This is a genomic window from Paenibacillus sp. LHD-38 (assembly GCF_031157315.1).
Classification (GTDB): domain Bacteria; phylum Bacillota; class Bacilli; order Paenibacillales; family Paenibacillaceae; genus Pristimantibacillus.
Map to the genome: position 1 here is coordinate 1 of NZ_JAVIFU010000025.1, position 98,409 is coordinate 98,409.

Annotated in this window: 80 protein-coding genes and 2 pseudogenes; 31 read left to right on the forward strand and 51 right to left on the reverse strand. The window is 49.5% G+C overall.

All coding sequences use genetic code 11. The features are described from left to right. The 3 genes from tnpA to RCO25_RS20575 form a co-directional block, all read right to left on the reverse strand. Positions 1–244: IS200/IS605 family transposase (gene tnpA, locus RCO25_RS20565; RefSeq protein WP_308998081.1), on the reverse strand; the 244-nt coding region annotated here is incomplete at its 3' end. 223 nt (positions 245–467) lie between these two features. Further along, a complete protein-coding gene (locus RCO25_RS20570) occupies positions 468–6,506 on the reverse strand; it encodes a PKD domain-containing protein (RefSeq protein WP_308998003.1) in 6,039 nt (2,012 codons plus the stop codon). A 315-nt stretch (positions 6,507–6,821) separates the two neighbouring features. Beyond that, positions 6,822–7,412: a hypothetical protein gene (locus tag RCO25_RS20575; protein WP_308998004.1), complete on the reverse strand. Its 591-nt coding sequence runs from the start codon at positions 7,410–7,412 to the stop codon at positions 6,822–6,824. Positions 7,413–7,485: 73 nt separating this feature from the next. Between RCO25_RS20575 and RCO25_RS20580 the strand changes: the two genes are divergently transcribed. After that, positions 7,486–9,720: a sensor histidine kinase gene (locus tag RCO25_RS20580; protein WP_308998005.1), complete on the forward strand. Its 2,235-nt coding sequence runs from the start codon at positions 7,486–7,488 to the stop codon at positions 9,718–9,720. An 18-nt stretch (positions 9,721–9,738) separates the two neighbouring features. Beyond that, complete coding sequence (locus RCO25_RS20585; RefSeq protein WP_308998006.1) at positions 9,739–10,434, forward strand: response regulator; 696 nt, start codon at positions 9,739–9,741, stop codon at positions 10,432–10,434. Positions 10,435–10,854: 420 nt separating this feature from the next. Here the strand turns inward: RCO25_RS20585 and RCO25_RS20590 are convergent, their stop codons facing one another. From RCO25_RS20590 to ggt, 7 genes and pseudogenes are all read right to left on the reverse strand, one after another. After that, positions 10,855–12,033 (reverse strand): MFS transporter, encoded by a 1,179-nt coding sequence (locus RCO25_RS20590; protein ID WP_308998082.1) that lies wholly within the window; start codon positions 12,031–12,033, stop codon positions 10,855–10,857. A gap of 8 nt (positions 12,034–12,041) precedes the next feature. Beyond that, a complete protein-coding gene (locus tag RCO25_RS20595; RefSeq protein ID WP_308998007.1) occupies positions 12,042–13,022 on the reverse strand; it encodes an aldo/keto reductase in 981 nt (326 codons plus the stop codon). A gap of 765 nt (positions 13,023–13,787) precedes the next feature. Beyond that, complete coding sequence (locus tag RCO25_RS20600; RefSeq protein WP_308998008.1) at positions 13,788–14,669, reverse strand: LysR family transcriptional regulator; 882 nt, start codon at positions 14,667–14,669, stop codon at positions 13,788–13,790. Between the two features lie 131 nt (positions 14,670–14,800). Further along, a pseudogene (locus RCO25_RS20605) lies at positions 14,801–15,091 on the reverse strand (site-specific integrase); the annotation flags it as partial. A gap of 219 nt (positions 15,092–15,310) precedes the next feature. Then, positions 15,311–16,171, reverse strand: a complete 861-nt coding sequence (locus RCO25_RS20610) for a fumarylacetoacetate hydrolase family protein (RefSeq protein ID WP_308998009.1) — start codon at positions 16,169–16,171, stop codon at positions 15,311–15,313. Positions 16,172–16,195: 24 nt separating this feature from the next. Then, a complete protein-coding gene (locus RCO25_RS20615) occupies positions 16,196–17,380 on the reverse strand; it encodes an amidase (RefSeq protein ID WP_308998010.1) in 1,185 nt (394 codons plus the stop codon). A 35-nt stretch (positions 17,381–17,415) separates the two neighbouring features. Next, positions 17,416–18,966, reverse strand: coding sequence for a gamma-glutamyltransferase (ggt, locus tag RCO25_RS20620; protein WP_308998083.1), 1,551 nt, complete (start codon positions 18,964–18,966; stop codon positions 17,416–17,418). 482 nt (positions 18,967–19,448) lie between these two features. Here ggt and chrS point away from each other — a divergent pair, with 482 nt between their 5' ends. From chrS to chrA, 3 genes are read left to right on the forward strand one after another with little or no spacing between them, the layout of a single operon-like run. Continuing rightward, positions 19,449–19,931, forward strand: a complete 483-nt coding sequence (gene chrS, locus RCO25_RS20625; protein ID WP_308998011.1) for a chromate efflux transcriptional regulator ChrS — start codon at positions 19,449–19,451, stop codon at positions 19,929–19,931. 3 nt (positions 19,932–19,934) lie between these two features. After that, the gene (chrB, locus tag RCO25_RS20630) at positions 19,935–20,570 is read left to right on the forward strand and encodes a chromate efflux transporter ChrB (protein WP_308998012.1); all 636 of its coding nucleotides are present in this window, start codon (positions 19,935–19,937) and stop codon (positions 20,568–20,570) included. After that, positions 20,557–21,102, forward strand: coding sequence for a chromate efflux transporter ChrA (chrA, locus tag RCO25_RS20635; RefSeq protein ID WP_308998013.1), 546 nt, complete (start codon positions 20,557–20,559; stop codon positions 21,100–21,102). Before chrB ends, chrA begins: the two co-directional genes overlap by 14 nt. A 78-nt stretch (positions 21,103–21,180) precedes the next feature. On the opposite strand, the gene RCO25_RS20640 is transcribed toward chrA, so the two are convergent. Beyond that, positions 21,181–21,774 carry an O-methyltransferase gene (locus tag RCO25_RS20640; protein WP_308998014.1) on the reverse strand — a complete coding sequence of 198 codons (594 nt, stop codon included), beginning with the start codon at positions 21,772–21,774 and terminating at the stop codon, positions 21,181–21,183. A gap of 335 nt (positions 21,775–22,109) precedes the next feature. Here RCO25_RS20640 and RCO25_RS20645 point away from each other — a divergent pair, with 335 nt between their 5' ends. Further along, complete coding sequence (locus RCO25_RS20645; protein WP_308998015.1) at positions 22,110–22,283, forward strand: hypothetical protein; 174 nt, start codon at positions 22,110–22,112, stop codon at positions 22,281–22,283. Positions 22,284–22,509: 226 nt separating this feature from the next. Here the strand turns inward: RCO25_RS20645 and RCO25_RS20650 are convergent, their stop codons facing one another. Next, positions 22,510–28,689 (reverse strand): rhamnogalacturonan lyase family protein, encoded by a 6,180-nt coding sequence (locus RCO25_RS20650; RefSeq protein ID WP_308998016.1) that lies wholly within the window; start codon positions 28,687–28,689, stop codon positions 22,510–22,512. A 522-nt stretch (positions 28,690–29,211) separates the two neighbouring features. Between RCO25_RS20650 and RCO25_RS20655 the strand changes: the two genes are divergently transcribed. Then, a complete protein-coding gene (locus tag RCO25_RS20655; protein WP_308998017.1) occupies positions 29,212–29,811 on the forward strand; it encodes a matrixin family metalloprotease in 600 nt (199 codons plus the stop codon). Positions 29,812–29,837: 26 nt separating this feature from the next. After that, a complete protein-coding gene (locus tag RCO25_RS20660; RefSeq protein WP_308998018.1) occupies positions 29,838–30,497 on the forward strand; it encodes a hypothetical protein in 660 nt (219 codons plus the stop codon). 312 nt (positions 30,498–30,809) lie between these two features. Here RCO25_RS20660 and RCO25_RS20665 read toward each other — a convergent pair whose 3' ends face one another. From RCO25_RS20665 to RCO25_RS20705, 9 genes are all read right to left on the reverse strand, one after another. Next, the gene (locus RCO25_RS20665) at positions 30,810–31,130 is read right to left on the reverse strand and encodes a hypothetical protein (protein ID WP_308998019.1); all 321 of its coding nucleotides are present in this window, start codon (positions 31,128–31,130) and stop codon (positions 30,810–30,812) included. 309 nt (positions 31,131–31,439) lie between these two features. Next, positions 31,440–32,996, reverse strand: coding sequence for an ABC transporter substrate-binding protein (locus tag RCO25_RS20670; RefSeq protein WP_308998020.1), 1,557 nt, complete (start codon positions 32,994–32,996; stop codon positions 31,440–31,442). A gap of 48 nt (positions 32,997–33,044) precedes the next feature. Beyond that, complete coding sequence (locus RCO25_RS20675; RefSeq protein WP_308998021.1) at positions 33,045–33,962, reverse strand: carbohydrate ABC transporter permease; 918 nt, start codon at positions 33,960–33,962, stop codon at positions 33,045–33,047. Positions 33,963–33,978: 16 nt separating this feature from the next. Then, positions 33,979–34,899, reverse strand: coding sequence for an ABC transporter permease (locus RCO25_RS20680; RefSeq protein WP_308998022.1), 921 nt, complete (start codon positions 34,897–34,899; stop codon positions 33,979–33,981). A 164-nt stretch (positions 34,900–35,063) separates the two neighbouring features. Further along, on the reverse strand, positions 35,064–36,638 hold the full coding sequence (locus RCO25_RS20685; RefSeq protein WP_308998023.1) for a response regulator: 1,575 nt from the start codon (positions 36,636–36,638) through the stop codon (positions 35,064–35,066). A gap of 31 nt (positions 36,639–36,669) precedes the next feature. Further along, positions 36,670–38,424, reverse strand: coding sequence for a sensor histidine kinase (locus RCO25_RS20690; protein ID WP_308998024.1), 1,755 nt, complete (start codon positions 38,422–38,424; stop codon positions 36,670–36,672). Positions 38,425–38,595: 171 nt separating this feature from the next. Further along, a complete protein-coding gene (locus tag RCO25_RS20695; RefSeq protein WP_308998025.1) occupies positions 38,596–39,420 on the reverse strand; it encodes a sugar phosphate isomerase/epimerase family protein in 825 nt (274 codons plus the stop codon). A gap of 18 nt (positions 39,421–39,438) precedes the next feature. Beyond that, positions 39,439–40,263 carry a membrane protein insertase YidC gene (yidC, locus tag RCO25_RS20700; protein WP_308998026.1) on the reverse strand — a complete coding sequence of 275 codons (825 nt, stop codon included), beginning with the start codon at positions 40,261–40,263 and terminating at the stop codon, positions 39,439–39,441. After that, positions 40,233–40,556, reverse strand: coding sequence for a hypothetical protein (locus tag RCO25_RS20705; RefSeq protein ID WP_308998027.1), 324 nt, complete (start codon positions 40,554–40,556; stop codon positions 40,233–40,235). Before RCO25_RS20705 ends, yidC begins: the two co-directional genes overlap by 31 nt. A 399-nt stretch (positions 40,557–40,955) precedes the next feature. Between RCO25_RS20705 and RCO25_RS20710 the strand changes: the two genes are divergently transcribed. Both RCO25_RS20710 and RCO25_RS20715 read left to right on the forward strand, forming a co-directional pair. After that, positions 40,956–42,377: an ABC transporter substrate-binding protein/permease gene (locus tag RCO25_RS20710; protein WP_483874714.1), complete on the forward strand. Its 1,422-nt coding sequence runs from the start codon at positions 40,956–40,958 to the stop codon at positions 42,375–42,377. Then, on the forward strand, positions 42,370–43,092 hold the full coding sequence (locus RCO25_RS20715; RefSeq protein WP_308998029.1) for an amino acid ABC transporter ATP-binding protein: 723 nt from the start codon (positions 42,370–42,372) through the stop codon (positions 43,090–43,092). Before RCO25_RS20710 ends, RCO25_RS20715 begins: the two co-directional genes overlap by 8 nt. Before the next feature lie 68 nt (positions 43,093–43,160). Here the strand turns inward: RCO25_RS20715 and RCO25_RS20720 are convergent, their stop codons facing one another. The 8 genes from RCO25_RS20720 to RCO25_RS20755 form a co-directional block, all read right to left on the reverse strand. Next, a complete protein-coding gene (locus tag RCO25_RS20720; protein ID WP_308998030.1) occupies positions 43,161–43,361 on the reverse strand; it encodes a hypothetical protein in 201 nt (66 codons plus the stop codon). Between the two features lie 288 nt (positions 43,362–43,649). Beyond that, on the reverse strand, positions 43,650–44,753 hold the full coding sequence (locus tag RCO25_RS20725) for a glycoside hydrolase family 88/105 protein (RefSeq protein WP_308998031.1): 1,104 nt from the start codon (positions 44,751–44,753) through the stop codon (positions 43,650–43,652). Positions 44,754–44,812: 59 nt separating this feature from the next. Continuing rightward, complete coding sequence (locus RCO25_RS20730) at positions 44,813–44,953, reverse strand: hypothetical protein (protein ID WP_308998032.1); 141 nt, start codon at positions 44,951–44,953, stop codon at positions 44,813–44,815. 77 nt (positions 44,954–45,030) lie between these two features. Then, complete coding sequence (locus RCO25_RS20735) at positions 45,031–45,243, reverse strand: hypothetical protein (RefSeq protein WP_308998033.1); 213 nt, start codon at positions 45,241–45,243, stop codon at positions 45,031–45,033. A 24-nt stretch (positions 45,244–45,267) separates the two neighbouring features. Then, positions 45,268–46,143: a carbohydrate ABC transporter permease gene (locus RCO25_RS20740; protein WP_308998034.1), complete on the reverse strand. Its 876-nt coding sequence runs from the start codon at positions 46,141–46,143 to the stop codon at positions 45,268–45,270. Positions 46,144–46,196: 53 nt separating this feature from the next. After that, the gene (locus tag RCO25_RS20745; RefSeq protein ID WP_308998035.1) at positions 46,197–47,147 is read right to left on the reverse strand and encodes an ABC transporter permease; all 951 of its coding nucleotides are present in this window, start codon (positions 47,145–47,147) and stop codon (positions 46,197–46,199) included. A 95-nt stretch (positions 47,148–47,242) separates the two neighbouring features. Next, complete coding sequence (locus RCO25_RS20750; RefSeq protein WP_308998036.1) at positions 47,243–48,793, reverse strand: extracellular solute-binding protein; 1,551 nt, start codon at positions 48,791–48,793, stop codon at positions 47,243–47,245. Positions 48,794–49,002: 209 nt separating this feature from the next. Then, entirely contained in the window at positions 49,003–50,532 is a 1,530-nt protein-coding gene (locus RCO25_RS20755; protein WP_308998037.1) for an extracellular solute-binding protein, read from the reverse strand. Between the two features lie 145 nt (positions 50,533–50,677). On the opposite strand from RCO25_RS20755, the gene RCO25_RS20760 reads away from it, so the two are divergent. From RCO25_RS20760 to RCO25_RS20770, 3 genes are all read left to right on the forward strand, one after another. Then, a complete protein-coding gene (locus tag RCO25_RS20760) occupies positions 50,678–52,981 on the forward strand; it encodes a helix-turn-helix domain-containing protein (RefSeq protein ID WP_308998038.1) in 2,304 nt (767 codons plus the stop codon). Positions 52,982–53,044: 63 nt separating this feature from the next. Continuing rightward, positions 53,045–53,563 (forward strand): DinB family protein, encoded by a 519-nt coding sequence (locus tag RCO25_RS20765; protein ID WP_308998039.1) that lies wholly within the window; start codon positions 53,045–53,047, stop codon positions 53,561–53,563. A gap of 99 nt (positions 53,564–53,662) precedes the next feature. Further along, positions 53,663–54,082 (forward strand): DUF1284 domain-containing protein, encoded by a 420-nt coding sequence (locus RCO25_RS20770; protein WP_308998040.1) that lies wholly within the window; start codon positions 53,663–53,665, stop codon positions 54,080–54,082. 72 nt (positions 54,083–54,154) lie between these two features. Here RCO25_RS20770 and serS read toward each other — a convergent pair whose 3' ends face one another. After that, positions 54,155–55,435, reverse strand: a complete 1,281-nt coding sequence (serS, locus tag RCO25_RS20775; protein ID WP_308998041.1) for a serine--tRNA ligase — start codon at positions 55,433–55,435, stop codon at positions 54,155–54,157. 383 nt (positions 55,436–55,818) lie between these two features. Between serS and RCO25_RS20780 the strand changes: the two genes are divergently transcribed. From RCO25_RS20780 to RCO25_RS20800, 5 genes are all read left to right on the forward strand, one after another. Next, positions 55,819–57,477: a GAF domain-containing sensor histidine kinase gene (locus RCO25_RS20780; RefSeq protein WP_308998042.1), complete on the forward strand. Its 1,659-nt coding sequence runs from the start codon at positions 55,819–55,821 to the stop codon at positions 57,475–57,477. 29 nt (positions 57,478–57,506) lie between these two features. Beyond that, on the forward strand, positions 57,507–58,157 hold the full coding sequence (locus tag RCO25_RS20785) for a response regulator (RefSeq protein WP_308998043.1): 651 nt from the start codon (positions 57,507–57,509) through the stop codon (positions 58,155–58,157). Between the two features lie 142 nt (positions 58,158–58,299). Beyond that, positions 58,300–58,851: an NADPH-dependent FMN reductase gene (locus tag RCO25_RS20790; RefSeq protein WP_308998044.1), complete on the forward strand. Its 552-nt coding sequence runs from the start codon at positions 58,300–58,302 to the stop codon at positions 58,849–58,851. Between the two features lie 505 nt (positions 58,852–59,356). Next, positions 59,357–60,010 carry a hypothetical protein gene (locus tag RCO25_RS20795; protein ID WP_308998045.1) on the forward strand — a complete coding sequence of 218 codons (654 nt, stop codon included), beginning with the start codon at positions 59,357–59,359 and terminating at the stop codon, positions 60,008–60,010. Positions 60,011–60,199: 189 nt separating this feature from the next. Further along, positions 60,200–61,597 (forward strand): glycoside hydrolase family 32 protein, encoded by a 1,398-nt coding sequence (locus RCO25_RS20800; protein WP_308998046.1) that lies wholly within the window; start codon positions 60,200–60,202, stop codon positions 61,595–61,597. Between the two features lie 179 nt (positions 61,598–61,776). Here RCO25_RS20800 and RCO25_RS20805 read toward each other — a convergent pair whose 3' ends face one another. From RCO25_RS20805 to RCO25_RS20820, 4 genes and pseudogenes are all read right to left on the reverse strand, one after another. After that, positions 61,777–63,774, reverse strand: a complete 1,998-nt coding sequence (locus tag RCO25_RS20805) for a TetM/TetW/TetO/TetS family tetracycline resistance ribosomal protection protein (protein ID WP_308998047.1) — start codon at positions 63,772–63,774, stop codon at positions 61,777–61,779. 188 nt (positions 63,775–63,962) lie between these two features. Beyond that, positions 63,963–64,496 (reverse strand): YceI family protein, encoded by a 534-nt coding sequence (locus tag RCO25_RS20810; RefSeq protein ID WP_308998048.1) that lies wholly within the window; start codon positions 64,494–64,496, stop codon positions 63,963–63,965. A 270-nt stretch (positions 64,497–64,766) separates the two neighbouring features. After that, positions 64,767–66,220: pseudogene (locus RCO25_RS20815) on the reverse strand (MATE family efflux transporter). A 182-nt stretch (positions 66,221–66,402) separates the two neighbouring features. Beyond that, on the reverse strand, positions 66,403–66,576 hold the full coding sequence (locus RCO25_RS20820) for a hypothetical protein (RefSeq protein WP_308998050.1): 174 nt from the start codon (positions 66,574–66,576) through the stop codon (positions 66,403–66,405). 283 nt (positions 66,577–66,859) lie between these two features. On the opposite strand from RCO25_RS20820, the gene RCO25_RS20825 reads away from it, so the two are divergent. From RCO25_RS20825 to RCO25_RS20860, 8 genes are all read left to right on the forward strand, one after another. Next, complete coding sequence (locus RCO25_RS20825; protein ID WP_308998051.1) at positions 66,860–68,977, forward strand: multicopper oxidase family protein; 2,118 nt, start codon at positions 66,860–66,862, stop codon at positions 68,975–68,977. A 116-nt stretch (positions 68,978–69,093) separates the two neighbouring features. Continuing rightward, on the forward strand, positions 69,094–69,597 hold the full coding sequence (locus tag RCO25_RS20830; protein ID WP_308998052.1) for a hypothetical protein: 504 nt from the start codon (positions 69,094–69,096) through the stop codon (positions 69,595–69,597). 111 nt (positions 69,598–69,708) lie between these two features. Next, entirely contained in the window at positions 69,709–70,194 is a 486-nt protein-coding gene (locus tag RCO25_RS20835) for a hypothetical protein (protein WP_308998053.1), read from the forward strand. Positions 70,195–70,323: 129 nt separating this feature from the next. Continuing rightward, a complete protein-coding gene (locus RCO25_RS20840) occupies positions 70,324–72,594 on the forward strand; it encodes a PAS domain S-box protein (RefSeq protein ID WP_308998054.1) in 2,271 nt (756 codons plus the stop codon). A gap of 315 nt (positions 72,595–72,909) precedes the next feature. Continuing rightward, complete coding sequence (locus RCO25_RS20845) at positions 72,910–74,505, forward strand: histidine kinase N-terminal 7TM domain-containing diguanylate cyclase (protein ID WP_308998055.1); 1,596 nt, start codon at positions 72,910–72,912, stop codon at positions 74,503–74,505. A 35-nt stretch (positions 74,506–74,540) separates the two neighbouring features. Then, positions 74,541–75,908 (forward strand): TrkH family potassium uptake protein, encoded by a 1,368-nt coding sequence (locus RCO25_RS20850; protein WP_308998056.1) that lies wholly within the window; start codon positions 74,541–74,543, stop codon positions 75,906–75,908. A gap of 92 nt (positions 75,909–76,000) precedes the next feature. Beyond that, positions 76,001–76,708, forward strand: coding sequence for a futalosine hydrolase (locus RCO25_RS20855; RefSeq protein WP_308998057.1), 708 nt, complete (start codon positions 76,001–76,003; stop codon positions 76,706–76,708). Then, a complete protein-coding gene (locus tag RCO25_RS20860) occupies positions 76,705–77,544 on the forward strand; it encodes a 1,4-dihydroxy-6-naphtoate synthase (RefSeq protein WP_308998058.1) in 840 nt (279 codons plus the stop codon). Before RCO25_RS20855 ends, RCO25_RS20860 begins: the two co-directional genes overlap by 4 nt. Before the next feature lie 88 nt (positions 77,545–77,632). Here RCO25_RS20860 and RCO25_RS20865 read toward each other — a convergent pair whose 3' ends face one another. From RCO25_RS20865 to RCO25_RS20910, 10 genes are all read right to left on the reverse strand, one after another. After that, the gene (locus RCO25_RS20865; protein ID WP_308998059.1) at positions 77,633–78,007 is read right to left on the reverse strand and encodes an S-layer homology domain-containing protein; all 375 of its coding nucleotides are present in this window, start codon (positions 78,005–78,007) and stop codon (positions 77,633–77,635) included. A 153-nt stretch (positions 78,008–78,160) separates the two neighbouring features. Further along, on the reverse strand, positions 78,161–78,541 hold the full coding sequence (locus RCO25_RS20870) for an ArsR/SmtB family transcription factor (protein ID WP_308998060.1): 381 nt from the start codon (positions 78,539–78,541) through the stop codon (positions 78,161–78,163). 1 nt (position 78,542) lies between these two features. Continuing rightward, on the reverse strand, positions 78,543–78,971 hold the full coding sequence (locus RCO25_RS20875) for an SRPBCC family protein (RefSeq protein ID WP_308998061.1): 429 nt from the start codon (positions 78,969–78,971) through the stop codon (positions 78,543–78,545). Positions 78,972–79,199: 228 nt separating this feature from the next. Further along, positions 79,200–79,418: a hypothetical protein gene (locus RCO25_RS20880; RefSeq protein WP_308998062.1), complete on the reverse strand. Its 219-nt coding sequence runs from the start codon at positions 79,416–79,418 to the stop codon at positions 79,200–79,202. Between the two features lie 226 nt (positions 79,419–79,644). Continuing rightward, positions 79,645–80,835 carry an amidohydrolase family protein gene (locus tag RCO25_RS20885; RefSeq protein ID WP_308998063.1) on the reverse strand — a complete coding sequence of 397 codons (1,191 nt, stop codon included), beginning with the start codon at positions 80,833–80,835 and terminating at the stop codon, positions 79,645–79,647. A gap of 28 nt (positions 80,836–80,863) precedes the next feature. Then, a complete protein-coding gene (locus RCO25_RS20890) occupies positions 80,864–81,580 on the reverse strand; it encodes an ABC transporter ATP-binding protein (RefSeq protein WP_308998064.1) in 717 nt (238 codons plus the stop codon). After that, positions 81,567–83,396 (reverse strand): branched-chain amino acid ABC transporter ATP-binding protein/permease, encoded by a 1,830-nt coding sequence (locus tag RCO25_RS20895; RefSeq protein ID WP_308998065.1) that lies wholly within the window; start codon positions 83,394–83,396, stop codon positions 81,567–81,569. The genes RCO25_RS20890 and RCO25_RS20895 overlap by 14 nt, the downstream gene beginning before the upstream one ends. A gap of 25 nt (positions 83,397–83,421) precedes the next feature. Beyond that, a complete protein-coding gene (locus RCO25_RS20900) occupies positions 83,422–84,303 on the reverse strand; it encodes a branched-chain amino acid ABC transporter permease (protein ID WP_308998066.1) in 882 nt (293 codons plus the stop codon). Positions 84,304–84,331: 28 nt separating this feature from the next. Continuing rightward, positions 84,332–85,579: an ABC transporter substrate-binding protein gene (locus RCO25_RS20905; protein ID WP_308998067.1), complete on the reverse strand. Its 1,248-nt coding sequence runs from the start codon at positions 85,577–85,579 to the stop codon at positions 84,332–84,334. 28 nt (positions 85,580–85,607) lie between these two features. Then, the gene (locus RCO25_RS20910) at positions 85,608–86,849 is read right to left on the reverse strand and encodes an amidohydrolase family protein (protein ID WP_308998068.1); all 1,242 of its coding nucleotides are present in this window, start codon (positions 86,847–86,849) and stop codon (positions 85,608–85,610) included. Between the two features lie 255 nt (positions 86,850–87,104). Between RCO25_RS20910 and RCO25_RS20915 the strand changes: the two genes are divergently transcribed. Continuing rightward, positions 87,105–88,787 carry a PucR family transcriptional regulator gene (locus tag RCO25_RS20915; RefSeq protein WP_308998069.1) on the forward strand — a complete coding sequence of 561 codons (1,683 nt, stop codon included), beginning with the start codon at positions 87,105–87,107 and terminating at the stop codon, positions 88,785–88,787. Between the two features lie 901 nt (positions 88,788–89,688). On the opposite strand, the gene hxlB is transcribed toward RCO25_RS20915, so the two are convergent. The 3 genes from hxlB to RCO25_RS20930 form a co-directional block, all read right to left on the reverse strand. Next, entirely contained in the window at positions 89,689–90,249 is a 561-nt protein-coding gene (gene hxlB / locus RCO25_RS20920; RefSeq protein WP_308998070.1) for a 6-phospho-3-hexuloisomerase, read from the reverse strand. 5 nt (positions 90,250–90,254) lie between these two features. Beyond that, positions 90,255–90,887 carry a 3-hexulose-6-phosphate synthase gene (gene hxlA / locus RCO25_RS20925; RefSeq protein ID WP_308998071.1) on the reverse strand — a complete coding sequence of 211 codons (633 nt, stop codon included), beginning with the start codon at positions 90,885–90,887 and terminating at the stop codon, positions 90,255–90,257. A 129-nt stretch (positions 90,888–91,016) separates the two neighbouring features. After that, on the reverse strand, positions 91,017–91,349 hold the full coding sequence (locus tag RCO25_RS20930; protein WP_308998072.1) for a winged helix-turn-helix transcriptional regulator: 333 nt from the start codon (positions 91,347–91,349) through the stop codon (positions 91,017–91,019). Between the two features lie 178 nt (positions 91,350–91,527). Between RCO25_RS20930 and RCO25_RS20935 the strand changes: the two genes are divergently transcribed. From RCO25_RS20935 to RCO25_RS20950, 4 genes are all read left to right on the forward strand, one after another. After that, the gene (locus tag RCO25_RS20935) at positions 91,528–92,247 is read left to right on the forward strand and encodes a 3-ketoacyl-ACP reductase (protein ID WP_308998073.1); all 720 of its coding nucleotides are present in this window, start codon (positions 91,528–91,530) and stop codon (positions 92,245–92,247) included. A 111-nt stretch (positions 92,248–92,358) separates the two neighbouring features. Next, positions 92,359–93,372, forward strand: a complete 1,014-nt coding sequence (locus RCO25_RS20940) for an LLM class flavin-dependent oxidoreductase (RefSeq protein WP_308998074.1) — start codon at positions 92,359–92,361, stop codon at positions 93,370–93,372. Positions 93,373–93,597: 225 nt separating this feature from the next. Next, the gene (locus RCO25_RS20945) at positions 93,598–93,846 is read left to right on the forward strand and encodes a hypothetical protein (protein ID WP_308998075.1); all 249 of its coding nucleotides are present in this window, start codon (positions 93,598–93,600) and stop codon (positions 93,844–93,846) included. An 84-nt stretch (positions 93,847–93,930) separates the two neighbouring features. Further along, complete coding sequence (locus RCO25_RS20950) at positions 93,931–94,497, forward strand: beta-class carbonic anhydrase (RefSeq protein ID WP_308998076.1); 567 nt, start codon at positions 93,931–93,933, stop codon at positions 94,495–94,497. A gap of 140 nt (positions 94,498–94,637) precedes the next feature. On the opposite strand, the gene RCO25_RS20955 is transcribed toward RCO25_RS20950, so the two are convergent. The 4 genes from RCO25_RS20955 to RCO25_RS20970 form a co-directional block, all read right to left on the reverse strand. Next, the gene (locus tag RCO25_RS20955) at positions 94,638–95,129 is read right to left on the reverse strand and encodes a GyrI-like domain-containing protein (RefSeq protein WP_308998077.1); all 492 of its coding nucleotides are present in this window, start codon (positions 95,127–95,129) and stop codon (positions 94,638–94,640) included. Between the two features lie 66 nt (positions 95,130–95,195). After that, positions 95,196–96,110: a helix-turn-helix transcriptional regulator gene (locus tag RCO25_RS20960; protein ID WP_483874715.1), complete on the reverse strand. Its 915-nt coding sequence runs from the start codon at positions 96,108–96,110 to the stop codon at positions 95,196–95,198. A gap of 53 nt (positions 96,111–96,163) precedes the next feature. Further along, a complete protein-coding gene (locus RCO25_RS20965) occupies positions 96,164–96,973 on the reverse strand; it encodes a GNAT family N-acetyltransferase (RefSeq protein WP_308998079.1) in 810 nt (269 codons plus the stop codon). 187 nt (positions 96,974–97,160) lie between these two features. Then, positions 97,161–98,066, reverse strand: coding sequence for an NAD(P)/FAD-dependent oxidoreductase (locus RCO25_RS20970; protein WP_308998080.1), 906 nt, complete (start codon positions 98,064–98,066; stop codon positions 97,161–97,163). Positions 98,067–98,409: the final 343 nt, after the last annotated feature.

Below are 98,409 nucleotides of genomic sequence, written 5' to 3' on the forward strand. Positions count from 1 at the left end.
GTTTAACTACACGGTGGATGCCGAACTGCGGGTCGCACTTGATGAGTAGATGGACGTGATCAGGCATGATTTCCATTTCCACAATCTCAGCTCGAAGTTCTTCTGATTTAAGCTGGAACAGTTCTTTTAATCTTGCATCAATAGGAGGTATTAGAACTTTGCGTCTATATTTGGGGCAAAATACAACATGGTACTTACAGTCAAATGTTACATTGTGATTACTTTCATCTTCTCGCTGTGATATCGATTCATTCCAAGAAAATTATACCATAAAACAGTAGATCTAATGTCGGGTGATTAAGGCGGCTTTAGCCGCCCTTCACCCGAAGCACCTTACATCCCCATAGCTAAAGCAAGGGGTTTTTCGGCGCTAAATTATAAGGAAGATTCCAATTACCTAAAACCTTAAATGCAAAAAGGCCGTCCCCGAGGATCATCTCCATCGGGTACGGCTTGCACGTTAACAATTATTTTTTGGACGGTTTACCCGAATTATCGTGCTGCACCTTGACGGTCACGATTTGCACCGATTGGTTGCCAGCTTTATCGGTTATGGTATACGTAATCGTATAGACACGCCCCGTACCCTGCCCGGAGCGCTCCGCCCTCAAGCTGAACCGGGTATCTTGCGTTCCATAATCGGCGCCTTGAATATCGTTCGCCGTATCGCCGTCGCCAAGCCCGTCATCGGGCTCGCTGCTCGTAATCGAAGTCAGTACGACCGAGGCGATTCCGGAGGTCGCGTCTCTGAAATCAAGGGTTGCCGTAATATCGATCATTTTATGATCCGGCGGCCACAAGGTTCCATGATCCAAGCTGACGGTAAAGGTCGGAGCGGTTGTGTCCACTCGAATCGTTATCGATTGTTCCGCTTCCGCATTCCCCGCGTTGTCCACGCTGCGGTAATCCACCCAATACTCCCCGTCATGAAAGGCAGGGATCGAACCCGTGTATAAGGCCCATTCACTGTTATTGATCCGGTATTCTGTCTTGGCTACGCCTGACAAATCGTCAGCAGCCGAAAGTGTGAGAACCGCATCGACGGTATGCCATCCGTTCGGTCCAGCCGGATTAACGGAAGCTGCCGTAACCGGTGCGACCGTATCGATGTTTCCTACCGTAATCACCTTAACCGCCTGATTTCCCGCTTCATCTTCGGCATACAATGTGTAGCTGCCGTTCAACGTCACCATAAAGCTGTTACCCGTGAAGTTGTTGCCGCCGGCCGCAAAAAACTCGGCCGTCCGCTCGCCCGCGGCCCATTTCATTGCCGTAACAGCGCTGCCGGTTCCGTCAAACTCCACCGTCACGGGAATGCTGTTGTTCGTCCAATCGGCCGGGAAATCAGCCGAAATTTCCGGATTGATGGAGTCCACCGTAATGGTGAAGGTTTGAACTGCGGATTCGTTAACGCCGCCGTTTGCCGTATCCCCGTCATCCGTCAGAGCGACGGAAACCGTTGCCGTACCGCTGACGTCGTCCGCAGGCGTGAAGCTCAGCGTACCATCCGATGCGACCGCAGGCTGAACGGTGAACAGATCGTTCCGGTCATTGGTAACGTTGAACATCAGAGTCTGACCGGATTCATCAGCCGGACCGGCGGAAATGTTCGCAGCCCAAGCCGGCACGCTTACCCCTTGAACCGCATCGGTCTTATTCGCTGCCTGGTCATCCCCTTTACTAAATGACGGCGCGTCATTTACCGGATCGATCGTTACCGATACGACTTCAGGCTCGGAGTCCGCCTTGCCGTCATTTACTCTAAAGGAAAAGCTGTCGGTTCCGTTCCAGTCGTCGACGCCCGGTACATACTTAAACTGTCCCGAAGGACTAATGAAAACCGTGCCTTTCAGCGGCTGATCTACCATGCTGAAGGTTACGTTATCCCGATCCGCATCGCTTGCGTATAACTCTCCCGATAACGGCAGGTCCTCGTGCCCTTGGACGGAAGCCGCTTGCGCAACCGGAGGCGTATTCGCATTCGTAAACTGCACGCTGGTTTCCCCGTAGGCGCCCCGGGCGGCCTGCGCCTTCACCTTCGCCGTACCGGCGATCGGAGATGTCAACACGGCTGTTGCCACTCCATTCGCATCGGTTACGGCTGTTTGGGTAATCGTACCGAGTGTCGTCGAGAACGTTATCTTTTGCCCCGACATCGTTTGACCATTCGAATCCTTCACAACAGCGGTAACCGTACTCGATTGTCCGGCGTTAAGAATGGTCGGATCCGCGCTAACCACAACGTCCGCAGGCGCCGGATTTTTCAGTTCGTACAACTGCTTGATTTCCGCCTCGGTGAGAGGGTAATTGTACATTCTAAAATCGTCCATCATACCATTGAAATATTCCGTCGATCCCGGTGGATCGAATCCAATCGTCAGCTTCTCGGTTGTATTCTCAAATATACCTTTCCAAGCCAACGAAGTCTTGTATACGCCGTTAATATAGTACTTAGCCGTCGTGCCGTCCCAGGTGACAGTAGACATATACCACTCTTTGTCCGGCATTGGCGTATTCGGGAAGAGGTGCGTAAATCCGTTTCGGTCGCCGCTTTTAAGGCGCATGCCCGGAGAATCTCCCCATCCGTCATGCAAGAAGGAATACGGTCCGTAATTTTCCGTGTGGCCCTTCGAAATTATGGGAGCGTATCCTCCAGTGCCTCCATTCTCTTTGTACACCCATGCGGAGAAACTGAAGGATGTCGCCAAATCAAGCGAATCGCTGTCTTCTACGAGCACCCCGCTCCAACCATCAAACTTCGCCGCTTGGCCGATTATCCCTTCGACAAATGTCGGATTGCCGATCGCAGGCGCCCCGTGGTTGCCGTTACCCGAAGAGTCCTGGAAATTGCCATCGAACGTATAGTAAGCGATCTGTCTAGGTGTCTGCTCTGCCCGAACGGTAATCTCAAACGTATCTGTGCCCACTGCGCCATCATCATCCGTAACAGTGACGGTTGCCTTGTAAATTTTATCGGCCGAATCCTTCTCCATTACCGGATAAGCATGATCAAAGTGACACGATGTAGATGTCGTCCCGTCGTCGAAGTCCCAGACGCAAGTATGACTGTCCCAGGAAGGATCGAAAATTTTAGTAGTTCCTTCATACCTTTGACCGCCAAGCACCGTTACGTCTCTTCCTGCATCGACGATAGGCGCGACGTTCGCAGGGGTAATCGGTTTTTTCACTTGATATTTCTTTCCGTCTTTCGTCACGATATCAAGCGTAGCCATATAGGTATTGCTGTCAGTGTAATATTTCGAGACGGTCATTCCAGAGTCCGTGTAGGATCTGTCGCCGAAATCCCATATGCTGCTTGTAATAAGCCCTTGGTCTCCGCCGGCTGTCGTATTGATGAGCGAAACCTTCTCCCCTTCTTTCGGGTTTTGGGGGAGGAACTCGAAATCTGCGGGCTCAACGGATTGCTCCAACGTAAAGCTGCTTGACTGCCCCTGCGAATCCGTTACGGTCAACGTAACCGGGTAGATGCCCGGGCCTGGGAACGTATGGGTCGGTTCCTTCACGTTAATCTTCGGACTGTTATCCCCGAAATCCCATTCATAAGAAACAATATCATTGTTTTTGTCTGTGGACAGATTTTGGAAAGTGACGGTTTCGCCGCCAATCTGACCTGTCTTGACTTTCAATTGCTGAGTTGAAATGATTGAACCGTTTCCTTGAGAAGAAAGAGGTTTATACAAAATATATTTGGCTAACATCGGCTTTGGAAGCTTAAACTCCTGCAGCTCTCCATTGTTTTCCAGCGTACCGCTAAGGACTGTAGTGAATTCGGTTAAATTATCATTTGAAATCGCAACCTCGAAATCTTTCACCCGCTGCTCTGCAGAGAAAATACGCGGTCTGATCTGGATCCGGTCAATAAGGTACGAATCGCCGTCTGCCAAGCTGATCTTCACCCATTGATTGTTCTTCGACTTTGTCGCCCATGGGGTACTGTGGTTAAATTTCAACATGTTTTCTGCACTGTGGCCTGAGTCATAATTACTTGATACGGCTTCAATCTTGGCTCTCTCTTCTAACAGCGCGACGTTCTTTCCTGCCGAAACGGGATTAAAGAACGCTTGAGGAACCTCCGATGCGCCGATCCTGAACGAGACTTGCTTCACGGCCTCGACATTCCCTGCGTTGTCGGTGCTTCGATACGAAATGGTGTAAGCTCCGTCCGCACTAAATGTGACCGGAGTCGAATAAATCTCCCAATCGCCCTCATTCACCCGGTATTCCGTCTTAGCGGCACCGCTGCCCTCGTCATTAACAGTAAATGTAACAGTTACCGGGGATCGATAGTAACCGCCCGTGCCGTCAGGCTCAGCCGGCGACAATGATGCTGTCGTGGAAGGCGCGGTCACATCCTCTGTACTCCAAACAACAACTGCAGGGCTGCTGGACAGCGATCCGACCTGTGCGACGACCCGATCTTCACCCGTCTGTGTACCCGTGTATTGAAATGCTGCCACACCAGTATTATCCGTGTTTGCCGTATGTGCACCTGGGTTAGCACCAGTAATGACAAGGGAAACAGGCGTTCCGATCACCGGTTGGCCTTGCTGATCAAGGACTGTCGCTTTCAAAGTATGCGCACCGCCAAGCGAACGCGATGCGCTATCAGGAGTTAGATTGATAGTCGCCGGCGGCTGCTTCTGAACGACTTTTACCATCCAACTGATTAGAAAGGCTCCACCAAGCGGATTTGAATCCAAAACAATCACCTCAACCGCATGCAAACCGACGGAAGTCGGAACATACGTATACTTATTTCCTGTTCCTGTGCCTACGGTTGCCCCATCAACAAACCATTCAACAGCTATCGGATCGTTATCGGGATCAATGGCCGTAATTTCAAATAACGCCGCCTCCCCTACATACTGCTGTACTTGACGAGCGGGGGGTGATTGTTCCACGAGAAGCGGAGCGCGATTCACATCCGCAATCACGGTTTGCACATAATGAACCGCTTGATTTCCGTTATTGTCCATTACTCTCAATCCGACAAGCCCATTAACCGGCTTGGTGAACGTATGTGTCACCTTTACACCCTGAGCATCGTCGAAAAATCCATCGCTATCCAGGTCCCAATCATAGGCAGCGATACCGGCATCGCTAGTGGACCAAGTGCCGTTGAACGTAACGGGATCTCCTTCTTTCCCGGAGTAAGGACCACCGGCGTCCGCATAAGGAGCATCATCGACTACGGTCGGATCCTGCAGAAGCTGGTTAACGAGTCCGACCACATGGCCGCCGAAATCTACCAAGTTTGTACCGAACACGTTATTGTCTTCAATGATAGCCGCACCTTCAGCCAACATATCTTGCTTTGAAAAATCGAAATCCATAGCCGTGAACTCTGCTTTAAACTGTACAATTTCCGATTCGGTAAAGCCAAGCGAAGCAAAATATTGCATCTCCTCATTCGTGAAGCCTGACGCTGCAACTCGCTCTTGAAGCTGCCGCAATTCGGCAGCCTTCTCGTTTAACGCTTCGTCAACCTGTGCGAATGCTTGATTAAACCGTGAGAGGCTTTGGCTTGTAAACTGCAGCTGGTAGAGCAATAGATTTATGTTGTCGCTAAGCGCCTTGCCGTGTGTCAGCGCCCAATTCACATCTCCCATCGCTTGCGCTCCTTGATAACGTTCAAGCTGCGTCCACATTTGACGGGTTATCGCTTGCTCTTTGGCAATATCATTCACCAGAGCCTGCATGGCGGCATCCACTTGATCGTTACTTTGGAAATCCAGGAGGCGCCTCTCTCCAAGCGGAGTAATATGTTTATAGTCCGGATCCGGCGGGTCATCCTTGATGCCTTGATAATGTTTGGCCTGATTGGCGAGTTGAAGCAATGCCATTGTCCGCGGATCTTGAAGACCGCTGCGCATTAGGAAATCTACAAATTTCTCATTTGGATTTCTTCCGGCATCGGCTGCTTTCTGCAGTTTGAACAATTTGTCTGCGTACTTCTCATACTTCTCCCAGCGCTCCGCCAGCTTTCCTGCATCTTCCTTCAGCTGCGTCAGATCCAGCGCTGGAACGAAACCGGTAGTATATTCTACCTTGAAAGCAGGATCAATAACTCCATCGATAAGATAATCGAACTTTCCGTCTTGACATTCGTCAAACACGACGGCGTATTCACCAGGAGGAATTTTTCCATCCGGCCCTGTGTAGCCGATCGTTTCAGAGATGAAGATGCCGTTCGATATACTCATGACGGTGTTCGGTTTGCCGCCGCCCTCATCCTCCAGTTCCTTCCCGTGGGAAAGAGCGTTGACGCTTCCGCTCTTCACGATATAAAGATCGGTCCATGAGGTTAACCCGTCAGGATTTCCTTCAGAACAATGCGGAATAATTTGCATCTTCCCGGTGTGGATGGAAATGCTGGAGTTTCCTCCGAATGTTGTATAGGCATCGCCTTCATCGGTCCACCAGATCCACTGGCCGAGCCCTGAACTTGCATTCGCTGCCGGAAGGAAAGCTCCGAGTAGCAACAAACACGTTAACATCATCGCTATTAACTTACGAAAAATGATAATCACTCCCATCAATATACAATACTTTTTATGAATGCGGTCCGTATCGGTCAGCTCATACCGATTAAAAACGAATCACCCCTTTATCACTCTGTTAACGAATAAACAACGATCAAAAACGAAGGAAAATCCCGGGCGCAACCCGTAGCTGTACCACGAGAATTGTGCGTCGATCGTTCACAGATCGAAGTATACAGCGCCCCCTGCGAGCTTGGGGAGGATGAACTTTTTTCACCCTACGGAAAAAAATTACCCTACCTCGTTTCCTATTCAGGATTAAACGCTCCCCGAATGATTGGGATGGGCAGCCAGTGGCTCCCGATGCGACCGAGGCGTCAATCTTCCGGTCCAAATGCAGAAGCCCATACCGACGTAAGCGAGTCCCCAGAAGAATGCAAAGTATACGTTGTCTTCCACCGGAAGGAATGCGCCAAGGAGCATCAGCAAGTATAAGCCAGCCACCCAACGGGGGAATACCTTGGCGCGGAACGTCATAATGGCGAACAGCAGCGTGCCTCCGGTCAAGCCGATCATGCTGCCCATTCCGGTAATCGCCATAACCAAGCTGTCAGGTTCCGGAGCGGATGGCCCCTGGATGAACACGGCAAACAACAAAGCCGTTGTCAAAATGTTGCCAATCGTAATGCCGAGTACGCTAATAAATCCAAGCAAGCCGGTCTCCTTCGATTGCACGAGATAACCGGCGATCGAGCCAACCGCCATAAGAATACATGCCACATACCCGAAGGAAAGCTCCGGCATGCTGTCCGTTCCCCAGATGATCGCCGTCGGCATCATGCCGATTCTCGCGATCCCCGCCAGCAAGCAGATCATGCCCAGCCATCTCAATACTCGTAACTCGTTCATTTTCATTCTCCTCATCTTCGATTTATTTGCTTGCCTTAATCCTACATGCACGGGAATCACGGGCAACAGGGCAATGAATACCTCATTTTATGGGAAACGGCCGATTCCCGAATCCGGGAAATTCGGGAATCGGCCGGGAATTCGCAACAATCTCATATTCAAAACAACCTTCCATCGCTATAATAAAAGCATGAAAATTATAAGAGCCTATCAAGTCCTTATCGGATTGTTTTTTATCGTTACAGCTACCCTTTATGCGAGTTGCATTCCCACCTATTACGACATGCTGGTGACGCAATGCATCTCAAGCGGATGCGGTTTGTCGATTCCTGCCTTGACCTTGGAACCGGGGGGTCTCTCCTTAACGGAGATTGCATTCCTCCAAGTAGCGATCGACTGTTCCTTTACGCTGGTGTTCTATTCCTCTGCCCTGATTCTTCTGTGGAAAAGCGCCCGGGAACAGATGGGTTTACTCGCCGCATTGGCGATGATCGCCTTCGGCACTTCTTTTCCATCACTCGTCATGGTTGGATCGGTAGATTCGACATTCTCTCATTACTGGTTCCTTGGGGTAGCGGCTGCAGGTTGGATTGCGATATCGCTGTTCTGCCTGCTATTTCCGAATGGTACATTCGTGCCTGCATGGTCGAGGTACGCCATGGCGCTCATCGTCATCGTAGATGTTGCGAACATCTTCTATGATGGGAACTTATGGAAAAAACTTCATGTCCCTATGTACCTTCAGTTCATCTGGTATTTGTCAACGACGCTGCTGCTGATCTATGCCCAGGTGTACCGTTTCAGACGAATCTCTTCACCCGAGCAGCGGCAGCAGACCAAGTGGGTTGTCTACGGCGTTTCGGTCTGCTTTATTGGATTTGCGGTAATCAGTATGCTGTTCGATCCTGCTTTCTATAACGGCAATGCCGCTTACTTTGTCTATTTAAATGCGGCGCTTCACCTTTTCCTGTCGGCTCTGCCCATTACGCTTACGCTCGCTGTTCTAAGGCGGAGGCTATGGGACATTAATCCCCTTGTTAACCGGACGATTGTCTACGGTGCGCTGACTGTATGCATTGTTCTGCTGTATACCGCCGTTGTGCTTTATCTCGGAAAGCTGTTTGTCTCTTGGAACCATTATGTCGTCTCTCTCATTGCGACGGCACTCGTCGCGGCTGTGTTCGCGCCCCTTAAGGAATGGCTGCAACGACAGGTGAATCGGCTGATGAAAGGCCGTCATGATGATCCGTACGCCGTTCTGTTAGAGCTTGGCAGCCAGATGATGCAGCCGCTCGCACCTGATGCGATGCTGGCGGCGATTGCGCGTCAAGTGCAAGGCGCGCTTCGATTGCCTTATGCCAGCATTGCGATGGACATCGAAGGGCAAGAGACCATTTTAGCCGAAGCAGGCGAGCGAAAAGAAGCGCTTGAACTGCATGCCTACCCGATTATTTATCGGGGCAAATCGATCGGTACGTTGTATGCGGCGAATCGCTCGGCAGGTGAAACGTTTTCGTCGGAGGACCATATTTTCCTGGAAGTGTTGCTTCAGCAAGCCGGGCCGCTTGTGAACAATGCGGATATGCTGCTGGGTATGAGGCGGCTAGCGGAAGATCTTCAGGATTCCCGCGAGAAGCTTGTGCTCGCCCGGGAAGAGGAGCGCCGGCGAATCCGCAACAATCTGCACGACGATCTCGCGCCGAGATTGGCGGCACTGGCGCTTAACGTGGCGATAGCGCGCAAATACGTCGACAAGGAGCCTGCCGCTGCTGTTGCGAAGATGGATGAACTCGGCCAAGTCATTCGATCGACGATCCAAGATATTCGCTCCCTGGTGAACGATTTGCGCCCGCCTGCGCTGGATGAGCTCGGTCTTGTCGGCGCGATCCGCGCGCGGATGGAAGAGATGGCGAAGCCTTCTCAGCTAAACGCGGACGGTTCGTGGACAAAGCAGCTGCATATGCAGATCAACGCTCCGTCGGTTCTGCCTGCGTTGCGTGCTGCGGTCGAGGTTGCCGTCTACCGGATCGTGACGGAGTCGTTGGTGAATGTGGTGAAGCATGCGGATGCGACCGTCTGTCGAGTCGTGCTAGCCGTGACGGAGGATAGTCGACTCCTGGTGGAAGTGACAGACGACGGTGTAGGTGTAGGTGTCGGTGCGACGCAACGTCCGGCTTTGACGGGGACGACCGGCGGTATCGGACTTATATCCATGCGCGAGCGGGCTGCGGAGATCGGCGGAGAATGCGTGATTGAACGGCTGGACACAGGAGGAACGAGGGTACGCGCGATGCTGCCTTTGCAATAGAGAAGGAGGATTGGACTAATGAGAATCATTATAGCCGAGGATCACCCGATGTTTCGCAACGGCGTTCGCAGCTTGCTGGCGACGACGGACGACTTGGAAGTTGTCGGGGAAGCGTCTGATGGCGAGGAAGCGGTGAAGCTGGCAGGCGAGCTGCAGCCCGACCTCATGCTGATGGATATTCGTATGCCTGGAATGAATGGCATCGAGGCGACCGAACGGATTAGAGAACAATATCCGGCTATCGAAGTATTGATCCTCACGATGTATCAGGATGATCAGTCGGTCTTCACTGCTATGAGAGTCGGTGCCAAGGGCTACGTGCTGAAGGATGCGGATGAGGAGGAACTGCTTCAGGCGATTCGTATGGTGGGAAGTGGACGCGCCGTATTCAGTACGGGAATCGCGGAGCGGATGATGCATTATTTCGCTTCACAGCCCCCGCTGGTTGTGCCGGATTCCCATGGCGAAGAGGCGGAAGAGCAGGCGATCGGAAGGCATGGCCTGCTGCGAGATCCGGCCTTTGCCGAATTGACCCGGCGCGAAGCGGAGATTTTGGCCCGAATCGCACTCGGAGACACTAACGCTCAGATTGCCGACCGCCTCCACATTAGCGCCAAGACCGTTGCCAACAACGTGTCGAACATTTTGGGTAAGCTCCAAGTTATGACCCGGCACGAGGCAAGGAAGCTGGTCGAGCAGTCACGACATATCTAGCATTTTAACACAGCGGATTTCATCAACTCGAATAAGGCCAGATCCCTCAAACGAGGAATTCTGACCTTCTTTATGTCAATAAATTGCTACACTGCTTTTCATCTTTCGACTATTCTTCGTCACCTGTGGCAACCTGGTTACTCGGGTCCGAGCTCCAATCGCTCCAGATATATCCTGCTCACCAACACTCATACTTTTCATGGTGTCCATTGACCAATCAGATATAATAAAGGGTTCCACATATTATTCATGAATAATATGTGAAACCCTTTATATTTAACTATCGTCTCCGTTCCCTGGTCGGTATCGCTGTACTGCTATTTATTTATTTCCACCAGCATCCGGCTTGTTCACGCCTAAAATGTGACTAACTTCCAAGTCAGGCATTTTACCAGTCTATCGATTGCCTCATGTATTTTTTCAGTTGGATTCGATAGGAAGAGAGTCCGCATTCAGCGACTGTTCTTTGTCTTTCAGCAAACGTTTCACAAAAAATGTGAATAGGACCAAAGATACCGCAACGGACACGGCGCTTACCGTGAACAATACTTGGTAGCTGGTGTACTGAGAAATCCAACCCAGCATGATCGCCCCCAGCCCGATGCCAAGGTCGTTAGCAGTCGTAATTGTGGCATTGGCAACACCTTTGCGATCCGGACGGGCCAGAAGTATCTTCGCCGATTGAAAAGCCGGCTGCGCGGAGCCAAAGCCAATCCCGTATAGAACAGCCGATATCAGCACGCCGATCAAACCGGTCGAGAGACTCAAGACAACCAGGGAGCAAATCGTGATGACAAGAGATGGTACAATAATAGCCATCTCGCCGTACCGATCGGATAGTTTTCCCGAAATGGGACGACTGAACGCGAGCGTTGCGGCAAAGGTCAGGAAAAATATGCCGGAATTGACTTGAATCGTGCCTGCGAGCAGCGGAACAAAGGTTGTAATGCCGCCATAAGCGATAAACAGAAAAAAAACAGACGCCGCAAGCGGCAGGACCGATTTTTCGTACAATTCGATTCGTCTTGCTCCCGTTTGCGGTTGGAAAGGCATTTTTGAACCAAATGTCAGGAGCAGCGCTGCCACAGAGAGGACAACGGCGAATAAAAACAAAGCACTGTACGACAGGTCCTGTGCAACCCAGATACCAAGCAGCGGGCCGATTGCCATCGCAAGTGTCATGGACGAGCTGAACCACCCCATTCCCTCGCCGCGGCGGGCGGAAGGAATCATATCCGTGATCGATGTAATCATGGCGGTCGTGGACACGGCCCAACTGAGGCCGTGTAAAATTCTGAGCCCAATCAGAACGGCGATTCCCCCTACCCAACCATACAGATACATCGCCAACGTAAAGAGTAGGATCCCCCATACGATAAACGGACGTCTGCCGAACCGGTCCAGCAGACCGCCGACGAGCGGCCGGAAAAGCACGGCGGACAGCGCAAATGCGCCCATCACCAGACCGATCTGCGATTCACTGCCGCCCATCCCTTTGATGAAGGGCGGCAGTGTCGGATACAGCATATAAAACGCGACAAATAGGAATAGGTTTCCCATTGTCATGAGAATAAAAGGCTTCGTCCATAAGCGTTCCACGCTGCTCATTACTGATGACCAACAATCTGGTGGGGTAAATACGGCTCTTCAAGCGAAGCTATTTCTTCAGGTGTCAGTTTTATCGAAAGAGCTGCTACCGCATCTTCGAGATGCGATTGTTTCGTTGCACCGACAATGGGAGCGGTTACCGGTTCTTTCTGCAGCAGCCAGGCAAGTGCGATTTGGGCGCGCGGTACGCCGTATTTTTCTGCGGTGGCCGCCACCTGATCGATGATCACCCGATCGGTATCTGCAGTTGCATCGTATTTCAGCTTCACGATTTGATCGGTTTCCGAACGATGCGTTTTTTCCTGCGGATCCTTTGTCAATCTTCCTCCTGCAAGCGGACTGTAGGGAATGACACCGATTTTTTCAGCCTTACAGAGCGGGAGCATCTCTCTCTCTTCTTCGCGATAGATGAGGTTATAATGATCCTGCATCGAAACAAAACGGATCCAACCATTCTTCTCAGCCACGTGCAACGCCTTCAAGAATTGCCATGCGTACATGGCAGAAGCCCCGATGTATCGTGCCTTCCCAGCCTTCACCACGTCATGCATAGCTTCCATCGTCTCTTCTATAGGCGTATGGTAATCCCAGCGGTGAATTTGATACAGATCCACGTAATCCGTTCCCAGCCGCTTCAAACTTTTATCAATTTCACTCATGATTGCTTTTCGGGAAAGTCCGGCACCGTTTGGACCTTCATGCATGAGGCCATTAACCTTCGTTGCGAGCACAATTTCATCCCGATTTGCATATTCCTTTAATGCCCGTCCAGTAAATTCTTCACTTGTCCCGGCTGAATAGACATTCGCCGTGTCAAAAAAATTGATACCAAGCTCCAAGGCGTGTTTAATGATCTGACGACTGCTCGCTTCATCAAGAACCCATTGATGCCCCCCCGGTACTGCTACACCAAAGCCCATACAGCCAAGACAAATGCGGGATACATCCAAGCCTGTATTTCCTAGCTTCACATATTCCATCGGTCAAAACACTCCTTTTTCGGATGATAAGACGAATAACTCCAAGTCAATAAGATCATTTTTGTCCTGTCCACCATTGCAGCTGCGTTTCTCCGCAATCCGTTGCAGGTGCAGGGTAACAGAGTGTGCAGATATCTCATCGCATAACTCTTCTTATGATAGATTACAATGGAGTTGATATTTATAGGCATTCTTTGCCGCGTGCGCAGCATAAGAACGGCCAAGAAGAAGTGCAATTAAATATGAAACACCTCAAACAGCCAATTCGAACACATCTGTACCCAGGATTCTACATTTTAGACCAAATTCTTGCATTTTAGTGGCCATGCGCATTGGTTGATCTGACGGCACAAGTGCATCGTTGCGGTTATGCCAGATAAAAAGCGGTGGGGTATGGGGGCCAACATAATTTACAACAAAGGTGTTAAAGCCTTCCTTGAGGAAGGTCAAGGCAACCGGCTCCCGTTCCGTATCCGATAAAATGTAATAAGCACCACCTGGCATTAAGATATTTGCCGGACGTTTTGGGATTTGAAAGCCGTTAGGAATGTATTAGGGAATCGGATACTTTTCATGGATATAAGTTTGCATGTTAACTCTTCCATCGGTCGTAAAGTTGATTTGTTTGTGTAGCATATAGGATCCTCCATTCAAATAGAGTTAACATGGATTCACACCGCATAAGCAGAATAGAACAATCATGTTACCATGCTTTATTGTAAATCAATAATCCCACCATATCGAATACTTATAATACATGCTTTGTCATGCTTTTTTGTTATCTTTCATATATTGTATAAAAAGCTGCGTTGCGGAATTAAAAATTTGTGTTTTTTTCCATGCTAATACATGACCAGTAGTGCGTACTGGAGAAAACGGTATAAAACAAGTGTTTTTGCTACCGCGAATTTCATGAGCACCTTCGACAGAGATGGCATATCCCAACTTTTCCTCTACCAATAGTGATGCATTGGTCAGCAGATTATGAGTAGCAACTATCTGAAGTTGTTCTTCTGAGAAACCAAACCAACTGGAAATTTCGTTTCTAACAATCATTCTTCTGGGTGGAATTAAAGGCAAGCTACTCACTTCTTGTAGCCCGATTGACTCTCTTTGCGCCAAAGGATCATCTCGACGCATCACAAGCCCCCACTTTTCCACATATGGCAAATGAATGTAGTTATATTTTGCGGTTTCAATAGGTTCTAGTAGAACACCAATGTCGATGATACCCTTATCAAGTTTCTCGCGAATATCATCACCATCAGCACTGTATAGGTCGTATCGAACCAATGGATACCGTTTGGAAAACTCCCGAAGCACCTTTGAAAGCATACGCGAGGCAGTTGATTCTACACAGCCAATGGACACTGTTCCTCCAATAGAATCCTTCTGTTGGGTAAATTCATGCGTGGTCTTGTTTACTAAGGAAACTATTTCGTTAGCTCTTTGTTGAAACAGAATCCCATCATTTGTTAATGTGATTTTTTTATTTCCGCGCTTAAATAGGGTTACGCCAAGTTCTTCTTCCAACTGCTTGAGTTGGCGGCTCAAATTTGGCTGTGAAACATGAAGCACTTCTGCGGCCTTTGTGATGCTTCCCTCTCTAGCTACAGTCAAATAATAGTTTATGACTCTTAATTCCATTAAAAAAATCTCCCTCTACACGTTAAGTTAAAAGTCAATTTATTCTTTGTTCATTGCTTAAGAGAGATAATGCTTCTCCGATACGTAGTCCCGTTTCAAACAACAGCTGAATCAACAATCGATCACGAATGTTCGATCTGTTGTAATGGAATCACTTTTCCGCTTTCAAACGGATTACGCAACCACCCTACAAAGTCAGCAAGATCCTTAACTCCTACTTCTTTATAATCTATCTTCCGCTCTTCAAGATAAGTGAAATACTGTTTTTATGCGTAGCAATAAGTTTTCAGTGTGTTGTTGCTTTTACCTGTCTGATCGAGATGTTTTAAATACTTCATAACAGGAACAATTGGAACACCTGCCTCATCCAACAGCAAATATCTCTTTTTATTATCATTAAGAATTACTTCTTGTACTCTCACAGCTTCACTCCCAACGAAAGCATTTATCCCTCAATATATTAAATAATTTATACCAAGTTTTAAAGCCATAGTTAATATTTCTATTTAAACAAAAAATAGAGGAGATTAGCTCATATAATGAACTAACCATCCTCTATTTACGTTACTACAATTAACACAGTCTAATACTTTATTTTCTTTCTACACTACTCTTTAATCGTTATTTTTTTGCTTCGGTCTTCAATTTTTGACGGGATTAAGCAGCGGCTCAAAGCCTTCGATACGGCATTCCACTACATCTCCGTCTCGAATAACGACAGCGCCCGGGGTACCGGTCATAATAATATCCCCAGGAAGCAGCGTCATTACTTTCGAATGAAAAGCAACCGCATACCATGGCCGAAACTTCATATTAAACACCTTGTTCCGATGCGCTGTCGCCCCGTTAAGCGCCGTTTCCACTTGAATGTCCAGCGGATCGGGAAATTCATCCTTCGTAATAAACTGAGGCCCGAAGCTAAAGAAGGTATCAAAGCTTTTGGCTCTCGTTAAGTATCGCTGATTTCTAGCGTGGATATCCGATGCCGTTACGTCGATAGTCGTCGTATAGCCGGCGATGGCATCGTATACTTCAGCTTCCGTTATGTTTTTGCAAGTCTTTCCAATAATAATGCCTAACTCGGCCTCTGCAGTGATGGTTCCCTCCTCAGGAGGAATCCGAATGGCATCAAGCGGACCGATAATGGTCGTATCCGGCTTCATAAAGCTGACCGGCTCATCATTCGGATCTGCTGCGGCAAGCTCTGCGGCATCCTTCACGTAGTTTAGGCCGATGCCCCAAATTTTACGAGGATGTCGATAGAGGGGGCCGTAGTCTGCTTCTTCATAAGGAATTAAAGTCAGCTGTTCCAGCTTTTCCTTGCCGCCGGTATTGTACCATTCCGTGAGAGTCGCAAGCTCTCCAAGACGGATCAGCTCGAACAGCTCCGTACTCCAGCCCGCTCGTTCCGCTACGTTAATCGTTTCTATAAGGACAAGCCCTTCCGCGATTGAAATCGCGGCTTGCTCTTTACCATTTACTTTTACGGTAGATAATTTCATCTATAAGCACTCCTCTGCTTTAGCTTATGGCTCAACAATTGACGATACGCGATTAGCTACCCATTCCAGCAGCCGCAAATCTTGACCTCGACCCGCAACAAAAGACAATCCAACCGGATAACCTAACTCTCCCGCGATCGGCACCGTCACTTGAGGAAGCCCTGCTAGTCCGGCAATGCAGCTCATTTCGAGCGTTTGTACACGGCGCTGCTCCACCTCAGAACCCGACAATTGAAGCAGTGGAGCTATCGCTGGCACAGTCGGCAAAACGAGCACGGCATCTGTCCCGAGCAGTTCATTCATATGGATACATGCGGTTTCACGCAGCTTGTATGCCACGCCACTTTCCTCTTCTTTAAGCGTGCTTGCCCAAGCAAACCGCTCAGCAATTCCCGGACCAAACACAGGCTGTACCTGTGTGATCCATTCTTGATGCGCGCGCCAAATTTCCAAGCCCTGAATGGTACGAAAAGCGTCCATCCACTCCCGCAGGCCGTCCGGCGCCACGACAACATCCTCATGCTGCCGAACCCTTTCACGCAGTGCCGGGAAATAGCGGGAAGCCGCCGATTTTGTATGGTCATCCGTTAATGACCATACATCCTGAGCGAATAGCATCCGCATAAATCCCGAGCCGGCTGACGGCTCGGTATCCAGAAGCACTTTTCCCACCTCGAGCAGCGTCTGAGGATCGCGGGCCATCCAGCCCACTGTATCAAAGCTCGGTGCCAACGGAATCAAGCCGCTCGCATCCACAGTGCCATGCGTTGGTCGAATGCCATAAATGCCACAATAAGCGGACGGCACTCGAATGGAGCCTCCCGTATCGGTCCCAATCGCAAAGTCCGCTAACCCCGCCGATACCGCAACGGCCGATCCGCTGGAGGATCCACCCGGTATGCGCCCGGGCGCTTTCGGATTGACCGGTGTCCCGTAATGGGCATTTTCTCCGTTGATGCTGTACATCATTTCATCCGTAAGCGTTGTTCCCTCCAGCCTTGCGCCGTTTCGGAGAAGGTGGTCTATAGCTGCGGCATTCTCCGTCGAGGGCCCGTGCGTCCGCAGCCAATCCGGATTGCCTGCACCCGATGTGTGACCGGCAATATTAAACACATCTTTGACCGCAAACTTTTTACCGCTTAGGCTCCCCTCAGCTTGAGGCTCGAGCACCAAATGTTCATTAGCATACGCGTTCCAGCTTTGCTTCATCGTTATTTCAGCCTCCAAGTCTCTCCTATTGGATACTACCAACCTATTGCCGCACCATCACAGCGGGGGTCCGAGCCGCCCAGCAGGAATCCCTGCTCATCGCGCATAATCGCATGCGCATGCCCCATAATCCCGTCAAAATCCTTTACTTTGCGTACAATATGACCCGCTTGTGCCAACGATTCCAGAACATCCTGCGATACGCGCCCTTCGATCTTCAGTTCCTGTGTCGGTTCTCCCCATGTCCGGCCCCATACCCACCTAGGCTCGTTAATCGCTTGCTGCGGGTTCATTCCATAGTCGATCATCCGGGTAAAAATCGCGGTTTGCGTCTGCGGCTGCCCTTCTCCGCCTTGCGTGCCATACAGCACCGCCGGCTTGCCATCGCGGCACGCCATCGCCGGCATGAGGGTATGGAATGTTCTTTTGGCCGGCTTCAGGCTGTTTACATGATTCGGGTCAAGGGAGAAGAACGAGCCGCGATTTTGCAGCAAGACCCCCGTATTCCCAGCTACGACACCTGATCCGAACTCAAAGTACAGACTTTGAATGAAGGAGACCGAATTCCCTTCCTCATCGACAACTGCTGCATAAGCCGTATCGCTGCCGAGCACCTCTGATTTCTCCGAGGACGCACGGCCGAGTTCAATAGAGGCGGCAAGCGCTGCTGCATAATCTTTATCCAACAGCCGCTCAAGCGGCACATTCGTAAACGCGGGATCAGATAAGTAGGTATTCCGGTCACGGAAGCTCAGCTTAAGCGCCTCAATGCACAGCTGATAATAGTCATGTGAGCCATGCGCGATTTCACCCAACTTAAACTGTTCTAATATATGAAGAGCCATAATTGCGGAAAAACCTTGGGAGTTTGGAGGCATCTGATGAAGCGTATAACCTCGGTAGGAGCCTTCGATCGGCGTTACCCAATCCCCGTGATGATCGGCAAAGTCATCCGCTGTCAGAAGTCCGTCATGCTTGCCGAGGAAATTCGTGATTTCCTTTGCCGTTTCTCCCTTATAAAATTCATCGCGCCCAAATTCCGCCAGCCGCCGCAGCGTCTTCGCCAGCGCAAGCTGTTTAAAGCGTTCGCCGGTCTTCGCGGCTTGACCGCCAGGCAAATAAATATCCGCTGTTTCAAGCGACCTCGCAAGCACCGATTCATTATGAACCGTGTTCTGATATTGATCATTCGACATCGGAAAACCATTTTCGGCATAGTCTATGGCAGGTGCCAGCACTTCCGCCCAAGACAAACGGCCATACTCGCGATGAACCGCATCCCAGCCGTCAACCATGCCGGGTACCGTGACGATGCTGCCGATGCCCCGATTCGGTATAGCCGCAAGACCCGCATAGGCGCCGATATTTGCTTTATAGCCTGATCGCCCGCTCGCATTATAGCCGCGAACCTTGCCTTCGCCATGATGATAGCCCAGCCAAAAGGAATCTCCCCCGAGACTTGTCATATGCGGGTACACAATGGCGAGACATGCACTAACCGCGACCGCGGCATCATAAGCATTCCCCCCCTTCTCCAGCATGCGTGCTCCAGCCGCAGTAGCTAAATAATGAGGGCTCACAACCATTGCTTTCGTTCCAACCACGGACTGATTCACGTCTACCACTCCCAAAAATGATTTGCTAACAAACGTAACGGCTGTGCCATCCTGCAGCGGCAAAAGCTCGTTTCGCGGAAATATATAAGCAGATTTATAAGTGAAAACATATAAATTCTTATATATTCAAGCGTAAACGGCTGACGCCGTCTTTAGCGGCAGAAGCTCGTTTCGCGATGAAATATAAGCATTGTATAAGGTTAAAATTTATACTTTCTTATATTTTAAATAAAACTCGTAAACGGTATATTTTTTATGAGAGATAATATAACATTGTATATGAATTTAAAATACCATCTTAACAAATGATAGGCAACTAAAATGTAATCACTTTTAATAAATTGTATTGAAAACGAATGGTAATGTGTATATATTTAAACATATGGTAATTAAAACGCGATATTACAAGACACCTTGAAATGGCGAAAATAAGGATTGGAGCTGATAAACCAGTGCAAACGAGACCGGTTGACGAGACGTACACGATAGAAATAGATGACATCGATCGCAAAATCATTGCTGAACTCAATATAAATGGCAGAATATCTTACACGGATTTAGCGAAGGAGATAGGCTTGTCGCGGGTAGCCGTTCAATCCCGTATCAATGCTTTAATGGATGGAGGCGTTATCGAACGGTTTACCGCCGTGATTAATCCGGAGCGAATCGGCATAAACGTGTCGGCTTTTTTTAATGTAGAGGTTGAGCCAAAGCATTTGCACGCCGTCGCCGACCAGCTCTCAACCGAGCCGTTCGTCACTAGCCTCTACCACATGACCGGACCCAGCAAGCTGCATATGCACGGCCTTTTCCGCAACAATCAGGAGATGGAGCATTTTCTGAAGGAGAAGCTGTACACCTTGCCCGGCATCATGAGCGTGGATTGCCAGGTGCTCATTAACCGATACAAGAGCCGTATGGGAATGAGGCTGTAAATCATGGCGAGCAAAATAATGAACAACCGCTATATGCAGCTGTCGTGGGCGATGATGAAGACCGGAATTATCGGATACGGCGGCGGGCCCTCCGTCATCCCGCTTATTCGTTACGAAGCCGTAACGAATTACAAATGGATCGAAGACGAGGAATTCGGTGAAATCCTGGCCCTCGCGAATGCATTGCCGGGACCTATTGCCACAAAAATCGCAGCTTATCTGGGTTATCGGGAAAAAGGGACGCTGGGTGCGATCGTATCCGTACTCGCCCATATCGTCCCCTCGGGCATCGCGATGATCCTGCTGTTAACGACCGTCCAGTTTCTCAGCAGCGCGGCATTCATACAGGGGATGATCGGGGCAGTGACCCCTGTTATTGCGGTCATGCTTGGCATGATGGCCTATGAGTTCGGAGAAAGGGCCGTGAAGGGACTTGGCAAATACGTTGGCTTTGGTTTTTTCGCCTTAGCTTTTGGACTGCTGCAGGGCATTCATATTCATCCCGCAATCGTTATTCTTTTATTTCTAGGTTACGGCGCTTTCCACCTGAGAACCGTAGGAGCCCTGCAGCGCAGAAAGCAGCAAAAGCAGCAGCGCACCGTACAGCAGAAGGAGGGCGTCACACGTGGAATGGATTAATATAGTTATCGGCTTTTTTATTGCCAACGTGCTCGGTTACGGCGGAGGCCCTGCTTCCATCCCGCTCATGTACCGGGAGATCGTGACCAACCATGCGTGGACGACGCCGGTAGAGTTTTCGAATATTCTTGCTTTGGGCAATGCGCTGCCAGGCCCGATTGCGACAAAAATAGCCGCGTTCGTCGGCTACGACGTCGGCGGCTGGGTAGGCATTCTTCTAGCCTTAGCTGCAACGATCGTCCCTTCGGCTGTCGCGCTTATCCTGCTGCTTAAAGTACTGCAGAAGCATCGTCAGTCGCCAGTCGTTAAAGGAATGACCCTGCTCGTGCAGCCCGTCATTGCCGTCATGATGCTTCTGCTGACTTGGCAAATGGCTCAAAGCTCCGTCGAATCCATTGGCATCCTTCAATCACTCATCATAGCGGCAGTAGCTTTCTGGGCGATGCAGTTCCGCAAAATTCATCCTGCCTTCGTCATTGTTATCGCATTCGCATACGGGGGGTTAGTTATCCCTCATTTGAACGTACTTTAATTTTATTCCATGCCAAAGAGGACTGCTCCTCCGCTAAGCTTACTTTGCCGGGGTGCCAGTCCTTTTATTTTGTGAGATTCATCCGCTTGGATGCTTCTTTGTTGCGATCATGATTCCAGTTGACCAGTTCAACTTCGTTATCCATAAATCTTCCCTGGCATCCAAGTAACTTATCAGGTTTTCTACTTTTTGAGGATGACCTTCCGACCAGGTTGCAACCGGGTTTAGGTCATCAATGATATAAAGCCCTCCCGCCTTCAGTAAGTCTAATGTTTCATCCAACGCATAGAATTTCCCGGGCCAAGTATCCGCGAAGATGAAGTCAAACGCCTCGCCTTTTAACTCATTTATCATAACTGCCCCATCCATAGTGAAAAGTTGTACTCTATTATCGGAGCCTAGATGCTTTTTGGCTATGGCCTGCAACGCTTCGTCACTCTCGACCGTCAACAACGTAGATTCCTGGTCCATACCGTCCAATATCCAGCTTGTAGATATGCCCGCACCCGTGCCCAATTCTAACAGCTTGCCGTTCGCGCAGGAAGCCGCCAGCGTTCTGAGCAAAGAACCGGTTTCCGTATCGCAGGACATTTTAAAGCCTAGTTCCTCCGCATCCTTGGCAATTGCTTCGATCACAGCCGGCTGCCTATCATCATTTTGAACGAGTAACATATGATATCCCCCCAATATAATCAAAAAGATTAACCAGCTAGATTCCAAAATCCCTCAACTTTATGAAAAAAGGAAATATATTACTTCTATATACTTATTTGATTCTCCTTTAAAAACTTCGTACCTTCCATAAAAAATAAAGGATTCACTTGAATAGCATAAAACTACCACGCCTTTTTCCAATCACATTTAATAAACCTATATTTTTGCAATTAATCCACGCAAACCCTATTTCGGAAAATACCAATGTCATTTTCGTTGCCTGAGTTCTGCAGCCTATACTATGTTTAGTTAGCATTTGGAAATAAGACCTTTTTACCAGGAAGGTATGTATAATGAAAAAATTATTTGAAATCATGTTATATGGTGGTCTAACAGGATTTATTATTATGCGTATTTTTTTCTATGATTATAAAGGCATTATGTTGGCTTCAGCTTTAATTGCTCTACTCGGATTAATTGGCGGTAAAGTAATTCGATCTAGAAAAACCAGTAATTATAACCAGTAATTCTTGGTTTCAGTTCTGAAACGACTTCTGTCCCTTTTCCGATATGCCTCGCAAAATGAAATTTTGCATCTAACAAGCGTAAACGGCTGACGCCGTCTTTAGCGGCAGAAGCTCGTTTCGCGATGAAATATAAGCATTGTATAAGGTTAAAATTTATACTTTCTTATATTTCAAAACATGCCCGCCAACCTCAATGGTCAGCGGGCATGTTTTTTAATAGGTACAGCTATTTGACTATAACCTTCATCACAATGCTTTCGTTCATGCCGCTGGCGTTCTCGAGTTCCACCCGATACTCGTACGTCCCTGACCTTCTGCCGCTCACGCTGGTAAATGCGTTTTGTGCATAAGGCGTATTTGCCGTCAGCGTTTGGGTATCGATGAGCACGCCGTTCTCGAAGAGACGGTATGTGGTGCCGTTCGTGCCCCACCACAGGTTCATCGTGATTTTGTAATCCCCGTTTCCATCCCAGTTATCATGGGATAAAACCGGTTTTGCAGGCGCAGCATCCTTTACTTTGACCTCATGCGATCCGCAGAACGTTGTCCCATAAGAGTTTATCAGCTCACAGGTATAGATGTATGTGCCATTCACTTTGCCTGTGATGCTCGTTGTGGCCGTTTGTGCCGAAGGTGAACGGTCTGTCAGCACCTGCGTATCAATAAGCAGTCCATTCTCATACAGCTTGTAAACTGTGCCGTTGTTGCCGTACCAGAGATTCATCGTAATTTTGTAGCTGCCATCCAAAAGACCGTTATCATGGCCATTGTTATTGGACAGAACCGGCTTGCCAGGTACAGCTGTCGCCTTCTCGATTCCTGTCACGATAATCGTCATAGTCTTAACAGTCTCAAGGCCTTCATTGTTCACGGCCACCGCCGTAAACGTATGAATACCTGCGTTATCCTTCAATGGAAGCTGGCTTCCGTTCTCAATCACCGTTCCGTCAAACGTTAATACCAAACTGCGAATACCCGACTCTTGATCCTCAGCAGTTACTTGCACGGCATAGACGTCGGAAACCGTTAATTGCTGAGGCGGCAACCCCGCCACTGCCGGTGCAGTCGTATCCTCATGCTGCTGCGGTGCGCCAATATACTGAATATGTGGTGCAGCCGGCTCCGTCATATCGGCCCCAAGATAGAAGCTGGTATGCGGAGGCTGGTTGTAGGCTACGTTCTGCCAAGCAACGCCCAAGCGATACACAGGATCATGCATTAACGTCCGGATCCGGTGCCCCGTTACATCCGTTGTCGTATAAATGCGCAGCTCCGAGCTGTCCGATGATCGCCACATGACTTCCTCGCGCCAGTCACCGAACAAATCAGCCTGCAGGCTCGGGTTCGCTTTGGTCGAGTTATTGGACGACGCTCCTTCTGCTGTAAATAAATTGGCAGTCGTTTCACTCGCGTAGTCCCACTTATCAATGCGGTTATAATCCTGCAGCTCGCGCAGCAGATCGCCATCCCACCATACGCCGAAATTCGTAGACGTTGGGATATTCGTCGTAATTAATTCGCCGCGCGCATTGTATAGGCCGGTAATCGGGATATGCTGCTCGTTCGTGATCGTAGCCGACCATGCCTCTTCGCCCACATGGTTCGGATCAATATCGGCCGAGAGCCCGCGTCCCGTATCGATACCGGTATGCACGCCCCATAAAATTTCGCCCGTAGCCGGATCACGCATCTCCATGCCGTATTCGGAATCCGCATGCTCATGCACGTCGAACAATTCGAGCCCCGGTCTTGTCGGATCAAGATCGCCCAGATGCATAGCATCTCCATGACCAAGCCCTGTATTGTATAAAGGTTTGCCGTCATCGTCGATCGCCATGGCGCCGAACGAAACTTCATCTTTGCCGTCGCCGTCTACGTCGGCAATAGACAGGTTATGATTGCCCTGGCCGGCATAGCTTCCATAACCCTCGTCGTTCGAATCGAATTTCCACTGCTGTTCGAGCTGACCGTCACGGAAGCTGTACGCGGACAATACTGTTCTCGTATAGTAGCCCCTGCTGAAAATAACGCTAGGGTGCTCGCCGTCCAGGTAAGCAACGCCTGCCAGGAAGCGGTCTACGCGGTTCCCGTATGCATCCCCCCATCCGCCAACGTCCCCGCGCGGAGGATCGTAGGCCACGGTGTCGAGCTCCCCGCCGGTTAATCCGTTGAATACGGTCAAATATTCATTGCCAAGCAATACATAACCGCCGCTGTTGCGATAATCCGCGCTGGCGTCGCCAATGGCATGGCCTTGGCCGTCAATCGTCCCGTCTGCGGTCTTAAACGTAACCTCTGCGCGTCCGTCACCGTCCAAATCGTACACCATAAACTGCGTATAATGTGCGCCTGCACGGATGTTCGGGCCCAGATTAATGCGCCATAGACGCGTTCCGTCCATTTCGTAAGCATCCATGTATACGATGCCCGTATAACCGCCCTGCGAGTTATCCTTGCTGTTCGAAGGCGACCACAGCAGAACAATCTCATACTGGCCGTCACCGTCCAAATCACCGACGCTCGCATCTCCCGCGCTATACGTGTACGGCTGACCGTCCTTCGTATAATCATCCGCCGGCTTCTGCAAGGGAACCGACAAATATTGCTTCTGCCATACGCCGAATGCTTCGGAGGCCGATTTCTCTACGCCATTCATAACCGACGTCAATTTGTAGGAGGAGCTGTCTGTGCCCGCCGTATCGACATAGTTCGTCGTATCCGTTATGGGCGCTGCGTTTATCTTTACGCCGTCACGGTACAGGTTAAATCCAATGGCTGCCGGATCCAAGCCCAGCAATCTCCATCCAATATAGTTGCCTGCATCCTGTTTAACCGCTACCGGTGCACGGTCCAAATACTCCATATTGCGATATAGCGTGGTCACTGCAGGTGTTTCCAAGCTCGCCGATTGCTCGGAGATGCCTCCTGCGTTAACCGATGCGACTTTATAGTAGTAAGAAATAGTCGTCAATACCGTTGTGTCCGTATATTTGGCCTCTGTCGATTTGCCGATCAGCGTATATTCCCCATCCGCTTTTTTCGCACGGTAAATATTAAACATGCGTGCTTCCGCAACAGCATCCCAAGTGAATGTGATGTCGTTTTTATTCGTCGACTGCACCGCTAAGCCTGTCGGAACAGCCGCCTTTGCGACGTTTGGATCAATCATGGATACGGTAAGCACATTCGAGGCTACAGATTCAAAGCCTGTGCTTTCCACAGCTGTAACCATGTATTCGTAATCCAAGCCAACATCAGCGGTCAGGTCCGTAAAATGGGTGTCCGACGTTTCGATAAGCAGCTCCGGGCTGCTTGCAACGGTCGCTTGACGGTACACACGGTAGGCGGATGCGCCGTCTACCGCTCCCCAGGAAAGGGCTGCCGATACCGGATCGCTATTCAGGTCGATGCCGGTAAGCGTCAGGTCCGTCGGCGACAGCAGAAGCGGCGTAATTTCCAATCCGTTCAGATGAGCCGTCTGGCCGCTGAAGACAAGGTTCATCTTTCCGTCCTTCACCGCTATTTGGTTAAACATCTTTTCGGCTATATTGGCTTTGCCTGAAGCAATCGTTCCATAATCTTTGCCTTCAATGCTGACGTTTGTTCTCGTCGAGCCGATCCAGTCTCCCGTATACGTCTTAACCGAATAATAGCCATTCGGGAGATCAACCTGGAATTCATATGAGTTGCCGAAATACGCGACAAAATCTCTGCGCAAATCATCTGTTACCGATCCGCGGTCGCGGTCGATCATGCCCGTGCTCGAAGTAAGGCCGTACCCAAGTTCCGGCGTATAGAGAACGTTGCGGTTTACTTCGGTATATCCTGACGCAACTGGAGCGCCTACCGGGCCAAAATCGAAGCGGTATAGGGCCGATTTGGTCGTAATCGATACGGCATTCGACGGCTCAGACTCGCCCCGCCCGTTAACCGCTGTTACGCGGACCGTATAGGTCTGGCCCTCCAGCATGCCTCCGATCGTTAATTTCGGAACGGTTGCCGTTCCGATCAAGGCATAAGCCGTGTCCGGCTCTGATGTGAGCTTTCGGTATATTTTATAAATATCCGTTCCTTCCACGACATTCCACTGCAGCTGAGCGCCTGCGTTGCTGACGCTGCCCGCGACCAGTCCGGCAGGCTTAGCCGGCACGGCTTCAGGCTGTTCAATCTCTTGAACAAAATCCGCCAGCGGTACATTCAGCTGCTCAATGCCTCCCGCGAGCAGGCGGGCCAGCTGGATTGCGCCGTACTCCTGGAAGTGCGTGTTGTCCGCAGACCCGTTCGGGAAAGCCCCGTAAATTCCCGGCTCGACATGCAGGAATACAGACAAGGTCGCCTGCGCGCCGATGGAATCGTAATACGCCACGCTGAGCGTACTTAGATCGACCAGCTCCACATTCAGCTCTTCGGCAACATTCTTCATTGCCGCTACATATTCCGGAAAGCTGATGTTGAACTTGCCCGTATCCGCATTAAAATCTCTGCGGCCCATTGGCGTTACGAGGATCGGCGTAGCACCGCGCTGTCTCGCGCCGTTAATATAGGTTTTCAAATAATTTTTGTAGTCGGCCGGCGATGCGTACCGATCCGGTACGCTGATGGTTGCATCGTTATGGCCAAACTGAACAAGGAAATAGTCACCCGGCTTAATGGCACGCAATACCGCATCCAGCCGTCCTTCGAAGATGAAGGATTTGGAGCTTCTGCCGCCGATCGCATGGTTTTTGAACATGACGTCATTGCTGAAGAAACGCGGCAGCATTTGGCCCCAGCCTGCTTCCGGCTCCCAATATGGGTCATACGTTTGAACCGTCGAGTCGCCGGCAATATAAACGGTCGGGAGTTCGCCTGCTTGGCGTGCCTGCTGCTTCGTAATAACAAGCGCATTGATTTTCGGCGCGCTTCCGCTGAATTCCAAATTCAGCTGGCCGTCCACCAAAGCGATCTGAAAATCCATCTCCAGAAACTGTCCAGCCGCTTTGCCCGTAAGCTGTACCTTCTGAATCGTTTCGGCTTTAATCGCAATTTCCGATGCTTCCGAAGCGTCGCCTGCGATAAGCGACACGGTATAATCGCCGTTCGGAAGATCAATGCTGAACGTTGTATTTAGCGGCATGGCAAAGTCGGATCTAAGCGCATCCGCCGTCCCTCTGTCGCCAAAGCTTACCTTTGAAATATCGGCAAAGCCGTATTTCAGAGCCGCAGAATACGCCGCTGCAGATGTAATCCGTGTATAGCCCTCCGCTTGTGCCCCTGCACCAAAGTCGAAGCGCTGAACGTCTCCCTCCGGCAGCGGATCAGGCGTTGTATACACTGCACTTGCTGCCGTGCTCGACGCACCCGACTCACCGCGATCGTTGGATGCCGTAATTTGATAGTAATGCAATACGGAAGTGTCTACGCCTTCATCGGTAAACGCCGGTACGGTCGATTGCCCGATTTCCGCGAATGGACCCGCTTCCGCATCAGAACGCCAAATTTTATAGCCTGTCGCTCCGTCCGTTACCGTCCAGCTTAGCTTTACGGCTGATTCCAATACCTCGCTGACCGTTAAGCCTACCGGTGCTGCCGGCGCTACAGCAGCAGGAATTTCAACCGCAGCCGTCGGCTCGCTCAGCTCGGATTCCAATCCCGCGGCGTTCAATGCCGTTACCGCGTACGTATAGCTGCTGCCTTCCGCTACATCCGTATCGATAAAGGAAGCGCCCGTCGATTGTCCCGCGAGCAGGCTAGCGCCGCCGCCCTCTGTCCGATAAATCTTGTAGAGAACCGCACCCGCAACGCTGCCCCATGAAAGCGACACGTCATTCTTTGTTACTCCTGTAACGGCAAGGCCCGCAGGCGCATCCGGTTGAACAGGCATGACCTGTTCAATCACGAGTCCGTTCAGATAGCCATATCCGGTAGATGCAGAAATGCCGACCGTCAATTGCCCGTCATTTACCGTGGTCCGATAGGTAGCTTGCGCAATAGCCTGCCTCGTTGAGATCGTTCCAGCTGCAACGCCTTCCAAGGCGACGTTCGTTTTTGTCGTGCTTGTTCCTGTTAGAAGATCGCCTGAATAAACGGTGACATCATATTCGCCGTTAGGTAGATCCGCGTAAAAGGAAAACGAGCTGCCAAGCACAAAATCATTGGTCATCTCATCGCCGCCCGAGCGATTCCGGGACGCGAGCACCGCACTGAGGCCATAACCCGCTTCGGCCGTGTAAAGCTGAGCCTCATTAACAGCCGAATAACCTTCCTTAACTGGGCTTGCGGCAGTACCGAAATCGAATCTTTTCACCACCTGCTCTGCGCTCGCATTCGCCTGCTGTGAACGAAACGGCAGGCCCGGCATGACAGTCGAACATAGAACGGCTGCTGCCAACAGTATCTTAAAAAGACGTTTTGGTTTTTTTTGCATAAAACATGGATCCCCCGCTTTCCTCAAATAAAATGTCTCATTTAGCAGCACTAAGATGTAGTAAGCGTTTTCAATTCACTTGTGTAAAAGCATCTTTGTTGGGGCTGTGTAACAGCAAAACTTGCATACCTCCTCTTTTTCAGCGCGATACTTTATGTCAGATTTTTCAATGTAAGACCTCTACCACTCGATAGTACAGCTATATAACATCGGAGAACATCCAAAAAACCGTTAATTATTATGAAAAAACCGAGTATATTGCGGGCAGTCCCGATGCCTTCGACGCCTTATAGGACCTATGTACCAGACCTTATTATTACAAGCATCACAGATAGATTGCTTGAAATGATGACTAATCGTGATGATCGGAAACTGATTGTATTTAACAATTATGTAAGCGTAAAGCCCATTTCGGAAAACAAGAATAAACTATTAATTGCCATATAAACCATTACTTGTATTATCTATTATGTGGTCCATCTATGACTGAAAGTCATAGATTCAAAAAATGGAGGTGTAATTTTGAAGAAAAGAAGTACGAAAAACCTGCTTGTCACTTTGTTCGGAATTATAGGCTTGATGCTGGGAGCAAGCTCTGCATTTGCTTATGATGTTTGGTTTTACGGAGGATTTACGCCGTACCCTACAACGGTATATCCTTACAGTACGTTTGATGCGACAAGCAAAACGGCGATGATCAATGCGTCTGCGCAATGGAATAATGCGGGAATAGGTAATATGGTTTCGATCGGCTCCAATACCAGCAATACTACGTATCCTAACGATAATAACCTAAATCAAGTGACCAAAGGCTCTCGGGGAACGCAAACATATCTTATGCAGACGTATGCGACCACTACAACAACAATCATGAACGGAAAATTCGTTGAGAATGCAATGTCGGAAGCGGACATTGATGTAAATATATCCCATCCTTGGGGAAATGGCAGTGCGAACTTATATGACATCGGTCAAGTTTTTACCCATGAATTAGGCCATCTCCTCGGTTTAAACCATTCAAACGTTACAGGAGCGACCATGATTTCGGGTTCCTCCGTAGGGGAGACCTATAAACGAGACATCGAGCAGGATGATAAGGACGGTATATCCGTTATTTACTAATAATAGGAATGGGGGGTGAATTTCACTTGAAAAAAATAGCAATTTCTTTTTTGGTTTTGTTCATGGCGGGAATTGGCATCTACTATGCAGTTCCTAAAAATGTGGTTACCGTAACATCGGGTGAAATTGCGTTAAAAGATAAAAAAGCATTGGTTGACGAAGCAAATGTCATTGTGCGCGGCACCGTCTCGGAAATCAAGCCGAGCTTCTGGAGCAATCCGAATGGTGAGAAGGGACAGGATGTTCGCAATATCATCCAAACCGATATCGTAGTAAACGTAGAGGAAGTTTACAAAAACGAATTATTTAATGAGAAGTCTGTAACGGTCCGGATTGATAAAGGAAAGGTTGGAAATTATATTTCTAAATCGGAAGGCTATCCTGAATTTGATCTTAAAGAAGAGGTCATTCTCTTCTTATCTAAGGATGACGGCGACTTGGCCAATCCGGCAGAAAATTATTACGTTCTGACAGGTATGTCGCAAGGCAAGTTTATAAAAGATAAAGAGGTATCTGGCGATAAAATTTTCGTGAACAAAGTCGATTCCGAAAAAAGGGATAAGCTGAGCCTTCATGAAGCAAAAGGCGAAATTTCTGGAATCATGGACGATTTAAAGAAAAATCCGAGACCTAAAATGACCAAAGAAGAAATACGTCAACAGAACGAGAAAGTATTCGGAAAATAAGCTTAGCGTATATTTCCGTAAATTGTGTGTTTAAGTCGAGATGAAGTATCGGACATTTATGTTGTGAGCATGATGCCACGGAGATGACTAAACGCATTAAACAAGCAGAAAGGCCCTATTTTACCATTTTCCCTTTGTACTCGAAGAAAAAACTTCGACCAATAAAAAGAAAATGGCTTATAGGGCCTTTTTTATGCCTCTGGAGAGGTTTTGTTTATGGGATACAGTCACAAATGTAGCTGTTTTGTATGCATGTCTTTTGTTAAGCTATAGTTACCCGTTCCCTCGGTTTAGTGTAATAGCAATCCTCTATTACTTTGATGATGCTTTTTGGTATTCTCCGTCTAATTCAACCGCAATTGCTTCATTGGGACCAATCCCCTTGATCTCATATAATTTACTTCCTACTGGTGTAAAGTTTGATTCTTCATTTTTTTGTGGCATTTGATCAACCAGTCGTTTCACTGCACCGACTTGATTTCCTATGTTATCTAGAGTGACTTTTTCCACTGATAAATAAAATTGGGTGTTGTTAAAAATAATAACATTCGGATATTCTGTTGTTTTATTTGAACATCCTACTAACACAAAAACTAGTAATGCAGTTATTGCGAATATAGAAAAAATTTTCAAGTCAATCCCCTCCCTTATCAGAATTAGACGTACCTAATAACAATTAAGTTACAAATAGTTATTACGCTCTTCTGCCCATTAAGCTCAACGCCAAGCAGTATATCTGTACAAAACCCCTCATTTTGTGAAGTAGTCCGGACCCTTAAAAAGAATAACAGAGAAATTCGAAGCTATCCTAAGAAAATGAAAAAAAGGACCGGTTGCAAACGATGCGCACACGGTCCTTTTTTTACAATTGGTTTGCCTTCTCGTTATTACCTCCCGTTGGAGTGTTCCGTTTAAGAAGGCCGCGGCCTTCTCTCCTTTTGTTTATTTTTTCGCTGCAAGGAATGCATCGATTTGGGATTGCAGTTCGTTCTGAATCTTTTCGATACCTGCTGCTTTGACTTGTTTATTCAAATCTTCAAGGCCTTTTTCCACGTCTTTGATCACGCCATACTCCAGTGGAATCGCATAACGAAGCATAACATTACTTACATTGGCAACTTCTGTTTTTACTTTACTGTTATCGAAAACAAATGTTTCAAGCGGGTAGTGGTACACGTTGCTATCCCAACCGTTTTGCATAGCCGTCGCTTCCTCAGGGAATGACTCATTATCACGGTTTAGAGGGGAGTTAAAGCCCCAGAAGGAGAAGCCGGTGTAGTTCGGGCTTTTGTCTGTTGATTGGAATTTATCATCACCAACAGCCGTGTAGTGAACGCCTTCAATACCGAGATTAATTAGGTCATGCAGCTCTTTGTCATTTTGCATCAAATCAATAAACATAAGAGCACGTTCCGGATGTTTCGATGTAGCGTGTACGGATACCCCGTTCTGTGTAGCAACAGCTTGGGATTTCTTATTGTTTGGGTTAATGTCAGCAAGCGCAACTTCGTATTGATTGGTTTGGCGCATCAAGGCCATGAGAGAGCCGAGCGTACCCATATTATGAGAAATAGCTGCGGTTTTACCTTCTCTGAAATCTTGCTGATGATCATTTTTGTTGTTCAGTACGTTTTTGGACCAAGCATTATTGTCCGCAAGGTCTTTGTAATAAAGAAGCAGCTCTTTAAATTCTGGTGTTTCATAAACATTAAAGATCTGTCCCGATTCATCCGTTATTTTAAAGCCGAGTGGAATGTCTAAATCAAACAGGTTCCAATCATTTTGCTGCTTCAACATGATGCGGTCTAGGTTATGCATCTTCCAGTCGCCAGTTTCCGGTGTGAAAGGAGTGATTCCTTTCTCGTTAGCTCCCACTGTTTTCAAATAGTTTGCAAATGTTTCCGGGCTGTCGATTGCAGGCAGGTTGTATTTTTTGCGCAAATCTTCACGATATAGAATAAGTTTCTCTACTGATTCACCACTGTTTTGAGGAACCATATACAGCTTGCCGTTTACTTTAGCTTGATCCCAGTTAACATCGGACATTGCTTTAAAAGTTTCAGGCATATAAGTTTTTAGCATCTCTTCAGTCAATTCAAGAAAGCCGCCTTTTAGCGCCTGATCATTATATCCAGCCCAGTTAGCCGTATAGATAAGGTCGAAATCTTCGTTAGCCGCAAGCTTCAAAGGATATTTCTGTGCCCAATCTGACCAATCCAGAAATTCACCCTCAAGTGTTACATTGATTTTTGCTTTCAATTTTTCATTAATCGCTGCGAAAACGGAGTCGTAATCAACCGGTTTTGGTCCTACAAACACCATTTTAAGATTAACAGCCTCTGATGTATCTGCTGCGCCTTGCTCAGTATTCGTAGTTGTCTCTCCACCGTCAGGTGTCTGGGTAGCAGCAGGTGCGTTATTTTTGCTGCCGCAAGCACTGATTATCATCACCATTGCCATGATCAAAGCGAGCATAATTATACTTTTCTTTTTAACCATTTGAAATATCCCCCTTATTATTTATCGATAAACCAAGTTTCCTTGGAATCATCCTTTAACAGCACCAATCGTCAAACCTTTAACAAAGTATTTCTGAATAAACGGATACGCGACGAGTATCGGACCGCTTGCGACAACGGTCATCGCCATCTTCAAGCCTTCCGTAGGCAGCACGTTTGTAACGACTGCGCCTGAGCCCATCATCGCCTTGCGCATGCCATCCATATTGCCGAGCATTTTGTATAGGTAGTATTGGAGCGGCATCAGCTTCTCATCTGAAACAAAAAGCAAGGCGTTGTACCAGTCGTTCCAATAACCGAGAGCAAGAAATAATCCAATGGTTGCGAGTGCAGGCTTCGAGAGCGGAAGAATCAGACGAAGGAAAATGAGAAAGTCGCCTGCACCGTCTATTTTAGCCGATTCTACAATCGCTTCTGGAATATTGCTCATAAACGATTTCATAACAATCATATAAAACACGTTGAGCAGCAGCGGAATAATCAATGCCAGAATCGTATCCTTCATGTGCAGGTAATTGACCATCAGAAGGTACCAAGGCACAAGGCCGCCGCTGAATAATGTGGTAAAGAAGAAGAAGAATGAAAATTGATTACGCCATTTGAAATCTCTTCTGGACAAGCAATACGCGGTCATCGCTGTCAGAAATAATCCGATAACGGTTCCGATCGCGGTAACAGCCAGTGTCACCGAATATGCCCGTAAAATTTGCTCAGGGTACTTAAACAGAATTTTATAGGGTTCGAATGAAAATGCACTCGGGAAAAATTGATACCCTTCTGTAACAATCGTACTTTCTTCGGACAATGACGAAGATAAGATTAGAATAAAAGGCAGGATGCATAGAGCAGCCAGGACAGTTAAAGAAATATAGCCGATAACGGAAAGCAATTGGCGATCCCGTTGTTGTGATCTTACTGGTTTCACTTCAAGCTCAGTTCCACTCATATCATATTACCTCCCATTAGAATAACGCCCGATCTTTGTCATACCTGCGAACGGAGTAGTTCACGAGCATAATGGCTGTGAATCCAAGAACGGATTGGAAAACTCCCGCTGCGGCCGACATACCAATATCATTCGAGGTAATCAGTGACCGGAATACGAATGTGTCGATTACGTCGGTGGATGAGAATAGAACACCATTGTTGCCGACCATATTGTAGAACATTCCGAAATCGCCTCTGAAAATATTGCCTACCGCGAGCAGCACTAGAATGATAACGGTTGGATACAAGTTTGGAATCGTCACTTTCAGGATACGCTGGAACACATTCGCTCCGTCGATCTCAGCTGCTTCATACATTTCCGTATCGATGCTCGTAATTGCTGCCAGATACATGACCGTACCATAACCAAGCATCTTCCAAGCGGACACAATCGTCAAAATGTATGGCCAATAAGCGGGTGTATTATAGATGTCGATTGGCTCCATGCCGATTCCTCTAAGCAGGGAATTGACGGTACCAATATCGAAATTCAATAAATTATAAGCAATTGCGCCTACAACGACCCATGAAATGAAATAGGGGAGAAACAAAATGGATTGCGTAATTTTACGGAACCATTTGCCCCCAACCTCAAACAATAGAATCGCGGTAAAAATTTGCAAGATGTTATTTACGATTATAAATGCAATATTATAGAGAGCCGTATTTCTCGTAATTCTCCAAGCGTCCCCCGATTCAAAGAAAAACCGAAAATTATCCAGCCCGTTCCAAGCGCTTCCAAAAATACCGCCGGCATAATCATAATGCTTGAACGCAATGATTATTCCTGCCATCGGCACATAAGCAAACAGCAGGAAAAACAAAACAGCGGGCGTTAGCATCAGCAGAATCGTGCGGTATTTGTTCAAATCTTTTATAAATCCGTGTCGTTTCATATGCGCTCCCTCTCTCATCTCTTGTCTACGTTTATTATAAGAAATAGAAGAGAGCTGCATAATTAGGTTGATCAACTAAAACCAATACTAATTCAACGATTGGCTGTATAAGAGCAAAGCAACTGCCCGGTCCTGAGCAGGCCGGGCAGTTGTTTATTCCTATTTTAAATTTTATGCTGCTTACGATATTCTCCAGGCGACATGCCCGTTGACAGCTTGAATTGCCGGTTGAAATACACAATATTTTTGTATCCGGCAAGCTCTGCGATCTCATACACCTTTCTAGTCGGATCCTTCAACAATTCGCATACACGCTTCATGCGCAAATCGATGAGGAAATCGGTAAATAACGTATTCGTTTCAGCCTTGAAGAGCTGCCCTAAGTAGTTGGGAGTGAAGTCGAAATGCGAAGCCACCTCATTCAGCGTGATCTTCTGGTCGAGCCTTTGCTCGACGAATCGTGTAATTTCATCAATAAGCTTGCGTTTCTGCCGCTGCTTCTTCAAATACAGCAGTTCAGACAATTCGAAGAATCGTCTTCGCAGCCAGGATAAAATATCATGCACCGTTTCAAATTGAAACAGAATAAAGGGCTGATGCGATTCCCATTTCAAAATTTCATACAAATGCTCGTTCATTTGCTGAAGATCAGCATGAAGCTTGGAAGTAATCCGAATGATGAGATCATAGATGTCGCTTTTCTGAGTTAGGGGCTGATCCCCATTAAACAGCTCCAGCAAGCAATCGTCGATCGTAGTAAGGTCGTATTCGAGCATCGCTTGCAGCATCCGGTCAACCGTATCCTCCAAATTCAAAGCAATTGCCTGCTTGGGAGACCAAGCCGAAGCATCCTGTATGAGCCTGTTTTTGCCAAACACCCATTTGATGCTTAGCGCGGCTTGGGCTTGCCGATAGGAGTCATGCAGTTTATTGATCTCTGACGTATATTTACCCGTGCCAATCGTAATGGAGTAGGAGAATTCTTTGTAGAAAGCATCGATCAATTGTTCTAGTATTGCCTTTATATGCTCTTCCTGAATCGTTGTCAACAGAACGAAATGGTCGTCGTAGCTCGCCATCAATGTTCCCAGGCTTTTCGCTTTCACAAATTCTCGGATGAAGATGGTGATGCTTGCGATTAACAATCGCCGTTCCTCTTCCGCCACTTGATTGATTTTCCAGGCCAAATCATCTACTTCGATAATAGCGACTGCAGCTCCGCTTTGGAGGATGGGAGCAAGAAAACGGTGAAGATGTGCCTCTACCTGTCCTGGTGTAGGCTCCTTAAACCACCGCAGCAGCAGCTCCTGATGCACGAGGCTCAGTGTATCCGAAAGGGAAGAGCGCTGCTTCCAATCCTCCTCGATTTTGTTGCACATAAGATCCAGCATATCATGCAGTTCACGATCCTCCACAGGTTTAAGAAGATAGCCGGAAGCGTTCAATTGAATCGCTTCTTTCGCATAGCTGAAGTCCTGATGACCGCTTATAAAAACGATATGAACCTGCGGGTTGATCTCCTTCGCTTTACGCGCGAATTCCATTCCGGACATAATCGGCATTCGTATATCGGAGAGAATAAGATCAACCCGGTGCTGCTCCATAAGCTGAAGCGCTTCGAAGCCGCTTACCGCAGTTCTCACATTCTGATGCTGCACAGCCTTGTTGCTCACAACACGCCGCCGAAGCCATTCCAAATCAATGGATTCATCATCCACCAGTAAGATGCTCACTTCCATAATCTTCTGCTCCTCTCATCGTTGTCTGAGATCAGGCGTTGATATCGCCATCTTCTTTTATTTCTGAATTAGCCATTGGAAGAATAATTTGCACGGTCGTCCCTGCTCCGTAGTGGCTTCCGATTCGAATGCCGAAGTCGTTGCCGTACCGGAGCTTAATCCTCTCCTCTACGTTTTTGAGTCCGTATTTATCCGATTGGTTGTCCGGCTGCAGCGTATTCGATTGCATTTTCTTAAGGGTATCCGGTCTCATTCCGATACCGTTATCGATGACTTTTAACTCAATATGGTCGCCCAGCCGTTTCCCGGTAATTCGAATGGCAATGGATTTGCCGAACCACGAATGCTTGAATATATTCTCGACAAATGGCTGCAGAATCAGCTTAATGATCGGCGTTTGCAGAATGTCGGGCTCGATATCGAAATAGACCTTGAACGTGTCTGCATACTTGACCCGCTGAATATCGAGGTAGGCTTCAATCTGTTCAAGCTCCTTCTCTAATGAGATATAGACATTGCCGCCATTTAAGGTGAGCCGGTAGAACTTGGACAATCCTTGAACCATTTGCGTGACCTTCTGAACCTCACCGAGATTGGCAAGACTGCCGATTGTAGACAAGGTATTATATAAAAAATGAGGGCTGATCTGTGCCTGAAGCACATCAAGCTCTGCCTGTTTCTTCTGAATGCCCTGCACATACTCATTTTTGATCAATTCCTGAATGCTCGTGGCCATCTGGTTAAACGAATCGGCAATATGGACAAATTCATCATTGCCCGTGAACGCGATCCGTTTATGAAAGTTTCCTTCCTGAAAGGAACGGACCAGCGTTACGATTCGCTTCATTTTTTTGCCGGAGAGCCTTGCAACGATAAAGCCGATAAAAGCCATGACCAAAAAGCTAATCGTACAGACGGTGCCGATCACCTTTTGCATTCTGCTGGCATCTTTGTTCAAATAAGCATGGGGTACCAGAGATTCGATAATGAAAGGTGTGCCGCTAATTTGTTCTGTGATGCTGAGCTCGCTGCTTTGCTTCGAATGCGTGTCTGCCCGGCCCCTTGTGTATAGGGTTGCACCTGTCGTCGTATCGACTAACCGCAAGCTGATGCCTTGATCAATCGGAAACGTATCGAAGTTGCCAAAAAGCTCGTCGAACCTTGCTGTAACGCGGATATAGCCAATCACAGACGCCAGGCCGCTGGAGGAAACCAGCTTGCGGAAATGAGAAATATGATCCAGCTTCTTGTCTGTATCAAGTTGAAGCCACAGATTATCCTGATTCATGGCTTGAATCGATTTGAACCAATCCGTGTTTTGGATGCTGCTGGCAGGAAGGACGTAATAGTCCCTTCTGGTAATCTCCTTTTCCATATTGTCGCCTTGAACCTCGTACATTTTTTCATTCACGGTGTAGAGGACGAGACGGATGTTGTTGCCGTACAGCTGAAGAGGCGCTTTCATTTGAGGAATGATGTCATCTCTCATTTTGAGCATGACCTCAAGAGGGTCTCCCGTATTCTGAAGCGCGTTCTGAAAGGTAAGGCTGGTGAACAAGGTACTCGACATTCGGTTGATTTCATCCATTTGATATTCGATATTATTGCTTGTCTGCTTCATAGCTGTCCGAATATTCGTTTCCGCCATCTCTGTTCGGGACTGAATGAGCATCGTGTACGAAATATAGCCAATGAGCAAGTCAGTCAGCAGAACAAGCAGAAGGTAAGGGATCATCATTTTGTAGGTGAACGGGATATAGAGCCTTCCTAGTCTGAAGCGTCGCATAGGACTTCCACTCTCCGGGCAATTTATTTTTATTAAATATACAGGATTAAAAAGCCGAAGTATATTGGATAACACAAACTGGTACCCCTACAGGTACAAAAAAAGATGACTCCTGTTCAGTACAGGAATCATCTCTTACGTGCTTATTTAACCGCTTTATTAATTCAAGCTTTACACACGTCCACGAATGGCATCAATATACGCTTTCGACTGCGCCATTTGATGCTCCTTCGCTTCCTCCATGATAATGTGCACATGTGGCTTGTATTGATTGAGAAGCTTCATATAAAGCTCGTAATTCATGTCGCCGAGGCCTGCTGTCGTCGTCCCCAGCTCGCCATTCTCAAGCAAATAACGGTCCTTCGCGTGAGCCGCAATGATCCGGTCGCCGAGCAGCTCGAATGCCTCTGCGATCACCTGGTCCTGCTTAGCAAAATTAGCAGCCGTCAGCAGGTTGCCGGGATCAATGACAACCCCGATGTTGGAGGAAGGAACCTCCTCCAGCATTCGCGCAAGTTCGGGAGCCGTACCGACCAAATGGCTGTTTGCTGCCTCCAGCCCGACAAAGACGCCCCATTTCTCTGCTTCCTCGGTGAGTTCCTCAAGCGTTGCTTTCATTATGGACCAGTCTCGGTCGGTGTAGTCTCCGCCTTCATTACGGCCGGTTTCCGCTGCCACCATAGGTGCCCCGAAAAACCTCGCATAGCGCAGAAGCTCTTTAAAGCGGTTCACGTTAGCGCGGCGCAGCTCCTCGTCCCGTTCAAACAAATGAACGTAGCAGCCGAGCACTGAAATCGAAACGCCATGCTTATCGAATTGTTCGCCGATCGCATTCGCCAGTCCCGGGCTTAGGTTGCCCGGCTTGCTGAAATCGACATCGCTGATAGCCTTCCACAAAGCGAGCTGCACATGGCTAAAGCCGCTCCCCGCTACTTTTGGCGCAAGTTCTCGGTAAGGCAGGCTTCCGAATAAATGGGCAAGAACACCGACTGACATCTGATCGTCTCCTTCATATTAGACGCTGCCCTCCAGTGCGACCTCCACCTTAGGCGCGTACATTTTTTTGGCTAGATAGGATTGCGCAATCATGAATACACCGCCTGTTACCCAGTACAACGAGATAGCGGCAGGTGCCGAAAGAGCGAAAACGCCCATTAGAATCGGGGACAAATAACCCATGAAAGCAAGCTGCTTTTGCTGTGCCGCATTTGCGTTCGGCTGCGTCGTTTGCGATACCTTGAACTGTACAAAATAAACGATCGCAGCGACAATCGGAAGCACGATATCCGGCGAGCCAAGCTTAAACCAAAGGAAGGAATGGTCCGCCAGCTCCGGTGTCAGCTTGATGGCCGAGTATAAGCCCATCAGTATCGGCATTTGGATGAGCATCGGCAAACAGCCTATAGCAAGCGGATTCACTTGATGCTTCTGGTACAGCTGCATCGTTTCCTGCTGAAGCTTCTGCTTGGAAGCTGCATCCGATTTATTCTTGTATTTGTCTTGAAGCTGTTTAAGCTCTGGCTGAAGCGCCGCCATCTTTGTTTTCATTTGATTTTGGGAACGGTATTGACGCATCATGAGCGGAAGCAGCACAAGCCGGATAATGAGCGTAATGCCAATAATCGCAAAACCGTAATTACCGCCAAACATATCCGCTAAATATTGAAGCGTTGCGGAAAGCGGATAAATAATATAATGATTGAATAAACCGGGCGTATCCCCATCGATCGTACCGCTGGCCGTGCTGCAGCCGCTTACCAAAAGCAAGCCTGCCAGCATCATGCCGATTATGAATAGTCGGCCATATTTTAAAGAAGGGAATACATTGTTCGTTTCCATAAAAATCCTCCTCGTTTGTTTAAAAATGGCGCAACAAACGAGGCGTTGCAATCTGCTATGTCGTCATCGGGCGATTCCTTCCGCTTTACCTTCCTGGCCAGCCAATGATGCAGCGGCACGGTACGAATGAGCACTTGAGGCATCGCAATGTACAAAACTTTTACAACTTGGTCCCGCTCCCAGTACTCGTATGCCCCCGAATGCAAATGCGAAGCATAGGCAAAAGCTAAGGAACAAAGAAGGCTGATGGAAATGAGATACGGTATGACGTCATGCAGTTCAAACTCGAACAATGTATTCACCCCCTTTCATTAACTCGTCATTAACTCGTCATTAACTCGTTTCTTCCTATACGACTTGCTCAAATAACCGTTTCACCCGGAATGGATTCCGGGTGAAAAATAGATTTCATTCTATCTGGATATTATAACAGTAAATCTGATCCAATTACGACAGCTGAAATCACGAAAATGTTACAAATCCGTTCTTCTTGGTTATTTACAAATGAACAGTGAACACCATATAATTTTTAAGTTGCAAATGCAGACAACTATATTACGCTGCAACCTATCCATAGTCTAGAGATCAACTTAGGGAAAGAGGACAACATGAATCGAAAAAGACTCAAAATCATTTACCTATCGCTCATTACCTTTACGGTTCTGCTTGTTGCACTTGGACAAGCCTTTCCGATGGGAAAACAAAGCTCTTATTCCGTAAGCGCAGAAAGCGCGGCTAATGCCCCCGCTTCCGGCCAGAAAAAAAAGCTCGTCATGGGTACGTCCGCCGATTACCCGCCCTACGAAAGCGTAGATGCCAAGGGCAGCGGCGAGATCGTCGGCTTAGATATCGATGTAGCCAAGTATATCACCAGCCAGCTCGGCTATGAACTGGAAATCGCGAACATGGATTTCAATGGACTTATCGCTGCGCTCCAAACAGGCCGCGTTGACTTCGTAATGTCCGCAATGTCCGCTACAGATGAGCGGAAGCAGAGCATTGATTTTTCCGACACCTATTACGCAGCCCGCAATACCATCGTATCTAAGAAAGGAACGCCGCTCGAGACGGAAGCATCACTTTCAGGGAAAAGGGTCGGGACTCAGCTTGGCTCCACCCAGGATCTTTATGCTGCCACGATCGAAGGCGCCGTTCTTAAGAAGCTCAATAAAATCCCTGATCTTATTCAGGAGCTGAACTCCGGCCGCATCGATGCAGCCATTGTCGAAGATGCCGTGGCGGTGGAAATGACGGGCTCTAATCCAGAGCTAGTGATGAACTTCCTGCCTGCCGAGTCCGCGGACAACGGCTATGCGATTGCCTTTCCTAAGCAATCCCCCATCGTAGCTGAATTTAACGGTGTTCTCGCAGAAATGAAGGACAACGGCAAGCTTGATGAAATCGTCCAACAATGGTTTGCCGAGGAGGAGAATGAGTCCCGTTCGCTGCTTGGCTTAAATATTGATTTTAGTACGCTCAATGGCTATATCCCTTACATTTTGAAAGGCGTTTATGTCACACTACTCTTCACGCTCGTCTCCGCCTTGTTCGGACTCGTGTGGGGAACCATTTTGTCGCTGTTCAAAATTTCCGGCATCAAGCCGCTTGAGTGGTTCGCAACCGCCTATACATCCGTATTCCGGGGTACGCCGCTGCTGGTTCAGCTCACCATTATTTATTACGCGACCCCGCAATTGTTCAATTATGATATTCCTGCGCTAATGGCGGCCGGGCTGGCGTTTGGTCTCAACTCCGCCGCTTATTTGTCTGAGACGATTCGCGGCGGCATCATGGCTGTCGACAAGGGCCAACGGGAAGCGGCCATTGCGCTCGGCGTTCCATATCGGAAGATGATGATTCGCATTATTTTCCCTCAGGCGCTCCGTACGATTTTGCCGGCGCTCGTGAACGAATGCGTCGCTTTGCTGAAGGAATCGTCGCTTGTATCGGTCATCGGGGTATCCGATTTGATGCGCCGCGCAGACGTTGTCCGCTCGGACACCTTCCGGTCCATCGAAGTTTTATTATTTATAGCCGCTATTTATTACGTGCTCGTGCTCATCTTAACCTCGTTTGCCCGTATGCTTGAAAGGAGGCTGCGCCGCAGTGATTAATATAACCGACTTAACGAAAGCCTTCGGCAAAAACCAAGTACTGAAGGGCATCACAACGACAGTAGAACGAGGAGAGGTCGTCGCGCTTATCGGGCCTTCCGGCTCAGGCAAGTCCACCTTTCTTCGATGCATCAATATGCTGGAGACACCGACCTCCGGCACGATTACCATCGAAGGTACACCTATTACCGATCCCAAAACTGATATCGCGCGCGTACGCCAGCGGATTGGCATGGTGTTTCAGCATTTTCATCTTTTTCCGCATATGACTGTAATCGATAATATTACGTTTGCGCCCATTCAGGTTAAAGGACTGTCGGTCGATGCCGCTCGTTCCAAAGCAAAGGAGCTGCTCGCCCGCGTTGGTCTTGCAGACAAAGCGGACAGCTATCCTTCTCGTTTGTCAGGCGGGCAGAAGCAGCGCGTGGCCATTGCCCGCAGCCTTGCGATGGAGCCCGACATTATGCTGTTCGATGAGCCGACTTCGGCGCTTGACCCTGAGATGGTCAAGGAAGTGCTAACCGTTATCCGCAGTTTGGCTGACAGCGGTATGACCATGCTGATCGTCACGCATGAGATGAAATTTGCCCGCGAAGCCGCGGATACGATTTATTTCCTCGACGATGGCAAGCTTGTTGAGCGTACGGAGCCCGAGCAATTTTTCACGAAGCCGCAAAGCGAGCGGGCAGCCCGGTTTCTGGAGCAGGTGCTTTAGGACAAGAAAGAGCGGGGCCGGCAGGATTGGCATCAGCCCCAGCTGCTAAGGGTTGGCTTGTTGGCAATCTATCCAGCTGGCCACTCCACTCTCGAGAAGCGATCCCGGCTCCAGCCATTCGTCGTACAATGCAGTTTCTGCAGCAGAAAGCTTAATTTTAGCCTGACGGGAGATTCTACATTGTATTTTATACACTCGAATTTGAGGGGATCCAGCTTATTCGCCGCTCTTTGCGCATCCAAACGCTTGCTAGGTTGTTCAAAGTACATTGCAGCTCATCGCCTAGCCTTTATTCGTCTTTTTCACTGTATAAAGTACAGCGTACGCAGCGGCCTCTTACATCCACATGTGAGTGTATGAACCGAAGTACCGAAAGCTAGCTCTCTGCTGCAAGGGAGCATCTTAACACAAGCGTAAACGGCTGACGCCGTCCTTGGCGGCAAAAGCTCGTTTCGCGGTGAAATATAAGCAACGCATAAGGTTGAATTTTATACTTTCTTATATTTTCAAAAAAAAGCTCTGCGGTCATCCTGGCCGCAGAGCTTTTTCTTTGCCCGCTACTCCTGCTCAGCAAGCAGCGACTCCATCTCGACGCAGGCCATAACGAATGCGCCAACGCCGTGCAGATCATTGCTGCAGGTCGGTCTCGTAACGTAGCTCTCGTAATCACCCGCCGATGTGCCGATGCAAATATCCGGTAAGACAAAGCGCTCCTGCTCATCGTACTGCACGACGCGCACAAGCCCCTCGTACCCACGCTTCGCCGCGGCTAAGCCAGCTTCACCCACGAGACCAAGCTTATACGCTCTCGCAAGCGTGTATACGAACAAACAAGTACAAGAGGTTTCCAGCCAATTATCCGCCAGCTCGCCTTTATCCACGATCTGATACCATAAGCCGCTCGAAGCCTCCTGATACCGAATGAGCGATGCCGCGAAATCGGCAAGCACGGCCTCAAGCTCCGCTCGCCCTGCTTCGTCCTCTTTCAGTTCGTCCAGAAATTGAGCAACGGCAAGTCCGTACCAGCCGAGAGACCGCCCCCAAAACTCAGGCGAGCAGCCTGTCTCAGCATTCGCCCACGGCATCTGCCGGCTCTCGTCCCAGGCGTGATAAAGCAGGCCAGTTTTTTCATCCCTCATATAACGCCGCATCAGCCGCTCTTGATGCAGCGCCATGTCGCGCAAGCCTGCCTCTCCGTAACAATTAGCATATTTCAGCGCAAATACGCCGCCCATGTATAAGCCGTCGAGCCACATATTATAAGCATATTTATCCTTGTGCCAAAAGCCCCCGTCCGAGGTGCGATGCAGCGTATCGAACAAGCTGCGGAGCTTATCCGCCGCGATACGATATTTGCGTTCCTCCCCGCGCTCATCCAGCCTAAACAACAGCAAACCAGTCTGTATAGCATCCAACTCATCTCTCGCAAATTCAAAATTGCCGTTATCATCAACGAGCTTATCTACGTAACGCTTAATATAAGCATCATAGCGCTCGTCCCGCTCCGCCCGCCACAGCATCTCCATCCCGCAAAGAAACACGCCTTGATGATAGTGCCATCTTCCCGCAGGCGGAAGCTCTTCCGGCAAATAGCTGTCCATTAAAGAATCGCAGGCTGCTATTGCCCACTCCATCGGCGACCTTCTTCCATCGTTCAACATCCCAAATAAGTCCCCTCTCCATTTTCCTTATATGGTTCATAACAGCAGCGTGCTTCTTATTAAAACGAGTCATAAAAGGTGCTAAGCTGCTTCTCCTTCAACGCGGGCGGCTCCAATCCCGCAAGCTTATGGCATAGCGAACGGATAAGGAGCGCCTGCGTAGCCGCATTCATGTCACCCTCTGCTTTTCCTTCGCTCAAGCGTAAACAGCTGTCGCCGTCTTTAGCGGCAGAAGCTCGTTTCGCGATGAAATATAAGCATTGTATAAGATTAAAATTTATACTTTCTTATATTTCAAATAAACCGGCTTCGGCCTGTCGGGGTAATCTGTCCCCTCCTTGATTTGGGCTGCATTCGGCGCAGACGGCGAACGGGCCAGCTCACGCGAGAAGCCGCCGTCCATGCGGAGCAGCCTGCTCAGGTTAATAGCCGTCGTCTGGAGAATGAAGCACAGTTCTTCATCCGATATTTGCGGCTTTATATAAGACAATAAATGAATCCTTCTCCCCCAAGGTTAGCCTTTTATCGATCCCAGCATCGCGCCTTTGGCAAAATGCTTTTGAAGGAACGGATACACGATCAGAATCGGCAGCGTTGCCACCACGATAACAGCCATCTTCACGGTCTGATCCGGCGGCGGTACCGCGGCATCCAGATCGGAGCTGTAATCGAGGCCGCTTGCCAGCACTACGATTTGACGGAGCAGCACCTGGATCGGCCATTTGGCACTGTCATCCAAATACAAGATAGCGCTCAAATAAGTGTTCCAGTACGTCACCGCGTAAAACAATGAAATCGTAGCGATTGCAGGCATCGATAAAGGCAATACAATGCGAAACAGAATGCCAAAATCGCTGCAGCCGTCAATTTTTGCTGATTCCTCCAGACCTTCGGGGATGTTTTGAAAAAAGTTTTTCAAAATAATTAAATTAAACGCGCTTATCGCGGACGGAATAACGAGCGCGGCATAGGTATCGATCAGCCCCATCTCCCGCACGACAAGAAAAGTCGGAATAAGCCCTCCGCTAAACAGCATTGTGAATACGACCAGGAACATAATCGCCTTGCGTCCGTCCAGATCCCTTCGCGACAAGCCATACGCCATTAAGGCTGTCGTGAACATGCTGAACAAGGTGCCGAATAGCGTTATCCCGGTCGAGACGGCCATGGCACGGAAAATCGTATCGGTCGAGAAAATAAACTTATAGGCGTCAAAGCTCCATATGGTCGGCACCAGAATGAATTTCTTCATCGCCATCTCTGCGCTGGTCGTGAACGAACCGGCAACGACATGCAGGAACGGGAGCACCGTTACGAGCGCAATAATGGCCAGAAGCGTAAAGTTCACAATGGAAAAAATCCGGCCGCTGAGCGTTTTGTCCTCTACCATGCGGAAGCCCCCCTAACGTTTGCGTAGCAATATGTCCTCCAAATGCCCGTCACTTAATACACGCCCTCCTCGCCCATCTTCTTCGCCAGTCTATTCGCCGCCATGACAAGCACGAGTCCGATAAAGGATTTGAAGAAGCCGATCGCCGTGCTGTAGCTGAACTGCCCCTGTCTCAGCCCTGCCGTATACACATAGGTATCAATAATTTCAGCAACATCGCGGTTCATGGAGTTCAGCAGCAGGTACACATGCTCGAAGCCAAGCTCCAGCACATCGCCAATTTTCAAAATGAGCAAAATAATGATGACGCTGCGGATCGCAGGAAGCGTAATATGCCATACCTGCCTTAAACGGCCGGCCCCGTCCATACGCGCCGCTTCATACAAGCCGGGGTCTACGGAGGCGATTGCCGCCAAATATATGATCGTTCCCCAACCCGCTTCCCGCCAGATGACTTGAATGATATATGTCGGTCTAAACCACTCGGGACTGAGCAGGAAATTGATTTTTTCGAATCCAAAATAAGCAAGCAGCTCGTTCACGATACCGCCGTCCGACGTCAGCATGACGAAGCTGATGGACACAATAATGACCCACGACATAAAGTGAGGCAAATACACGAGCGTCTGAAACGTTCTTTTGAAAAAAGACGATCGGACCTCGTTCAGCATAAGCGCTAACAGGATCGGGACAGGAAAAAAGAATAATAAGTTCATGCCGAACAACAGCAGCGTATTGGTCAAAATAGTTAAAAAATCCGGCTCCGTAATCAATCGCTCGAAATGCTTGAATCCTACCCAGTCGCTTCCGCCTATGCCCTTAAACGGCTTATAGTCTTGAAAGGCGATCGCAAGGCCAAACATGGGAATATACTTGAATACGATGAAAAAGAACACTCCCGGCAGCAGCATGACATAGAGCCATTTGTTTTTCCAAAGCCGTTTCTTAAGCTCGCTTGTTCTAGGCTGAGGGATCCTTGCCTGCTGAATAACCGTTTCTTGCATAGCGCCTCTTCCTTTCCAAAGGAGGTTGAGAGACTGCCGGGCTGCCCGGGCAGTCTCCAAGGATCACGATCATGCGAATGGCGATGAACAAATTTTTATTTTTTGTAGGCCGCGTTGTATTCCTCGATAATTTGAGCGCCGCCGCGCTTCTTCCAATCCTCGACCGCCTTGTCAAAGCCTGCTTTGTCGATGGAGCCGTAAATATATTTGTAAGTTGCATCTTTAATAATTTCTTGAAGCTCCGTGCCCTTCTCGGTGTATGCAGCAGAATCAAGCGGCGCCGTTGGATCGGCGATGGCGATTTTCGCATTCTCCACAATGAGCTGCTCCGCATGGATCCGTGCAGGAAGCTCGTGAAAGCCCTCGTACATACCGTTCGTTTCCGGCTCGCCGATGACGCTGTCCTTAAAGCCTTTGACCTCGCGCTCTGTCAGCTCTTTGTCCGCGGACGCTTTCGCTTTGCCGTCCACTACCGTGTAATGCGTGCCTTCAATGCCCCAATACATCATGTTCGCCACTTCCGGCGTCATCAGCTTATCGAAGAAGGCCAAAATTTTCTTGAGCTCCGCTTCGTCTTTAATCGCGGATTTAGGAAACAAAGCAACGTTGTTGTAACCGGGAATGGACCACGAAGCCGTTTTTCCGTCCGGGCCGGCAACCATGCTGTGCGTATCGACAACGGCTGTCGGCACGTTTTTGACCAAGTCCTTCACCAAGGAGTCCACATCCTGCATAGAGCCGATGTACACGCCCGCCTTGCCGCTTGTGAACATATTGACTTGATCTGTTTTGCTGGTTGCCGCAAAGTCGACGTTCATCGCTTTAGCATCACGGACTTTTTTGATAAAATCCATCGTTGCCGCATATTCCGGAGTCGTAAATTCAGGCACGAGCTGGCCTTCCCTCTCGCCCCAGTTATTTGGCGTTCCGAACCAGGCGGCTACGGTTTTGAAGGCCCCGTAAATGAGATCGTTGCGATCGGCTAAGCCAATCGTATCCGGTTTGCCGTTTCCGTCCGGATCGCCGGTCGTGAATTTCTCCATCATCGCAAACAGCTCATCTACGTTAACCGGTGCGGCAATGCCCAGCTTATCTGCCCAGTCCTTGCGGTAAATCATCCCTTGGCGGGCAAGCGGCCTGCCGATATACACCGAATAAAGCTTGCCGTCCACTTTCGTATTATTTAAAATTTCTTCCTTCAGCTTGCCTAGATTCGGAAACTCGCTGAGATAAGGACCAATCTCCCAAAACTGGCCTTCGCGAATCGCTTCTTTCATTTGAACGAAGGTCGCTTGGTTTTTCAAATACGTAACCTGCGGAAGCGATCCCGTTGCAAAGGAAGCGTTCAGCTTCTCCTCATACGTATCTGCCGGGAAAAATTGGTACGTCAGCTTCGTGTTGGTCAGCTTCTCCAGCTCGTTCTTAATCGTATCCGGCGGTGTCTCTGCAATGTTGAGCGGAAGCATGATCGTAATTTCGGTTGGTTTATCCGGTTCTGCCGGCTTAGCCGTTTCTTCTGTCTTAGCCCCGCTGTCGTCGCTGGGTGCCGGCTGGTTGCCGCCATTGTTGCCGCCCGAGCAGGCTGCAAGCAATAAGCTAAACGTCAAAACCACGCCCATCAGAATCGAAAACGATTTTTTCTTCATACCGCGTTGACCTCCATATATCGTTTTGGTTGCTTCCCCTTCAAGCTACCATGCCTATTTGGAGTGCCGAAACAATCATTTGTATCTATGACCGCCCGTTTAAGGCGTACCTGAGCTAATGATTACTGCCAGTGCGCATGACACTCGCCATAACAAAACAAAAAAAAGAGCAGGGTATAAGCCTAAGCTTTACCTGCTCTCTCCCTCTTTCATTCCTGGGACTGCTTCCCAAAATAAGCCCCCGTATACTCGCTCATCATAAGGCTGCCGCCGCTGCGCTTCCAACGGTCAACCTCCTGATAGAAGCCCTGGGCGCTGATTTGCCCGAGTATATATTTATAGGTCGCATCCGAAATGATTTTGTACAGCTCCATGCTCTTCTCGTCATAGGTCTTCGATTCAAGCCCGATCGTGGGGTCCTTCACGATAAACTTATCATTGTCGGCGCTGAGCCGCTCCGCCAGCTCCCACATCGTCTCCTGCTCCGCTACTTTGAGCAGGTTCGGATTGCTTAGATCGGCAATCATAAGCGAATAGAGGGCATTCACTTCCGTGACGCGAAGCTGTGACGTCTCTTCAGGCAGCTCGACCTGCTCGCCTTCCATCCGATAATGCTTGCCTTCTATTCCGTAGCGCATCAGATTAGCTACATCCTCATCCATCGTGCGATCGAAGAAAGCGAGCTGAGCCAGCAGCTCCTCTTCCGTCCGAATTGCTTTTTTGGAGAATAAGTACAGCCCGTTATAATTAGGAATCGACCATACGCGGTAGCCGTCCGGTCCATTTATACGGTTGACCAACGTGAAGCGCGCTTCGGGATTTATTCGTTCCGCTTCATCGGACAGACGCTGCACGTCTGTCATGCTGCCGATATAAACGCCCGCGGCGCCTCTGATGATTTTGTCGCGCTGCACATCCTTGCTCGTGACCGCAAAGTCTGAGTTTATCAGCTGCTCATCATACAGCCGCTTCATAAAGTTCATCGTATCCATATACGGAGCGGTTTCGAATTCCGGAATGACCTTCTTATCGACAATGCCCCAATTATTTGGTGTCCCGAAATAGGAGCTCAGCGTCTTAAAGGCGCCAAACACTAAGTCGTTGCGATCAGCCAGCCCAACGGTATCGTTCTGCCCATTGCGATCCGGGTCCTTCAGCGTAAACTGCTTGATCACCTCATACAGCTCCTCGATCGTTCCAGGCGCGCTTAGCTGAAGATGCTCTAGCCAATCCTCCCTAATAATTATGCCTTGGCGCGACGACGGCCGCTCTGTGTATAGCCCGTAAATCCGGCCGTCGATAGCGGCTTGTCCCAGAATGTCGGCATTTAATTGCCGCAGGTTCGGGAACTTCACGAGATAGGGCCCAATCTCCCAGAACGAGCCGGAGCGGATCGCGTTTTTGACAAAAATATAATCAGTATGCTTAACGAAGGTTGCCTTCTTTAGCGAGTTGGTAGAAAGCGCTGTGTTCATTTTGTCCGTATAGATGCCGTCGGGAACCCAGTTTATATCCAGCTTTACGTTTGTCAGCTCCTCGATCCTTGCCAGCATTTCCGCGCTTGGCGGATGGGGGAAATGCAGCGGTGCCATGATTGAGATCGTTGTCGCAGCATGGTCGTTCCCCGTCTTATTTGGCGATGACGATGACGCGCATGAAGCGCACAGCAGGAGGATAAGAAACGCTGCGATAAAACGGCAGCTAATGGACAGCTTTGCGCTTGGTGAACGGTTGCTCATGGGCAGCCCCCTTGTCTAATCAGCCTTTTCTCCCCATAATCTAAGGAAATGATTATCTGCAAGCCAGATGATTATTGCTCAAAATGTATGCGTTTACTAAAATAAAGCTAATGCTCTCTCATTCCTAGACAAGGTGTTGGTAGCTGTGCGGTCCTTAACTTTTTTAAGCAAGATGACGATTTTCGGCTTTCTGCTCAGCACGCTTCCGGTTATTTTTATCGGCGCTTTCTCTTACGTGACCTCATCCAATGAGATACAGAAAAATGTAAATGCAGGAAAAATGCAGCTGATTATGCAAATTAACTCAAATGTAGAGCAGAAATTGACGACTGTCAACCACACGCTGAATCAGGTCATTAACTCGACGGTGCTGAAAAAAGCGATGAACCAGCCGCTTACCGTAAACGAATTTGTGATGTACGATGATTTGCGCAATGAAATCCGGCATATGCAGTCCTTCGATACGAAGCTGGAGGATGTTGTGCTGATCAACGAGCGGCATAACTGGATGATTAAAAATTCAGGGCTCTACCCCTTCGAGCAATACGCTTATTATGAGGAGCTGTCCGGCTTGATGCAAGTGCCCGATGGCACCTCTTGGGTTCTTAATCCCTCCCGCTGGTTTTATAGCGAGGAATCCGCGGGAAGCGCGGCTTGCAGCTACAGCATCAGCCTCGTGAAGAGGCTCCCAACGAACGGACTTGAAAAATACGGTCTGGCGCTTGCCAACATTCCGACTTGCAGCCTGCAGGAGCTTCTCGAAAGCGATGATGACCCCTTATCCTCGATTATGATTTTGGATGACCAATACCGCATTCTGCTTCATCCGGACCAGACGCTCGTCGGCAAGTCTGTCACGGAAAGCGGGCTGCGATTAGGACAGTTCACCGAGCCCTCCGGACAATATACGGAAACCGTCGACCAGAAGGAATATTCGGTAACCTATTACCGCTCCGAGCTCAATGGCTGGATCTATTTATCCGCAACCTCCATTGCAAGCATGACGAAAGAATCCAAAAAAATCGGGACGTATACGCTTTATGTATGCTTATTCATGCTTCTGCTCTCGATGCTGCTGGCTTGGATCGGCTCGCGACGCATGTATTCGCCGATACAAGTGCTCCTGAATCAAATCGGCGAGCGGCTGACGGACATTCAGAAACGGAAAACAAATGAATTTCAAGTCATAGGCGAGCGCGTAACCCATCTGTTTCAATCCAAGACCGAGCTTGAGAAGGAATTGCGGCAGCATATTCATCAGGTTCGCACCTTTTTCTTCATGAAGGCCTTTCAAGGCCAGGTCAAACAGAATGAAATGAATGAGAAGCTGATCCAGTTTGGCTATGGCACACAGCTGGCCGAATGGAAGACGATGGCCGCAATTACGCTGCAGATCGACTTTCTCGAGAACAGCCGCTATTCCAAAAACGATCTGGAGCTGCTTCTGTTCGCGGTTCATAATATGATCGAGGAGCTGATCCCGTACGAGCAGCGCCTTGCGCCAATTATTATGGATCAAACCATTGTGACCATCATCGGCAGCACATCGCATGACTTAGAAGCCTTTAGCAGCGCAAAATACTCGCTTACCGAGCATTTGCAGCAGCAAATTGCAAGCTGCCTCAACGTGAAGGTCAGCATCGGCATGAGCCTGCCCTTTAACACCTTCTCCTCGCTGGCAATGGCGTACAGGGAAGGTCTTGAGGCGCTTAAGCACCGAATGAAATTGGGCGAGGGCATCATCATACAGTACGATAATGTGAACGAGGGTAAACATTATTTGAATCTCAACTATCCGGCGCATATCGAGAATGAGCTGATGGATGCTGTGAAGCTGGCAGAGAAGGATAAATCAAAGGAGCTGCTTCGCGCCTTTTTGCAGGCGGTGTTTGCAGTCGAGCTGTCCCCTCAGGAATATCAAATTCCGCTTGCCCGTCTGCTCAATAATCTGCTGATTGTGATGCAGGAATCAGGAGTAAGCCTGAGCCAGATTCACCCGATGAAGGGCTCGCTGCTCAAAGAGCTGCTCGAGCTTCACACTTCAGCCGAAATTGAGGATTGGTTTTGGACAAAGGCCGTCTATCCAATGATCAAAATATTCAAGGACCGGCAGGAAGAGCAATATCACAATATTTCGGAGAAAATTATCGATCTCGTCCAGCATCAATATGATACGGATCTGACGCTGGAGGAATGCGCCTCGCGCCTGCACTACAATGCCAACTATTTGAGCAGCGTATTCCGCAAGGAAACGGGCCATTCTTTTAGCGAGTATTTATCTATGTATCGTTTTAAAATGGCGAAGAAATGGCTTGCGGACAGCGATATGCCCATCAAGGACATCGCCGCGCTGCTTCGCTACAATAATCCGCAAAACTTCATCCGCTCCTTCCGCAAGCAGGAGGGCATTACGCCCGGGCAATATCGCGATAAAAGGCGAAACGTGTAAAATAGTAAATCCATTTGGAAGATACTATGCTATACTCTTCAAAATGAATGGGAGGCTGGACGTATGACAAATCGACCGTCAACGGAAGAATACTTTCCTTATCATGAGCAATACATTAGCTTGGTAGCTGAAGGCGATGTAACGGAATTGCTAGCGGAGCAACTGGCAAGCACTACGGAGCTGTTATCCGATATTCCGGAAGCGCGGGCAAATTACCGGTATGCGGAAGGAAAATGGACGCTGAAGGAAGTAATCGGCCATATCTCGGACAATGAACGTGTCATGGCTTATCGGCTGCTTCGGGCCGCACGCGGCGACAAGACGCCACTCGCCGGCTATGATCAGGATGAATTCATGACCGCCGCTTCGTTTCAGGACTGGAGCTTAACGCAGATCATTGAAGATTACATATCCGTTCGCAAGTCCACGCTTACTTTATTGCGCGGTTTGACAGACGAAGCATGGCTTCGCATCGGCGTATCTAACGGAGGCAACGTCTCCGCGAGAGCTATCGCCTATATCATTGCCGGTCATGAGCTGCATCATCTGAAAATCATTCATGAAAGATATCTTACTAAATAGCCGGTTCGGCACTTGTCGGCGAATAAAACCTATATGTAAACCATAAGTTATGATAACATGGTTAACATATAGGTTTTTTAGATAAGGAGCGGTACGTTGATGACGATTCGATTACGCGGGCATCATCTGTTATGTCTGCTTGGTTACCGAGGCATGGGCTATTCGGATGATTTTTGCGTCAATATGACCGCTATCTATGAGACGCTCCGTCAGGAGCCTCAAACGGAAATCGAAATTATAATCGGTCCTGACGATGTTTGCCGAGCCTACCCGCCGGACAAAGCCTACCACTGTGAGGGCGCCGTTTACGGCTTGGATGAAGCGGTATTATCGAAGCTTGGGCTCGTTGCAGGCATAAGGGAAAGCTGGCAAGCTCTATGCAGCCGGGTAGCAGAGACCATGGTGCCGGAAGACATTAGCCGGCTATGCACGACCTGCCCGTGGGAGAAATACGGCGTATGCGCCGAAGGCGTCGGGCTCGTCGCCCTCGGCAAGCCCCTTCCAAAGGCCGGAGCGTAACAGCCATTCGCGAAAAAAATGCGGTAAGGACGGCATGCCATTGCATGGTTCCTTACCGCATTTTTTATTCACTTAGCTGACAACGAGCCGTTTCCAACCGTTCATGTAGGGCTGAAGAGCCGCCGGTATATGGATCGAGCCATCCTCCTCTTGGTGATTTTCGAGAAGCGGAATCAATATGCGCGGGCTGGCTACTGCCGTGTTGTTGAGCGTATGGCAGAATTTCAATGTCCCGTCCCCTGCTCGGTACCTTATATTCGAGCGGCGTGCTTGAAAATCATGCAAATTCGACGACGAATGGGTCTCTCCGTACGCATCGCGGCTTGGCATCCACGTTTCGATATCGTATTGCTTATACGTTTTTTGCGACATGTCACCGGTACAAACCGCCATAACCCGGTATGGCAGCTCCAGGCACTGCAGCAATTCCTCGGCATTCGCCGTTATTTCCTGCAGCATCGCCTCCGACAGCTCAGGGTCTGCCTCGCATAGGATAACCTGCTCAACCTTCGCAAACTGGTGAACGCGGTATAAGCCATGAACATCCCTGCCTGCCGAGCCGACCTCGCTGCGAAAGCAGGTCGAGGCTGCGGCAAGCTTGATTGGCTTCTCAGCCTCTACGATTTCATTGGCATAATAAGTGATCATCGGTACCTCCGAGGTGCCGACCAGCCATTTATCGTCGTTCGCGATACGGTAGGTCTGATCCTCGCCCAGCGGGAAAAAGCCGGTGTTGCTCATCGCATCCGTGCGAACCATTAGCGGTACATCAAGCAGTGTGAAACCTTTTTGCAGCAGCAAATCAACAGCCAGCTGCTGAACCGCGCGATGGAGCAGAACGCCCGCTCCTTTGAGGTAATAATTGCGGCTGCCCGCCGCCTTGACGCCTCGCTGAACATCGATCATACCGTGAAGCTCGCCGAGCGCCATATGGTCCTTCGCCTCGAAAGCGAAGCTCGGAGCATCACCAAACCGTCTCATCTCCACATTATCCGCATCCGAGCGTCCAATTGGCGTATCAGGCGAGACGATATTAGGAACCAGCACCAGCAGCTCTGCCAAATGACGCTCGACGCTCGCAAGCTCTGTTTCCGCTGCGTTCAGCTTCTCATTCGTATCCTTTACCTTCTGTTTTGCCTCCGCTGCCTCCTGCTCCGATCCTTGCTGCATCAGCATACCAATGTGATGCGAAAGCTTATTGCGCGTCTCCCGCAAAGCCTCCGTCTCCTGAAGAAGCAATCGCTTCTTCTCATCCCGCGACAGCAGCTCGGCAACCGAGAGCCGAATTCCCTTCTGATCTGCCACCGTCTGAACCTGCTCACCATTTTGCCTAATCCATTTCATGTCTAACATGACACCGCGCTCCTTTTTTATGAAAATACAAAAAACGCCCTCATCCCTATGGGACGAGGAGCGTTTTTTACTCGCGGTGCCACCCAAATTGACTGAACAGATTCTGCTGTTCAATCCTCTTTGTTCCGCGATAACGGGCGGGTCCGGTAAACTTAGGGGGAAGATGCATCCCTCCCCTTGACGAGAACGCCTCCGAGTTGGATTCTCTTCATAGGCGTGATCCGATTATTAATTTATAGTACTATAGCACAGGATTCGGAAGGAAAACAAGTAAACGCGCGGATTATAATATTTCCGGCTTATCGTATACATATGCTTTACGAGAAGGGTTTGCTCTGCTTGCCCACGAATAATACACGTACGATAAAGGGTGGATGGGAGAAGTGGATAACGTGACGAATGATCCTCATGTGCAGGAGCTTACCACGCTCAAAACGATAGCAGAAACGTTAAATCAGTCGAATGATCTTAATGATATGCTGGACACGGTGCTGGGGAAGCTGCTTGAGGTGACCGGGCTTGCCTCTGGCTGGATTTTTCTCATTCGTTCAAATCTTGAATATGTATGCGTCGCGGATCGCAATTTACCGCCTGCCTTGCTGTACAAAGAGAAGCAGCTCATGCAATGCGGTTCCTGCTGGTGTCTGGACCGCTATCAGGATGGCCGGCTAAAAAATGCGGTTAACATCTTAAGCTGCAAAAGGCTGGAAACGGCCAAAAGGACCCAAACAGGCGATACCTGCGGCTTTACTCACCATGCGACAGTTCCCCTGCGAATCGGCGAGCGTGAATTCGGCTTGTTGAATGTAGGCTCTCCGGGGAAGGCGCATTTCACGAGCGATGAGCTTGCCCTGCTGCAGGCGGTAGCCTATCAAATAGGCGTTGCCGTCGAGCGGATCCGGCTGCATGAGGCCGAGCAGCGGCGAGCGGAGCTCTTTTCCAGGCTCGGCGGGTTCAGCCGTTCTTTAACCATCGCTCTCAGCGAAGGAGATGCTGGCTGCCAGCTGAATTTATATGCCATGCAGCTGGTAGGCGCTCATTTTAACTGGCCGTTTGCGGCATTGCTTGAGCGCTGCGATGACCATTTTGTTTTGCGCAGCATGCGTTTTGGCCATGAATCCTTGACGCCTAATACGCATATATCGCTTGCTCAGGGCGAATGGCTCGAACAGGTTGGCCGTGCGCAGGGCTACCAAGAAATAACGGCATCCAGCGTATCCGTCCTTACGGAAAACCTAGAGCAGCGGGATTTATTCTCACCGCTTCAATCCTTCATGGCGGCCCCCGTCGCGTTCGGCGGCACTGCCGCATGCGGCGTGCTGGTCATTGGCCATAACGAAAGCTGCGGACTCAATCAAGTCGACGGTGCGGTACTCGAAGCCGTAGCCGAGCATTTGGCTATCGCGCTTGAAAACGCCCGGCTGGAGGTCGTCCGGCTCGATTTGGCGCGGCTGGAAGAGCGGAACCGCTTGGCGCGCGACTTGCACGATTCCGTATCCCAAATGCTGTTTTCTATCAGCATGACGGCCAAGGGCGTGGAGAGCCTGCTAAACGGGAATAACCTCGAGACGGCCACGGCTGCCGTGAAGGACATGCAAAACTTGTCGCGGGACGCTTTAAAGGAAATGCGCGCGCTTATTGTACAGCTTCGACCCGCAGCTGTGGAGAAGGGAATCGTAACCGCATTGGCGGAGTACGGCATAAGACTTGGCCTTCAAGTAAATGGACAGACGACCGTTGCCGCATCGCTGCCCCATGCTGCTGAGGAAGCACTTTGGCGAATTGGCCAAGAGGCGCTGAATAACGTTTCCAAGCATGCAGGCACGGCCAAGGTTAACGTAACGCTGGCGGCGGACCCCTATGAAATTAGGCTGAACATTACGGATTTTGGCCGCGGCATTAAGAAAAGCGGCACGGGCACCAGCAAGGAATCATTCGGATTATCAACAATGCGAGAGCGGGCTGAATTGCTTGGCGGGCGTTTTCATCTGAGCAGCAAGGCAGGAAGAGGCACAACGATTGAGGTCGTGCTCCCGCTATAAATAGATGCAACGGAGAGGCGGACGGAGAAATGACGATTAAACTGCTTTTGGCTGATGATCACGTCATGGTGCGCAGAGGCCTTCAGGTTTTTTTATCCACCCAATCGGATATTCAGCTTATCGGCGAAGCGGCTACCGGGCAAGAAGCATTGGACCAAGTTGGAGTCTTGCAGCCGGATGTCGTATTAATGGACATTAACATGCCAGGCATGAGCGGTATTGAAGCGACGAAGCAAATCAAGCTGCTGCAGCCCCATGTAAAGGTCATCATCCTTACCTCCTTTTCTGATCAGGACCATGCGCTTCCAGCCATTCGCGCCGGTGCCAAGGGCTACCTGCTCAAGGATATCGAGCCCGAGGAGCTTGTACGCGCCATCCATAACGTTCATAACGGCAAGGTGGAGCTCCACCCCGACGTGGCAGGCCAGCTGATGAACCAATATGCCGAGGCGGGGCAAGAATCATCCCCCACTGCGGATAATGCCTTGGCTGAGCTGACAGCGAGGGAGCATGAGGTATTAAGACTGATTGCATCTGGCAAAAGCAACCGTACGATTGCGGAGGAGCTCTTTATCTCAGAAAAAACAGTAAAAACCCATGTCAGCCATGTTTTGAGCAAGCTCGGCTTGACCGACCGCACACAGGCTGCTATTTTTGCGGTGAAGCAGGGACTTATTTAACTTATAAGACTATAGTCGTAGAGCATTCAGCCAATGGTTGAATGCTCTTTCAGGTTGAAAATCCGTCCTAATATGGACGTTATTTCATATTCGAAGTGATACGATAGAGTCAATCAAAGGGAATGACGAAAGGAAGATTATAATGAAAATCGTAATCATAACAGGAAGCAACCGAAAATCTGCAACCAGCACCCGTCTCGCGGTAAATGTGGGACAGCTGATTTCGCAAAAAGGCCATCATGTCCAGCTGTTTGATTTATTTGAAACGCCGCTGCCTTTTTATTCGCCTGAAGGAATTGGCTACGACCATGCAACCGTTCAGTCGCTTCAGCAAGCCATGCTGCAGGCCGATGGAGTAGTACTGGCAACGCCCGAGTACCACGGCAGCATTTCGGGCGTGCTCAAAAATGCGCTGGACTACCTGGGACAAGATCACTTCCGCGGAAAAGCCGTGCTGTCCATGAGCTCCGCCGGAGGCGCCGTCGGTACAAGCTCGCTGCTGCAGCTGCAATCCATCGTGCGGAATCTCCACGGAATCAACTCGCCGGATTGGGTTTCCATCGGCGGCGCGCAGCGAAACGAGCTCGCTGACGGATTAGCCGGCTACGAAGGAAGCGGCCAAGGGATAAACGACCGTATCCATCGCGCAGCCCTATCCTTCCTCGAGCTAGCAGCACGGGTAAGAGGAAACTAAAGTCGACGAATTGAGGCTGCATACGCATATTTGTGCTGACTGACCGCTAACTTGGCCGCTTTATTCACCGTAAAGGCCTATATGTATTTAAAACCGCTAACTAAGCAGTTATTCCCTTAAGAGCCAATACGTACTTACAAGACAACAACAACAAGGGCTGTACCCTCGCTTTAAGCGCAATTGCGTGCTTACAGCGAGGGCACAGCCCTTTTATCTGTTTCAAATGTCCAGCATTTTATGTCGAATCTTGTCCACCACGATATTCCGACGGCATCCGACCGGTATTGCATTTCTTCGATGTCTTCCTACACTTATTAAACGTACCCGCAAGCTTTCTGAATTATAGTCACACTTAGTATTTCCGAGTATCACCAATAGGAAACCCGCTGGGATGTTGAGGCAGCATTTTTACGATTTATGGTTGAAAATGCGAGGTCTGGTTTAAAATACGGTGAAGAGAGAAATGACAGACTGAATAAGTCTGCCTGTCTTGAAGGAGGTCATTATGCCGAATACAATGACGACGACGTTGCCGCATGCTAAACGCAGGAAGAAGGTTTTCACGGTTTTTGCCGCTTTTGGCATAGCCATGACATTACTGGCTGGCTGCGGACAAACAGGTACGAGTGAACTGGCGTCTGACGACACCAATGAAGACATCGCAACAATCGCGCCTACGAATGAAGCTGAAGCAGCAAATGCCATGAATGAGGAGGGAAATCCCTTCGCAGCCGCAGGCATTGACGATCCCGCAGCTTTTATCAAAATGTTCGAGATTGCAAAAGCGGCTGTAGCTGCGGATGAGAAGGCTGCCGTAGCAGAGCTTATCCTGCTGCCGCTGCAAGTAAACGGAGAAACGCCTATTACGATTAAATCCAAGGAAGAGTTTATAGAGAAATACGATCAGATCATAACCCCATCCGTGAAGGATGCATTGGCGGCCCAAAAGGTCGATGATCTATTTGTCCGAGACCAAGGCGTTATGGTCGGATCAGGCGAGCTTTGGTTCGGCGCATCCGCGGAGGAGCCTCAGGTTTACGGTATCTTGCCGTTAATCCGGTGCCGATACGATAGAGGCGAATCCATAACGAAGCTGATTTCGGATAAAATTATTGGTCCAGACGTTTTGTTGACACAAGACGATCTGGATATTTTTTGAAACAAACACAAAAAGCAAATGAAAGCGTTGACATTTTTCAATTTAAAGTTATACAATCCACTTGCAAACATAAATATTGTCATCTACTCCATTCATAATACACAATATATTTCCCAGGTAAATATTGATAAAAACTCGATACGCTAATTGTGGCTATGGGCTATTTAGCCGAGGAAAGGTGAATTTAGAATGAAAAAGGATCTTTATAGGCCGTCATATCATTTTATGCCAGAACGAAATTGGATGAACGATCCGAACGGGACGATTTTTTACGAGGGCCATTATCATTTGTTCTATCAATACAATCCTTACGGTGACAAGTGGGGAACCATTCATTGGGGGCATGCTCGAAGCGTGGATCTGGTGAATTGGGAGCATCTTCCGATTGCGCTGTACCCTTCTACGGAACTTGGCGAAATACATTGCTTCTCCGGCTGCGCCTTACATGACGGGATTGAAGCCAAGATTTTCTATACGAGTATCGGCGAGGGCGAGAGAAATCCGGCCACGGGCGCCGAACAGTGGATGGCAACAAGTACAGATGGTTTGCTGAGCTGGAAGAAGCATCCGGGAAATCCCGTCATCACGTCCGGGATTCACGGTGGTGCAGATATTAGGGAATGGCGCGATCCTTTCGTATGGCGGAAAGGCGCGGACTGGTTCATGGTTACCGGAGGGGCGTACGAAGGCAAAGGCTGCGTCACGATTTACAAATCAGCCGACCTCATTAATTGGTCATTCCTAAATTTTCTTTATATAGATCCTGAGGTCGCTCTGTGTGAATGTCCTCTTGTTTATAATCAGGATGACAGGTACGTTCTCATCTATTCTCCGGGCGGAGATGTGAAATACTTAACAGGAACACTCACAAATTCTTATCAGTTTGTTCCCGAAACGAAGGGGACGATCGACCATGCAGGCTTGGAAGGTTACTATGCGCCTAATTTGCTTATAGATGATAAAGGAAGATGTATCCTGTTTGGGTGGATGCCTGATGTTGCGAGGGGAGATTTCGAAGGCGCTGCAGGTTGGTCGGGCGTACAGGCACTGCCGCGGGAACTTGAATTAACAGCTTCAGGAAAGCTCGCAATGAGGCCCATCCCTGAATTTAAGGAGCTGCGCGGACGGCATTCCGGACAGGCAGACCTCTCTGCAGAAGGCGATGGCCTGAGGACAGGCATCGAAGGAAGGGCATTGGAGCTGATCGCAGAGTTCGACCTTACTGGCGCAGAATCACCGTTCGGCATTGGCGTACTGCGCTCCGAAGACGGCAGGGAAGAGACGCGCATCATTGTTGATCCTATCGCTCAACAAATAACGATCGACCGGAGCCATTCAAGTTTGTCGCCACTTCCTCACAGTATGCCAATCACCGGCAATTACGAGGCAAAAGAGGGGCGGCTAAAGCTCCATGTATTCGTCGATCATTCAACGGTTGAGGTATTCTGCAACGAGACGACATGCTTGTCAGCCAGGGTTTATCCGACGCTGGAGCAAAGCACGGGAGTGCGGCTGTATGGGAAGCCGGCTCATGCGTCGACTACTCAGTTCGATATCTGGGAACTTTCCGCAACGAAAATAGGTTAGTACCATACATAAATGCCTCTAATCTAGGCATTCAGAATGTACAGAAACCCAACGTTTTTTCAAACGTTGGGTTTCTCTTTATATTTTTGGATTGGTTTAAGTAAGTAAACACCAATATTATGGTGGTTGATTTAACATGATCACCCCTGTGCTTGCAGCGGTTATTCACATGTCGGCGGCTAAGAGCTGGCAAGCGCATTTCGAAAGGCTAAAATATATTTGGATTGGTCCAGCGGGTTTACGCCTCGTCGCACCCTCTCTGCCTTCACATCTGGCGGACATTCGCGATAGCCCGCGAAGAAGGTCGCCAAGGCGCCTCTCCCCTTCGTAAGCGAACCGAATCTTGCAGGAAAATCAAGTGACGTTGCTACCGGCAGCGTTCCTTCGATCTCCATTCGCTCCTGCCTGACGACCGGCGTATCAAACTCGCCTCGCATGAGAATCAATTCATTCATAAGCTTGCCGCCCGTCTCCTCCGGAATTGAAAGACGGAACGAGAGCATCGGCTCCAGCAGCTTTACGCCAGTATGCGATAAGCCATCCATAATGCCCATCGGCGTCGCCAGAGCAAAATCGAGAGGATGCGTATGCCATACATGATGCTCGCCTTCTATGAGAGTCACCTTTAGATCTGTTACTTCCCAGCCAAAAAGCCCTTGCTGCAGCGCTTCAGGCACACTGCGGGCTACTTCATGCTGATAGCGTTCGAGCAGGCGCTCCGAACGGACCGCCGCGCTGTAGGTTAGCCCGCTTCCGCGTTCGCCAGGCTCGATGCGGAACCGCAGAATGGCCCAGCATGGCTTCGGCATCGTATAAGCAATAAAACCCTCGCCTATTTGGGCAGGCGTTTCTTTGTAAATGACGGAGGGCTGACCGAATTCAACCTTTAAGCCATACCGATTGTTCAGCAGATGAGTCAGAACTTCGATCTGAATCGGACCCATCACCTTGAGATGCAGCTCGCGCTGCTCTTGCAGCCACTGCAAATCCAGCAGCGGATCTTCATCCGCCAGCTCCTGCAGCGCTGCGACGACTGCCGGGTATTCCGCCTCATTGCTCCACTTCACTTGAACGGTTAGCAGCGGCACAGCCAGCCGCGTCTCACCGGGAACATAATCCGCGCAGCCGATAATATCGCCAATACGCGCCTGGTTCCAGCCGCAAACGGCAGCAATATCGCCGGCTTCCAGCAGTCCGACATCTTCAGCCTTCTGCCCGTCGATTTTGCGGATCTGTGTAATTTTCTCCTCAAGCTGCTGCGTCTCATTGCGAACGGAATCTCGATTGCGCAAAACGCCGCTATATAAACGCACATAGGCGGTCCGCCCCATTACCGCATCACGCTCAATTCGGAATACAACGCCCGACACTGGGCCGTTCGAGACAGTTAACGGCGGGGGGAGGAGCGTTATCATCGCCTGCATCAGCGGTTCAATCCCTATTCCTCTGTTTGATGCGCCAAAAAGAACAGGATACAGCTCCCCTTTCTGCGTCAGTGAGGGCAGCTTTTGAATCAACTCCTCTCTAGGAAGCGTTCCGCTGTCCAAATAATGGAGAAGCAGCGACTCCTCCCGCTCAGCCACCGTTTCTTCCAGCAGCTGCAAAAAGCCTTGCGCATCACCCGTATCGTCAGCTGCTAAGTCGAGCACGCTCAGCGCGCCGCTAAAGCTGTCCTCTATACCGAGAGGCGCTTGAACGGGCGCTGCCTGAGGGGACAGCAAACGCCTGATTCGCTTTAACGTCCCCTGCGGGTCAGCTCCCATTCGGTCCATCTTGTTCACATAAATAAGCGTTGGGATGTTGCGTTCCCGCAGGGCATGCCAAATAACCTCCGTTTGAGCCTGTACGCCTTCAACCGCCGAAAGGATAAGGACGGCCCCATCCATGACGCGCAGCGATCGCTCCACTTCGGATAAAAAATCGACATGGCCGGGTGTATCAACAAGGTTAATCGTCACGCCTTGCCAAGAAAAGCGGGTAGCCGCAGCGCGTACCGAGATTCCCCTAGAGCGTTCAACTTCCAGAAAGTCCGTCTGGGATGTGCCCGCATCAACGCTGCCAAGTGACCGAATTCGGCCGCTGTGGAATAAAATCTGCTCCGTCGTGGTCGTTTTCCCCGCGTCAACATGTGCGAATATTCCGATGTTTCGTATATGTTTTGAAGCATTAGTCTCCATTTTGCATGTCTCCCCTAACTCGCTCGTCCTTTCCTTATCCTAACCCTGAAAGCGCCTTCCAGCAAGCGTAAACGGCTGTCACTGCTCTCTTCGGCAATTGCAGCAGATAAAGAGGACAAATAAAGCAAAAAACGGCCTATCCCAGCAATCGCCCGGATAAGCCGTTTACAAGATAGCTAAAGTTAAAATTAGCCTTGTTGGGCCGCTTCAATATCAATCGAGACTTTCACTTCATCGCCGATAAGGACGCCGCCCGTTTCCAATACAGCATTATAAGTTAAGCCGTAATCGCTGCGTTTAAGGCTGCCCGTAGCGCTGAAGCCCACTTTTTCATTGCCCCATGGGTCTTTGCCCGCGCCCTCGAAGCTAACGGCAAATTTCTCGGAGCGCGTTACGCCATGCAGGCTCACGTCGCCGACAACGGAATACTCGCCATCATCTGTTTTCGTAATAGCCGTCGATGTAAAAACGAGAGACGGATGTTTCTCTATGTCAAAGAAATCGGGTGTACGAAGATGTGCGTCACGGTCTTTGTTGCGTGTGTCTACGCTGTTAAGGTCGATTGTCAGCTGAATGTCTGCAGAAGTCAGATCATCGGCGTCAGCTGCAATATTTGCTTCGAAAGCGTGAAAAGAGCCTTTTACCTTTGCGATCATCATATGCTTTACTGAGAAATCAATACTGCTGTGCGTTGCGTCAACGATCCATTGTGATTTGGCCATGTTAAATCTCCTCCTATGAATACGTGTTTTATAATTTACTTACTTTTTACAATGTACTAACTTTTATTATGTATAATCACATATTATTGCTTTGACACAAATTTGTCAAATATATTTTTGCGTTTTCCCCGTAAATCCATATGGCCATATTTGCTCAAGCGTAAGCGGCTCATGCCGTACTCTGCAGCAAAATTTCGCGTAGATATATAATAAAAAAAGGGACACCCTGGAAGTAAAACAACTTCCTGATGTCCCTTTGCTTATAGCCGTCTATCCTTGCAAAACCGCCGGCTTATCCTTATGCTCGCGCTTGACCAGCGCATGCTTCTCCCACGCTCTGCTGCGCCAGCGGAAAAACATAATAAACGCGCGCAGCCATTCATCCGCGGCAATCGCCAGCCAAATGCCGGCCAAACCTAAATCCAATACAAAGATGAAAAAGTAACCGAGCGGCAGGCTCATCGCTACCATCGAGAACATGCCAATCCAGAGCGGATATTTGGCATCCCCCGTTGCACGCAGGGAATTGACGAGCACAATGTTGATTGTACGTCCTGTCTCCAGCACGATGCTCAGCAGCAGAACGTTTATCCCTAACCGGATGATCTCCTCGTCATCCGTAAACATTCGCATCAGCGGCTCGCGAAATGCGATGACGAGCAGCACAGCGAATAAAGTTACACCGCTTGCCCAGCGTACGCTTTTCCAAACCCGGTGATAGGCTGTCGTTTGCTCGCCTGCCCCGACAAGCCGGCCGACGATAATCGATGTACCCATGCCGATCGCAAAAGCAAACAAATAAGTAAACATCGAAATGTTATTCGCGTAATTTTTGGCTGCAAGCGAGGCTGCGCCAAGATAAGTCGCATAATATAAGAAAACGATCTGACAGGCTTGGTACATCACCTGCTCCAATGCAGACGGTATGCCGATTTTCAAAATTTTAGCGATATACTCCTTCGACAAGGCAAAATAGTAGTGCAGCTCTACCCTCACCGACATAATTCGATACAGCATCCAGAAGAAAACGACCAGCGCTAACGCGCGGCTGATGACGGATGACAGCGCCGCACCCTGTACGCCCATCTCCGGAAAGCCGAACTTACCGAATATGAGCAAATAGTTAAAGATAATATGAACGACATTCATGCCAAGCGATACAAACATCGCTTCCTTCGTAAAGCCATGCACGCGAATAATCGCCGAGATGGAGTTAATAATCGCTTGCAGGAAAATCATCCCGCCTACGATCGATAGATAGCTTTTGGCATGGACGAGGATCTCGCCCTGCAAATTCAAGGTCTGCAGCAATTGACCTCCAAACAGCACGAACGTTAAGCTTATAAGCAGTCCGACCGCTAGATTGAGCGTTACGGCAAGAGCTGATATTTTTGCGGCTTCTATAAACTTTCGAGACCCGATATATTGCGCAACGACGATCGACGCCCCGTTACCGATGACCTCCAGCAGCAAAATGGCGATATGCAAATATTGATTGGCTGCCCCGACGCCGGATACGGCATTATCCGAAATCGCGCTAAGCATGAGCGTATCCGCGATTCCCATGAGCATAAACAAAAAGATTTCCAAAAATATAGGCCATGTCAGGAAAAACAAGTTAATGCCCTTCTGCTCCTGCTGCCCTTGTCCTTTACCGGCTTCTGCCGTTGTCATGTTGTCACCTTCTTCTAATAGGAAAAGTAAAGCACAAGGTATCGTAGCATATCGAGAGGGCTATTGCACGTTAGAAATGCGCTTTTACACGAATAAAATGTTGGCAGTTTCGATATAAGCACATTGATAAATAAAAACAGAATGTCCTTATATATAAAAAAAGACTATTCTAAAGCCGTCAAAACGGCCTTCGAACAGTCTTCCTCTTTATAATTTAAAATGATAGATATCATTATTGCTCTTCAGACTCTTCTTCAGCAGCTTCTTCCTCAGCCGCCTCTTCTTCCGCTTCCTCTGCAGCATCTTCCTCTACCGCAGCAGCTGCTTCTTCCGCCGGAGCCTCTTCTGAAATGAGTTCTGCGGTCTCTTCCGCACCTTCTTGAACTACTTCTTCCTCTTGGCTCATATTATTCACCTCCTACTTCTTATTACCTTAATAATAGCGCTTTCATAGAACTAAACAAGGGGGGTAAAATGTCGCTTTATAAGAAGTATTTCCGCATTTTGTAGCGTTCGATTCCATTCGCGGTCATTCGACGAATATCCCCCGCCACAGGTCTAGGACTTCGTTCAGACCTACGGCGGTTTTTCAATTCTCGCGAACTAGATAAGATGAAATACGACTAGTAAACGGTTTCTTCTATAGAGCCTACAAACGCAGAAAAACAATTCTTCAGGAGGCTATTTCGATGTATTCACTACTCATTAATTCGGAGCTCGGCGCTTTAATGCTATTTGTTATTTTTTCCTTTATCGCCGCCGGGAAAGCATCAAAGCTTATTTATAACCCGTCGGAGAAGCAGCTTTACCGCAAAACCCGCAAACTTATTTTTTGGTCCGTCAGCCTCAGCCTGCTCGCTGCAGTAATGGCTGCTGCTGATACCATGCTTGCAGCTACTTCGCATCCGTTATTTTGGATGGACCGGCTGCTTGTTCGCACACCGCTTGCCTTGCTGCCTGTCCTCCTCATTTGGTTCTACTCCTTCCCCAGACTCCGTAAGCTCTTGCAGCGGACGGGGGGACGCTCGGAAAATGCTCCTGATGTCGCACGCCTCCGCCAAGCCTCAGATCCGGCATTTATCGTTCCCTTTCAACTAGCGGCATTGTGCTCTGTTGCGCTGTTTTATTTTGCTTTCGTACCGCCCATCCCCTTCCATTGGACAGCAATAACCATGCCGGCTACCCTGTTATTGTTCGTTGCCTGCTTGCTGTGGATGCTGCAATCCCGCCGCAACCAGCTTTCAGCGGAGGCAGCGCTTGTCTACCGCCCATGGCGGCGCCGGCTTACGCATACCGGCATGCTCCTTGCCATTTTAGCCGTCAGCAGCATTCCGTTCCTGACGGCCATGGAGAGCAGCCGGCTGCCCAAGACACTAAGCATGATGTCAGGAAAAGCAGATTACGGAATAGCAGGCCACGCTTCACTGGGACATACGCTTGAAGATCACCCGCCTCATACGGCCATGGATCAAGCCAGCAAGGAGGTTGGAGCAGCCCCTTCTGTTCCGGTCACTGAGCTGACTGGGCAGCGCACGGGCATACCCGATCGCAAGTTCACGCTCACAGCCGAGCAGACGACCGTTACGCTCCGCTCCGGCAAACAGGTAGAAGCTTGGACCTATAACGGCCAAATCCCTGGCCCTGAACTCCGTATGAGGGAAGGAGAGCTCGTCGAAGTTACACTCATAAACAAAGATATCGAGGACGGCGCAACGCTGCACTGGCACGGTCTGGATGTGCCAAACGCCGAAGACGGCGTCGCCGGCGCTACCCAAAATGCAGTAATGCCCGGGGAAACCTTTACGTATCGTTTTATCGCAGAGCAGACAGGGACCTTCTGGTATCATTCGCATCAAAACTCCAAAACGGCAGTTGAGAAAGGTCTGTTCGGCGCACTTATCGTGGATCCGCAGGAGGCGGTCACCATGGATGTCGAAGACATTACAGTTATCACGCACAACTGGCGCGGCGCAGGTATGTCGATCGGATCTGAGCAGGCTGTGCAGCGAAAAGCAATAGCACCCGGCACAACGGTTAAGCTTCGCCTTATCAATACTGATGATTGGGTCCGGCAAAACTATATTTTAACGGGGGTTCCTTTTAAAGTCACCGCGATAGACGGCACCGACCTGACTGGTCCGACAGAGCTGCAAAACCAAAGCCTCGATTTGCTCACCGGCGGCCGGTATGATGTCACCTTTACCATGCCTGACCATCCTGTCTTCCTGCGGGTAGGGAAAGGCAATTCCTTGGGTATACTAATGAGCAAAGACGGCAGCGGAGACATTCCGGAGCGTCCCGCTGTAACAACCTTTGATCCCACCCATTACGGGACTGCGGCAGCAGATGCTCCTTTTAATAGAAACAGCAAGTTTGATCGCGAGTTTATGATGATATTAGACAATCGCTTTGCCTTCTATAACGGAGGCTTTGCCGCCTACGATACGATTAACGGCGAAGTCTTTCCGAATACGCCCATGTTTGTCGTGAAGGAGGGCGAACTTGTGAAAACAACCATTATTAACCGCAGCTCCGTCGAGCACCCTATGCATTTGCACGGCCATCATATGCTAGTGCTGTCACGCAACAATGAGACTGTGAGCGGGAGCCTCTGGTGGTCCGATACGCTCGATGTCGCTCCGGGCGAATCTTACGAGGTCGCTTTCCGCGCGGATAACCCCGGCATCTGGATGGACCACTGCCAAAACCTTTCGCATGCGGCCGCTGGCATGACGATGCATCTCATGTACGAGGGCGTTGCATCGCCGTTCGAGGTCGGTACGGCTACCCCGAACCGTCCGGAGTAGATGAAACTGGACTTTAGTCCAGTTTGCAATTTTACCTACAGCAGGAGGACAGTCATTTTCATTATATGCTATGCTGAATGCAGCTAATAAAACGTGGATAGGGGTGCTTTTGAACAATGAATTTAAGAACAATTGGCGGGCTTGTCCTCCTGCTGCTCGGTGCTTGCTTATTTCTAAACCAAGGCGAAACCTTCGGCCCTGGCAAAATATTTGCCTACTTCTGGCCATCGTTATTCGTTATTCCGCTCGGACTTTTTTTCCACTGGCTATACTTCTCCATGATCGGCAGAAAAGGAACCGGGCTGCTTATCCCTGGCGGCATTTTGTTTACCGCAGGCGTCATTTGCCAAATCGCCATGCTCTTCAATAATTGGGAATACATGTGGCCAGGCTTTATTCTTGCCGTTGCCATCGGCTTGTTCGAATTTTATTGGTTCGGCAACCGCAACAAATGGCTGCTTATCCCCATCAACATTTTGAGCGTGCTGTCGCTCCTCTTCTTCGCAGTCTTCTCAATCGGCTCCTTCTACAACAAATTCGTACTCAGCCAGCCGATTATCGCCATCGCATTCATTCTTGCCGGCGCCATGATTCTTCTAATGAAGAAGAAGGACGCCTAACAGCTTCCTCCTGCTATATGGTATAATCACAAGCATCGCAACAGCTACTTCGCAAACTTTAGGTCCATGCTTACGAAGTAGTTTGCTTCGCAAACTTTTAGGAGGAAACATATGCTGTCTTTTGAACAAAAGCTCGCTGTTATCGAAGCCTTTCCCGAATTGGTACGAAAGGACGTCTCTCTAGGCCGCACCAACTTCCACTATGAAGAAAGTGCCCATGAGAAAAAGTCGGTCGTGCACCATCTGCATCCGAACGGAAACGGCTATGTATTCGCCGGCCTGGTGCCGGGTGTAGCAACCGATGACAAGGGCCTCGTCAATATTCGGGACTTTACGGAGGAAGAGCTTCGCTCGATTATCGAAAAATCGATTAGCTCCCTGGCTATAGCACCTCCGGAGAAACCGGAATCGAAAAAGAAGAAAAAGAAAAAACCAGCCCTGGAACAGCGCTGGATCGGACCGGACAACGCCGTGCTAACGCTGCTTTTCGAAGAAGATCTATGGTATTTATATGCCGATCTTAACCTCGAATCTGCCTTTGAAACGTATGAAGAAGCAGAAGAATATCTCCTCGAGGAACAGTTCACACGCGAATAATCTAATACGAAAGTCAATTAAAGGAGAACCGGACAGGTTTCTCCTTTTTTCTATGCGGATAAACAGGATTTTTGTCACCCCGTGTCTAATTGTAGTAAGTGCACCTTAGAACCCCGGGGGGATATCCAATTGTCCATTAAAACAAAACTATCATTTTCAATTTCAATCATTGTTGCCGTCATTTTATCACTGAGCTTATTTATCTATTATTTTTCCTCCAAAGCTGAGGTGCAGACCAGTCTCGAGCAGCAGGTAAACAATATTGCAAAGCAAATTAGCCTCACGATTGCAGCATCAGAGAGTGCCCGGCAATCCATGGAGGATTCCATCGGCGAGAAGCTGAGAATTGTAGCTATTGCAGCTAAGGAGCAGCTAGATCCCGATATTGATAAAGTAAAAAACGAACAGCTCGTCGAGCTAAGCCGCAAGCTTGGCGTCGATCATATTACACTTTGGAAACGCTTTGATGACGATGTTATCGTTTTAAAATCATCCGACCCCAATGAGATTAACATGAGCTCCAAAACGTGGGACTATTGGCATCGGGCATTTTTGCAGCTTTTTGAAAATCATAACGTCACCATTCCCCAAGGGCAAAAGCTGGAAAACTTTTGGTCGGGGCCGTTTAATTTCTCCACCTCAGACCCTAATAAAATAAGGAAATGGGGCGACTATTACGACGGCACGACCAACTATATGATTAATCCTTACGTGAATGCGCAAGTGCTGCTCGATTTCGACAATTCGATCGGGACGAATTCCATCGTCAATAAGATCATTGCCGATCAGCAGGATATTCTGGAAATCACCGGCTTCGATCCGCAGTTTTTCGGAAAAAGCCCAATCATAAAAATGAAAAAAGGCATTCCTGTATACAATTTGGACGTACGCGACATTCCCTTTGGACAATACACCTACAAAGACCAAGAGAATGATTCCGTTAATATACAAAAAGCGCTGGACAGCGGTAAGACGGTTACGGCGAAAAGCAATATCATGGGCAAGCAAGTCATGAAAACCTTTATTCCGATTACCATCGACAAGACCTATGTCATCTGTATCAGCTTTGACCATCAATCTATTTTGAAGCCGCTTAAACGCCAGCTTCTTATGCAATCGCTTATTTCACTATGTCTCGTTCTGGTAACAATGTTTGCGAGCTATTTTATTGCCGGCTTTATGATTCGCGGCCTGAATCAAATTTTGAATAAAGTAAATGCGATCGCAGCAGGAAATTTCGGTAAAATCATTACGATCCGCAGTAATGATGAGTTAGGCCTGCTTGCTTCACGTATCGATACAATGGGCAATAATTTGCACAGCTATACCACTCAGCTCCAGGATACGGCTGAAGAGCTGCGAAACACGAAGCAGTACCTGGAATCTTTCGTTAATCATACATCGGATGCGATTCATGTTGCAGATTTGGCGGGCCAGGTCATTCAGGTGAACAAGGCATTCGAGAAAATGTACGGCTGGAGTGAGGATGAGGCGCTTGGCAGGCCGCTGGATAATGTGCCGAGCGATTATCTCAGCTCGCAGCATGAGCTGGAGGCTAACGTGCTGCGAGGCGGCTCCGTAACCGATTTTGAAACCGTCCGATATACCAGATCCGGTCAGCTCATTGATTTAAGCATTACGGTATCTCCAATACGCGATGAGCTGGGCGACATTATTGCGATCGCCACCATTTCACGGAATATTACGTCCCGTAAGCAAACTGAGGAAATCATACGACGCTCCGAGAAGCTGTCGGTGGTCGGACAAATTGCGGCAGGCGTTGCCCATGAGGTGCGTAACCCGCTGACGACCCTGAGGGGCTTTGTGCAGCTGCAGCAGCAGACTGGCTCTTTAACGCCTTCCCATCTCGAGGTCATGCTAGGCGAGCTTGATCAGATTAATATGATCGTGAGCGAGTTTCTCGTATTCGCTAAGCCGCAGGCCACTCATTATCAGCCGGTAAACTTAATTACCCTTGTCGGCGATATTATGATACTGCTCGATTCAGAAGCAAAGATGAGCAATGTTCAGCTTGCTTTGCTCGCCGGCGCCGAGCTGCCCGAGGTTATAGGGGAGGCTAACCAGCTTAAGCAGGTTTTCGTCAATATTATGAAAAACGGAATTGAAGCCATGCCAGAAGGCGGTGTGCTTTCCATCAAGCTTGAAAGCAATAATAGAAATGCGATTATATTGCAGTTCATCGATCAGGGCTGCGGAATTGCTGAGGATGATTTGATACGCTTGGGCGAGCCCTTCTTTACGAAAAAGGCAAGCGGTAACGGCCTTGGCCTCATGGTCAGCCAACAAATCATCGCTGCCCATAAAGGATCTATTGTTTTCCGAAGCGAGATTGGCAAGGGTACCTGTGTTGAGATTACACTGCCAATTCAAGCGAAATAACTACAAAAGGAAAGAAGCTGGCGCCAAGTTTAGCTTGGCGTCAATTTTCTTCCTTTAAATCAAGAGGAAAGTATTCTTTGCTAATCCTCTCTGCTCCCCTTCCTCGTTTCAAGCTTCTTATTGTCCAAACCTTAGTTCTACTTTCACAAATTTCGACAGTCTATTCTAATATAGCAATCTGAAATAGCGAATTTTATATTATTTTGATGAAGAACGAGCTCATATGGTAAAATGTGTCCGTAGCCTATTCGCTTGCTAACGCCAGGCGAAGCTATAACGTTCTATTATTCCGCTACATTGGAGCCGCTTATGTTGATGACTATGGATACCCCTATTTCCCAGTATATTACTTTTGTCATTATTTCCGGCGTTCTTAGCGTGCTGCTTGCCATATATGCTTACAACAACAAGAAAAAATTCACAGGCATGAAAGTATTTATTTGGTCGACCATTTTATCCGCCGTATACACCTTCGCCTTTGCATTCGAGCTTGCCAGCGGTTCGCTTCGCGAGATCCGTTTTTGGTTAAATATTGAGTACCTTGGCATGCCGTTCATCTCCCCCTGCAGTTTGCTGCTGGTCATGCATTATGTCGGCATTGAGAAATTCAATACATTCAAGAAGTCATGGATCTTTTTCGTCATTCCTGCTATCACGCTGCTGATGGTTACGACCAATGAATTTCATCATTTGTTTTATAAGGATCTATATCTGCACCCAAACGTCGCTACCCCTATGGTTGATGTAGTGCCTGGCTTCTGGTATTACATTCACGGCAGCTACACCTCCGGGTCGATGTTTGCCAGCTTATTTTTATTGTGGCGTTATTGGCGGAAGACCACATCAATTTACCGCAAGCAAATCGTAACGCTCGCCATTGGCATTACTCTACCCATGCTGGGAGCGCTTGCTTATGTACTCGGGCTCACTCCGCTTGGCATGGACCCCGTACCGATATTGATGTGTATCACATCAACCTTGTATGTTACATCCATTTTCTCGACATCGCTGCTTACCGTTGCTCCTATTGCTCGGGAGCATATATTCGAGAGCATGCGTGACGGAGTGCTCGTGCTTAATTTAGAAAACCAAATCATGGATTTTAACGGAGCCGCATCAAAACTCATTCCGGCGCTTACGCCCAAGTCGATCGGCCAACGGCTGGATCATGTTTGGAAGCGCGGTGCGGATACCGGTGCTTTCTCGTTCGGCATGGATGATACCTTGGATCATGAGCAGGAACTGAAATGGGTGCGCGGCGGTGAAACATCCTACTATCGGATACGATCCTCAAAGCTTCTTAAATCAAATGGACAGATTGCGGGCAGAACCATCGTTATGATTGATGTAACGGAACACACGCTTCTTCAAAATAAGCTGCGTCATCTCGCGGAAATTGACGGGCTCACGTTTATTTATAACCGTACTTTTTTCATGGAAAAAAGCAGGGAACTGCTGACTGCCGCCCACCTTACAAAGACGCCGCTCTCTTTTATCTTGCTTGATATCGATCATTTCAAACAAATCAATGACCGTTATGGCCACAGCGTTGGAGACTTCGCGCTCAAGCACATCGTCATGATCTGTCAGCAAATACTCCCCACTAATGCTCTATTCGGCCGGTATGGCGGCGAGGAATTTGCCATCAGCTTACCGAATATGTCACTTGAACAAGCTAGACAAACCGCTGAGCAGCTGCGTGCAGAAATTGCGGGTAATCCGCTCTATAGCTCAGCTAAAGCGATAACGATCACCGCCAGCTTTGGCGTTACGCAAGCTCGTACCGCGGATATTCCGCTGGAGGCGCTTCTAAGCGAGGCGGATATCGCCCTTTACCGCTCGAAGCATAGCGGACGGAACGCTGTACATCTCTCGAACCAGGACAGTGTACATGCAAACCAAGTAAAATAACCATACTAGCATGAAAGAGATAGGTGGGGTGAATTATGCTTAAAGCAGCTGTCCTGCGCAACAAATTGCGTTTTCGACCAAGCCCGCCGCAAGTCATGACGTTCGGCTTTATTTTGATCATTCTGATTGGCGCCCAGCTCCTGTCACGACCGATCTCCTACACAAATGATATTTCTATTTCTTATTTGGATGCTTTATTTATGTCGGCTAGCGCCACCTGCGTTACAGGGCTTACCGTACTGAACACCGGTACGCACTTCTCCACCTTCGGCCAGGTCGTCATAATCATACTAGTCCAAGTCGGCGGACTGGGCTTTATGACCATGGCGACCTTATTTGCGTTGCTGTTTCGCAAGCGGATTTCATTTCGAGAGCGGCTTGTGCTGCAGGAATCGATGAACTATGGCTCCACTGAAGGCATCGTGCGCATGATTCGTAAAGTATTGCTCTACGCCCTCGTCATCGAGCTATCCGGCGCGATACTGCTCAGCAGCTATTTCATGCTGGAAATGCCGTTCGGGAAGTCGATCTATTTTGGCATATTCCACAGCATTTCTTTCTTTAATAACGCCGGCTTCGATCTATTCTCCCAATTTCCCGAACGGGCAAGCAGTCTCATTCATTATGTGGAGGATCCGTTTGTTAATGTCGTATCCATGATGCTTATTTTTTTCGGAGGAATTGGGTTTATCGTGATTTCAGAGCTCGTAACCTATCCAAAAAATCGAAAGTTCAGCCTGCACAGCAAGGTCGTTCTATCGGTAACCGGAGTTCTTACGGTCATTGGAGCCGTTGTTATTTTTGCGCTTGAATTCTCCAATCCTCAAACGCTGCAGCCATTATCGGCAGCCGGTAAAATTCTTGGTGCTTCATTTCAATCCGTAACCGCGCGTTCTGCAGGCCTGAGTACGATAGATCTCAGCATGCTGCGGGAGGTTACGCAGTTTTTCCTCATCCTGCTTATGTTCATTGGCGCGGGGCCAGGCTCAACGGGCGGCGGTATTCGAGTAACAACCTTTGCTATTCTAATCGGATCAATCATTGCCATGATTCGCGGGAAAGATGATGTCGTGTTGTTTCGTTACCGCATTGCCAAACAGCAAATTCATCAAGCCATCATGTTCACCATGATTGCGTTCTCGATTATTTGCGGAGCGACGATGCTTCTGTCCATAACGGAGACCGGATCATTTCTCGCTATTTTGTTTGAGGCGACCTCTGCTTACTGTACGGTAGGGATGTCTGCTGGATTAACGAGTCATTTAAGCGATATCGGCAAAATCATTATTATATTGCTCATGTTTGTGGGCCGCCTTGGACCGGTCACGCTCGCTTTTGCTCTCAATACACGTTCGAAGAAAGAGCTATACCGTTTCCCCGAAGGAAAAATCACAATCGGCTAGCAGCCCATTTGCATCTCTTATCAGACGGATGATACGATAAAGATAGACTAGTCAACGAGTCAGCAGCTTTAATAAAGGAGCTTTTCGTTCTCATGACGCTACATTCAACTATACATGATGGTAAAGAAAAGGTGACCGGAACGGCCACGAGCAAGCGAGTGCTGATCGTGACGGCTGTAGATGCTGAATGCGATGCCGTACTTCGCGGCTTACAAGGCATTCCGGGCATTGATGTCATTGCTGCGGGAGTGGGCATAGCTGCTGCTGCAGCTCGAACCGCAGCAGCCCTTGCTCCGTCAGCCTCAGAATACCGCTTAGTCATTAGCGCAGGCATTGGAGGCGGCTTTGCAGGACAAGCCGAGATCGGCTCGCTTGTCGTGGCCGATCTTATCGTCGCCGCCGATTTAGGAGCAGAGACGCCGGATGGCTTCCTCAGCTTGGACGAGCTCGGCTTCGGCTCGGCACGCATTACAGCAAGCGAAGCATGGAATAACCGCTTATTCGACGCCATTCATTCTGCCGGCTTAACCGTTTGCATCGGCCCTATTCTCACCGTAACGACAGCGACCGGCACCGCCGCGACCACAGCCGCTCTTGCGGCGCGCGTGAACGGCGCGGCTGCCGAAGGCATGGAAGGCCATGGCGTCGCGGTTGCCGCCGCTGGGTTTGGCATTCCTGTCACTGAAATACGCGCCATTTCAAATGCGGTTGGACCGCGTGATCGCGCTGCATGGCGTATTGGCGAAGCATTAGCATCATTAGAAGAAGCAAGTAAAGCCATACGGGAGGTACTATCATGAACATCGCTTTTTCACCCTGTCCGAATGATACATTCGTCTTTCACGCCTGGACGCATGGCCTTATCGAAGGCGCGCCGGAGCTGGACGTCACATATGCCGATATTGACATTACGAACAATTGGGCCGCACAGTCCCAAGGCCCCGAGGTAATGAAAATTTCTTACGCGGCCTTGCCATGGGTACTGTCCGACTATAAACTGCTGTCTTGCGGAGGCGCGCTCGGCAGAGGCTGCGGTCCACTCGTTTTAACGCAAAACAGCGAGAGAGAAGCTCCTAATCCCTTCTCCCTGTCCGGTAAACGCGTAGCCGTTCCCAGTGAACGCTCGACCGCCTATCTCCTTTTCCGCTTATGGGCAGCCAAGCATGTTCCGGGGGGAGTTGGCGAAATCATCGTAATGCCCTTTCACGAAATCATGCCCGCCGTTCGCGACGGCCAAATCGATGCTGGACTGGTCATCCATGAAGCCCGCTTCACTTACCCTACCTACGGCCTGAGCATGCTGACTGATCTTGGAAGCTGGTGGGAATCCGATACCGGCTTGCCGATCCCGCTCGGAGCCATCATTGCAAAACGCTCGCTGGATACCGATGCGATAACCGAATGGATTCGCGCATCCGTCAAGTATGCCTGGGCACACCCAGCGGAGTCCAGGTCCTATATTATGATGCATGCGCAAGAGCTCTCACCTGATGTAGCTGAGTCGCATATCGATCTCTACGTCAATGAGTTCACTGCCGATTTGGGCGAAGACGGTTACGCGGCGATCACCGCCCTGCTTGGCCGTGCGGCTGAGGAAGGCCTCGTGCCGAGCTTCGACCTGTCGCTGCTGAGATAATTAAGGCCGGCACCTGCATGCAGCTTCTGCTCTATTCTGCCTACACGCTCACTCATAAGCGAATATTGTTCGCGCCCGCTTTTGTGTATCACCGGCTGCCGGTAAAGCATAAACGAGCCTGCTGCATCACAGTCAATGCAATTAGTGCGACAGATACCAGGCCAGCAGCAACAATCGACACAAAACAATGCAGTTTATACAACACATGATGCAGCTTTTTAGATAACCGATTGGCAGATTGCATTTTATACAACATAATCGCCAGAAACCCCCAAACTCCATGGAATTTTGGGGTTTCTGCTGTATAAATTACACTGCCCAGCACATCCGCTAATCGGGCTATGATAACCGCCATATCTTGTCTTGTGATGGAATCATTAACGCCAAAGCTGCCATCCGGTTTCCCCGTTACGACGCCCAGCTGTTCCGCGGCAGCGGCTGCTTTGTAATACCACGCCCACACGAAAAAACGAGGCTGACTTCAAGCTGCCATAGCTCGATTGAGCAAGCTCCGTGCTTGGCGGTAAAATGGCTTGCCATGAACGAAGGGACTGTCCCTCAAGGTCTTCGACCTTTGAGACAGTCCCTTCTTTTGGGTAGCAGCCTGCTCCTGCTTTTACTCGCTGGAATCGCGATCCACTGCCTTAAGCGGGCCAAATGAGTCCGCATCCGAGGAACCTTCGGTTTCCACGAAGCGCTTAAGCGCCGACAGTTTATTTTCCCAGTAGCGCTCATAATAAGCCAGCCATCGTTTGAGCTCAAGCAGCGGCTCCGGATCGAGCCGGTAGCGCGTTTCACGTCCGACCTTCCGATCCTTCACAAGCCCGGCATCGGCAAGCACGCGCAAATGCTTCGATACCGCTGTCCGGCTCATCGTAAAATGGCCGCTAATGACCGTGACCGGCAGCTCCTCATCGCCTAGCAGATGCAGCAGTTTACGGCGCGTTGGATCTGCAATAGCTTGAAAAACGTCGTGCTTTGGTGCGGGCTCTGCCATATTAGGCCTCTACGTACTTGCGCAGATTTTCCACGAGACCAACCCAGCCGCCCGACATTTTGCCGCGCACTTCCTCGTGAGGTTGGCCAAATTCAGTAACCTTATCTGCATCCCAGCCTGCATGAATAAGAGTGAATTCCGTTTTGCCAGCCATATCGTTAAGCTCAAAAGTCAAGGACCAGTCCTTGCCCCATTCGAAGGTTAGACGGTTAGGAGGGTCAAGCACCGTGACCTTACAAGGAGAATTTCCGAAAGGCCCTGCCTCCAAATGAAACTCATAGCCCAGCTCCGCTTGAAAATTGTTCGGCATGAACCATGCAGCAATGCCTTCAGAGGTAGCAACTGCGTCCCATACCTTTTGAATCGGGGCGTTCAGTACAAGCGTCTGTCTGATATCCGGCAAAGTGCTTTGCGTATTATTGTTTTCCATGTGATAACCTCCATTAGGTGAGTAGAAGCTTATATCATCATAAATACGAAACCATTTGGTTTCGCATTTCGATTATATGACACCTTTTGGTTTTATGTCAAACGAAAGAATAGATGTCTCTGCTAGTCTTTCCCGCCAAACGCATATCAAGCCATGCTTCTCAAGCCAAAATGGGCTGATCGGGATTCAACCCATTCAGCCCATTCGCCCATCCTATGGATGTATGACTTATACACGCATGTCGAACATGCGGTCGGAATTCGCTACTGCTCCTACGGCAGCGTTAGCTGTTTGAACACTCGCTTGAACGCCAGTCAGGCCTTCACCGCCAGCAGAGCTTGCCTTCGTCCTTTGCTTCGCAATCGCTTGCTGCAATTGCCGGATTTGCTGCTGGATGACCTGCGCCTTTTTCTCTTTGACCGCTTGGCCATCTTTGCTGTCATTCACTTTCTTGAGCTCGGCAGGCTCGATAGCTGCTTCTCCAGGCTTGATGTGTCCGACGATACTGACGAATATGATGCGTAAGCCAATTGACTGCTGCTCGATACAGATGATAGGTTCATCACGTTTCTCCCTTTCTGTGATAGCTGATCACGAAAGGACAATCATATAGAAAAATAATGAACATAGAATGTACGAGCGTTTACCCGCCTCAACAAGACCAGCATCGCCTCTAGCGGTAAGAAATTTCTGTTACCGCTTCGACCCATTTTCCGCCTACCAGCTTGCCTGCGGAGAACGCGGCTTCGCGAAGAGGAGCGGAAGCTATGGCATGTTTTGCATTGGCCGCCGGAACCAGAATGAAGCTGGCAGCATCCCCCTCCTTGGGCGTTAACGGGCCCGCAGAAATAAGCGGATAGGTTTGTAGCAGCTTATCATCCAGTATCCAACCGAATTTCTCAGCCAGCTTCGAGCCTCTCGCAAGCAGATCGCCGTTGCCGAACGGACTCCAGGCATCCAGAATATTGTCTGATCCGACATGAACAGTTACGCCCTCTGCCACCAGCTGGTCAACGCGCGGCATCGGCCTATCGAGCGGGACGCTCGTAATAATCGCCACATCATTTGCTCTCAGCTGCTGCGCAAGCTCTTTCGACTCCGCCTCAGTTACCTGACCCAAGCAATACGCATGGCTGACTGCCGTTCTGCCGCCTTTGCCCGCTTGTGCCGTCAAATCGGCAAAGCGGCTAATCGTATACAGGCCGAGATGTCCCGGATCATGCAAATGGAGATCAACGCCCGCATTGAATTCAGCGCTCAGCTCAAATGTCACATCCAAGCTCCGGTCAACCTGACGATCCAGACCGGCAGGATCGACGCCGCCGACATATTCCGCGCCCGCACGCAGCGCTTCCTTCATGACCGATACAGAGTCCGAGCGCAGTAATCCCTGCTGCGGGAAAGCAACGATTTCGATTTCCATTATGCCGCGGTATTCCTCTCTTACCCGAAGCACATCTTCCAAATGCGAAATCCCGATTTGCGGATCAACATCGACATGAGTCCTAATTTTAGTCGTTCCGTGGCTAAGCAGCAGATCAATGAGACGACGGGCGCGTTCCGCTACCGTCGTCGGCAGCGAAGCAAGCATGGCCTTCTCGAACGCTAATTGCCCGGGCAATGTTATGAACGGTTGCAGCGGCTTCCACGGCTCCCCCAAAAAATGTTTATCCAAATGGATATGCATATCGGTCGTTGCCGGTAGATATTGCAAACCCTCGGCATCCTTTACGCCGCCTGTATTTACGCCTGCCGAACCGTTATGGCTCGGCGTTATGCGCGAAATGATCCCCTTTTCCAAATCTAACGAGATATCAAACAAACCTTCATTTATACGAATGCGATTAATTTGTGTTATGGACACGTTCGTCACCCTCTGCTTCATCATTTAGTTAATGCGCGCCCAAATACGCCTTGATCATACGGTCATCATGGAGCAAAGCGGAGGACAAGCCATGCAGCGCAATGCTTCCATTATCTACGACATAACCGCGCTTCGCAATGGACAGCGCCTTGTGTGCCATCTGCTCAACAAGCAAGATCGCGGTACCGTCATAGGCTAACTCTTTTATGGTGGCAAAAATTTCATTTACGATAATGGGCGCAAGCCCGAGCGACGGCTCATCGAGCAGCAGCAGCTTCGGTTTACTGATCATCGCCCGCGAGAGGACCAGCATTTGCTGTTCGCCTCCGCTTAGCGTAAAAGCAAGCTGGTTTCGCCGCTCATGCAGACGAGGAAACCGTTCGAATACCAGTTCAAGCTCCTTGTCGAATTGCTGCTTCGATACGGATCCGATTTTCTTTTTGAGCCCCATTCGCAAATTTTCGACGACTGACAGCGTACCGAATACCTCGCGCCCTTCCGGGATGAGAGATACGCCAAGATTAGCGGTTTTGTTCGCCGAAAGATGGGTAATCGGCTTGCCTTCCAGCTCAATGACTCCAGCACCCGGACGAACAAGGCCAAGCACCGATTGCAGCAGCGTCGTTTTGCCTGCGCCGTTTGAGCCGATGACCGCAACAATTTCGCCTTTGTCCAGCTCCACGTCAATTCCCTTTAATGCATGGATAGCTCCATATCGAACGTCCAGACCTTTAATGCTCAACACTTGCGGCCACCTCCTCTCCGCCCAGGTACGCCTGAATGACGCGCGGATCGCTCAGCATCTGCTCCGGACTGCCCGTTCCAATAATTTTGCCAAAATCAAGCACCGTCACCGTATCCGATATACGCTGTACAAAATCCATATGATGTTCGATCAAAATGACCGTCATGCCTTGCTTAACGAGCCCCCGCAGCAGCAGCTCCAGCTGTTCAATCTCAGCAGCCGTCATTCCAGCAGCAGGCTCATCCAGCAGCAGCAGGCTTGGCGCTGTCGCTAAAGCCCGGGCAATCTCTACCATCCGCTGATGTCCGTAAGGCAGCTGGCTCGCCGGCATACTCCTGTCCCCTTCATACCCGATGAGGTCAAGCAGCGCATGCGAGCGCTCCTCCATAAGCCGTTCCGTGCGAAGCTGCTTCGGCGTTCTGAGCAGGGACGCTCCTAAGCTGCTGTGCTCCCGCTTGGTCATGCCCGTCATCACATTTTCAAGCACCGAAAGCTCCTTGAATAACCGTGAATGCTGAAACGTTCGGGCAATGCCCCGCTGAGCCACCGAAGACAGCGACTTAGGAATAAGCGTCTCACCGTGCAGCGCAAACGAGCCTTGCTCGGCGCTGTACAAGCCGGATATTACGTTGAGCAGCGTAGTTTTTCCGGCGCCGTTAGGCCCTACCAACGAGTGGATCGTACCCGAGGCTACCGTGAGGCTCACATCCTTCAAGGCATGCAATCCGCCAAAATGCTTATTGATCCCTTCGAGCACCAGCATCCGTTTATTCTCTTCCCTCACCGAAGCGGCAAATAACCGCTGTTCCTCGCCGTTTCTTCTGGATGAAGACCTCTCTCCATTAGGGGAAAATCGTCTCGGCAGCGGCGCCAGCCATCCTGCAGCCGTACCGGCAATTCCCTTCGGCAGGAAGTACAGCACAGCGAACATAATGCCGCCGTAAAGTGCCATTCGCAGCTTCTCCATGTCGAGCACCTCAGGCAAAAACACGATAATAGCCGCTCCGATAACCGGTCCCAGCACTCTGCCCGCCCCGCCCAAAATAACAATCAGCACCAGCTGAACAGAAGTCTGAAAATTGTACGTATCCGGGCTGATAAAGCTATTGGTATGCGCATAGATCGCGCCCGACAAGCCAGCCAGCACGGAGCTGATCGCAAACCCCGCGTATTGCACCGCAAACTTGCGAATACCGAGGGATGCGGCGGCAATTTCATTCTCCTTCGTCGCAATCATCGCCCTTCCCCAAGAAGAGCGGCGCAAATTGCGGGCAACCAGCAGCGCAACGACAGCAATAGCCAATACAAATATATACATGCTCTTCAGATCGAACGTATACGCGGCAACTTGCGGCTTCGCAATGCCGGATATGCCGAGCGGACCGCCTGAGAAGCTGTCCCAGCGGATAAGCACCTCATGAATAACGACGCCGAAGGCGATTGTAATCATAGATAAGTAGACGCCGCCTGCCCGAATGGTGGGGATGGCGATAAGGCTCCCGATAATCAAGGAGACCAGCATGCCGACCAGCGCCACGGTCCAGAACGAGAGACCGTATTTGGTGCTGAGAAAGGATGACATGTAAGCGCCAATCGCCATTAAACCCGCATGGCCGATCGAAACAATGCCGCAGTAGCCGATTAAAATATTCATGCCCGTGCATGTGATGACGAAGATTCCTATCATAAACAATAGATTTAAATAATACGTGTCGACCATCCAAGGCCCCGCGGCAAGCAGCCCTACGGCTGCGAGTCCGGCCACCCATCCGGCGGCCTTGCGGTAGCCAAAGCTTCGCTCTATAAGTTGATTCATCTGCGCACCCCCTGACGATCCGAAATTACACTTTTACAATCGTTTTGCGTGCATTGAAGAGGCCCATTGGCTTCCAATACAGCACGAGAATAACTAAGCCGTAAACAAACATCTCCCGGAAAGCCGTCGAAATGTACTGCCCGATGAACGCCTCCGATATGCCCAAAATCAGACCTGCGGCAACAATCCCCTTCGGATTGTTTACCCCTGCTAAGATCGCAACGGATATGGCCTTAAGCCCGAGCGGCAGCCCGATATCAACCGAAACCGCATAATTGGTAGACATCAAGGCGCCTCCGATGCCGGCCAGCAGACCGCTCAGCACATAAGCGACCGCAACGATCTTGTTGCTGCTTACGCCCATGATCTCAACCGCGGTCCGGTTGTCGGCCGTCGCCCGCAGCCATAAGCCCCAATGCGATTTTTTGTAAAACAAGATGAGCAGCACCAGCAGGATGCCGACGACCGGCAGAAAAATAAATTCCTTCCAGTAGATGCCTGCGCCAAAAATACGAAGCATCTCGTCGCCCACCGGAGAAGGGGTTACGCCTTCGTCCGGTCCGTTAATATAAAGCGCGACGTCTTGAATAATAATGCCTACCGCTATCGTGCTGAGCACCCATTCGATCGAATTCGCGCCCTTGTCGAACTTGCGGATCGCAAGTCTCTCTATACCTAAGCTCAGAAGCCCTACGATTAGCGCAGCAAACGCGAATGAAACGAGAAAGGGCAGGTGCCCCAGCTCGGCAAAACCGAACATAAGCACCCCGCCAAGCATGACCAGCTGTCCTTGCGACATATTCAGCGTTCCATTCACCACAAACGTCAAGCTGTAGCCGAGCGCAATTAAGGCATATAGACATCCGACCGAGAGCCCGCTAATGACGAGCTGGAGTATAAGCGACATGTCCATCCCTCTTTCTATGTTAAATGACTTATTGCTTGTCGGAAATAACCAGCTTGCCGTCCTTCCACACGCACATCAGATACGAGTTCACGTCAACCGCATCTTGGTTTTCAGGCGTAAATGCTTGGTCCCAATCCTTGATGACCCCGCTGTACGAGCCGAGTCCCGTTTCGAGCGTATTTTTGACCGCTTCACGGTCCTTTGCCAAATTGCCGGTCAAGCCTGCTTTCTCAATCGCTTGGAAAATCATCATCGCACCGTCATAGCCTTGGGCAGCAGAAGCGAAGGTCGTTGGAATATGTCCGAATTTCGCTGTGAAGTCTGCCAAAAACACCTTTGCTGTCTCACGCGTTTGATCCACGTTGAAGTTGGCCGTTTGAATGGCGTACGTGCCTTCTGCCAGCTCCTTGCCCACCTCTTGCGCACCTTTGTTTGCCATGCCGTTCTCGCCTACGATCGGAACCTTCCAGCCGAGCTTATCCATCGCTTGCAATACATATCCGTTAGCCGCGCCTTGGCCGAACAAATAAATAACCTCTGCTCCCGCTTCCTTCGCCCGGTTAACCTGTGCCGTCATGTCTTTATCCTTCGCGTTATCAAAGGACTCGACGGCCACCGGCTTCAGCCCTTCGGCTTCAAGCACCTTCGTCATTGCCGCTGCCGCGCCTTTGCCGTAGCCGCCGTTCTCGTGCAGGACTGCAATATTCGTCGTGTTAAAATGCTCTTTAATGAACTTAAGCGCGTATTGCGCCGTAATATTCGCATTCATCCGCACGCCGAACGTCCATGGCATGCCCGATTCGACCGATGCGGGAACATTGGAGGTAGCTACCATGAACGGGAACTTCTCTTCCATAATGATCGGCGACTGCGCCAGCATGACCGTGCTGTGAAAACCGCCGATTGCGGCAAGCACCTTTTCCTTTTGGCTAAAATCACGGATAATGCTGATGCCGCGCGTCGGATTTTGCTCGGTATCGCGTACAACGAGCTCAACCAGGCGTCCATCGATACCGCCTTTTGCATTGATTTGATCGACCGCTACTTGAACGCCTTGGTAAAGGTTGACCGAGTTCATCGCGTTATCGCCCGTGGCTTCCGTAGACATGCCGATCAAAATCGGCTCCTTGCTTCCCGCTCCATCGCTCGATGCAGGCGCATTTGCCGCCTCTGTTTCTTTTCCATTGCCGTTGCCGCCTCCGCATGCGGCCAGCACCCACATCATGACTACAACGAGTAACCAAAGCGTCCATTTTTTGCCCGATAGCTTCTTCATCCGAAAACTCACTCCTCTATTTTTTATTTTATAAAAGCCCATGTAATTGGCTTGCGACCTTCGTATCCGCTACCTTAACGCCGCGTTTCCATACCGTTCGGCGCTCCGGCTTATCGAGAAGAATGTCGCGCTCGGTCGGTACGGAGAACAGCACCATATCCGCTTCCGAGCCTTCTTGTAGTCCATCGCTGCTTAAACCGAGAGCCCTAGCCGCTCCATTTGTGAGCATGTGAATCAGCTGACGGGCGTCGGCATCCCCGCCCATATACGAGGTAACTGCAAGCAGCCATGCCGTTTCCAGCGGATCGGCTTTGCCAAAAGGCGTAAATGGATTGCGCACGTTGTTAACACCGATGACGACATTTACGCCCTTCTCAAGCAGCAGCCCGACCGGCGTAAGTCCGCGGCGCGGTCTCTCCCGGTCTCCCCTGCCGTTAATGAACAAATCCGTCGCCGGCAGGCTCATAATATGCAGGTTCGCTTCTTTGATCCGGTCCGCAACGGACATCGCGCGCCCATGCTCGAGCGAGCCAAGCGAAGTCACATGCCCCGCGGAGACCAGCCCCTGCATGCCTGACGCAATCGTTCTATCCGCAATTTCGGCAATGGCTAGCTGCTCGGGATTATCCGAGAAATCGGCATGGTAATCGATTGGTTTGCCATGCTTCTCCGCCATATCGAACACGAGCTGCAGATGGGCTTGCAAATCCGCATCTTGGTACGTAATGCCTCCCACCACATCACCGCCAAGGCGCAGCGCTTCTTCCATAAGCTCTGCCGTACCGGGACTTTTGAGAATTCCTTCCTGCGGGAAAACAACGATTTGCAAATCAAGCACCGGCCTCACCCGCTCCTTAAGCTCCAGCGCAGCCTCAAAGGCGGAAAGCCCTAGAATCGGATCAACCTCTGCATGGCAGCGCATGTGGGTAACGCCGCTGCGAACGGCTTCCCGGATAACAGCAAGCGATCTCGCCTGCATGTCTTCCCTCGTAAAGCCATGCTTCATATCCGCAGTCATTTGAATGGCATCCTGCAAGGATGCCGCCTCATGCTCCATCCGTGAGAGTAAATAGGCCTTATCGAGATGAATATGTGGCTCCACGAAACCCCGCAGCAGCATACCGCCAGCGCCATGCTCCATGCGGATCGCATCCGGCGCACTCGCTCCGCCGCTTGGCGCTATATAAGCAATCCTGCCTTGCCTTACGCCAACATCCATGAGCCTCACTTCATTTTGCAAGCGTACCTTTGTAAGAAGTAAATCGAGCAACAGCCTCACCTCTGTTTATGCATTGTCATTTGTTCAGCGAGACAAAAAATTCGGTTACGCCCGCAGTCCCTTATGTAATGTTTATTAACATCGAATCCCTTGAAAGAAGCATAACTTCTTGGGTGCTCACTGTCATTGTTCAATAAGTCCAAAGGTTCATATGACATTTGGATCATTCGTCCAGCATACCCTTTACAACCTTCATATTTGATGTTAGTTTTTATATCATCAATGAAAATGAGAGGATGGACGAGAATGCTGCTTGAGCAATTGCTTTCCAACGCCATTTTTTCCAAATCACAAATTATCGCAGGACATAACGGCTTATCACGTTCCGTTCAAACTGTTAACATCATGGATGCCCCTGATATCATCCATTTCCTAAGACCTGGCGAGCTTCTGCTTACGAACGGTTACTTTATGAAGGAAAAGTCGGAGACCCTCCTAGAGCTGATGACCAAAATGGATCAATTGAAATGCTCTGGGCTGGCGGTCAAAACGAAACGTTTTGCGCTTGATATTCCGCAGGAGGTCATAGACGAAGCCAATCGGATCGACTTTCCGATCATCGAGATTTCTTCCGTAGAGCATTCGCTCGGGGAAATTCTGCAGCGCTCAACCAGTATCATTTTGGATAACAAAAATGATGAATTGCAATATTCCCTCACGATTCACAAACAATTTTCCGCGATGATTATGAAAGGAGACGGCATTCCCGAGATTATAACTGCGCTTACGCAGCTGCTAAACTCGCCCATTCTATTGCTGAGCAGCAAGCTGCAGGTTACCGCACAATCCCAGCACTTCAAGCAGCCGCGGATGCAGCCGCTTATTTCTGCCGCCGAGGCCATGCTGAGTGGGCTTCCCGCCATACAAGCCGCAGCGCAGCTCTGCTTGCTCGATCCTGCGTTACGCGGCTATCGCTATATGGAGCTGTATCCCATATTCACCTACAGGCATGAGGGATATCTCATCGCTTTCCAGCCTAAGCAGGCTGCGTCCAATCAATACGGCTTAACGCTGGAGCAAGCCTCTAATGTCATTGGCATGGAGATGACGAAGCGGCAGGCGGTAAAGGAACGCTCGCGCCGTTACAAAAATGAGTTTTTCTCCGATTTAATCGACGGTTTTATCGGTTCCGAGCAGGAGGCGCTCCATCGCGGCAAAAAATACGGCCTTAGGCAGCTGGGAACATGGTTAATGCTGGCCGCACGCAAGGACGAACAAATCGGCGTTCAGGCAGGCATGCCAAAAAACGCTGCGTCCTTAGCCGACGAGCGTCTTATTTCCGAGCGGGATTTGCAATATGAGCTTATCAAACGCCATTTTTCCACGCTTGGCGAGGTTTTTGTCATGTTTACCAAAAATGATTTGTTTGGCATGCTTGTCTTCATTAGGGAAAAGGTATGGGAGGAATCCCAATTTCTGAAGCAGTTGGCTGCGATGACCACCCAGCTGTACGAGCAGTCCCAGCTCAGCATCTCGCTTGGCATCGGCAATCCGGTAACGAATGTGCTCGATATCGGACTCTCGTATAACGAGGCAGTCAAAGCGCTGCAAATCGGTTATCAAATGAAAAAAACGAGATTTATCCAATCGTATCAGTCGAAGGATATCAGCTATTTGTTCCGGATGATTCCTTACGATGAACTGAAGCAGTTTTACGAGGAGACGTTCCAGTGTTTCTCTTCCACCGAAGAGAACGAGCAAAAGGAGCTGATGCGCACGCTGAATGTTTATTACGACACGCAGTGTCAGCTTGTTGAGACATCGAAGCAGCTTTTTGTTCATCGCAATACGGTCATCTATCGGCTTGATAAATGCGAGAAGCTGATGGGCATCAAGCTCAAAGATCCGGCAGAGAGCCTCCGCTTCCGCATCGCGTTCGCCATCGAGCCGCTCCTGCGGGTTGGAAGAGGTGAAGCGGCTCACCGCTAATACTCATTCGGTGCTTGCGCTTGCTTGCGAGAATGGGCAGCGTAGGGAGCGCAGGCAGCTCGCTAAAATTTGGCGTACAGTGTAGTTTCTGCAACAGAAACCCTACAATCACGGCTGTGCGCCAGCTACGCTGCAGAATGTGTAGCAGATTCGGCCTCAATCTCTGTCTCAGCCACATATCTACCCCATTCTATTGCACAAACTGCAGTGTACCTCGAAACTTTCCCACATTTCTCCCGTTCTGTTGCACAAACTGCAATGTAGACTCATCAATAGCCCCAGTCGCATCAACCCGCCCAATTGCTGTCCCGCATCCACCTCATTCCCTTCCACAAACTACAACGCACGCCAAGCTACATACACCCAAATGTTACTCTATTGCTCATACGACACACGGCAGACGAAGCAAGCTTCCTTTATTGAGCCAACCTTTGTCCTCATCCGCAGCTAGATCAGCTAGACTCATGGCTTACAGTGTAGTTTCTACATCAGAAACCTTCCTTTTACGCAAACACGCCAGCTACACTGCAGAAATTGCAGCAGATTCGGCCTCAAACTCTGTCTTAGCCACGTATCTACCCCATTCTATTGTACAAACTGCAGCGTAACCCGAAACTTCCCCGCTTTCCTCCCGTTCTGTTGCACAAACTGCAATGTAGACTCACGAATAGCCCCAGCCGCAGCAACTAGCCCAACTGCTGCCCCCGCAGACATATTATTCCCTTCCACAAACTACAACGCATGCCAATCTGCTTCCTAAAGAATGTTACTCTATTGCACAAACTACATTGTAGACCCACCAGTAACCCAAGCCGCAGCAAAAAAAAGAGACAATTACGAGGTGCAAATTGCCACTCAGAGATTGCCTCTTGAATTCTTCTTGCCTATTTGTAATGATTGATTACTCCAAATTAGCATGATTGCCGTACATCGCCTTACCGCTCAGCTCCTGCTTCTCCATCAGTCTTAATACAACCGCGTCGCATACGAGCAGCAGCATTTGCTCAAATAACGAGCCCATCGGCTGGACGGTCGAAGCCTCATGCTCCGATTGCTCTTTCGGCGCTCCCGGCAGCTTTACCACAAAATCCGCCTGTCTCCCGATGGTCGATGCTGGAGCAAGCGTTAAAGCACCCACCTTCGCTTCAAGGCTCCTCGCCTTTTCTGCCATAGGAATAAGCGATTTCGTCTCGCCCGATCCGGAGCCGATCAGCAGCAAATCGCCTTTGCCTAAGCTGCGGGTAACCGTCTCACCGACGACATAAACATCGAGTCCAAGATGCATGAGGCGCATCGCGAACGCACGCATCATCAGCCCCGATCGGCCGGCTCCAGCTACAAATACGCGGCCGGCTGAGCTGATCGCATCGGCCAAATGCTCCAATTGCTCCTTATCAAGCTGCTCCGCCGCAAACCGCAGCTCATTCACTATTGTTGAAAGCGCAGGAATGTTCTCCTTCATCCCGCTTACCCTTGTTTGATCAATTGCTGCATCTCGGAAGCCGCAGCTTGAATATCGCCTTGTCCGGTAATGCCGCCGCCTACAATAATAAGATCAGGGCCCGCTGCGATAACCTCAGGGAGCGTGCTTAGCTTGATCCCGCCGGCAACGGCTACCTTCGCATTTTTGACAACGGATTTGATCGTACGAAGATCCTCGAAGGAATTTTGGCCTTCTGCTTGAAGATCATAGCCTGTATGTACGCAGACGTAATCGACGCCGAACGAATCAACCTGCGCAGCGCGTTCTGCTAAGTTTTTCACGGCAATCATATCGACCAAAATTTGTTTCCCTTGTTTTTTGGCCTCTTCCACCGCGCCCTTGATGCTCGCATCCTCGGCAACGCCAAGAATCGTAACGATATCCGCGCCGGCCTCCGATGCTTTCATAACTTCATAGCCGCCTGCATCCATGATTTTAAGATCGGCAAGCACAGTCATATTGGGGAAAGCATCCTTCAATGCTTTGACCGCGTGCAGTCCTTCGTTAATAACGATTGGAGTACCAATCTCTACAACATCTACGTAAGACTCTACTTGCTTCACAACCTCGATTGCTCCCTGTATGTCAACCAAATCCAGCGCTAATTGTAATTTCATGTATCCAACACTCCTCATAGGTTTTGTTTTCCCGACAGCCCCTATTCTAGATCCTCATAGTTAAAAAAAACAGTACGCACTTTTATGGAACGTAGTACCCAAATGGGTACTATGAGGAGTGCTGTTGCCTTATTCACTCAGCTTTGCAACCCTTTCTTGATGCTGCTCGCCCCACTGCGACATGACGTTCAGCAGCTCTTTTACCGATAAACCATACTCGGTTAAGGAGTACTCCACCTTAGGGGGCACCTGCACATAAACCTTGCGATCGATGATGGCATCCTCTTCTAGCTCCCGCAGCTGCTGCGTAAGCATTTTTTGGGTAATGGACGGCATCTCCCGCTTCAGCTCGCCAAATCGATGTGTGCCCTCAGTCAGATGGCAAAGAATGACCGGCTTCCATTTGCCTCCGATTACCTTCAGGGTTAGTTCTACCGTTTCTTTAAAATGCTGATCTCCCAAAACAAACGACTCCTTTAGTATAAAAATGATACTATCTTACTATAAAGTTGCTACTTGATTTTAGTATGGTGTAGCATAATAATTAAATCAACGTATGTAATACTTGGTTAAAAGGATATCATATCGATGTCGCTACATACGAATGCAGAAATTCACAGCTTACAGAGGAGAGATGAACTTGGAATTAAAAAATAGATCTGCTATTATCACAGGCGCCGGAAAAGGCATCGGCAAAGCTATTGCTGTCGCATTAGCCGCTGAAGGCGTCAATCTAGGTATTATTGCTCGTACCAGTGCTGATCTGGAATCGCTGCAAGCCTCGCTTGCAAGCACCTATGGTGTAAAGGTTTTCGTTGCATCCGCGGATATTGCCGTTAAAGCAGAAGTAGACGGAGCTATTGCCGCACTGAAAGATAGCCTTGGCTCCATCGATATCCTCATCAACAATGCCGGAATCGGAACGTTCGGCACCCTGCTTGATATGGACCATGAACAGTGGGAGCGCATTATCCAAACGAATGTACTTGGCACCTATTATGTAACGCGCGCCGCACTTCCGACCATGCTGGAGCAAAGCAGCGGAAGCATCATTAACATCGCTTCGACGGCAGGCGAGCGCGGCTTTGCAACCGGATCCGCTTACTGCGCATCGAAGTTTGCGGTGATCGGCATGACCGAGGCGCTTATGCAAGAGGTTCGCAAGTCGAATATCCGAGTTACCGCGCTGACGCCAAGCACTGTCAACACCGAGCTGGCATCGAATGCCGGCCTCAAAATCGGCGACGAGGATCGCATGATGCAGGCCGAAGATATGGCTGAGCTTGTTCTCGCCGCGTTGAAGCTGCCAGACCGCGTATTTATCAAAAGCGCTGGCATTTGGACAACAAATCCGCAATAAGAGTTTAACTCGCAGCCCCACGCCCTTACCCGGCGTTGGGGTTTTATGTATTGGCCGCTATACTGCGGAACAGAGTCTCTGTTCACGCATTTCTCAGGAGGTTAATCTACGATGCCTATTCAGGATATTCCCTTTTCCATACTCGATCTCGCTCCCATTATTACCGGCGGGACACCGGCTCAATCCTTCCGCAACACGCTTGATTTGGCCCAGCATGCCGAAAAATGGGGCTATAAGCGTTACTGGGTCGCCGAGCATCATAACATGCCCGGCATTGCCAGCTCCGCGACTTCCGTTGTGATTGGCTATGTGGCGGCCGGCACAGAAAAAATCCGCGTCGGCTCAGGCGGCATCATGCTCCCGAACCACGCTCCGCTCGTTATTGCCGAGCAATTCGGCACGCTCGAGTCGATGTATCCCGGCCGGATCGATCTAGGCCTTGGGAGAGCGCCGGGGTCCGACCAGGTTGCAGCCCGTGCGCTGCGGCGCGGCCTTGGCAGCAATGGCGAGGATTTCCCGGAGCAGCTGAACGAGCTGCGCCATTACTTCAATCCAAGCGAGGAATCCCGAGGCGTTATGCCTAGAGCGGTACCCGGCGAAGGTCTCAATGTCCCAATCTGGCTGCTAGGCTCCAGCGGCTTCAGCGCTCAGCTCGCCGGGCATCATGGGCTTCCGTTCGCGTTTGCCAGCCATTTTGCACCGGACTTCCTGCTTCCGGCCTTAAAGCTTTACCGCGATAACTTCCGTCCTTCGGATGTACTCGCTGAGCCTTATGCCATGGCCGGCCTGAATGTCATTGTCGCAGATTCAGATGAAGCTGCCGCATTTCTCGCTACCTCGCAGGAGCAAGCGTTCCTTAATCTGATTCGCGGGCGCATGGGACAGTTGAATCCGCCCGTGGACACCATGGACGGAATCTGGAGCGAGCAAGAAAAGATGATGGTGCGCAAGCAGCTCAGCTTCACGATTACCGGCACGAAAGCAACCGTCAAAGAAAAGCTGAACGCGATCATCGATCAGACAGGCGCTGATGAGTTAATTGTCGTCAGCCAAATCTATGATCATTCCGCTCGTCTTCGCTCGTTCGAGCTGCTGGCCGAAATTATTAACGAAGACCGCGCCTAAACCACAAAACCTTAATCAAAGCGTAAACGGCCACCTGTCCTTTGGCGGCAAAAGCTCGTTTCGCGGAGATATATAAACAAAGGCAGCAGCTAAAGCGTAACCGCCAAAGCTGCTGCCTTTTCTACGCCCTATCCAATGCGACATCTATTTCGTGTGTAGATTTGAACCAATTCAGCAATACTAAGACAAGCATTTTTTAGGAGCGGATCCACATGGGACAAATCTTTGCGATTTACGCCAGGTGGCGCCACCCTTTTTCAAACGATTCATCCGTTCCTGCCCTTCACCTATGCAATCAACATGATGCGGGAGGCGGTCGGCAGTATCATATGGGATATTGTGGAACGTGATTTGATCGCTTTGGCGGTGTTTGCAGGCGCCGCGCTTCTGCTCGGGCTTGCGTTGAAAAAATGGATCAACCGTTATACCGCCAAAATGCTGGAAAAAGCAAAGCAAAGCGGAATTATTCATTAGATGATCATTTGACTATCTGCCTCTTTCTATGAATAATATTATTAAATAGATAAATAGAATATATATTGGCTAGGAGGAAATGAGATGTCCATCGTTCCACGTATTTTGGAGTCTAACAAGCAGTTTGTTGAGGAAAAGCAGTATGAAGCTTATTTGACTGACAAATTCCCCGATAAGAAAGTCGCTGTTCTAACCTGTATGGATACACGGCTCGTAGAATTGCTGCCCAAAGCCTTGAATTTCAAAAACGGCGATGCCAAGTTTATCAAAAATGCGGGAGCCATCCTAACACAACCCTTCGGCAGCGCCATGCGCAGCATTCTCGTCGCCGTATATGAGCTGGGCGCACGCGAGGTGTTCGTGATCGGCCATCACGGCTGCGGCATGACCAACTTGGATACGGAAGGCTTGGTCGGCAAATTTATTGAGCATGGGATCGACCCGCTCGCCATAGAAACACTGGAAAGCTCAGGTATCAACATGGATAAATTTTTGAGGGGCTTTGCCAGCCCAGATGAAGGCGTTATGCAAAGCGTCAAATTAATACGCAAGCATCCGCTTTTTCCAAAGGATATCCCGGTTCACGGTTTCATCATAGATCCCGAAACGGGCGCCTTGGATGTTCTCGTCCAGGATTACCGTGAAGAATAGAAGCTGCGCTTTCAAAATAAAAAACTCACACCTCAGTCCTGGACTTAGAGTGTGAGTTTTTTAGCATAAAATTCAAACGTACATAATGCTTCTCTTTCACCGCGAAAACGAGTTTTTGCCGCAAAGACGGCGCCAGCCGTTTATCCTTGTTTTATCGCGATATAAATTTCGATTTCCGCTTCCTCCGGGTTAAACGTTCGTCCATCATACAGCTCATAATCACCCGTGTACGCACGCTCAAGCGAGGAATTCTGGAAATAAGCCCAAATCTCGCCCCATGCCTGCGCTACAACCTCATACACAGGCCCTTTCTTCGTCTTAAAGACGAGATACCTTGCCTCTGGCACCGCTGTCTGCACCAAGCCTGCCGGCATCTCATCCACAGCATCGCTGCCGCGTTCATGACCAATAAGAGTCGTATAGGCGCCGCTTGCACCATTCTCGTAATCGGTATACAGCGCATAGATCAAATGTCCGTTGCTTATCTGGGTCCGTTCTGCGATTCCGCTTCCGAAATAGGCATTCCACAATGCGGGCAGGCGTCCGTTCGGACCGGCCTCCTCCGCATTGGTCGTACGCGTTGTTACCCCGATAATCGCAAGCGCTGGTTTGACTACGATTTGTTCCTTCATCTGTCGTTCCCCATTCCCATTGGATTTGTTCTTAGTATAGCTAGGGAAACTGGACAGCTGTCTGTCTTAATTCTCGTAACAGGCAATAATATTTTTGGCGCGCTGAACGACTTGCTCGGCTATATGGGCAGGCTGCTCCACCTTTACTTGATTGCCAAAGCTCAGCAGCATTCCGTAAAAGAATTCATCAACTATCTGCTTGCCCTCTACGCGCACGGAGCCGTTCTCCAGCACTGAAACCTGATCCGGACGGAAAGCATCCGCCACGCGGTAGCGTACCTGCGGACGGAAAAGCAGCGTCACTTCGGTTTCGGCATTTTTCGACCATTCCGTATCCCACGCATAACTCTCCAAGGAAGGTGAATCCCGGCGCTCGAAACATTCCTCAAGCAAAGCATGCTTCTGCACGCGCGATAAACGAAAAACGCGAAATTGCTCACGCAGCATGCAGTAGGCCTGCACATACCATACATTCCCTTTTAAAATCAGCGCATAGGGCTCGATTACCCGTTCCGTCTCTGTGCCATTCATGTTTATGTAGCTTAATTGCACGCTCCGGGTTTCTTCTATAGCTTGTTTAAAGAGGTTGACCTTAAGGCGCGCCGCCGGTCCCTGTCCCCAGGGATTAAGATCGAAGACCAAGCTTTCCTCGCTGCTGCCCGCCTGCTGCTTGTCCGATTTATGCAGCAGCGATTTGACCTTTTCATGGAGCTTGGCATATGCCGTATCATCCAAAGCGGTCCTAATCCCTTTTACGGCAGCAATAATAGATGAAATTTCCTCTAAGGATAAGTACTGACGCGATATCGTGTACTGCTCCATAATCTCGAAGCCGCCAGCTGTTCCTTGATGGGCAAATATCGGAATGCCGGATTGGCTCAACGTATCCATGTCGCGGTAGATGGTTTTGGTGGATACTTCAAAACGGTCGGCGAGCTCCTTCGCGCTTATTCTGCCGCGATTAAGAAGGAGCACGATCATCGCTAGCAAACGATCGATTTTCAGACAATTTCCTTCTTCCTAACAGAGTATCTCTATATAAATCTTATTTCGGCAATGGGTCCGCTCTCAACGAAGCCTACATTTTTGTACACCTTGTTAGAGGCTGGATTTTTGATATCCGCATAGAGCATCGGTTCACGGTTCTCTTCCTCCAAAATCGAACAAAGCCCTGCAACGATTGCGCTTGCATAACCGTTTTTCCGCAGCACCGGCGGAGTATACACAGCATTAATCCTTCCGTGCCGCGGAGAGCGGTATGCAATATTGGCCATAGCCACCGGCAGCTCGTTGACGGTCCAGAAATATAAATTGCCTCTTATCACCATTCCTTCCGCAGCCGGAAGCTGGCTGGCAGGAATAACCGATGTTCCGTAAGCATCCTCGGAGAAGCCAGCCATAAATTCAGCAACGAGCTCCACATGCTGGCGCTCCGCTTTAATCATTTTCCCCTTCACTTTCATCGGCTTAATCACCTTGGGGCAAGAATAAGCTTCCATCATCATATAAGCGTGGTATTTCAACTGATTAACCTCTGCATAAAGCTTGGCGAACAGCTCAGCAGTAGGCGGAGCGCCGCATATACCGGGCAGCACCGTTCCTTGATGGTACCCAATAAGCTCCTTCATCAGCTTCAACCTATGTTCATCGGTAACATCCTCTGACAGCCATAGCCAAGCATTATGTCCCGGCGAGCCGGCGAACAGCATGCGCCCGTCAGGCGCCTTCAACGCGGTTGCCCCCTCGATCGCGGTAATCAAATGAATTAAATTATATAGCAGCTCATCCCGCATAAATGGAAACTGGTTTAAAACATAATCATCAGCTTGCAGCTTCTCTAGCATATGATTTCTCCTCCTGCCAGCCGTTAAAGCTCACGATTAAGCATGGTTCGGCTAACTACTTTGTTCCATCCAATACCCATAAAGCAAGCCGCTGTAACAAACAAGAAAATAATCGACATCCTTATTTTAGCAAAAAACCGACGGTTTGAGGCGGCTGTTGTTTATAAGCGGACCCTAATCAGAGCATTTACCATCCAAAATCCTGGTTTGTCATATCGGTATTCGCTCCAATAGCCGCCTTGCTTCCCTCTCCCGCTGCCACAACCAGCTGCGCAGGAACAATAATGGAGGAATCGCCAGCCGCATATACGCCTCTCACACTGGTTCTTCCATAGTCATCGGTTATGAATCCTCCTGCCTGTGTCATGGCACAGCCGAGCGATTCTCCGAACGAGGCTGCCTGATCCCAGGAAGGCGTGACGAACCCGCCCACGCGCTTGATCTCGCTACCATTTACAAAAACAACCCGTTTAAGCCTACCGTTCTCGCCTTCCAGTGCTTTGATCTTCTGATGTGCCACTTGAATGCCCCTTTGTCCAAGCATTCCAATCTGCTGCGCGTTTAAGCTGTCCGCCCCATTCGTACATGCGAGCACATCCCTGCTCCAGTTATAGACGATTTTGGTCAACTGGAACAGATTCGATCCCTCCGAAATGACCATCAGCGGTTGATCCCGCAGCTCCCAGCCGTCACAATAAGGGCAGCTGAATAAGCTTTTACCGTAAAAGTTTTGAATGCCGGGGATTCTGGGCAAAGACTCCTTCAGTCCGGCTGCCAAGATGACAGTACGAGCCTCGTACGTGACTCCGTTACTTGTAGTCACCTGAAATCCTGCCTCACTATGCCTAACCTCGATCACTTTATCCGGCTTAATGGTTACCGACGGGTAACTCGCAATATCCAAATGGGCTAATCTGCGAAGCTCGCGCGGTTCGATGCCGTCTCTTGTAATAAAGCCATGGGACTCACGGGTAACCGCGTTTCTAGGTTTGTTGTTGTCAAATACAATAACATCCCTCCGTGATCTGCCGAGCACAAGCGCAGCGTTTAAGCCTGCCGGCCCGCCGCCAATAATGGCACAATCCAGCCTCATATGGTTCGCTCCTCTATCCCCGTAAGTTGGAAAGCTTATCATTCCTTATAACTATAAAAAAAGAATTGCTTATCCTTATTCGGCCAATCGTGGAAGGATGCATCTATTGAAGCGATCCTTTGCATTCTATTGAAATTTTGTCGAAATATAAGGTATTTTGAACCATTTTAATAGTACAAATTGGTAAGTCATGCTAAGATAAAAGTACTACATTGTGACGACTCCCCCATGCCTAAAGGCAGGGGCTTCTCAGATCATCGGGATTCGTAACCTCACCCCTCCTTGAAGGCTCCGTCCGAGCCTAATGCTTTTCATGGTTACGATACTAAAGCGCGTTGCAAAA

Bases quoted from the DNA above. Each gene is read 5' to 3' on its own strand.
- RCO25_RS20575 (WP_308998004.1), bottom strand. From the start codon at position 7,412: ATGAACGAGTTACGAGTATTGAGATGGCTGGGCATGATCTGCTTGCTG.
- RCO25_RS20580 (WP_308998005.1), top strand. From the start codon at position 7,486: ATGAATACCTCATTTTATGGGAAACGGCCGATTCCCGAATCCGGGAAA.
- RCO25_RS20585 (WP_308998006.1), top strand. From the start codon at position 9,739: ATGAGAATCATTATAGCCGAGGATCACCCGATGTTTCGCAACGGCGTT.
- RCO25_RS20595 (WP_308998007.1), bottom strand. From the start codon at position 13,022: ATGGAATATGTGAAGCTAGGAAATACAGGCTTGGATGTATCCCGCATT.
- RCO25_RS20600 (WP_308998008.1), bottom strand. From the start codon at position 14,669: ATGGAATTAAGAGTCATAAACTATTATTTGACTGTAGCTAGAGAGGGA.
- RCO25_RS20610 (WP_308998009.1), bottom strand. From the start codon at position 16,171: ATGAAATTATCTACCGTAAAAGTAAATGGTAAAGAGCAAGCCGCGATT.
- RCO25_RS20615 (WP_308998010.1), bottom strand. From the start codon at position 17,380: ATGAAGCAAAGCTGGAACGCGTATGCTAATGAACATTTGGTGCTCGAG.
- ggt (WP_308998083.1), bottom strand. From the start codon at position 18,966: ATGGTTGTGAGCCCTCATTATTTAGCTACTGCGGCTGGAGCACGCATG.
- chrB (WP_308998012.1), top strand. From the start codon at position 19,935: ATGGCGAGCAAAATAATGAACAACCGCTATATGCAGCTGTCGTGGGCG.
- RCO25_RS20640 (WP_308998014.1), bottom strand. From the start codon at position 21,774: ATGTTACTCGTTCAAAATGATGATAGGCAGCCGGCTGTGATCGAAGCA.
- RCO25_RS20645 (WP_308998015.1), top strand. From the start codon at position 22,110: ATGAAAAAATTATTTGAAATCATGTTATATGGTGGTCTAACAGGATTT.
- RCO25_RS20650 (WP_308998016.1), bottom strand. From the start codon at position 28,689: ATGCAAAAAAAACCAAAACGTCTTTTTAAGATACTGTTGGCAGCAGCC.
- RCO25_RS20670 (WP_308998020.1), bottom strand. From the start codon at position 32,996: ATGGTTAAAAAGAAAAGTATAATTATGCTCGCTTTGATCATGGCAATG.
- RCO25_RS20675 (WP_308998021.1), bottom strand. From the start codon at position 33,962: ATGAGTGGAACTGAGCTTGAAGTGAAACCAGTAAGATCACAACAACGG.
- RCO25_RS20680 (WP_308998022.1), bottom strand. From the start codon at position 34,899: ATGAAACGACACGGATTTATAAAAGATTTGAACAAATACCGCACGATT.
- RCO25_RS20685 (WP_308998023.1), bottom strand. From the start codon at position 36,638: ATGGAAGTGAGCATCTTACTGGTGGATGATGAATCCATTGATTTGGAA.
- RCO25_RS20690 (WP_308998024.1), bottom strand. From the start codon at position 38,424: ATGCGACGCTTCAGACTAGGAAGGCTCTATATCCCGTTCACCTACAAA.
- RCO25_RS20695 (WP_308998025.1), bottom strand. From the start codon at position 39,420: ATGTCAGTCGGTGTTCTTGCCCATTTATTCGGAAGCCTGCCTTACCGA.
- yidC (WP_308998026.1), bottom strand. From the start codon at position 40,263: ATGGAAACGAACAATGTATTCCCTTCTTTAAAATATGGCCGACTATTC.
- RCO25_RS20710 (WP_483874714.1), top strand. From the start codon at position 40,956: ATGGGAAAACAAAGCTCTTATTCCGTAAGCGCAGAAAGCGCGGCTAAT.
- RCO25_RS20720 (WP_308998030.1), bottom strand. From the start codon at position 43,361: ATGTACTTTGAACAACCTAGCAAGCGTTTGGATGCGCAAAGAGCGGCG.
- RCO25_RS20725 (WP_308998031.1), bottom strand. From the start codon at position 44,753: ATGTTGAACGATGGAAGAAGGTCGCCGATGGAGTGGGCAATAGCAGCC.
- RCO25_RS20740 (WP_308998034.1), bottom strand. From the start codon at position 46,143: ATGGTAGAGGACAAAACGCTCAGCGGCCGGATTTTTTCCATTGTGAAC.
- RCO25_RS20745 (WP_308998035.1), bottom strand. From the start codon at position 47,147: ATGCAAGAAACGGTTATTCAGCAGGCAAGGATCCCTCAGCCTAGAACA.
- RCO25_RS20750 (WP_308998036.1), bottom strand. From the start codon at position 48,793: ATGAAGAAAAAATCGTTTTCGATTCTGATGGGCGTGGTTTTGACGTTT.
- RCO25_RS20755 (WP_308998037.1), bottom strand. From the start codon at position 50,532: ATGAGCAACCGTTCACCAAGCGCAAAGCTGTCCATTAGCTGCCGTTTT.
- RCO25_RS20765 (WP_308998039.1), top strand. From the start codon at position 53,045: ATGACAAATCGACCGTCAACGGAAGAATACTTTCCTTATCATGAGCAA.
- RCO25_RS20770 (WP_308998040.1), top strand. From the start codon at position 53,663: ATGACGATTCGATTACGCGGGCATCATCTGTTATGTCTGCTTGGTTAC.
- serS (WP_308998041.1), bottom strand. From the start codon at position 55,435: ATGTTAGACATGAAATGGATTAGGCAAAATGGTGAGCAGGTTCAGACG.
- RCO25_RS20785 (WP_308998043.1), top strand. From the start codon at position 57,507: ATGACGATTAAACTGCTTTTGGCTGATGATCACGTCATGGTGCGCAGA.
- RCO25_RS20790 (WP_308998044.1), top strand. From the start codon at position 58,300: ATGAAAATCGTAATCATAACAGGAAGCAACCGAAAATCTGCAACCAGC.
- RCO25_RS20795 (WP_308998045.1), top strand. From the start codon at position 59,357: ATGCCGAATACAATGACGACGACGTTGCCGCATGCTAAACGCAGGAAG.
- RCO25_RS20800 (WP_308998046.1), top strand. From the start codon at position 60,200: ATGAAAAAGGATCTTTATAGGCCGTCATATCATTTTATGCCAGAACGA.
- RCO25_RS20805 (WP_308998047.1), bottom strand. From the start codon at position 63,774: ATGGAGACTAATGCTTCAAAACATATACGAAACATCGGAATATTCGCA.
- RCO25_RS20810 (WP_308998048.1), bottom strand. From the start codon at position 64,496: ATGGCCAAATCACAATGGATCGTTGACGCAACGCACAGCAGTATTGAT.
- RCO25_RS20820 (WP_308998050.1), bottom strand. From the start codon at position 66,576: ATGAGCCAAGAGGAAGAAGTAGTTCAAGAAGGTGCGGAAGAGACCGCA.
- RCO25_RS20825 (WP_308998051.1), top strand. From the start codon at position 66,860: ATGTATTCACTACTCATTAATTCGGAGCTCGGCGCTTTAATGCTATTT.
- RCO25_RS20830 (WP_308998052.1), top strand. From the start codon at position 69,094: ATGAATTTAAGAACAATTGGCGGGCTTGTCCTCCTGCTGCTCGGTGCT.
- RCO25_RS20835 (WP_308998053.1), top strand. From the start codon at position 69,709: ATGCTGTCTTTTGAACAAAAGCTCGCTGTTATCGAAGCCTTTCCCGAA.
- RCO25_RS20845 (WP_308998055.1), top strand. From the start codon at position 72,910: ATGACTATGGATACCCCTATTTCCCAGTATATTACTTTTGTCATTATT.
- RCO25_RS20850 (WP_308998056.1), top strand. From the start codon at position 74,541: ATGCTTAAAGCAGCTGTCCTGCGCAACAAATTGCGTTTTCGACCAAGC.
- RCO25_RS20855 (WP_308998057.1), top strand. From the start codon at position 76,001: ATGACGCTACATTCAACTATACATGATGGTAAAGAAAAGGTGACCGGA.
- RCO25_RS20860 (WP_308998058.1), top strand. From the start codon at position 76,705: ATGAACATCGCTTTTTCACCCTGTCCGAATGATACATTCGTCTTTCAC.
- RCO25_RS20870 (WP_308998060.1), bottom strand. From the start codon at position 78,541: ATGGCAGAGCCCGCACCAAAGCACGACGTTTTTCAAGCTATTGCAGAT.
- RCO25_RS20875 (WP_308998061.1), bottom strand. From the start codon at position 78,971: ATGGAAAACAATAATACGCAAAGCACTTTGCCGGATATCAGACAGACG.
- RCO25_RS20895 (WP_308998065.1), bottom strand. From the start codon at position 83,396: ATGAATCAACTTATAGAGCGAAGCTTTGGCTACCGCAAGGCCGCCGGA.
- RCO25_RS20900 (WP_308998066.1), bottom strand. From the start codon at position 84,303: ATGTCGCTTATACTCCAGCTCGTCATTAGCGGGCTCTCGGTCGGATGT.
- RCO25_RS20905 (WP_308998067.1), bottom strand. From the start codon at position 85,579: ATGAAGAAGCTATCGGGCAAAAAATGGACGCTTTGGTTACTCGTTGTA.
- RCO25_RS20915 (WP_308998069.1), top strand. From the start codon at position 87,105: ATGCTGCTTGAGCAATTGCTTTCCAACGCCATTTTTTCCAAATCACAA.
- hxlB (WP_308998070.1), bottom strand. From the start codon at position 90,249: ATGAAGGAGAACATTCCTGCGCTTTCAACAATAGTGAATGAGCTGCGG.
- hxlA (WP_308998071.1), bottom strand. From the start codon at position 90,887: ATGAAATTACAATTAGCGCTGGATTTGGTTGACATACAGGGAGCAATC.
- RCO25_RS20940 (WP_308998074.1), top strand. From the start codon at position 92,359: ATGCCTATTCAGGATATTCCCTTTTCCATACTCGATCTCGCTCCCATT.
- RCO25_RS20950 (WP_308998076.1), top strand. From the start codon at position 93,931: ATGTCCATCGTTCCACGTATTTTGGAGTCTAACAAGCAGTTTGTTGAG.
- RCO25_RS20955 (WP_308998077.1), bottom strand. From the start codon at position 95,129: ATGAAGGAACAAATCGTAGTCAAACCAGCGCTTGCGATTATCGGGGTA.
- RCO25_RS20960 (WP_483874715.1), bottom strand. From the start codon at position 96,110: ATGATCGTGCTCCTTCTTAATCGCGGCAGAATAAGCGCGAAGGAGCTC.
- RCO25_RS20965 (WP_308998079.1), bottom strand. From the start codon at position 96,973: ATGCTAGAGAAGCTGCAAGCTGATGATTATGTTTTAAACCAGTTTCCA.
- RCO25_RS20970 (WP_308998080.1), bottom strand. From the start codon at position 98,066: ATGAGGCTGGATTGTGCCATTATTGGCGGCGGGCCGGCAGGCTTAAAC.